Below are 115,343 nucleotides of genomic sequence, written 5' to 3' on the forward strand. Positions count from 1 at the left end.
ATGCCTTCGTAGCGTTCAGGCCACATGTAGACTCCTCCTATGGCAAATAAGATAGCTGCAAGCCAGAGTACAGAGGGTGGCACTTTATTAGCAGCAGAGAGGAAGCAAAGCAATGCAGCTATACCATAGATACCCATCCAAATAAGTGGGTCCGGATCATTATACTGTACAGCTACAAACGACAGGAAAATTAGCCCCAATAGAACAGCTATTATTCTTTTTAAAAGCATAGGAGAGGTTATCAATAAGCTATACCAACAGAAAGCAGGTGCTAAAGTTACGTTCATGGCCAGACAAGAAAAAGAAAAGGGCAGCTAAAATAGCTGCCCCATTTCTATGACTCTCAAACTAAACCATTATTCAATATTTACCATGCCCACTCAGGGCAAATTATCTTACGTGAGTTTCGTAGCTTAAACCCTAGCACTACCTCATGGCTACCGGCATGTGCCTGCCCTAGTGGTGAGGTGCCTGCATCATAGGAGTATGCCAGGTCTAGCAGGTGGTTGATATTAATGCCTGCCATAGCTGCTACTGATTCTTTGTGTCTATAAGTGATACCGGCCCATAGTCTGTCGCTGTATAGTGCCTTTACTGTGGCATCTACCGACGCAGGACTTGGCTGCGCTACCTTTACCATCACTGAAGGCACAAGAGAGAAATATGGCGCTACATCTAGCCGGTAACCGCCTGTAATGTAGTAGTGCTGCTGCAGCGAACCATCATTATCAGCGGGTGTATTGTCTGCAACGTACTGGCGCTTGCTTGGTACTAGCTGTGCACCTGCCACCCCTGCATAAAAGTTTCTGGAGTAGAGCCAAAGTCCCATGCTCAGGTCAAATTTCACTTCATTTACGCGGCCATCATAAATAGCTGGGTCATCCGGGCTATTCTTTGCAAGCTTGACTCTAGCGGGATCCAGGCTGTACTGAATAATACCTGGCTGCACTCCTGCAGAGACGCGTAACTTTTTGGTTAATGGCTGATGGTAAGCGTAGCTAGCCGAAAAGCTTCCCCGCTTCAACGGCCCTGTTTCGGTAGACATTGCTGTTAATCCGAAACCGTGGTGCGGACGTACACGGCGGTAAATGTTACTAGACTTCATGCTAGCTTCCTTTGCCATGCTGCCACTGTAAGAACTGCCCCCAGACTTATTCACAGGCATATGCAACGTTAAATAGTACGACTGCGGTGCCCCCTCCAATCCAGACCACTGATGGCGGGTTCCTAGCTTCAGGTCGGCATAATCTTCTATACCTGTAATGGCAGGGTTAGCAAGATAATTATTGAGGGTGTACTGTGTGTACTGTGGCCGCTGCTGGGCAAAAGCACTGCCTGCTGCAACCAGAAGCATCACTCCAAGGGCTAAAAGTTTGTTCATAGGATAGCTTATTTAACGATGGTTATGCTGCCAGTTAATGGTTTTTCGTTCTGATCTAATTTTATGATGTAGTAGTATGTTGCCATTGGCAGTGGGTTGCCATTCTGGCGGCCATCCCATGGTTGTTTATAGCCATCCGAGCTAAACACCATGTTACCCCACTGGTTAAATATCTGCACTTTACAGTTGGTGTACTTGTCGATGTTCTCAATTTCCCATGTATCGTTGATACCATCCTGGTTAGGTGTAAAGGTGTTCGGAATGTCTATAAAAGGAAGTACCGTTACTACCACCTCATCAGAGAAAGTACAGCCACCCTCTGTAGTTGCCGTTACTGTGTATACCGTGGTTTTCTCTGGTGTAACAGTTGGGTTCGCGATGTTCGGGTTGTCCATTCCTTCTGCCGGAGCCCAGGTATAAGTTAAGCCTCCGCTAGCCTGCAGCTGTGTACTTCGGCCTTTGATGATCGTCACATCCGGACCGGCACTTAGTGCAGGCTCTGTTACCTGTACTGTTACTGCCTGGCGCTTGCTGGCACAGCTCTGCACTTCCTGTACATAATATGTAGTGGTGTGGTAGAGTGCTGGCGTTCTGAACGTATTTCCTGTTGCCACAGGGTCTCCACCTGCCGCACTGGCATACCACTCCAGTCTGCCACCTTTACCTTTAGCTGTAAGTGTCGTGCTCAGGCCGGCGCAAATGCTGGCTCCCTGTGTCACTGGCATGTCTGGTAGAGGCGTTACCTTTACTTCTACAGCGTTACTTGTTATAGACCCGCATGAGGCAGAAGTTACCACACGTCTGAACCAGGTGTTCTCAGTTAATGGGTAAGGTGTATAATCTTTTCTGTTGTTCTGGCCCGAAGCCGGTTTATAGATGCCGTCGCGCGTGCTGCTGTACTCCCACAGGTAAGCTGGAGCTCCGCTTCCGCCAGTTGGCTCAGAACCAACAAGTGGGGCAGGGGCTTCGCCAGAGCAAACTGTCTGTGTATTAGACAGCACCACGTTATTGCTCAGAGCAGCCGTCACTGTAATCAATATTGGACTGCTAATATCTGTATAGGCACCAGATGTGGCCACACGACGGAACCAGGTATTCTGGCTTACAGGCCCTGGCTGGAAGTGCTGCTCATCATTTGGAGAGCCATTATAGCCTTGAGCTGTCACGAAACCAGTTTTGTCGCCTTTGGTGCTCATTTCCCAGCGGTAGTTGAAGTTTCCTTCTCCGCCTTTTGGTACCTCGCCCTCTAGTCTGGCTGGTACACTGCCAATACAGATTGTTTGGTCAGACTTGATCACGTTATTTGCAATCTCAGCGATAACAGATATCAGTACCTCATTAGATACAGCCTCGCAACCACCTGAAATTACTACTCGGCGGTACCAGGTGTCAGTGTACAGTCCCCTTGGGAAGGTATAGTCAGCAGTCTGGTTGTTGCCTTCGGCTGGATCAAAGTTTTTACCGTCTGTGCTAAATTCCCAGCGGTAGCTGTAGTGTCCGTTACCGCCTTTTATTGGAGCAGTATTAAGGCCAGTTAGCATAGCAGGCTTGGTGCCAGCGTAAATGCTTTGAGAAGCTTTGATATTGTAGTTTTCAATAGGAGCGTTAACTGTAACTTTTACAGGCTCAGAGTAGCTAACACAGCCGCCAGAGGTAACTTTACGGCGGAATAGTGTTGTCTTGCTCAAGCTTCCTGGCTGGTAGCTGCCATCTGCACGGGTATTGTTGCCCGATGCTGGCATAAAGTTGGCATCTCCCTCAGACTTATACTCCCAGGTATAGCTATACTTGCCCTCTTCACCACCAGTAGTAGGGGTGAGGCTGGCAAGAAGTGTTGGTGTACCACCCTGGCATATTTCCTGAGTGCCTGTAATCAGGTTCAGGAGCTTAGGGTTAACTGTAACCGTCACCGGATCGCTAGTGCTAACGGCGCAAGTGCCAGACATTACTACCCTGCGGAAAGTGGTGGTCTGCGTCATGTTATCGGCAGTCCAGTCTTTCGTGTTATTGCCTCGGCTGTTCGGAATCTCCTGGTACTCTCCGCCAGCAGTCTTTGACTCCCAGTAGTAAGTATAGCTGCCCGGTCCGTTACCGCCTTCTGGCATCTGGCCGGTTAAGCTAACTGCATCGCCCTCACACACAACTTCAGTAGCTGTAATGCTGTTCTTGCTGATGGCTGGCTTTACCGTTACTTTAACAACATTGCTGGTGCTGGCAGGGCAGGAGCCGGAGCTCACTACGCGCTTATACCAGGTGTTAACCTGCAGCGGTTCAGTTGGCCTGTAGCTGGCCGTGTTGCTGTTATCAATCTTTCTGAATGTGCTGCCGTCTGTACTGATATACCAGGTATAAGTATAAGGGGCTGTGCCACCTACAACCACACCTTGTATTTCTTCGTGAAGCTGCCCAGCGCAGATATCTGCTACTGCTCTCAATTCATTCTTGGTGAAGGCTGGAATTACATCCACTTTTATAGCTGCAGAAGTTATCTCGCATCCGTCAGAATAAACCACACGCTTGAACTGTGTTGGCATGCTAAGCCCATCCTGAGTGCTATAGTTTTTGCCTGTAGCTCCAGGTATATTAGTGAACGTGGTGCCATTATCCAGGCTACTCATCCACTGGTAAGTATAGGAGCCGGGGCCACTGCCACCAATCGGCTCAGAGCCTGAGATGGCTAAAGGTTCGTTGGCGCAAACTACTTCTGGGGCAGTAATAGTATTATTATCAAGTACAGGGTTTACAGTTACGCGTGCTTCAGTACGTGGGCCTGCGCAGTTTCCAACCACAGCCTCTACATAGAACACGGTGCTGCTCTCTACAGTAGGTTCGTAAATTTTGCCGCCAGCTACTAACATGTTGCCACTAGCATCATACCAGTTATACTTGCTGGCAGAGCCCTCTGCTACAAATGTTGCTTTGCCCGGACCGCAGATAATAACTGGTGCTACTACTGGAGCAGCAATTTCTGGCCTTACGATCACGGTTACCTTTGTGCGCGGGCTGGCACACTGGTTTGCGCCAATGTGTTCCGCAAAGAAATCGGTTGTTTGAGTAAGTTGACCTGTTTCGAAAGCCACTCCTGCAGCTGTTGTGCCTAGTAGCGAGCCTCCATTTGCCTGGTCGTACCAATTGATGCTGCCAACTTGTACCTCAGCATGCAGTGAAGTAGCTGTGTTGTAGCAGATATCTTTGATACCTGAAACAACTGGTGCCGCTGGCAGTGGTTTAACAGTTACCACCATTTCATCGGTGGTAAAGCAGGTGCCTGTGTAGTAAGTATAAGTAAGGGTGTAGGTGCCTACCTCTGTCGGGTTAAAGGTGCCGTCCTCAGTTACATAACGGGAACCGCTCCACTTGCCGCCAGCAGGGCTCGCGCCAAGTACAAACGAACCGGTATTCAGGCAAACCTCTAGCTCTTTTTGATCTACTGCTGCCTGCGCGACGTCTGTTACATTCACCGTCATCTGATCAGTGTTAGTACAGCCTTTGGCATCAGTATAGGTGTAGGTAAGCACATAGGATCCTTTGCCATTTGGCACAAAAGTGCCGTCGGTGCTCACATTCTCCCCGCTCCAGATGCCTCCTACAGGGCTTGCCTGTAGTTTGATAGGCGCTGGATCATCGCAGACAGTTAAATCTTGGCCAGCATTTACCTCTGGCAGTGGGTTTACTGTAACAGTTAACGTAGCTGTGCTGCTGCAGCCAGTAGCGCTGTTGTAGCCAGTTACTGTGTATGTAGTCGTTTCGGATGGTGTGGCTGTTACGGTAGTTCCGGTAGCAGAGCTTAAGCCTGTAGCCGGAGCCCAGGTATACGTATCGGCACCAGTAGCAGTGAGTGTAGCCACTCCCTGGCCCTGGCATATCTCAGCCGCGTCTGAACTAACCGTTACGACTGGGAGAGGGTTAACCTCAACTGTAAAGGTGGTTGTGCTGGTACAGCCGGTTTCTGAGTTAGTGCCAGTAATAGTATAGGTAGTTGTCTCTGTAGGGTTGGCTGTAACTGTATGACCAGTTGTAGCGCTCAGGCCGGTTGCTGGTGCCCAGGTATAAGTATCTGCTCCAGATGCAGTAATAGTGGTGCTCTCGCCAATACAGATAGCCTGTTTAGGAGATGTTACCAGCAGCTCTGGCAGTGGGTTAATCACGATCTGTTGCGTTGCAGCTTCTGAATTACCACACTCATTGGTAGCTACTACGCTTACCGTATAAGTACCAGCCTCGCTAAAGTTGATGCTAGGGTTAGCTGATCCAGCATCTGTGCCTTTGGCAAATGCTGTTACCCCAGGACCTGTTACAGACCAAGTATACTTGCTGATGGTGCCGTTTTGTGCATCATAAACAGGGGCATGAGTTGGGTTCTCCTGGGAGAAAGCTATAGTTTGCGGACCGCAGTATACCTGTTGTGCCGGCAGTTGAACGCGCGGCTTATCTTTTATAACAATTGTAGTTTCTTTGAGAGAAGTCTGGCAGCTGTTGCTGGCTGTAAGTGTTACTATATAAGTGCCAGACTTAGTGAACTTGAAAGCCGCGTTTGCAGTGCTTGCGTTTGTACCGTTGGCAAACTCCCAACCTTCAGCCGGTGCTACACGCCAAGTATAACTGGCATTGCCACCAGTAGACAGGTTTTCTGTTGTGAAGATGGCTGGAGAACAGGTCTCATCACCATTTAACCTAAAGTCAGCTACAGGGGCCTCATCTACTACAATTACCTTATCAATAGTACTGGAAGTACATTTGGTATTGATACCTGTTGGGGTGGCGGTAAGGCGGATAGTGTAGGTACCTGGTTGGGTAAATTTTACCCATGGATTCTTTGATTTGCTGGTACCAGAAGTATACTCCCAGCCTTGTGCAGGGAAAATTTCCCAGTCTACTACATAGCTTCCTGCGCTGCTGGCATTGCTGGCGTTGGCGTTGAAACCTTCAATAGTCTTATCAGTTAATTTAACCGGTACGTTCAAGCAAGGCTTGGCAACGGCAAAATCAGCAATAGGTCCTTTGGACACCCTGATACCACCTACAGTGGCTGGGGTAGTGCCGCAAGGGTTCGTGGCAGTGGCAGTAAGCGTAAAAGCACTGCCAGGCTTGTTCATCGAAGACTCTGTAAAAGTATGCTCAATGGTTGATGGCAGGTTGGCATGTGTGAATGTCATCGGTGCCGAGCCGTCATCAAACTGGAAAGTATAAACAGTTTGGGCAGAGTTGTTTTTGGTTGCCTCCTTATCAATATCAAAGATGAAAGTGGCAGGGGCACAGTCGTTGGTGTTACCACGGCTGGAAATACCAAGACTTGGATTACTGCCAATAAATACACGCTCCTCATGGGTGCTGCTGCAGCCATTGGCATCATAAGCAGTTACCTGTAGCTTAAAAGAACCACCGGAAGTATAGGTGTGGCTAGCGGTTTCAAACTCACGGCCATAGGTGTTTCTGGTGCCATCGCCCCAGTTTATCTCATAGCGGGTGTTTGTCTCTTTCGTGGTGGAGGCGTTCTCAATGGTCAGCTCAAATGTGGCGACGTTGCCGGCATAGCTACAACCTGTAAAGAAATTGATAGGGTCGGCCACAGTGGCGTCAGGACCATTCTTTACGACCATCTCATCCGAGGTAGCTTCGCAGCCATCTGCCTGAACAGTTGTGACACTGTAGGTGCCGCTCTGCGTAACGGTGATGCTTTTTGTAGTGGCGCCGTTAGACCAGAGATAGGTTTCGGCATCGCTGGCTGTAAGTATGGTTTGACCCGTGCTGCAAAGGCTGCCCGAGGAAGTAACAGTTGGTTTACAGTTAGATTGAGCGTAGGTGTAGTTTGATAAGGCACTCCAAAGCTGCAGCAGGAGCAGACATAAAATGCCTCTAGCGAGGGTTAGCATATACTTTGGCTGTAAATATTCTTTATAGACTTCTTTCTTTTAATACTACATGCTATGTCGGCTCATACTGCCCTGATATTGCGCTCTGTTAAAGCTGCAGATGCCAATACTTCAGTTGGTTTCATTTAGCCGGCGCTTTTTATCTGCGACAGGTTCAAGTATAAATCCAAACCGCTGCATGTGCGAACACATCACCTGTAAGTGTAGAATGAGGTGTTAAAGTTCAAAAAAGAGCGTGTTTTTTGGAAGTTTTTTCAAGAGTTTCAAAACCTATTTTTATAGGACCCGTAAAATATCGGATTTTATTCAAAATTATCTGCTATTCATTCAAATAGCCTTTTTAATTGATGCTGTGGCTGTTTGGGTTAGTTGAGTTTCCTGTCTCTTTAGCTATGCTATCCTCAACATTTCTCCACTGTTTGCACTCTTTCTTGTTGGTAATTAGTGTCTTGCAAGGTGTAGTCTCTGGGAAATATTTTATTTTTAAAACCTAAATATAAGTATTATTATATTATTAATTATTATAATAGTTATATAACAAAGGGTTAACATTACTATATATGATTTCCAAACCCAAGTTGATCAGTGCATTTTTTTTATAGTAGTGCTATATTTAATAAGTTATATATTAATAATCGAAATAGCGAAATATTTATTAGGAGAGATGATAGCTGAATAATATGTTTTTGGCGATAAATCAGCCTTTTTAAATATATGAATAGCTTAATTTACCTATATTAACAAATTCTTTTTTTTTAATAGAACTTGATAAAATCATAAACCTTCCTGTAGCAGGGTCGTATTTCTCACTAAACACTCGAGACCTATAGCTGAAGAATTTATACTACTAATTATAAGACTAAAAACCAGAGATCCTGAGCAAGGACTCTTGTTGATCCGGAAGAGCCGGATGTGCATAACAACTGGTGTAGGCTTGAAGAAAGACTGCTGCCAGCCTACATGGTAAATTTGAGATAGTGCTAGAGAGGCAGAGTAGGAAAACAGTTTACGTATGACCAAAATAAGTACTCAACCAAATGAATAAATATAGACACTATTACAGCTTTAACAGAGTCCTTCTGTTGATTCTAGATGTCACGCTTATTGCCTTCGCATTTAAGTTATCAAACCTCGTTCGGTACGGTAACCTTGAGCTAGACCATCAATACAATGTTTTCTTTGTGCTTTTCGCATTGGTTTGGTGGATCGTTTCAGGGTTCTCGAACTTTGTTCTAAGAATTGATGGTCTGTTTCCTGTTGATAAGCGTCTGGGTAACCTGCTTAACGTGTTTGTGCTGCATGCACTTATCCTTGCCAGCTGTATTGTAATGTTCAACCTGGAGCAGCTGTCTCGTCTATTGCTGTTATATACTTACTTGTCTACAGCATTGCTGATTGGTATTAGCCGTCTGCTGATGTTTCAGGTGAGCCGGTACTTCACTAACTCTGATATGGCACACACACGCTATGTTATAGTTGGTACAGGTCCAGCAGCTGTTTCACTGCAACAGACATTAAGTAACAACGATGAAATAGGCACCAAATTCATGGGTTTCTTTGATGACGAAGCCGACTTACAGGGTTTGTATGCAGACCAGGTTCGTGGTGGTATCGAAGAACTGAAGGATTACTGCCTGCAGCACAGTATTGATGAGATTTACTACACAAAGCCTCTGACAGACGAGTCCCAGATTGATGAACTGACAGAGTTTGCAAACGACAACTTTATCTACCTCCGCCTTGTGCCGGACTTTAGCGCCATAGTAAAGAAGGATGTTAGCGTATATTTCTACCACAACATTCCGATGCTGAGCGTAAGAAACGAGCCTTTGGAGCTTGCTTCTAACCGCGTAGCGAAACGCATTTTTGATGTAGTGTTCTCTCTTGCTGTTATCCTGCTGATCTTCCCGATTCTGTTCCCGATTATTGCTCTGCTAATCAGGCTGGAGTCGAAAGGACCTATATTCTTCAAGCAGTTGCGCCCAGGTAAAAAGAACAGACTATTTGTTTGCTACAAGTTCCGCACCATGCGTGTAAACCATAATACTGAGCTTCAGGCAACTAAGAACGACCCAAGAATTACCCGTATTGGCGCCTTTCTGAGAAAAACAAGTTTGGATGAACTACCGCAGTTTTTCAACGTACTGCTCGGTGACATGTCTGTGGTAGGGCCGCGTCCGAACCTGGTTTCGCAGCTGGATCAATACTCTAAAGTTATATCCAAGTATAAAATGCGCCACTTTGTAACTCCTGGTATTACAGGCTACGCACAGGTAAGTGGCTACCGCGGAGAAACAAAAGAAGTTCACCTGATGGAGAAGCGTGTAGAGTATGATGTGATGTACATGGCCAAGTGGAGCCTGATGATGGACATGAAAATAATCTTCCTTACTGTCTGGAACATGATAAAAGGCGAAAAGAATGCTTACTGATACGACGATACAAGAACAACCCTTAGCCGCCGAGCCACCAATCAAAGAGAAATGCCAAGTTCTCGGCTCCCTTATCTCGGCCGGCTCTTTTAACGATTTTGTAAACCAAGTTTTCTGGCTTACAGACCACAAAGACTCTTCTTATGTATGCTTTGCTAACGTGCATATGCTCATGGAGGCAAAGCAGGATAAGGAGTTTCAAGAACTGCTGAACAGTGCTGACATTGCCTCTCCTGATGGAGGCCCCCTTTCCAAGCTAATGAAACTCCTTTATGGCAAGCATCAGGACCGGGTACCAGGTATGGATCTGATGCCTCGCCTGCTGCAGGAAGCCGAAGTAAGAGGTAAGTCGGTCTTTTTCTATGGCTCAACAGATACGGTGCTTGAGGCTGTGGTTGCTCGTGCTAAGGTTGACCTCCCTAAGCTGCGCGTAGCTGGCTACTATTCACCGCCTTTTCGAAAACTTACCCATATCGAAGACACTGCCATCACGAACATGATCAACGATTCGGGAGCAGACTTAGTGTTTGTTGCACTTGGTTGCCCTAAGCAGGAGCGCTGGATGGCAGATCATAAGGGTAAAGTAAAAGCGTGTATGCTGGGGGTAGGTCAGGCGTATATGACTTATGCTGGTTTGGAGAAACGTTTGCCAAAGTGGGCTCGTGATCTGAGCCTGGAGTGGACGTATCGTTTATGGCAAGAGCCGAAACGTCTTTGGAAACGTTATCTGGTTACTAATACTAAGTTTCTGTTTGAGGTGGCTAAGCTGCTGCTTACCAAGCGCACCCGCAAAATGCAGCTCAGCAGGTAAGGTCAACTGTCTTTCAGGTATTGGTGCAGTTCTTTGAAGGGAGTACCAATACCTGCAAACTACACTTTTTAGAAATATCTCTTATCCCGAAGTACAATTATATAGATAGATTTAGACTCTATAGATTAGTACTGATGTTCAAACATTTTCAGCCTCTTGAGGTCCTCTCCGATAGTGGAAGGGCTAAACCAATTCAGTAAAGCAACCTTCTAATTGCCAGCGAGTCCATTCGGAAATTAGCGATATTCTAAAAAGTTGAATTTGCAACATCAAAATATAGAAATCTCCGTATCTACTACAAAACAAGGTTACAGAGCCAGTACAATATTTCTGTGGCCGGTTTCAACCCTTTGTATTACCCTTAACCCTTTACGATAAATGAAAGCAGTTATACTTGCCGGCGGCTACGGTACAAGAATAAGCGAAGAAAGTGGCGTACGCCCTAAACCTATGGTAGAAATTGGTGGTAAGCCGATCTTATGGCATATCATGAAGATCTACTCCCACTATAATATTAACGAGTTCATTATCTGCTGTGGCTACAAAGGCCATATCATCAAAGAATACTTTGCCAATTACTGCCTTTATAATTCTGATGTAACCTTCGATATGCGCAAAAACAGCATGGAGGTGCATAAAAATCATACTGAATCATGGAAAGTGACACTAGTGGATACTGGTGAGGGTACCTTAACCGGTGGCCGCTTGAAGCGTGTGAAAGATTATGTAGGCGATGAGACTTTCTGCCTGACCTATGGTGATGGTGTAAGCGACGTGAATATTGCTGAATCAATTGCATACCATAAAGCACAGGGCACTAAAGCTACACTTACAGCAGTGCAGCAACCAGGTCGCTTTGGCGCATTTACACTTTCCTCTCAGGCTACTAAAGTGCCTCAGTTTAAAGAGAAGCCAACTGGTGGTGACATGCCATGGATCAACGGCGGTTTCTTCGTGCTGGAGCCAAGTGTGTTCGATTATATAGAGGGCGATAGCACTATTTGGGAGCGGGGTCCGCTGGAGACGCTAGCCGAAGAAGGCGAGTTGTCTGCTTACCGCCACAGTGGTTTCTGGCAGCCAATGGATACGCTGCGTGACAAGCACGTGCTGGAAGAATTATGGCAAAGTGGCAAGGCTCCTTGGAACGTGTGGCATAAAATGCTTTCAGACGTGGTAAACTAAGCCACAAGTGTACCTTACAAGGTTCTGAATCCTAACCCTTTTCTTACAATATACATATCATTCCATGAAAATACTCATAACTGGTAATATGGGCTATGTAGGCCCTGGCGTGGTAGAACGCCTGCGTGCTGCATACCCAGAAGCTACACTAGTAGGCTATGACATGGCCTATTTTGCCTCTTGTCTTACAAATGCACCTATCCTTCCTGAAAGCCGCCTGGATGTACAACTTTTTGGGGATGTGCGTACCATGCCAGCAGAGGTGCTGGAAGGCGTAGATGCCGTGGTGCATCTGGCAGCTATCTCCAATGACCCTATGGGCAAAAAGTTTGAGGACGTAACGCTGGAGGTAAACTACAAGTCGAGCGTTCGTTTAGCCGAAATGGCAAAAGCAGCAGGTGTTAAAAACTACGTGTTTGCTTCTAGTTGCAGCATGTATGGCGCTGCCTCAGAACTAGCCAAAACTGAAGATTCTGAGCTTAACCCGCTTACTGCTTATGCCCGCTCTAAAGTAGCCACCGAAAAAGAACTTCTTCCGTTAGCTGGTGATGGCTTTACTGTAACCTGCCTTCGTTTTGCAACGGCCTGTGGCATGAGCGACCGCCTTCGCCTAGACCTGGTGCTGAACGACTTTGTAGCCGGAGCAGTAGCCACAGGTAAAATCAACATCCTGAGTGATGGCACGCCATGGCGCCCATTGATACACGTAAAAGATATGGCACGCGCTATTGAGTGGGCTGTAACCAGAGAACCATCTAACGGTGGCGAATACCTTGCCGTTAACACGGGCTCTAACGAGTGGAACTATCAAGTATATGAACTGGCAAACGCTGTAGCAGAGCTTATACCAGGTGTAGATGTAACAGTGAACACTGATGCAGCACCAGATAAGCGTTCTTACCGCGTAAACTTTGATCTGTTTAAGCAATTAGCACCTAACCACCAGCCACAGTATACTTTAAGACAGGCTATCGAAGAACTGCATTCAGGTCTGATGGCTATGGAGTTTAAGGATGGAGACTTCCGTAACTCTCTGCTGATGCGCCTGATGGTGCTCAACAGCCTGCAGGAAACCAACCAGATCAACGAGCAACTGCAGTGGCAGCGCAACAGATCAAAAGTAGCTGAAACTGAATTAGAAACCGCCTAATTAGTACCCATGATATTCACAGAAACGAAGCTTAAAGGAGCTTATATCATAGATGTAAAGCGTCTGGAGGATGAGCGCGGCTTTTTTGGCCGTTCCTTTTGCCAAAAGGAGTTTGAGGAGTATGGTCTCACAAATGATATCCGGCAGACTAACGTATCTTATAACAAGAAGAAAGGTACGCTTCGTGGCATGCACATGCAGCTGGCCCCTAATGAGGAGACTAAGCTTGTACGTTGTACTCGTGGCGCCATTTACGATGTGATCATCGATATGCGTCCGGACTCCGATACGTACAAGCAATGGATTGGTGTGGAGCTGACTGCAGACAATTACCGCATGCTGTTCGTGCCGGAGGGTTTCGCACACGGCTTCATCACCCTGGAAGATAACACAGACGTGACTTACCAGGTAACTGAATTCTACACTCCGGGTGCCGAACGTGGTATCCGCTGGAACGACCCTGCCTTCAACATTGAATGGCCTATTGAGCCGGTCATTATCTCAGAAAAAGACCAGGCACATCCAGACTTCGTGGATGAGCAGGAAAAGACTAAAGGAAAGCTGTTGGTGTAATGCCAGCAGCTTTTGCTTCTTCAAACCATAAAATCATACTTCAAAAATGATAATAGTAGATACAGCCCTGGCTAAACGCCATGCTGAAGGCAATCCTGTTCGTGTAGCCATGGTAGGAGCCGGCTTTATGGGTCGCGGCATTGCCCTTCAGATCTGTAAGTATACACAAGGGGTGGAACTTGTAGCCATCTCAAACCGCACCCTCGACAAAGCCAAGCAGGCTTACACACAGGCTGAAGTGCAGGATGTGCAGGAGGTAACTTCTGTAGCACAACTTGAGGAAAACATCCGCCGGGGTAAGTATAGCATTACAGAGGATGCTATGTTGCTGTGCGAAGCCGAGGGCATAGACGCTGTAATTGAGGTAACGGGTGCCGTGGAGTTTGGTACCAACGTAGCCATCAAAGCGATACAGAACGGCAAGCACATCATTATGATGAATGCGGAGGTAGACGGCACGGTAGGCCCAATCCTGAAAGTATACGCTGACAAAGCTGGTGTTGTGTTCACTAATGCCGACGGCGACCAGCCTGGGGTAACTATGAACCTGTACCGTTTTGTGAAAGGCCTAGGTGTAAAGCCAGTACTTTGCGGCAATATCAAAGGCCTGCACGATCCATACCGCAATCCAACCACGCAGGAGGGCTTTGCCAAGAAATGGGGGCAGCAGCCGTCTATGGTAACTTCATTTGCCGATGGTAGCAAGATTTCCTTTGAGCAGGCCATTATCGCTAACGGAACAGGTATGCGTGTGGCCAAGCGCGGCATGCATGGCCCAACGGTACTTGGTGGTACTTCGCTTAAGGATTGCGTACACGATCTTTATCCACTGGACGACCTGCTGGAAGGCCCGGGTATTGTAGATTATGTAGTAGGAGCTGAGCCAGGACCAGGCGTATTTGTACTTGGTACACATGATAACCCAATTCAGCAGCACTACCTGAACCTGTACAAGCTAGGAGAGGGGCCACTATACTTGTTCTATACACCTTACCACTTGTGCCATTTTGAAGTGCCAAACACAGTGGCACGTGCAGTACTGTTTAACGATGCAGCTCTTACACCAATGGGTGCACCGCAGGTGGAGGTAGTGTCTGCCGCCAAAATTGACCTGAAGGCAGGCGAGGTACTGGACGGTATTGGCCACTACATGACTTACGGTCTATGCGAGAATGCTGATACTACTGCTGCTGAAAGGCTGTTACCGATTGGTGTGGCTGAAGGCTGTGTGCTGAAGCGTGATATCCCGAAAGACCAGGTGATAACTTATGATGATGTGGTGATGCCGGAAGGCCGTTTGGTAGATAAACTGCGCCAGGAGCAGGCTTTATACTTTGCTGCCACAGATGAGGCAAACCGTAACAAAGCACTGCAGCATTTAAACAGAGCTGAGGCTTCAGTTTAAAAGATACGCTCAAACTAAACCATTTTGCCGCGCATCGCAAGCCTTAGGTAGCGGTGCGCGGCTTTTTTCTTCTCTAATGACAACAGACGTAGTAGGAATTATACCCGCTGCAGGATTAGGCTCCAGACTCTCGCCCATACCTTTTAGCAAAGAGCTGTTTCCGGTAGGCTTTGGCCCGCACCCGGAGCATAGGGAGCCACATCCGAAGCCGGTATCGCAGTACTTGCTGGAACACATGCAACGTGCTGGTGCCAAACAGGTATACATGGTGCTGCGTAAAGGCAAGTGGGATATTCCTGATTACTACGGTGACGGTGGTCAGCTAGGTGTTCAGTTGGCATACCTTGTTATGCGACGCCCTTATGGCAGCCCTTACTCTTTAGATCAAGCTTATACTTTTGTGAAGCAGCAGCGGGTAGTATTTGGCTTCCCTGACATTCTGTTTGAGCCTGAAAATGCTTTTGAGTCGCTTTTACAGCGGCAAGCAGAGACACAGGCAGATGTGGTGCTAGGGTGTTTCAAAGTGCCCTCTCCTCATAAATGGGATATGGTAGACCTGCAGCCAAATGGCGTAGTAAAGGCTGTGTTGCCCAAGCCTGTTAGTTCTGTTTTAAGCTATGGGTGGGCTATCGCCAGTTGGGGGCCACGTTTTACTGAGTTTATGCACGAGCATCTAGAGGAGGTAGAGGCGCAACTTCATGCCTCAAGTGGAGAATTAAGTGTGGGAGAAGTGGTGCAGGCAGCTATACATAATGGGCTGCTCGTGCAAAGTTTCTGCTTTAACAACGGTAGCTGCCTGGATATTGGAACTCCTGAAGACCTTCAAAAAGCTATCCGTACATTATCCTGATTATTGATTATACTACATGCGAATTCTGCAAATACACAACTTTTACAAACAAGCCGGCGGTGAAGACACTGTTTTTGAGCAGGAGGCACAACTATTACGGGAGCATGGCCACACAGTGGAGCAACTCACTTTTTCTAACAACAATGTTGTTGGTATAAAGGATAAACTGAAGGCTGCGCTAGGGGTAGTATACAACGTGCAAAGTGCTCAAACCATCGGAAAGGCGATTGAAGGCTTTAAACCAGATGTAGTACACGTGCACAATTTCTTTCCATTGGTTTCGCCTGGCGTATTTTGGGTTTGCCAAAAGTATAAAGTACCTGTTGTCATGACCCTGCACAACTACCGCCTGGTTTGCCCAAGTGCAGTTTTGTACTACGATGGCAAAGTTCAGCTAGATAATATACACCAGGTATTCCCTCTCAAATCAGTTCTAAAAGGTGTATATCGCAATTCAAAAATAGAAACAGCATCGGTGGTACTAGCGACTGGGGTACACAAGCTTCTGAATACCTGGCGTAATAAGGTAGATAAGTTTATTGTGCTTACTCCTGGGGCTGCTGATCTCTTTGAGAATTCTTCCCTTAAGCTAAGGCCAGAGCAGCTGTCAGTAAAGCCCAACTTCACGGCAGATCCTGGAGAGGGTGCTGCTGAGCGGGATAACTACTTTTTATACTTAGGCAGGCTGACGGAGGAAAAAGGAATCAGGACCTTGCTTAAAGCTCATGCCATGCGTCCTTTCCCGCTTAAGATCATAGGCACTGGCCCGTTGCAGGAGCTCGTAGAGGCATACGCTGCTCAAAACTCTTCAGTTGACTATCTGGGTTTTCGGCCTCGAGAGGAGGCTATGGGGCTGCTAAAAAAGGCACGAGCGTTAATGTTTCCGTCAGAGTGGTTGGAGACTTTTGGCATGACGGTCGTAGAGGCATTTGCTACAGGTACACCCGTTATTGCAGCCAAGATAGGCGGAGCTGCTCACCTGGTCCAGCATCAGGAGAACGGTCTACACTACACACCTGGTAATGCAAGCGAACTGATCAATCAGGTTAAATTGCTGGAGCAGCTTCCTTGTCTGGCTCATAAGTTAGGCCAAAGTGGTCGCTTAAGCTATGAGCGGCAGTATACGCCGGAGGCAAACTATGCTATGCTTGTAGCAATCTATGAGCAGGCAATGGGGCGAAAACAAAAGCCTGCCTCTGCAACATTAGCTGAGAAGGCAGGCCTTAGCTAAGGTAAAAAGTAGTTTTTAAGCCACTTCCACCTTCTTGGTCTTTTCGGCTTTCATTCTGTTCAGTATCTCCAGAATTTTGTTAGTTTCTACCACCAGGTGCTCACGCTGACCTTGGCTAGCATTGCGAACACGTTTGTTGCCCTTACAGATAATGTACTCATAGTCCAGGTCTATCTTAGTGGCAATGTCGTAGAATGGCTCTATAACAAATCCTTCGTTAAAGATTTCGACCATCTTAGTGCCTGGTTTGCAGAAGAACATACTTATTAAGCCTGCGCCAGTAGCACCCAATACAACTTTGGCTTTAGAAAACAGCTTGATCTTCTCCTTGATGCTCAGTTCACTGGATACAACGGTTTTGAACCCATAAGGCTCCAGTTCTTGCAATAGCTCCTTTTCATTCAATACGTTACGGATCTTAGAGTCAGATCGACTTATGTATAGGTATGGTGCCTCAGGGGTGATAAGATCAGACTCTTCCTCAGCATATAGCATAAAGGAGTCCTGAATGAAGTCGCATAGCCACTTAGGTACCAGCGTATGGTTACCACGGGGGGCTGTGGAAGCAACTATGCAATCAGCGGCAATATGCGGAAACTTGTCTCCCTCTATAACTTTATCTTTTGGTATACCTAACAGCTCAAGCGTCTCTGTCTGGAAGCTGTAGCGCAAACTAGGTACATAGAACCAGTCTACTTTATCATAAAGGCCGCTTTCGCGCAACAAGTGCAGGCGAGGCAGCACATCCAGAAACCAATGGCCAATATTGTTCAATCCGGCTCCGCCCGTTAAAAGGGAGAAAACGGTGCCGTTGTACTTAACAGGAGGAGTAAAATAACGCTGCTCGAAGATATTGTTAAGGTTTGGCTCAGATACTTTGCCGTTGCTCAAGCTCAGCGATACATTTTCTACCAGGCGGTTGTACTGCGACACCACGGCTACGCTGCTTTCGTTATCGGTGTAAATACGGCCGTTCGGTACCTCAACAACCATGTAGTCGGTAGTTACCTTCTTTTTCGGCTTCCAGTACTCTGAGCAAGCTTCATATAAATCATCAGATATAGTTAAATCAGTAGTAAGCGCAGGATAGATAGGGTGAACCCTGACTTCACGCGGATTGTTAGCGGCTAATTGCTCCAGGTTTATACGACAAACATCACCTGGTCTGTACTGCGTGTTGAAGGGTATAACTCTTCCCAGTATCTTCTTTAACCTTTTCGTCCCCTTGTTATAGTAAGCTTTCATTTGCATGGGTTATGTGTAGGTTTATCAATGTAAAAGTTTAATGTGGCTACTCCTTCTCAAGGTTCACCAGTAGTTTTTCGTCTTTGTTGGTAGGTGTTGCCTGCAGTTGTGCCACGGTGGCATGCCTGGTTAAAAGGTTTGCAGCTACTTTTACGGCTACTTCGTTCCAGTGGGCATCGTCCACTGGATAAAGCTGTACCTGTTTCTGCTGGTAAAGCGCATTAAAAGTAGGCTGAAGGTCCACATACTCAATGCCTCGCTCATCCAGTTGGCTAAGTAGGCGCGGCAGGAACGTGGCTTGTTTCTGCGATGGCAACAGCTTGTAATAAATATTTTCTTTGTTTGGGATTGGCAGGAATACAAAGTGTATTCCGCGCTCCTGCAATGCATCACGATATCCCTCCAGCACATCGGCTATTTGGTCTATCTCCTCTTCCGAAAAATCGCGGTTAGCGTATTCGCCTTCTATAAAGAACTCGTTGTTGTAGCTGATATACTCGCGGTTACCTAGTGCTCTGTCTATATCAGCAAGTGTGCGGTGATATAGACCCAATTTTGATATTCTGTCGGCAGTTACGGCCACAGACGTAAGAAAAGAGGAGGAGCTAATGATGTTGCCAGTAAAGTTTCTGATCTTGGAGTTGATGCCGTTTTCTCCTACAGCCGGAAGCTCAGGTATACGCCGCTCAATGCTTGACACAATAACTAATTTAGGAGGTGTCTGCTGAAAGCGGTCGGTTGCCAGGAAGCGGTTCATGGTGGCTGGTGCAAAAGAGTAAACATCCCGGCCAAGTTGTTCTTCCAGTACTTCGGCCAGTGTTTCGTCTTGCGACAGCTTAGCGCCAGTTATATTAGAGTCGCCTATCAGCAGTACATCATTTTTAGTGTCGCGGTTACGGTAGCCGTACATGTCGGTATACCACTCCACTTTGCGTTTCTGAGCGTAAGGCGTACGTGGGGCCAATTCTCCCTCTTCAACCATCTGCATGTGCACGTTCGGGTAAAATGGTCCTGGCATCAGGCGCATAGAGTTTACAGATATTGTTTCCCAGATTCTGAAGGTGAAGAAGTTCATGGGAAGTACAAACACCTCTATAAGCGGCCACACTATAAAAGGTAAAGCCAGTAAAACCAGTTTACTTAAAAGTCTTTTTACACCTTTGTCTTGTATTCCTTTTGTCATAATTTTCTAAAACTGAAAATAAATGAACTCCTGGTGTCCGAATTGGCCAAACAACAGCACCGTTATAATGGCGGCGTAGTATATACCCCAGCGTACCCAGGCCGGGCGCTGCATGATAAGCTGTGAAACGCTGCCGTTACGCTGTATAAGATGTACGGTTTCCATTAAGGCAATGGCTAAAATAGAAACGGCAAATATTTTAAAACCTTGATTCATGAATACATCGTGGCTCCAGTCTATGGCTAAGAGCTGGCCTGGGTTTGTGATAACAGAAGCACACTGGCCTACTATGTAAAAGGCATCGGTTATACTGTTGGCTCTGAAAAATATCCAAGAAAAACACACCAGGAAGAACACTGTGAGCACCTGTACCCATTTGTATAACTGCGGGTGCCGTGTAAGGCCAATTTGCTGTACCAGTGCATCGCGCTTGTCTTTCGTCATCATGCCAAATATCTGGTAAATACCGTGTAGTGCGCCCCAAATCACGAAGGTCCAGCTGGCACCATGCCACAGGCCGCTCACCATAAACACAATGAACAGGTTATAATACCAACGCCACTTCACCACGCGGTTGCCACCCAAGGGTATGTACAGGTAATCACGGAACCAGGTGGACAATGAAATGTGCCAGCGGCTCCAGAACTCCGGGATTGACTTGGCAAAGTATGGGCTACGGAAGTTCTCCATCAGCCTAAAGCCCATCACCTGCGCCGCCCCAATGGCAATATCGGAGTAACCCGAGAAGTCGCAGTAGATCTGGAAGGCAAAGAACACGGTAGCAAGTATGTGTGAAATGCCGTCATATTCTGTTGGGTTGCTATAGACGGCATTCACCATCAGCGCCAGGTTATCGGCAATAACAATCTTTTTAAAGAAGCCCCAGGCCATGCGTCGCAAACCTGCCACTACGCGGTAGTAGTCAAATTGGTGCCCCTGGTGCAGCTGCCCCAGCAGGTTTCCGGCACGCTCTATTGGGCCTGCCACCAACTGCGGGAAGAATGAAACGAAGAGTGCAAAAACACCTAAATGGCGCTCCGGCCTAATACGACCGTTGTACACATCTATACTGTAGCTCATCGTTTGGAAAGTATAGAAAGAGATACCCATTGGCAGCAATAGCTCAAAGGCAGGCATTGCATAAGGCACGTCAAGGGCAACCGCCAGGTCGCGGGCGCTTTCGTTGAAGAAGTTGTAATATTTGAATAGCAGCAAAACGCCCAGGTTTGCCCATAAACTTAGGTAGAGCCATGGGCGCCGCTTATCTTTTTCCTCGTCAGTATAGCGGCCCATCATCAGGCCACAGGTAAAATCTATAGCAGTAGAGGCCACCAGTATTAGCGTGTAAGCTGGCTTCCAGGACATGTAGAAGTAGTAGCTAGCCAGCAAAAGAATGATCCAACGGCGGTTAAAAGGCGTCAGAAAATAGAGGGTAACTACTACCGGAAAGAAAATAAAGAATTCAGTAGAGTTGAAAAGCATAATTTCTTCAGGTTATAAGGGTGTTCGAGTCAGGCAGCATCAGACATGTTATGCTTCATGTGTTGGGCGTAGGGTATAATACTTTTATCACCGAATAGGTCAGCTCATTTGTAGATATTATATAGAAGTTGTACTAAAAGGTTGTGGGTTTCAGCATATATTTTTTTTAATACTTAGATATTATCATGTAAGGAGACATTGAGCAACAGGTGCTGGTTTATGTTTACGATGTTGCGACATCGTTGTTTGAGCAGTGTCAGGTGCAAATTTGACTTTTTTGCAGGAGGTTAATGAAAGGTTAATAAAGAGGGGGCTGACAACCTAGGTATAGGAATGACGTTATATAGGGAACTGTTTCCAAAAAGTAAAAAGCCCTTTACAAATATGCCCTTACACTTCTACTTAAGGCAGTACCTGCTCGGGGTACTGCTATTGATAGTTGTAACAGGTTTTTCTACGAGTTCTCTCGCTGCTTCATTTCCAGAAAACTCTCCACCTGTTATTAATTCGATTGCCACACCGTTGAGGCTGGCAAAACCTTTTCCTCTAGTTGAGCCACATGTCTTTAAGATAATGCCCTTAGGTGACTCTAACACTGAGGGCGGTGGCAGCGCTACGCCTGTAGCAGAAAGGATAGGTTATAGGAGAAATTTGTACAAGCAATTAGTTGAGCAGGGAAAAGCTGAGGGGTACACTGTTGACTTTGTAGGAAGCGAAAAATCAGGGCAGGGTTTTCAGGGCCAGGTTGATATAGATCATGCAGGCTTTGGTGGGGCGAGAGATGAGGACATCGCACTTCTTTTAGAGAAGGGAGAGTTTCCTTTCTACGGTGACCAGAATGACTATCGCGGACCCGGCGGAGGACCATACCTGGACAAGTATAACCCTGACGTGATACTGCTACAAATTGGCACCAACCAAGTAGACGGCAGCGAGAGGGCGATGGAGGATGTGAAAAAGGTCCTCGACCAGGTGGACCAGTATGAGGCACGTGCTAAAAAAGAGGTGACAGTTATTGTGGCCAAAATCATCAAGCGCGTTTGTTATGTAGATAATAACGGCACCAGCCAGTGCCCAACTCCAACGGAGGCCGATAATACCATCAAGTATAACAACATGCTGGAGGCATATGTCAAACAGCGCATTGCTGCCGGAGACAAGCTTCGCCTTGTGGATATGCAGGATGGGGCTGGAATAAACTATAAGTATGCCTCTGATGGTGGAGATATGGCAGATCATCTTCATCCCAGCCAAAACGGCTACGATAAAATGGCCCCTGTGTGGTTTAAAGAGTTGCAGAAGCTGCTGAAAGAATTACTGCCTCCCTCTGATACAGAAGCTCCTGAAACCAATATTGCTAATAAGCCAAAGTCGCTAGCTAATAGCAGTACTGCAAACTTCAGCTTTACCAGCAACGAGAGTGGAGTAACCTACCAAGTAAGTATAGACGGTGCCCCATTTGCAAACGCGGCTAATCCTTATACTGTAAATGGGTTGGCTGATGGAGAGCATACGCTGCAGGTAAGAGCCATAGACGCTGCCGGAAACATAGATGCCACGCCTGCCACCTACACCTGGACCATAGATACCATAGCTCCGGCTGTGCCTGTTGTCTCGGCTCCTACAGAAGGCAGTATGCTTAACAATAACAAGCCAGCTATATCAGGTACAGCAGAGGCAGGTAGTACTATAAGTATACTTATCGGTAATACTAGAATAGGAGGTACTAAGGCAGGAACGGATGGTAGATGGAGCTTTACGCCTGGAACGGCACTGGCAGAGGGGCCACAGCAATTAACGGCTACTGCCACCGATGATGCAGGTAATACGAGCAGTGCTAGTAATAGCAGGAGGTTTACTGTAGATATTAAAGCTCCTGAAACAAGCTTTGCCTCATCGCCAGCTGCAGTTAGTAACAGAAAGGAGGCAGAGTTTAGCTTCAGTAGCAACGAGAGCGGGGTTACTTACGAGGTAAGTTTGGACGGTGCGCCATTCACAAAGGTTAGTGGTAGCAGTTTTACAGCTACCGGCCTTTCTGAAGGGGAGCACACGTTGACAGTACGTGCTACGGATGCTGCCGGAAACACAGACACAACACCTGCGCGACATACCTGGATCGTGGATACGCAGCCTCCTGTAGCACCTACCTTTGCAGGGGTTTCAGAAGACCACGGGCCTATCAATAATGACCGTATCACTTCTGATAACACCATAAAATTGCTCGGTAGCGCAGAGGGTGGTGTCGAAGTAACTGTGCTAATGCAAGGCAGAGTTATAGGCAAGGCCGTAACCAATTCATCAGGTAATTGGGAGTATAGCCACGAAAGAACACCGCTTGCAGCAGGAACTTATGCTTTTACGGCTACGGCTGCTGATGCAGCAGGAAACGTTAGTCCTGCCAGCCAGGATTTTACTGTTACCATAGAACTCACTGCACCCGTGGTTGAGATTACCACTGCCAGCAATACTCCAACTAATCAGCCTATTGAAATAAATATCACTTTTACTGAGGAAGTATACGGTTTAGATGTTGCAGACTTTAGCCTAACCAACGCAAGGCTGGCGGATTTTGAATCTACAGGCACGTCTGCTTCTGCCACTCTTGTACCAACTGCAGATGGTGCTGTGCGTGTAAGTTTACCAGCAGGCAAAGTAACAGATCTTGCTGGTAACCCTAATGCAGCCTCTAACCTGTTGGAGTTGATTTATGATGCCACAGCACCAACTGGTTATGCAGTTGCTTTCGGTGTTGAACTGGTGGACGTTGATAACCAATCAGAAGTGCCATTAAGTATAAGTGATGCGGAAACAGGTGTTACATACTTTTATAGTATAAGCAGCAGTAACGGCGGAGATCCTATCACTGGTACTGCAGCAGTATCCACTCAAAACTTCACCATTCCTGGTCTTAACCTTACAGCCCTGGCAGACGGAACACTAACCGTAGCTTTATACTTGGTAGATGAGGCTGGCAACAGGGGACAGGAGGTGACAGCACAGGTACAGAAGCTTACGAAAGATATTGTAGCGGTATCTAGCCTGAATAATATTACAGTGCCTTTCAAAACTGCTTTCAATGAAATTGACCTTCCTGAGGAAGTGGCGGTAAGCTATACAGATGGGGACGAAGAGTCTCTTAAAGTTGTGTGGAGTCAGGGAGACTATAACAGTGAGGTACCCGGTAGCTACCTCATAATAGGGCAACTGCAGTTGACGGAAAACACCAGCAACAGCAAAAACATGACGGCAAGAGTTATCGTCGAGGTTGAACCAAATCAGCCACCTACGGCTCTTACCATAAGCTCAGACAAATTTCAACCAGACATAGAGTCGGAGGAAATGATCGGCATATTCTCCACTGCCGACCCTGATGATGACAGATTTACTTATGAGCTTGTAAGTGGCCAGGGCGATGAGCATAATAACCTGTTTGAGCTCCGAAATATCAATCAGTTACACCTAATTTCGAACCAGGGCCTTTCTGGTAAGTCCACCTTCAACATCCGTGTCCGAAGCACAGACCCATACGAGAATATAATAGAGCAGAGCTTTACGCTTACAAAGACGCTGTACGAGCCAGATGGCGGTATCAGATTAGTGAATGCTTTCTCGCCGGACGGAGACAATATTAACGATATGTGGGTAGTGCCAGAGCTACGTTATTACAATAGTATTGAGGTTCAGGTGTTTGACCGCTCTGGCGTACGACTGTTTCAAACAACTGACCCTGAAAAAGGATGGGACGGAAGAGGCCGAGATGGCCGTGTTGTAGGTGGTTCATACTTTTATATCATCCAGATAAAAGATATCAACCTGGTTAAGAAAGGAGTAGTAACGGTACTTAAATAGCTTTAGATGAAGAAATTTATACTTTGCTTTTGCCTGCTGTGCCTTGTACTGGAGGCACAGGCGCAAAACAGAAAACAGCTTGCTAACTTTTCACAGTACAAACACTACTTCAACCCTTCTCTTACAGGATATGAGGGGTCGGTGCTGAGAAGTGTTTACCGAAACCAATGGACAGGCTTCGAGGATGCTCCTAAAACCATCATGGCCTCTGCAGAGCTAGACCTGCAAGACATAGGTCAGAACAGCAATAAGCCTTTTACCAGAAGCCAGGCAGATCGTGAGGCTACAGACATAGTTAGCGCCCGGCACGGGCTTGGTTTAACTCTGTTCCACGACCAGTTTGGCCCTGCAAAAGAAACGCAGGTAAATGTTAGCTATGGTGCAGGTGTAAGGCTGTCAGAGCGCCTCAGTCTCCGCTGGGGAACAGCCCTTTCTTACACTTTTCACCGCCTGGATGGCAACAGCCTGACAGTAGATCAGGAGGGTGATCCTCGGTTCAGCAATATGCTGGGGCAGCAGAACCGTAGTGGCAGGGCAGATATTAACCTTGGCTTATCGCTAACTGCCTCCAACTTTTATGTAGGCTATGCGATGGTGGATGTAACCGAAGGCAAGCTGGCTTCCTCAGGAAGCGACTACATGAACAACTTCAGTGCACGCAGGCACGTAGCACAGGCAGGATACCGCTTAGGGCTTACTGATGTGCTTGGGTTGACAGTAAATGGTATCTATCAGTATGACGAGAATTACAAATCTACACTAGAAGGCCAAGTGAAAGCTGTTTATGATAACCTGTTTTGGGTTGGCGGCGGCTACCGCAACGATCTAGCTTATACTTTGGCCGCAGGTGTTCGTCTGAACCAGTTAAGCATTGGTTACGCCTACGAAACACCGACTCAGGATGCCAAAGCCATAGATAAATCTACCAACGAAGTTACCTTAAGTTATCATCTTACCTCCCTCAAGTCAAACAAAAGAAATGGCAAGCGACTCTTAGTTTGGTAAGGCAGGTTTAGGGGGAATTGTACTATTATTTACAAAAAATAAAAGTATAAATATTAGAATAAGATTGTTTAGTTACAACCCATTTGTATGGTGTGTTATGAATATAGTTTGCTTGCGTTGTGCTTAAGTAGTTGAATGAAAAGCAACTGCAGTATCAAAGCATCGTTATATAGGCCTGCCTGAAAATAACCTATAAAACGAGCTTATTGTGTTCTTTTCCACTTCTTCTTTTTGGCAACTGGCGACCTGCTTTCTGCTGCTCTCTACCACGGTATGCTATGCGGCAGCCGCGCAGCCATCTTTGGAAGCTCCTCAGGGAGTAACTGCCCGCTCCTCCTTGTCAAACGCTATTGCAGTAAGCTGGCAACCTGTAGAAGGTGCCACAGGCTATACCATAGAAAAGTCCGAAACAGGACAGGACGAGAGCTTTTCCAATTTAGCTACTGTAGCTGGCGACGTGAACTACTACAGACATACAGAAATTGTCTCGGATCAAACGATGTGGTATAGAGTAAAAGCGACTGCTGACGGAGCTGTATCTGCTGTTAGCAGCAAAGTAAGCGCTACTGCTAGTTCTAGCAGAGCTGTACGAATTATGCCTTTGGGTGACTCTAACACCGACGGCGGCAGCGGCTCTGTTCCGCAAGCGGAAAGGATCGGCTATAGAAAAAAGCTACATCAATTGCTAGTCGAGAATGGGGAGCTTGAAGGTTACAAATTTATCTTTGTAGGGAGCGAAAGGTCAGGGCAGAACTTTGAGAGTGAAGTCGATATAGATCATGCAGGCTTCGGGGGAGCAAGGGATGAGGATATTGCTCTTCTTTTAGAAACGGGGGAGTTTCCGTTTTATGGGAATGAGAATGACTACCGCGGACCCGGCGAAGGGCCATACCTGGACCAGTATAATCCTGATATTATATTGCTGCATATTGGTACCAACTGGGTAGACGGCAGCGATGGGGCGATGCAGGACGTGAAAAAGATTTTGGACCAGGTGGACCAGTATGAAGCGCGCTCTAGTAAAGAGGTAATAGTTATTGTGGCCAAAATCATCAAGCGCGTTTGTTATGTAGATAATAACGGCACGAGCCAGTGCCCAACTCCAACGGAGGCCGATAATACCATCAAGTACAACAACATGCTGGAGGCTTATGTGACCCAACGTAGCGCTGAAGGTGATAGGCTTCACCTCGTGGACATGCAGGATGGGGCTGGAATCAACTATAAGTATGCTTCTGATGGAGGAGATATGGCAGATTATCTTCATCCCAGCCAAAACGGATACGACAAAATGGCTCAAGTGTGGTATGATGCCCTAACCTCACCTATGGTTCCATTGCCTATTGAGCTGATAGATTTTAAAGCAACTGTTTCAGAGAGGGAGGTAGTGTTATACTGGAGTACGGCTTCGGAAAACAACAACGAACGGTTTGAAGTCGAGCGAATGCAGGAGGGGTTTTCTTTTCAGGTTGTAGGGGCTGTCGCTGGGGCTGGAAACAGCAGCCAACTTCTAAGCTATTCTTTCCGCGACACTAGTGCTCCGGCCGGGCTACTGTACTACCGCCTGAAACAAGTTGATGGTGATGGCACCTATGCTTACTCAAATGTTGTGGCGGTTCAGCGGCATATATCGGCAGGAAACCAGCCGAGGCTTTATCCCAATTTGATTGATGGAGCAGAATCTATCCAGATCAAAGCCTCAGGCTTTAAGGATGGGGCACTAGTTAGCCTTACCTGGGTTGATGCCAAAGGAAATAAACTGCATCACCAGATTCTAAAAGCAGGCAGGCAGGGGGAGTTGCACTCACAGATTGAGAAGCCGGTCACCCTTTCAAAGGGCCTTTATTTCCTAAAGCTTACATCTCCAGGTAAGTCTCATCAGGTTAAAATAAAAGTTAAGTAGGTTCTGAAAAGTATAATTGTTTTTACCTAAACTAAGCTATATAATTGGCGTACTATACTCAGGAGATGATGTAGTTACTGACTTTCTTTTGATGCAACCTCTTAACCCTTAGAGGATTGTGAAGGTAACTACATTGTGAAACTTGCACTCGCCTGAGCCACACTGTGTCAGCAGGCGCTCAATAAGCGTTACCTACATGGCATATAATATATACAATCTTACAAGCCGCCTTCAGGGTTGGAGGCGGGTTTTATTTTGGATTATTGGAGTTGTTCTGCTGCAGGGCATTGTAGCTCAAGCAACTAAAGCAGGAGTAGCAGCAAATTGCCCAGGCGGCTTGGTACACTACTTTGGCTTTGACGAAACCTCTTCCGGAACTTACCAAGATTACGCCTCTGCAACTACAGCAACTTGTACCACCTGTCCTTCACCGGAAGCAGGGTTGTTCGATGGAGCCCAAGCCTTCAAGGGGCGCAACCAAGGCATCACAATCAACAGCATAGAGCATTTTGAGTGGGGACCCAACAGCAGCTTTACCATTGAGCTCTGGATGAAAGCCTCTGGCTCTTCCTCAGAAAACCAAGTTTTTATTGGCCGCGATGCCAAAGATAACAATATGATGTGGTGGCTGGGTATGAATACTTCTGGTCATGCGCAGTTCGATCTCTTTGATAGGTCCCGTACCGGATTCAGTACAGTGGGGGAGGGTGTCAAGATAAACGACAATAAGTGGCATCACATTGTAGTTGTGCGCGATGGCCGGCTTCGCCTGAACAAACTGTATGTAGATGGGTATGCAGTGGCTAGGTTTGAGTATAATTACCCTGATAACTTTGAGAGTGCTTCGCCTGTAAACGTGGGTTTTCTGGACCTGAACAACGGGTATGGTTATAATGGAATGATGGATGAACTGATAGTCTATAGCCGGGACCTGACAGAAGCCGAAGTACGTGAACGCTACAATAACGGAGCTGGCAACTACTGTGGCCCACAGCAGGTAAAGCCAGTAATTATGTCCGAGGCTGTGGCACATGGTGTAGCTAATCAGGAATATAGATATGATGTAAAAGCGGTAGGAAACGCTGCTCCAACCTTCGCCTTGGCTGGCGCTCCGGCAGGTATGACCATCAACGCCTCAACTGGCGAAATCCGTTGGAAGCCAACTGCAGCAGGAAGTTACCAGGTAAGTGTAACAGCCACCAATAGTGTAGGGGCAGACCGTCAGGATTTTACCATAACCGTAAAGCCGGAAACAGGCGAAAAAGTAGGCATGCTGCACCACTGGATGCTGCACGAGTTTAGAGGCCCGATATACCGCGATTATTATACTCCTTATCATGCCTCTGGAGATGGTGACAGACAGCCTAAACCCGTAACAGGTGTTGTGTCCGGTGCCCAGGAGTTTGATGGTGTAGATGACGGACTTGATGTAGCAGAGAGCTATAACTTTGATTGGGCTTCTGATGAAAGCTTCAGTATAGAGCTATGGATGCGCAGTACTGGCAGTACCGCTGGTAACCGCGTATTAATTGGTCGTGATGCGAAAGATTCTGAGGCGCACTGGTGGGTTGGCCTGGATGGGGAAGGGCGTGCTGGTTTCCAGCTGCTTGACCTGCAATGGGATGGTATATATGTAGGCGGAAGTGGAGCAAAGCTGACGGATGACCAGTGGCACCAGATTGTGGCTGTTAGAAACGGAAGCTCTGGTCTTACGGAGCTGTATGTAGATGGAGAACGAGTAGCTGGTGGGAACCATACCTACGCCAGAGGGTTCGACAGCAGGTCTCCTGTTAATATGGGCTACCTGAACGACGGTAATGGCTATCACTACGAAGGTATACTGGATGAAGTGAAATTGTTTGGTCGTGTGCTTACATCAGCCGAGATAAAGGAGCGGTACCAGGATGTATATGATGCTATAACAGAACTGGTGCGCTTTGAAGGGGAGTATTTGAACGGAGCTGTACAACTTAGCTGGGAAACAATGGCCGAAGCAGGCTTATCGCACTTTGAGGTGGAGCGGTCTGCGGATATGGAACTGTTCGAAAAGTTAGGTGATGTAGAGGCTGCAGGTAACAGTAATACCCCTATTTCTTACAAATTTTCTGATGTAGCACCACTTCCTGAGGTCGGATATTACAGGCTGAAGATCGTGAAGCAGGATGGTAAGTTTACCTACTCTAATATCATCATGGTAGAGAGCAGAGGCTTGTCTGCCGTTTCCTTCAAAGTATATCCTAATCCAGTCGACCAAGGAGAGGTAACTGCTGCACTCTTTGGCCTTCCTGCTGGTGAAGAGGTGCAATTTTCTGTAGCAGATACGCGCGGGCGTAAGTTATTACAACAAGAGTTGCTGGTAGATGATTTTGGGCAGGCAGAGGTGCAGGTGCCTATCACTACAGAATATCGGGCCGGAATCTATGTATTAACCGTAGTGTCCAGCAAGCGTATCATCAGCCGCAAATTAGTTGTAAGTCGATAGGTTCTAATAAGGTGCAGCAAACCTTTTCCCACCAACATATTTTAGTGCAAAATATAGAACTATAGCACTATAACCGCGTATCTATCTATACAAAAGCGATTGCGTCTAATTGTAGCGTAAACGCGCATTTTTCTTTCAAAAAGGCACCGCTGCTGCTTTGGCAAGCTGTTGCTACCAATCAAACTAATGTTAAATAATAGTAAATCTTTATGAAAGAACTTTACGAAGTGTGGAGAGGTATAACTCTGCTCTTAACTTACTGGCATGGGCTTACTCGTTTGTGCCGTTATACATTTGCAATCCTTCTATTTAGTATACTCCTGGTTAATCCGCAGCAGGTTTTTGCCCAGCCAGATGGATTTGTCGAAGAGCAGGTGGGTGGAGAGTGGGATGCCGCCGTTGGACTCACTTTCTCTGATAACGGCGAGCGCATGTACGTTTGGGAAAAAGCGGGCAAAGTATGGATACTGGAAAACGGAGAAAAGCTTGAAGAGCCGCTGCTTGATATCAGTGAAGAGGTAGGTAACTGGGGTGACCACGGTCTGCTCGGTTTTACACTCGATCCAAATTTTGAGAGCAACGGCTTTATATACCTACTGTATGTAGTAGATCGTCACCACCTCATGAACTATGGCAAAGGCGGTTATAATCCTACTGCCAACGAGTACAATGAGGCTACCATTGCACGTGTAACCCGCTACAAAGTTAGGAACGATGGCCGTTCTACTGATATGAACAGCAGAAAAGTGCTGCTAGGCGAAAGCGCTTCTACTGGTATTCCAATCCTTTATGTGTCGCACGGTATCGGCTCACTGGTGTTCGGCGAAGATGGTTCTTTGATGATATCTGTAGGGGATGGAGCTACTGCAAATGGTCAGGATACTGGCTGGAAACCAGGTCAGGAAACAGACAACTTTGTGGAGCAAGGCCTTCAGGATGGTATATTGGCAGAAGTGAACAACGTGGGTGCTTTCCGTGCACAGCAGGTGCATTCATTGAATGGTAAAATTCTGCGCATTAACCCTGCAACAGGCGATGGCTTACCTTCTAACCCGTTCTATAACAGTTCTAATCCTCGTGCTCCTGAGTCCAGAGTATGGGCGCTGGGCTTACGCAACCCCTTCCGTTTTACAGTGCGGCCGGGCACAGGCAGTGCAACACATCCGGGCGTTTTGTACATAGGAGATGTTGGCTGGCAGGACTGGGAAGAGATAAATGTAGCACCAGAAGGAGGCCTGAATTTCGGATGGCCACTTTATGAGGGACTGGAGAAGCAGTCGTGGTACTACGATGGTACAGATGTGCCAACGCCTGACATTAATAACCCACTTTACGGAACCGGCAACTGCGATAGAGAAACATTCTATTTTGAGGAGTTGATCGTGCAGCCAAGAGCCACTGAGGATCCATACTTTGGCAACTTCTGTAACTGGAACGTAACGATTCCTGAAGAGGTGCATACTTTCGTGCATACAAGACCAGCCATTGACTGGGCTAATGCAGCCATTACAGATGATACAGCGCCTGTCGCTGTTACCCGTACCGGAACATTCAATGGTGAAGATGCAGCTGTGGTGAACGTTGGCGCGGCGGGTTCTCCGGTAACTGGTGACCCGTTCTACGGCAGTTCTTCTACCGGTGGTATCTGGTATACAGGACACAACATGCCTGCTGAATTCCAAAACACTTATTTCTTTGGTGATTATGGTGCAGGTTGGATCAAAGCCCTTGTTTTCGACAATGAAGATAAGCCTACCGCCATCAAAAACTTTATCGATGAGGGAGCTACTGTAACGGCTTTTGCACAAAACCCGGCTACTGGTGAGCTATACTACATAAATTATGGAGCAGAAATCAAGAAAGTTACCTTCTACGACGGTAATCTACCTCCTAAGGCTGTAGCTGAAGCAGACAAGCTTTTTGGAGCAAGTCCCCTGACTGTTAGTTTCAAAGGGGATGAATCAACAGATCCGGAAGGGGAAGCACTAAGCTACTCATGGGATTTCGGAGATGGTTCTGAAAAGTCTACCGAGGCGAATCCAAGCCACACGTTTACAGCAGAAGGAGTAGAAACTTTCGAAGTAGTACTTACCGTAACCGACTCTGAAGGACTGACTTCTACAGCAAAGCTGGAGATAAACGTGAACAACACACCTCCGGTAGTTAATATCGTTAGTCCAGTTGATGGTTCTCATTACCCGATGAACCGCCAAAGCACTTATGACCTTAGAGCAGAAGTAACTGATGAGGAGGACGCAGATGAGCAGTTAAGCTACGAGTGGCTGGTTGCCCTGCACCACAACACACACTCTCATCCTGAACCTATAGATTACAACCATGAAACAACTGCAACTATAGCTGCAGTTGGGTGCGACGGCGATACGTACTTCTACAGGTTCAGTCTGAAAGTAACAGACTCGGGTGGCTTATCTACCACAGACTATGTAGACATATATCCGGACTGTAGCGGCGGTATTGTGGCCGCTGTGTCAGTGGCATCTCCTGCCAACAACGCTACATTTGATGAAGGCGAGCCAATCAAACTGACAGTTTCTTTTGCTGACGAAACACGCAATTGGGCCAAGGTTGATTACTTTAATGGCTCTACCTTTATTGCAACGGTAGATGCAAGTCCTTTTAGTTATAACTGGGAGGGGGCTGCTGCAGGTACTTATGCTATCAAGGCCAGAGCTACCGACAGTGAAGGCCATACTGCAGAATCTGAGCCTGTAAACGTCGTTGTAGGTGACGGCGGCGGTAGTGGTACTCCTGGCGAGCCTCTTGCAGACCTGTCTGATTGCTTGCCTGGCCTGGAACATTACTTCGACCTGGATGAGGCAGAGGGTAATAGCTTTACAGACATTGCTACAGCAGCTAATGCTGTATGTGAAACCTGCCCAGAACCAACGGAGCAAGGTTTGTTTGAGGGAGCGCTGATATTTAATGGTACCAATACAGGTTTGAACTTTACAGAAGCCTCAAATTTCAACTGGGCTTCAGGTGATGCATTTAGTATTGGGCTATGGGTAAAAACAGATGCAGAAATAGCAGGTAACATGGTGTTGATTGGTCGTGATGCCGCTGCTACTGATGCAGGAGTGCACTGGTGGATTGGTATAAACCCTGCAGGGCATGCAATGTTCTCTCTTAAGGATGCCACACATGCTGGTACTGAGGTAGGAGGCACAGGACCGGTGCTGAACGACGGTAACTGGCACTACATTGTAGCCGTGCGTGACGGAACCAACAACATGAACAAACTTTTTGTGGATGGCACATTGGTGCAGGAAGCACAAGTACAGTATGCTAACGACTTTGCAGATGAGGCGGCAGTCAATATCGGTTACCTTGATCGCTCTGGAGGTTTCCACTACAATGGAGCTATAGACGAGATAAAAGTATATAACAGAGCGGTAGCCCCGGATGAGGTTGCAGAGCGATTTAACGGGGGAAGTGGCGTTCTGTGTGGGCAATCTCCGCTGGGAATAACTGATAACCATACTTTTAATGGTAAATTTGAGGTTTTCCCTAACCCAACCACTGGCAAGCAGATAAATGTTGTGGTATCTAATCTGGTGCCGGGTGAGAAAGCAAAGCTAACGCTTATCGACATCACAGGTAAAAAGGTGCTGGAGCACACAGCTACTGCCGGACCTGATGGAGCTATCCGAACGTCGATCACTCCTAACCAGGAGCTATCAACTGGCTTATATAACCTGCTGCTATACTCAGCGGAAAGAAAACTGAGCCGTAAAGTGATGGTCGCTCATTAACCTGCTAACACAAACACTTACAAATAAAAAAGGGCCTGCAATGTTGCAGGCCCTTTTCTGTATAGGCTAAAAGTTGTGATGTGTTATTCTTTTACGATCTTGATGCTATCGCTCTTACCAGCTTTGTCAGTGTACTTCAGGAAGTACAGACCAGTTTTCAGATCAGCCAGGTTGAAGGTCAGTTGGTTGTTAACCAGCTCAAGCTTTGACTCTTTGTAAACTACGCGGCCAGTTTGGTCAAGCACAACTACCTCAGCCAGTTCTACTTCTTTGTCACCGAAGTTCAGTGTTACTACATCACGGAACGGGTTAGGGTAAGCTGTAGTCTGTGCAAAGAATGCATCTGAGTCCGATACTTCAGAAACCTGCAGGGCAGAGATATTCTCAAGTGACTCTCCAAGTGGAGACAGTCTGTTACCTGCAATTGGAGCTTCTTTAGCACCGCTTGGCAACTGCCACGCTACGGCTACGTTGTCACCGCCACCACCTTCAAGGTGCAGAGCTTCGATGTAGTAACGCTTGCCAGCTTCCAGTGTGATTTTAGCTGACTGCTGTCCGCTGCGCTTTGTCCACTCACGGGCACCTGTCCAGTCGCTTACGTAGGCAATACGTTGCTTTTTCGCTGGGTCTTCTGTTGTGCTCAGGTAAAGCTCAGCTTTGTCATCACCTGCAATCCAGAAGGTATACTGTCCAGACTCAGGAGCTGTAATGTATCCGCGGATACGCTGACCATAGTTATCACCTGTGTTAGATGGAGCCTCAAAAGAAGTCAGATCCTGTGTGTGGTGCGGCTTTGTGGTTACCGGAATCACGCTCACGGTGCTGCCGTGTACACTGTTCCACTTCTCAAGAGTAATCTTGCCAACTGGCGCAGTGATGGATGTTGCTACTACAGGAGCCTTGCTACCCATTTCAGACAATCTGTTACCTGCAATCGGAGCTTCTTTAGTTCCGTTTGGCAACTGCCATGCTACAGCCAGGTTGTCACCACCACCTTCTTGCTTGCTCAACGCCTCGATGTAGTAACGCTTGCCAGCTTCCAGTGTGATTTTAGCTGACTGCTGTGTGCTGTGCTTTGTCCACTCACGGGCACCTGTCCAGCTGTTAGTATAAGCTATTTTCTTCTTGCCTGCCGGGTCTTCTGTTGTGCTCAGGTATAGTTCAGCCTGGTCATCACCAGCAACCCAGAAAGTATATTGGCCAGACACTGGAGCTGTTACGTAGCCACGGATACGCTGACCGTAGTTATTGCCTTTGCCACTAGGAGCCTCGAACAGTGTAAGTTCAGAAGAGCTTGTTGGCGTCTGGTTTACGGGAACCACACTAACACCTGCGCCATGTATGTTTGCCCAGAAGTCGTGTGTGATTTTTCCTGTGCCAGCGGCTGTGTTAGAAGAAGGTGCCTGCTCAGTAGAAGCAACAGGAGCCTCCTCAACTACTTGTTTTTCAACATTTACACTTACTGCAGATGATGTTTTTGAAGCACCAGCGTTGTCGTAAGCTTTGGCTGTAAGGGAATATGTTCCTACGGCTACATTGTTCCAGGTATAGCTAAAAGGAGCGCTTGTGTCTTCGCCTAGCTTAACTGCACCCTGGTAGAACTCTACCTTTGTTACAGAACCATCTGTGTCGTTAGCGTTTGCGTTGATCACAATTGAAGTTCCGAACGCAACATTAGAATTAGCTGTAGGAGATGTGATAGCTACAGTAGGAGCCTGGTTTGCTGGAGTAGCGCTAGCTGAACCATTAGGTCCCAGAACGATGCCGTTCTTGCTTAGCTTGCTCTGCCACATGCTGAACTCGTCCTTCTCAGACTGCTTCGTGATTGGGTTTGGAAGGAACGTGTTGTTTTTGAAATCAGCGTTCTCAGCTACAGAGACATCGTTACGATTGTTGTTGTATCCCCATGCTACAATACCAACTACGTTATTATCAACTGAGTTAGCGAACGTAGTGTTTTGGTGATAATAGTCCTTGCTCCAAAGGCCTGAAGTATACATGCTATACTTAGAACCGTTGTCGAAAGTAGCAGCGTTTACAGCTCTGTTGTGGTGATAGCGGATGTTGTTACCACCGGCAATACCCATAGAGTAGTTACCTAAACCAATAAGCTGGTTTTCGTATGCTTCGATGTAAGCAGGGCAGTCATTGATGCCTGCGTCACCGTCAGTGATGATACCACCACCTGAATACTTGGTGCCATTAGCTGGCGCAGGGTAAGCTCCCTGGATGTAGTTGTTGTGGATACGGATTGGTGATCCTGCAAAGCCACGAGTGTTGTAGATGTTGATGTTATCCTCTACAAGAGACTTGTCAGCCTCGTTGATTACCTGGTTCCAGGCAACCTCAGCGTGACGGATGGCACCTTTAAAGTTGAACTGCACAAACTGAGAGTGCTCTTTGTCGCCACCGTACACACGGCCATCAATGTTTTTGGCAACGTTGTAGCGGATACGGATACCTTCAGATGAAGAGTTATCGCCTTCGTAGCGAGTACCTGCGTAGATACCTGCAGTGCTTTCCATGTAGCAGTTTTCCACCACTAGGTTCTGGAAGTTGTTAACTGTTACGAAGCGGCGAGGTTTTTTGTAATCTCTCCACGGTGTCTGCTGAATACCGTAGCCATTTGTGTGGCGAACAGTCAGGTTAACAGAGTAACCCCAGCTCTTGATCAGGTAACCAGCACCACGAATGTTCGAGTTTTCAATGATGACCGGCTCGCTGGTTCTGATCTCTACTGCGGCGACCTCAGAGTCTTTAGACTCCCAATTACCTTTGTAAGTTCCTCCTTTAGTGATCACTAGCGGACCGCTATAAGACTGTGCTAATACTGTTGAAGGAAGAAGCACGAACAAAATGTAGGCAAAAAGCTGAGCTACTACAGCTCTACCTGCCCTCTTGCTCAGGTTTGAGGTTTTTGTGTTCATTTCCTTTGGCTAAAAGTTGAAAATTAGATTTTTTAATGTTTTGTTTCCTTTAAAAATCTCACAGTATCCTTTGGCTTTAGTACTGTTAATAAGATTTTTTCTATTTAAGAGTATAAACTCTTGTTTGTTACTAAGTGGCTAAATTCTTAATATATAAACTGTTGCAAATATAAAGAGGAAATTTTTTCTAATCATAACCTTTGTTGAAAAAAACATAAAAAAAATATCTTGATGTTAGAATATTAATATAGATAAAGCATGTTTTTGGAGATAAAAATGCCGAATATGATCAGTAAAAGTATATTTTGAAAGGTTACAGTAAATAAGGTTGTATAAAAATAGTTATAGGCGTGATTTTGCCTATAAATGTGCTATATAGGAAATTTTAGCCAAGAAATTATCGATCTACTTGTTTGTTAGAGGAGAGTGCAGGAAGATGATGTAGATAGTAATATTATGAGTTATATATATTTAGATGATTGAATTCTTGTGAAGGTTTTAATTTGTACTTTTCAAGTGTGGAATATTTCCACACTTATGCTGAAGCAAGAACAAAAAGTGCTTTTATAGCTTGTAGAGGGATGTGCTAATTCCACAATGTGTGGAGTTGGGCTATGTTATAAGTGGGATAGGGGACCTATTTTGATCCTGTTAGATCGCAATTTTTCTTGCCAGAGGTCGTATTCTGTTGCCTCTAAGTCCTTGGTCACGCTGTCAGGGAGTATGTGGTTCGCATATTCTGCAGCGGCGGCGAATGTGCTGTCGTAAACTTCGTTACGCCACGTTCGGTCCTTGCCAAGCACAGCAAGAGTATTGTGGTGCATGCTGTTGTCAAAGGTGTTACTCATCTTGTAGTAGTCTTTGGCCCAAATACCACTCGTCCAGAAGTGATAGGGCTTGCCACTAGGAAACCGTGCTGCTACAACTGCCCGGTTATGATGCATTTCAATGTTGTTGCCCCCCGCTATGCCCAGGCAGTAGTTGCCTAGCCCCACCAGATGGTTCTCGTACACCTTTACATAGGCTGTTGCCCTGAGTGAGTCGGTGCCGGGGGAGTCTGCTATTATGCCTCCTCCAGAATACTCTTCAAGGTGAAGGGGGTAAGGGAAAGCTCCCTGAATGTAATTGTTGTGGATACGGATAGGGGACTGAGGCGTACCTCTGGAGTTATAAATGTTGATGTTATCCTCTACGGCAGATACACCTGGCTGATTTATCACCTCATTCCAGGCTATCTCTGCATGAGGTACCTCGCCGCGGTAGTTAAACTGTACAAACTGCACACGGTCTTTCCCGCTGTAAACCTGTCCGTTGATGTTAAGTGCCTTGTTGTAACGTATCTTTATGGTCTGCTCTGGACTTCCGTTACCAGTATACTCTACGCCAAGGTAGATGCCTGCTGTCTCTTCCATATAGCAATGCTCTACCACTACATTACTAAAAACATCTACTGCAAGAAAGCGGCGAGGCTTCATGTAGTCAGTGTATGGAGTGGGGCGGAGGCCATAACCTTCCGTATTGCGCACAGTTATATTAGCTCCATAGCCCTGGCTGCGGATTAGAAAGCCAGCCCCTCTTATTTTCGAATTTTCAATTATTACCGGCTCTTTTGTGCGAACATCCACCGCTGCTACGTCTGAGTCTTTAGACTCCCAATTGCCTGAGTAGGTGCCACCTTTGGTAATAATGAGAGGGCCTTCGTAATCAGGTGCCGCAGCCTTGGGTGAGAAGTTCAGCTCTCGCATCAGGCTTGCAATGGCCAAAAACAAAAGAATGGCAGCCGCAAAAGCAAAAAGCCACCCTCTGCCACTTAGCAGCGAATGGCTGCGATGGCGGAAGGTGGCTTCTATGCTCCTCACGTTTTGCTGCATCTATTTCAGCATATAGCCAAAAATACGACGGGCGTAACCATTGGCCAGGTAGTATGGAATATAAGGAGTTGGGCAGTTCTTTAATGTAAATCGGGTAAAATCGCGAAGATTACCACCGCCTTTGATATCAAAAAGGTGCTTGTAGAAGTTAGCCAGCGATTTGCTCTGGCGGTTTTGGCGCTCACCACTCTCTTCCGGGTAAGTATAAAGCTTAGCATCGTAATTGACGTACAGCTCAAACCCGTTGCGCAAGGCTGTGTGGGTAAAGTCGTAGTCTGCCACATAGTGCGGGAATCTATCCTGATCCAGGAGGCCGATCTTTTCAAAGACGGCGCGAGGTATAAGCAGACCGCGGCCCGGCAACTGAGATACAGCATGCAGCCCTACCTGTTTCTCTTTAGGCAGCTCATGCAGCAGGTGACGCACTTTATTTAGCTTGAAATCTACTATCTCGCCTCCAAAGGCTGGCTCACGGGTACCGGCATCCATTTCCAATGCACCAATAATGGCATTTGGCTTCTGGGCCATCCATTTATAAGTGTTCTCAATGTAGCCTTCGGCTACTTCCAGGTCGTTGTTCAGCGTCATCACATAATCAGCTCCCTGTTGTAAGGCGTGTTTGATGCCCATATTCACACTGGCTGTCCAGAATAGGTTGCCGTCTCCGAAGAGAACTTCTACTTCCGGAAACTCTTCGCGCAGCATCTCTGCGGTGCCATCGGTGGAGCCATCGTCCACTACAATTACTTTAAAGTTTTGGTTGGTGCCTCGCTTGAGTGACAGCAGGCACTCTTTGGTGAAGTTCTTTCTATTAAAAACAGGTATAACAATGTATAGCATATGTGTTAAAGGCTCTAATGTTGAACAGTTAGTTCGGCAGGCTGGACCTGGCTATACTTACTGTAAAACTCGTTTATGTGTTGTGTCTTTACTGTCCAGGTCTGAGACTTGGAGAACTTGTAGCCGGAAACGCCCATTTTGCGGCGCAGCAGCGGTTGGTCGTACAGTTTCTCTACGGCAGCAGCAATAGCGTTTGCTGTTTGATCTGGGGTAGAAACAGGTACTTTTATACCTGCTTCATCCGGCACCAGGTTCTGAGCACCGTGCAGGTCCAGGGTCACGATAGGCAGGCCATAAGCCATTGCCTCCAAAAGCTGGGCAGCACTGGAGTCGCGGAGGCTGCAGAACAGGAACAAATCACTTTGCGTGTAGGCACGCTTTACCTCGTCCCAAGGTACCTGGCCTTTCCAGCTTACCTTCCCGTGTAGTTTATACTCGTCTATCCAGCGTGGTACAAAGTCATGCATAGGGCCATCGCCTAAAATAGTCAGCTCAAACTTTACGTCCGGCCTTACTTTGCTAAGTGCCGCCAATACCAGCGGTAGTCCCTTTCTTGCAAACAAACGACCTACCCATAAGATCTTCATGGTTTCGTCTGGAATGCGCTCCGGGTATGCCTCCGGGTAAAAATCCTCCGGCAGGCTAGTGTCTAGGAACATCTTTGGGTTAAGTGCCCCGATGCGCTGTGCCATGTCGTAAGTGTCCTGGTTGGTGGTAAGCACCAGTGAGGCGTGTTGCATGGCTTTGCGGGCGTTAGGGTTGAAAACCAGTAGCGCTTCACTGATAATCTTGCGTAAAACCTCCATTTTCCACCCGCTGTAGAAATACTTCTTAAGCGCTCGTGGGGCTTCCTGGCCACCGCCTGTCGGGCCAAAGATCAGAGGCTTGTTCAAGCGCCACAACGCTGTTCCCATTTGTAAGCTGCCTATGGTAACGTGGTGCACCAGGTCAAAGTTGATCTTCTCATCCAGCTCCTTTGCCTTTTGGTAGGCTCGGTGCTGCCAGTACATATAGTGTGGGTAAAAGCCCAAGTGGTACTCAAACAGCTTGTCTATCCAAGCCGGAAGCTCAACAAAAATAATATGCAGGTTGGGCAGGGCCAGTTTCTCTACTTCCTTTTCTATACTTTCGCGGCCTTCCACGGTAGTCAGGCACCATACTTCATGACCAAGCTTGGCTGTACTCAGTGCCCAGTTCCAACCGTTGCCCAGTTCGGTGCCCCGGTAGGGCTCGCAGGCATATGCAGATAAAAGTAATTTCATAGGCTCATTAAAGACTAAAGCTGAATAAAGCTTTGAGTTTGGCGCTCGCTTTGTCGCGCATCATTTTGTTAAAGTTGCGGCGGTCCGACTCCACATCGCGGATGACGAACGTAGGGTGGCGCAGCGGGAAGTCAATTTCCTCTTCGTGTACTTTGGCCTTTTTGTCGTGCAGGTTAAAGGTATGGGTGGCGTCCTCTCCAAAGCCGATGTTTCGTACCAGGTTCACCTCAGGCACAATGCAGAGGCCGGAGTTACTGTATACTGTAAACTCCCACTGGTAGTCCCACACATCGCCTTTCTGAATGTTGGTAAACGTCTCCTCTAGCTTACTCAGCCTGTACTTCTCCTCAAACTTGTTCAGGAATATACCATTGAGGTAGCCTTTGTTCTTTAGTTCCGGATAGTTAGCCAGGTTGAAGTCGTAGAGCTGCCAGGCACGGCGCCAGGTTGCCCATCCCCAGCTGTTCACTTTGTCTGAGAAATAGTAGGAGTAGTCAGAGTCGCGACGCCAGCCATCTAAGTAGTTGTTGCCACTGATGTGCATGATACGGGTGTCCTGCTTATACTTATCCAACAGCTCCTGGCAGAACCAGAAAAAGCTCTTTGATGGGATGCAGTCGTCCTCTAGTATAATCCCTGTCTCCTCATGCTCGAAAAGCCAGGAGATGGAGCGGGAAGGAGCTACACCGCAGCCAAGGTTCTGTTCCTGAAAGAGTGTTTTTACTTCACAGTCCCAGTCTACCTGCTCTACAATGCGGCGGGTTTCGGCGCATCGCTCGGCATCAGTGCCTACGTGTGGGCGAGGGCCGTCGGCGGCAACGTAAAGCTTTTTAGGCTTTACCTGCCGAATGCGTTCAAATACTTTTTGTGTCGTATGTGCGCGGTTAAATATAATCAGCAACACCGGAGTGTGCAGTGGTTCTTGCGGTAAAGAAGTACTCATACAAGTGATAAGGGTTTTGGTATATACTTGTACTGCTATTCTGATAAGAAGTTTTGGATGATTTAAAGAGTTTGCAGCTCTTGTTTCCGATCCAGGCGCCGGGCCTTCATCCGCATACCTGATTCCCTAACAAAGGTTGAATAGGTTACTTTTTCCATCTCTATGGCAGCAATAGCCCAGCCTAGAACGCCATAGAAGAAAACAGGCAGTACATAAGAGATACCGAAGATGAAGCCACTGCTAACAAAAGCCACCAATATGATTTGGTTAATAGTAAGCACCCGCTGGCGTATTGCCTTCACGATTGGGTATAGGCCTATGAGCAGGTATAATAAAAAACCTATTAAACCGGTGTAGAAGAAGATCTCTACATAAAAGCTGTGGAAGTGATGCCCGTTGCCATCCTCGAACACCGGAGCATCAATATCATCGCGGTAAAACTGAATAGGCAGCTCAAATCCTTCAAAGCGCATGCCCAGCAGAAAGTTATCCTGGATAAAAGGCAAGTATGAGAGCCACTGCTGGTAACGCCATCCGCCAGTGCCTTGGCTCTCAAAGTTCTCAATGTCCGAGAAGCTCTCCTGTACCTTGTCTATAATCTCGGGGTGTATAGAAAGTATAAAACCACTGGCAATAATGGCCAGAACACCCACAATGGTACCTATTGGTAGCAGCTTTGTCAGGAAATTGATTGGTTTATCTGTTTTAAGCCGGATCAGTAAGTAATAAACTACCAGTACAAAGGCCGTTGATATCCAGACGGTACGGTGCTGGAAAAAGAAAATGGCAAACAGCACAAAGAAAGACCAGAACAGGCTCATGAACTTGCCATTGTAGAAATAGTTGCTCAGGAAGTACAGAAAAGGTACGACGAGCATGTATACTGAAGTGGAGTAAACCCCGCGCTCATGGTTGGTAAACGCTGATACGCTTAAAGTATGTGGGTTTACAAGCAGCACGTTTAGCCAGAAGCCTGCAAGTATAAACCACACAATGTGCTTCATGTTGAGGTGGTAGTTGCCCTTATAAAAAGTATACACAAAGAAGCTGTAGGCAAAGATGAGTACCTTCACGAACACGTGTGGGTACACCATAAAAGAGCCATAGAAGTACTTTGATTCAAATGCAAGCGCCCCTACATAAAGCATGAGAAGGAAAAATGCGAACTTCATATAGTTCGACATCCGCTTAAAGAACAGGCAGCAGTAAAGTATGGAGACCCCTGCCATGCCCTTCACGATCATGTTTAGCAGGGCACCTTGTCCCATCTCGTCATTAGGGCTTGCCAGTTCTATAAACATCTGGTCCATGATTAGGATCAGGGCCAAGGGTATAGCAAATAGAAAAGAGTAGTTCAGTTTCATGCAGTGGTTTCTGTTTAGGCTCCCACAATAGCGCTTTTATATTTCTTCGTACTGCTGCGCTTCGGTGTTAAAGGCTTTCCCAGTACTTGCGCATAATAGTCCAGGTGCTGTTGCACAATCACTTCTTCCGAGTAGTTATCACGGGCAAAGGCATAGGCCTGCTTTACAAGCTCATTGCGCAACCGCTCGTCTTCTACTAGTTTCAAAACACAATCAGCAATGGCAGCAGGTGAGTTGATGTCGCAGAGCAAGCCGGCTTTACCGCCGTTGAGTAGGGTAGGCACATAGCCGCTCTTACTGCCGCCAATAACTGGCGTGTGCGATACCATGGCCTCTAGCAGAACCATTCCAAAGGACTCTTCCCGTGCAGGGTGCAGCAGTGCTTTGGCGTGGCTAATCTCATGCAGTACCACATCAAAAGGTTGTACACCTAAGAACTTTACACCATCCTCCAGAGCATGCTCCCGTGCGTACTGCTGCGCCTCGCCGTCAGGCTCCATACCAGCACCCAACAGGTGGTACTCTAGCTTAGGGTGCTTCTGGCGTACCATTGCAAAGGCATGAAGTGCCGTGCTGATGTTTTTGCGGTGCGAAAAGCCCATGGAGACGGAGGTAATATAATTCCCCTTCTGCTCGGGCTGCTGCAGGCTTTCCTCCAGCTCTGAAGTATAGAAGTTATTAATGATCTTGGTTTTCCTTCTGGTGCCTCTGTCCAGCATGTTATAAGTATAGCTGGAGTTAGCAATAAGATGCTTGGCCTTGGAAACTACAATGTAATTGATGGCCCAGCGTACCAACCGGAACATATCTCGGTGCTGCAGCAGTATCTGAAGTGCCACATCGTGCAGGCTTACCACTGTAGGGATACCTGTTCTGAGGGCCGCCCATGAATATTCATAAGACCAAAAGGCACTCATTAAGTCTGCCGGATGGCTCTCTATAAGCTTTTGTAGCTCCTTCACTTCAAACAAAAAGAAGCGACGGCCTGGCTGAGGGCGCTGTGGCGCAATACATACCTTTAGGTGCTTGCCCTCTATCACCATGGATTCTTTTATATGAGGAGAGTTAGTATAAGCAACAACGTCATAGCCACGGTGCAGTAAGGCGTTGATAAAATGTGTAGGCAGTGGAAATGAATTCGTTTCCGGGAAATCCTGTCCTTTTAACTCCCAATCCAACAATCTCAGGTCTATTGGTCCGCAAACTCCTATGGTCATAATTGTAAATGATTTCTGTTACTTACGAAGAAGTTGCTTTGAGCTATGCTTCTTTTAGAATGTGAACTTTATACTTCTGTATAATACGGCTGATGGGACTGTCACCATTGCCGCTCATGCCCATTTTGTTAAACACCATTTGCAACTCAGCTCGCAGCAGCTTGTGCGGGAAGAGCAGGGTTAACACTAGCAACAGTACACCTCCTGTTAAAGCTTGCGCTGCAAAAGTGATTGCAACCGGAGTATCTGCACTGCGCAGAAGTGAACTTACCAGGTAAATGCCGCCGGCTACCAGCACACCATTTAATACACCCGGAAGGTATATAGACAGCTGCTGCCGGTAAGACAGCTCCAATACTCTATGCATTACCCGTTGGTACATCGCCATGCGTACCAGTTCACCGATCAAAACGGCAAAGGCAAATCCTACTAATCCAAACTCTCGGAGCAGGTAGAACAAGCCTCCTATCACAAGTATAAACACGACATTAAGTACGATCTTGATGTTTAATACGGCCTTAGCGTCGCAAACGATACCAGCAAACATGGTGATGAAGCTCAGGGCGATGCCTATGCTCAGCACTTGCAGCACGGGTACTGACTCTCCCCATTGCTCGCCCAGTACAATTCTTACCAGTTCGGGCGCAGCTACCGAAATGCCGAAGCAAGCCGGTATCACAATAGCCGCCAACAATGTTATACTTGATAAGTAGATCCTGCCCAGCTTCTGAATATCGTTTTGAATCTTACTGAAGCTAGGGAATACCACCTTAGTAAAAGTGCGCGTGAGCATATACATAGGCAGGTTTACCAGCATGTAAGCGCGGTTGTACAAACCCAGCTTATACGAACCCAGTACGCGACCAATAAGTATAGTGCCGAATTCCTGGCTCAAGAACTCCAGAAGGCTAATGAACGACATGCGGCTGCCATAACTGAACAGGGGCTTGTAAGGCGCCAGATTAAGCTGTGGCACCACGCTGTGTCGCACGGCTGCATAAGCGCCTATGGCAGATAAAGTCGCCTGCAGCAGAGTAGCATAGATCAAGCTCCAAACGCCGAAGTCGAGATAGGCGAGTACAATGCCTGCCCCAAGGTAGGAGATAACATAAGCCGCCATTTCTATAATGCTGATAAGCTTGAACCGCATGTCACGCTCCAGCAGGCTAAGCGAAGTAACAGATACGCCACTGATTAGAAACGACAGGGCCATAACCTGCACAATGGGCGTAACATCAGGATTCCCGAAAAAGTCGGCGGCGAAAGGTGCTAATAGCCAGGTAATCCCTGTAAACAGCAGGCCAAGTACGAGTGAGGCTGTAAAAGCTGCCCGTATATGCTGTGGCTCCAGCTCCTCTTTCTGCACAAGAGCCTTCGTTAGCCCCATGTTAGCAAAGTAGCTGCCAAAGCGAAGAATAACGCTTGATATTGCCACCAAACCGAAAGCCTCTGGTGCCAATAGGCGAGCCATGGCCGAAGTATAGCCAATCTGCATAACTGCGTTGGCAATGGTGGAGGCCGATCCCCACTTCAGGCCGCTTACAGCTTTGGAGGCTAAATTTTTACTCATTTGTAATACTGTGATATAGTAGCAAACAGGGTGCAGCTAAGGCAACTGCACCCTGCTGTTATGTTGGGCAAAGGCTTTATACGTAGTAATACTTAGCTTTTTTCTTATAGCCGTACTCGTAGGTCTTGTCGTAATTCAGGTCGTTGATGATCATGTAAATGTCCTTGACCTTTTTGCTGTTGTACAGCTCATTTATCTGAGCGAGCATGTCCTTGTTGGTATACTTGTGCTTCACGACGTACAGGTTCACGTCCATGTGACGCATCAGCACGAAGTATTCTGATACATAGCCAATAGGAGGGGTATCAATCACAACGTAGTCATACTGATCCTTAAGCATGGTAAGCAATTGCTGCATCTTAGGTAGCTCCAGCAGGTGCAGGGCGTTATCCGGGATAGGACCACAAGGAATGATGTCCAGGTTTTCCATCGTAGTCTTTTGCACCACCTCTTCCAGCGGCAGCCCCTGTGTCAGGAAAGAGGAAAGTCCTACAGACTCTGCTACCGGGAAATACTTGCTGAAGGTAGGCTTGCGCATATCCGATTCGATCAGAACCACACGCTTACCCGACATGGCCATCTCTGAGCTAAGGTTAACAGAGCAGAAAGTCTTACCCTCACCAGAGATGGAGGAAGTCACACCAATAACTTTAAAGTTAGAGTCGGCCATCAGGTACTGCAGGTTAATTCGTATCGACCTGAATGATTCGGCAATGGCTGAACGCTGGTTGTTCATTACAGCTAGCTTATCAGACTTAGAGCCATGCGCCACCACACCCAGGAATGGAATGTTGGTGATGTTGCCGAGGTCGTTTTTACCCTGAATGGTATTGTCTACATTAGACATTAACACGATAAAACCTGCTGGTATAGCCAAACCAATGATCAACGCGAGCAGGTAAATCATTTTTGGCTTCACGTTTACAGGGGTAGTACCGACCATTGAAGCTTGATCCACAATCTTTTTGTCTGTGGCATTAGTTGCCAGGGCAATAGCTGCCTCTGCTCGTTTTTCCAGCAAGAAGTCATACTTCTTGTCTATGAACTCAGACTGGCTCTGCAGGTCCATCAGCTTACGCTCGTTCTCAGGCAGTGAGGCCAAGGTTGACTCAATTTTGCCAATGCGCTCATTTACATTTGCAATGGAAATATCCGCAGATTCAATCAGGTTTTGCAGGTTAGCCTCTATAGAGGTGCGTGTACTGTTTATCTCGCTCTCAATTTTACGCAACATCGGGTTGTCCTCTGTCGCGTTAGTTCTGTAACCAGCTTTTTTCTGGTTTAGCTCTGCGAGCTGCAAAAACAGGTTGTTCAGAATAGGGCTCTGGATGCCAGCCACCGTTGGCGATACTGATTGTGCAATGCCATTGCCATTCTTTACCTGATCCAGAATATTAGCATAGTAGGTTCTGTCCGTATTCAGGCGAGCGCGCTCAGCCTCCAACTGCGACAGCTTCTCATAACTGATGTTAGATTGCACATTGATGTTAGCAATACGGTTATTAGAGCGGAAAGAAGACAAAGCCTGCTTGCTTTGGCGCAGTGAATCAGAAAGTGTAGCTAGCTGGCTATCAATAAACTCCAGCGTCTTCAAACCGTTCTGGTTCTTTTCTTTCAGGTCGTTTGCTACATACTCTGCCATCAATGTGTTCAGGAAAGCTACTTGCTTATCAGGTATGCTGCCTTTGGTTTTCAGCACAAGTACACGAGCCTCGCGGTCTATTGGGGCAATCTCTAAAGAAGACTGTTGCTGTTTTACCAGATTTTCGAGGCTGTTGATGACAAAGAAGTATGCTTTACCCGGCTGTGGGTCCTCCACATCGGCGCGCTGCAGCGTGAAGCTCATGTTTTCATCCTGGTAGGCCTCACCAAACCGGAGTGTCTTCTTGAAGTTTACAACAGGTATAGAACCTACAGTTGCGTTGGAGCGGAAATCATAACGAGGAACGTTCTCTGCCTCTATAGCCAGCTCATAAGTGTTTTTATCCAACAGGCGCACTTTGATAGGGATATCTACCAACTGCAGCCGGCTCGTGTCCAGCTCTACCTCGTAAGGAGCGGTTTTATACTGCTCTTCTACCACAAGGTCTGTTACTTTATTTAGCCAGTGGTCAGTTACTTTATAATAGGCCACTGTGAAGTTGAGTTTCTGCAGTGCCTGCTTTACCATTTCTGCAGAGTACAGCAAACCTATCTCATCCTCTACTTTTATGCCTCTACTCTGAACATCCAACACCTCCAGCAGCTCCTGTGCCTTTTTAGAACCGGTTTGCTGGTCGCCAAGCAGAAGCGTAGACTGGAATTGGAAAATTCGTGGAGAGCTCTTTACATACACATAACCTGCCGCAAGCGCCAAAACGGCAGATACAGCAAACAAATACCACTTAGACTTAAATTTAAATAGCCAGCTCTTTAAGTCTATTTCATGCTCCTGTTTATTTTTCTTCATCGTTATTTAAACAAATTGTACAACAATGCCCCTGTAGAAATTACCCCCAGCACAGCGTTCCAAACTATCAGGTTATCACGCTTAAGCTGTGTTCCTAGTGGCTCGACATAAACAACGTCGTTGGGCATCAGGTAATAGTATTGAGATTGTACGAGGTTCGGGTCTTTGAGGTCTAGCAAGACGATTTCAGTTTGGCCATCCTTCTTCTGACGAATGATTTTTACATTTTCTCTGTCCGCTGATTGTGTTAGGTCACCGGCCATACTTAAGCCTTCCAGCAGGTTAGCCCGTTCGTTATAAATGTAGAAATGCCCAGGGTTACGAACTTCTCCTATGACACTGATTCTGAAGCTAATAAGTTTAACAACCACGGTTGCGTCCGTAATATAACGGTCCAGGTTGCGCTGCACCAACTCCTGTGTTTGGGAGGTTGTGAGGCCCTCTACCTTTAGCTTACCAACCGTAGGTAGGTTGATAAAGCCTTCGTTATCGATAGCATAGCCGCTCAGGTACATAGTGCCTGGATCAGACATGCCAAAGGCATTGTTAGGGTTGGTGATGTTAAATAAATTGGACATATCCGGGTCTACGCTCAGTACCTTTATAGATAGCACATCGTTAGACTGGAGTTTATATGCTGTCAACCTTGTCTGGAAATCAGTAGGGACGTTTTCTTTAAGATTAGAATTCTGCAGGTATACAAGTTCTTTTTTCGACATGCAGGAGCTAACACATAGCAACAGCAAGAGAAAGTAAACTATGTTTCTCATAATAAAGGGTTAAGGGTGAACTCACAGGGCTGCAGGGAAAATGTGCAACTGTAAGTAAATAAAATAAGGGTTTAAGTTTTAAGCTTACCTTACCGGCAGTCCGGTTTTGCCATATATACTTCTACTTGCATAAAAGGATACTGAATCGGTGCAAAATTTTGGTTATTTAACAGGTAGCTTGTAATAAGTGTAGATGAAGGTTGGCAGAGTGCAAGTGCGGGAGGCGCTAAGCAACCTTCTTAGAGTAGGGAGGGGGTAAAACAAAAAACCATTTTCAAAGCTGCTTAACAGAAGCTCTGAAAATGGTTTGCTTAGGTTAAATTGTAGTATTACCTACAGGCGATTATTCAATCCATTTGGTGCGCCTTTTAGTACTAGGCTGCCTGCGTTGCTGCTGCACTCTAATCGAGTCCTTCGGATGACGTACAAGTTGTTGAGCAAAGCCATCGACATGCTCTACAATACCGCCCTTTAATCTCCAACCCTGTGGCAGGAAACCTGCCACTTCCGATGCCAGCCCTTCCAGGTCCGGCGCTATCACAATATTGTACTCCATAATTACTTTGGCTAAAAGTATAGGTACAATGTATAAAGAATATCTATAGGTTGTATCGGCGCGCTACGAAAATGGTAACAAAAAGGTTATTTTCTTTCTAGATTAATTATTTGGGTCGGAAAAGTTTAATTGATGCTGCTGTAGATGACTGTTTTGATAGCAATAATGCTATTTTGGAATTATGAATAAGAAAGGCTTCTGTTGTACATAATAACCTGACTATAGGCTAAACAAGTATGCGGAGACTAGGGGAGGTGGCTATTAATGAATACTAGTTCCAAAGCCTAAAATTTGATTGTGAAGGTGGTTTGCTCGGTGCTGCCTGAGCTGAGGGAAAAGCCGAAACCGTGGTTCACGAGAATATCCCGCACCATCGTAAGCCCAATTCCCTGGCCGTTTGCTTTAGTAGTATAAAACGGAGTAAACAGATGCGCCTGCACATGCTCCGGAATACCTCCCCCGGAGTCTGTTATGCAAAGCTGAGGGGGAGAAGAGGAGGTAGACAACTGGATTTCGCCATCTTTACCAATAGCTTCCATGGCGTTTTTAAGAATATTAAGCAGCACCTGCTCTAGCTGCTGCGCATCAAGCAGCACTACTAGGGGTTGAGGTGTTAACTGCCACTGTATGCTGATATTGCGCTTTTGCAGTTCTGGCTCCAACAGGCGGTGCAAGTTCTGGAGAAGCGCATGAACATCGATAGGTGTTTTTTTGGGTTCAGGTAAACGCACTACCTCAGCAAAATTGGCCATGAAGCGGCTTAGGTTTGTGTTACGCTGCGTAGCTACCTGTAGCACGTGCTCAAAATCCTCCCGGTCGTCTGGCTGTAGTTGATTTGCATAATAGCCTAAAGAGCCAAGTATAGAGTTGATGGCGCCTGTAGTGTTGTTCACCTCATGCGACATTACCCGAATCACTTTTTCATACGCCTGACGCTCGTTCTGAAGTATAGCTTCCGTCAGTTCCTCTATCAATATGAAGTAATGCTGAAAGCCACGGTCCAGAAAGTGAGCGCGGTGGCAGCGGTAGGTCCAGATGCCGTTAATACGAAACGTGGTAGACTGGCCGGTTGCCAGATCTTTTAGTTCCCTAGCCCATACTTCTGGCAACTGGCTTACGTGCTCACCAGTTAGTGTACCGGCCTGCTGCCCTAAAAAGCGCTCTGCTGCCGGATTTATACTTTCCACCTGGTTATCAAAGCCCAACAGAATTATACCGGCAGGAGAGGCTTGGATAAGCTTGTCGAGCAGGAAGTGTTTTTCTGCCTGTGCCACACGTTCCTGCCTCAGTTGGTCTATCATGCGGTTATAAACATTTACCAGCTCGTCCAGGTCCTGCTGCCCCACAGCCATAAATTTGGTAGAGAAGTCTTTGTCTTTGATGGATTCTATGCCGGCACGTATGAGCGTGAGCGGCTTGAAGAAAGACCGGTAGAGGTGAATGGTGGTATAGGCTGAAGCCAAAACAAGCAGTTCCATACCCAGAAACAGGTACTTGTTCTGCTGCAGTACAAACCAGGCCAGTGCCAACAGCAAGCCATGTATAAACACGGCGAAAAGTATAAACTTAGTCCGCAGTGTCATACGGGATGTTAAACTTATCTAGGCGGCGGTAGAGGGCGGCACGGCTAAGGCCCAGGGCTCTGGCTACTTTGCTGATGTTGTTGTGGTAAAAATCCATGGACTTGCGAATCATAGAGGCTTCCATTTCCTCTAAGGTCATCGTGCCCACGGCTGGTAGGGATTTGTCGCCGGGCTTAGCAGGGCTTTGCTGTGCCTGCGCCTGAAAGTCTTCGGCCTGCAGCACGTCGCGCTCTGCCACTAAAACGGTACGCTCCACCAGGTTCTTCAACTCCCGGATGTTGCCAGGCAAAGGCAGCTCTTTCAGCCACTGCAGTGCCCGCTGGCTTACCTCCAGTTCTGGATGGTTGTAGGTTTTTTTAAGGTTGTTGACGAAGTACTGCACCAGCAACGGCACATCCTCCTCCCGCTCGCGCAGGGCAGGCAGTTTTACCTTTATCAGGTTGATTCTGTAGTATAAGTCTTCCCGGAACTTGCCTTCCTCTACCAGCTTCGCCAAGTCTTTGTTAGTGGCGCATACTACCCTAATATCTAGCTTGCGGGAGCGGCTGTCGCCTAGTACCTCGTACGTGCGGTCCTGCAGCACTCGCAGTAGTTTAACTTGGCTATTAAGGTCCAGTTCGCCAATCTCATCCAGAAAAATGGTGCCTTTGTTGGCCATTTCAAACCGACCTACACGATCAGACTTGGCATCGGTAAAGGCTCCCCGCTTGTGGCCAAACATCTCACTCTCAAAAAGGGTGGAGGAGATACCGCCCAGGTTCACTTTTACAAAGGGCTGGCTCTTGCGTAGGCTGTTCCGGTGCACGGCCTCGGCGATCAGTTCTTTGCCGGTGCCGCTTTCGCCTTCAATCAGTACGGAGGCATCGGTAGGAGCAATCTGACCTATTTTTTTAAGGATCTGCAGCAGCTGTGGGTTTTGCCCGATGATGTTGCCTAAATCGTACTGCTGGTCTAGCTTTTTGCGGGTAAGGGCATCGCCGGAATCAGTAGTTTTGGAAAGGCTTAGTGCTGTTCGTACGGCTTGCAGCAGGTACTCATTGCTCCAGGGCTTGGTGATGAAGTCGGCAGCACCCAAACGCATTCCTTCTACAGCCAGGCTAATGGAGCCCCAGCCGGTAATAAGTATAACCGGCTGCTTTGGGTATAAGCTTTTGAATTTATCCAATAGGTTCAACCCATCATGACCTGTGGTGTCGATGGAGAAATTCATGTCCATGATAACCAGTTCCAAAGAAAACTGCTCCGCCACCTGCAGGGCTTGCTGCGGGTTGGCAGCTTCCTTGGTTTTAAATCCGTTTTGCTTGAGCAGCAGGCTCAAAGATGCACGTACGGCAATATCATCGTCGATTATCAGAATCATGGTTGGGGTTTAGAAGTAATAAAGATAAGGTTTTAGAGTATAAATTGATAGAGCTTATGTTTTATGGATTCTTCTATACTTTTTAGCTGCAGCTTCCTTCGTTTTGAACCAAGCTATCTTCATTAGCTGCTGTTCATCCTCGGCTCTAAGACTTGCTTGTTTCATCTCTAGCTTTAGTGCGCTCAAGGCCGCGAGGTCCAAGGACTGGGATCAAATACGATAGCCACCGCTGACAGGGCTTCAGCAGAGTTCCCCTGCCTGGAGGGGTTAGGGGTGGGTTCACCTGATTAACTAATGCTACAGCAGTTATATTCTGGGAGTGGCAGTTACGGGCTTACCTTTTTAGACAATGAAGGACCAGAGTTACAGTCTCCCCTCAGCTAAGGAGGGGAGACTGCAGACTACTCCTCATGGAGGGCCACGGCGGGATGTATGGCTGCTGCTTGACGGCTAGGGTAGAAGGCGCAGATGGTGGTAATCAGATAGATAATGGCCACTGCACTTAGCAGCGCTATGAAATATACTTCAGACTCTACCTGGAACACCTGCAGCAGCGGGAACTGCACGGCAAAGAACACACCCAACAGCAATCCAAACGTAGCCAGCACGAGCACCTCTCCAATAAACTGCCAGTATATCTGGCTGGAAGCTGCTCCCAAAGCTCTGCGGAGGCCAATTTCCCCATTGCGGCGGCTGATGTTGTGCCACAGCACCCCAAACAGGCCCAGGGCCACATTAAAGATCAGGAAGCCGCATACCAGGCCCAGTGCGATCATGGGTACTAGCGTAAGCTTGGACTTGCTCTGGCGCATTTTCTCCAACGTGGATACCTCCAGTGTCCAGTCTTTGGTAATGCCGGAAATATCACGCACCATTTTCTCTTCGAAGTCTACGCCTGTGCCAGGTTTTACCCGGATCAGAAGCTCATTCCAGAAGGAGTCCTTTTTGTCCTGTAAGTTGATGCGGCTAAAATAAGCCGGCTCTTCTGCTGCAAACTCGCTGTAGGCGCGGTAATGGTCCACTACGCCTACCACCTGATAGTTTACCGAGTCATTTCTGGGGATGAGTTTCCCTAGCGCTTCCTCTCCGCCAAACAGTTGCTCCTGCAATGCTTTGTTGATGACAATGGGCTGATGGTGGGAAGCATCATCTACCGGTCCAAACCAGCGCCCCTGGCTTAGTTGTAGTTGCAAAACGTCCTTAAAATCATCCTCGGCATCGTATGTGTCGGCCATAAGCTCTTTTACATTGCCGTACGATAGGATGTCCCTCATCTGGCTGAAGGCAAAAGGGGCATTGCTGGCGCTAAGGGAGGCGGACTGTACCTCCGGATAAGCACGCACCCGTTGTAGTACCTGCTCCAGGTTTTGGTGGTTTAGCGTAGTAGAGTCGTTGTTGGGGCGCATGGTCAGCATCCATACGTTTTCATGCTCAAAGCCTAAGGGTTTTGTGTAGTTGCGCACATTGTACACCACCAGACTCAGCACCCCGAACAGTACCAGAAAGCAAAAGAAAATTTCGGTGATCAGCAGGAAGTTGCTTTTCTTCCGGTTCCAGATTAGTTTAAAGAGATGGCATATCATTTTGTACCTCCTTTCAGCGCCTCGACGGCATGTAAACGTGACATTCTAAAAGCCGGGTATACCCCGGAAAGCAGACCAAACACAAGGCAGAGCAGCAGGCCAATGGCAAAAACACGTATGTTTAGCCCCAGATCTGCATAAACTATAATACCGCTGTCGTTTATGAGCTCCAGTACCGCTGCCGAGATTGCAAAACCCAGCAGGCCGCCGAGCAGCGTCAGGAAAATGTTCTCGATAACAAACTGACCGATGATGGCGGAAGTAGTGGCTCCGAAGGCCTTGCGTACCCCAATTTCTGAAGAGCGCTCCATAATACGGCTGATGTTGATGTTTACCAGATTGATAGTAGGGAGCAACATGAACAAGAAGGTAGCAACAGCCAGTATACCATACAGCAGGCCTACAGCTGCTTTTTTACCGTCACCTAAAAATGTTCGGGTAAAGCTCTCCAGCACGGTTTCGGGGAAGGAGTAAAGCTTCGTGCCTTTGGTTGGCTGCTGTCGCTCTACCTCCTGTAGCATGGCGGCATACTCTGTTTTTATTTTAGGAACGTCATCAGAAGCTTTTGCTTTGATAGTGGCAAAGTAGGTGCCGTGCAGCTGAGGCTTGTTGAAGTCCTGGCTTTTAAGCGTAATAGGCACCCACACATCGGCGTAAGAATGCAGTCGCAGCACCGGCACGTCTTCCACAACGCCTACTACTTTATACTTTACCTGGTCAACCTCAATGTAGTGCCCCACGGCCTCTCCTGTGCCAAAGTATTGTTTGCGGGTGTTTTCGTTGATCACAGCTACGCGGTTTGCACTCTGCACATCCTGCTGGCTATAGGCATTGCCTTCCAGAAAATTGAAGTCAAGGATGTCCCAGAACTCCTGGTCTGTATACTTGATTTCGAGCGACAGTTTGCGGTTGTTGATATAACTGTTAACCTGAGCAGGCATCGAGTTGATGGATACTTTCTCAGGAGTTTGCAGTGTACGCACGTTGCGGCTGAGGAAGTGGTAGCTGACAGGGCCGCTTCTGGTATGGCCGTCTTCCACTGATTCACGCATCATGTTCACGAACAGCAGGCGGTCTGTGTCCCGCTCTGGCATCTGCGGGCCAAATACATGGTCGTAGAGTGAGGTAGCCACCATAAGCACCATCAACGTGAAGCTGATGCCGAAGAGGCTGATGAAGGTGAAGAACTTGCGTCGCAAGAGCACCTTCCAGGCTATTTTTATATAGTTCTTCAGCACGGCTATACTTGCTGTAGGTTGGCGAACACCTTCGCATCAGATACCTGCTGTCCATCAAAGAAGCGCACCAGGCGCTCGGTTTTCTGGGCCATGTTCTCATCATGGGTCACCATTACGATGGTGGTGCCCTCAGTCTGGTTCAGGGTCAGGAGGATGTTCATGATCTCTTCACCCATTACCGAGTCGAGGTTACCGGTTGGTTCGTCGGCCAGTATGATCTGTGGAAGTCCAATCAGGGCGCGGGCAATGGCTACACGCTGGCGCTGACCCCCGGATAGCTGCGTAGGGTGGTGTTTAGTGCGGGCGCTGAGGCCTACTTTCTCTAAAGCTGACTTGGCCCGTTTGGTTCGCTCAGAGGCGGATATGCCATTACGGTAAAGGAGAGGCAGTTCCACGTTGTCCAGCACGCTCAAATCGTTTACAAGGTGGTAGCTCTGGAAAACGAAGCCTATCTTCTCGTTACGGATGTGCGCCAGTTCTTTGTCTTTGTAGCTCGTGATGAGCTGCCCATCTATCTCTACAGATCCTTTCGTAGGCACATCCAGCAGGCCCATGATGTTGAGTAGTGTAGATTTGCCGCAGCCCGATGGTCCCATAATGGAGAGGAATTCGCCTTTTGGAACCCGCAGGTTCACGTTCTGCAGGGCCACCGTCTCGATAGACTTGGTTTGGTAGACCTTTTCGATGTTTGTTAGCGTGATCATAGTTTTTGAGTCTAAGTCTTTTAGTGTTGATTATTTCTTGGTGATGTCTCTGTTTTGATTTTAGCGTATTTCGTTGCTCCTGCTGGCCAAAGTCTACAGACATGTGTCCTATAAATCTAGTCGAGTTTATTCCTCAATTAGCTCAGCATCCTTCTTGTAATTTTGTAGCTGTAGCTCTTCATAACTTGATGTAAGCTATCCTTTCTAGCTGCAGTTCATCCATAGCTTTACTTCCCATGCGCTGCATCTTTTACTTTGGAGCGCTCAAGCCCGCGAGGGCTCTTCCTCGGGTATCGCGCTGTGTTCCCTCCTGCGCCAAGGCGCTCAACCCAAGGACTGGGGTAAGGTTCGATAGCCCAGCCTTTGCTAACTCCCCCCTTCGAAGGGGCACAGGGGGTGGTATCGTTCCCGAAAATTCCCCTCCTCGGAAGGGTTAGGTTCTTCTGAACAGCTAAAATTACAGCGCTTATGATTTAGAAGCGGCAGCTACAAATTTCCCCACTAGGCCAGGAGTGGTTGTAGTTTAGTATCACACCTCCTCCTCCTGTCTCTGCCACAATTGGCTCCTGTTTTTCAAAGTCATAAAGCGTAAGTTGTCTTAAAGTATAAAAAGCTTCCCAGAACTTGCTGAGCGAGGTGATGTAGGCGCGGCGAGCCTGGTCTTTTTCGGCTAAGGCAATGTTCAAATCCGTAATGCTGATGCGACCGATCAGAAAGGTGCTTTTGGCTATCTCGTAACGCTCTGAGGCAATGGCATCGGCTTCAGCGGTAGTTCTGATGCGGCTCTTCAGGGTGTTATACTGGTTCACCTGTGTCATCACAGCCTGCTCAAAGTTGGTCTCTTCTTGGCTAATAGTATATTCTTCCAGCTGTTGGTTTAGCTGAGCTACTTTGGTTACAGAGCGCTGCCGACCCCAGTCCAGGAGCGGCATGGTAAAGCCGATGCGGGCGCGCTGTTGGTTGTCAGGGCGGTTGTAAATGTCGCTCAGGTCCAGCCCCTGTTTAGTAAGGCCGAAGGTGGCAAATATGCTGGCGTTGAAACCGTTGTCGCCGCGGGCTTTGGCTACCAGGCTCTGTGCCTCCAGTATCCTGCGCCTGAAGTTTATACTTTCTTTGCGGTTCTTTCTTGCCTCAGCAAGAGCTAAAGCTGTAGCTACGGTTGTTTTGGGTATATTTTCCGGCACGTGCAGGTTGAAGGGGTTGCTGTCCTTCAGGCCAATATAGTTGCGTAGGGCTAGTGCCGCAGTCTGCTCATCCAGGTTCGCCTGGGCCAGCGCCAGATCAGAATTCAATACTGCCAGGCGCAGCTGCAGCAGGTCGTTTTTAGACAGGCGACCGAGCTTGTATTTCTCCTGTGCCACCTGGTATAGTGTGTCGTTATTGGCCAGGTTCTTAGCTGCTATACTTTGGTTTACCTGGGCCAGCAGCAAATCAAAGTATAAATTAGTTGCTTTCACGGCAATCTCCTCGCGCTCCTCCACATACTGGCGCTGCGACTCCTCGTAGCGTAGCGGCTCTATCTTCTTGTTCCAGCTCAGAGCGTTATAAGCAAACAGCGGTTGCTCCAATCCAATGATGGCGGGATTGCCGTTGTAGCGGGTCTGGTCCCGGTCAAAGTCGTCGAAGCGCTGCATAAGCGAAGTAACGAAGAGCTTGCCCCCGGTTGGGCTGATAACCTGGCTCAGTGTAAGGCCAAGATCAGTATTGTTGATGGATACAGGCTTAAATTCGATAGTGCCATCAGGTTGTGTTACCGGGTTGATGGTGCGGCTGAAATTGGGCAGCGTACCCTCCAGGCTGAGCTGTGGTCTGTACTCTGATTTAACGCTGCGCCACTTCCAGTAGCTGTTTTCTCGGCTGGTCTCCACCTGTAGCGCCTCTGCCGACTGCGACTGCGCCAAAGCAATCACCTCCTGCAGGCTTAGTTGCCGTGGGGCAGGCTGTGCTATACTTTGGCCACAGTGCAGGGCAAACAGTACAAACAACAAACAATATGGGTAATGCTTTTTCATAGTTCTGCTTTGTGTATCAAGATGTTCGTATCAAGTAGCACGACATGTTGAGGTGTAAATCAGCGGTTCTGGACTTTTGGCTTGCAAACCCGAAAGAGCGAAATTGTGCTGTGGGAGTCATGATACCTAATTCAAGTTTTACCTCAACCGCACCTTTTTCACGTGCTCATAATCCTTCATGTCAGTGATCACGATCACCTCACCGGACTCTACACCGTTTTCCAATTCCACAAAATCTATATTGCTTAAGCCGATTTTGGTAGGCACCTGTACCAGCTCATCCTCGCGCAGCACAAACACTTTATCCGGTGAGCCGCTGTTGAAGTAGGGGCCGTTTTTCACGCGCAGGGTACTGTTCTTGCTGGCAGTCCTCACAAACAGGTCCACGCGCAGGCTGGGGCGCAGGAGTTTGTGGCTTTTCTCTTCCAGGGCGACATAGAAGGTAACAGTGCCGTTTTTTACAGAAGGCTCTATGGCCACAATGCTGCCTTTCAAGTCCGTGCCGTTAATGCGGGCGATGGCTTCGCCGCCTACGTGCAGCTGATCGGCAAAAGCATCTGAGATACTGGCCTGCACCCTGAAGCTGCTCAGGTCGGCCAGGCGGGCGATTACCTCACCGGCGTTCACGCTGCTGCCTATCTCGTTTTTGACCCAGGTTACCACACCAGGGTGAGTAGCGCGAACCTCGGCCTGCTGCATCTTGCGCTCCAGTTCTTCCATAGAGCGGCCGTTCATGGCCAAGGTATACCCCAGCTCCTGCACATCGGCTTTAAGCAGTCTGCGCTCACTTTCGATATCGCGCTCCAGTTGCGCTAGTTCCTGCTGTTCTATGCTCAGCTTAAGTTCTGCCTGTTTTACCTGCTCCTGTGTGCCTCCACCAATCTTGAGGAGGTACTGCTCGTCCTCCAGTTGTGCCTGCAGGCTTTTCACGTTCATGCGCTTAATGACTAATTGCGACTCCAGGCTGTTCAGCTTTTTCTCCAGCTGCAGGCGCATCTGCACGCTCTTGTGCTGGTTCAGCTGCTGCTCGTCTTTCAATTTATCGTAGGCAAGTTGGGTAAAAGAGCGGTCGAGGAGTAGTACCTGATCGCCGGGCTGCACCTGCTCGCCTGTGCTGCGCACCACCTGCTCAATGCGTGCCTGTATAGGGCTGGTGATAGCCTGCTCATGCTCCGGCACCACCACGCCGGAGGCACTTAGCGTTGCCACCACCGGCCCGCGCTCTACCACGGCCGTGCGTATCTCGCTGCGATTAATGCCAGGTGCCAGCAAACTCCTGAACCCAAAGATGGCCGCCAGCACCAAAGCTGCGGCTATACTTAGTTGCCAGATGCGCTTGCGGCGGCTGGCTTGTTTGGCAGATGCTGATAGTTCACGATCCATAGTTTTAATGCTTATGCTCGTGTCTATATAGCCAATTTAGGTGCCAGTTATGTAAACCCTTGATTTATAGAGTTTTGTGTTGTAAGATGATGGTTTTGAGGCTATTGGAAGTGTTCAGTATTGAACAGTTTGTTCGGTTTTGGTAGGATTTTAGAAAGATTTTTAATAACTAGATATATAGGTTGTAACTTATATATCTAGTTACAATTGACAAGGAATAAGAACTACTGAAGAAGTAGTGTAGACTTCAATCGACAATGTATCAAAATAGGATAGTTTTGCTTTTAGATATTTTAGGATTTTAAAAGATAATAGGAGATACTGTTAGCAAGGATAAAGAAGTCCCTGAAAAAGTAGAATTCCTTATAGAAGCATTAAGGGGAATGAAAGAGGTTGTTTCTCGTATGTCTAAAGAAACGACCAAAGTTGTAACGCAGTTTTCAGATGCTATTGTCGTATCTTTTATAGAGAAAGATGTTAAAGAAATTCCCCAGTTCTTGAGTGATACCCATCGCTTAGTAGCCACCCTTGCTAATAAGAATATGTTATGTCGAGGGGCGATCTCCTATGGCTTACTGTACCACGATGAAGATTTTAGGACCTGCTCTTGTGGATGCATATAAAACTGAAACAGAGGCTGCCATTTATCCAAGGGTTATTCTAGATAAAACCGTTATTGATAAAATGAAGGAGACCTACTCCTTTAACAGGCTAGATAGTTATCGAGCGGTTAGATTTGATGGCACAATAGACTCCTACTTAATTATGGATTCTGATGACAAGCTTTATATTGACTACTTTGCTAGAGCGGGATACTATTTCGAAGAAGAAAAACTGGTCAGCTACTATTCTACGCTACGGAAACAGATTATAAATGGCTTGAAGTACAAGTCACCTAGAATCAAGGCTAAGTATAGTTGGATGAAAAACAAGTTTAACAATGTTCCAAAGGCGCTTGAACAAATAGATGTTAAGGAAGAGCTATTCTACAAAAGGCCAGACATCCTAAAAATTAAAGAGCAGTTTAAAGAAATATAAGATGCAGTTTATAGTGTGGCAGCTAGAGTAAGATACAAAGTAAGCCTTAGTAAAATCAACTTCAATGAACCTAACGGAGCACTACAACACCCTCTACAAAGCCTCTAAAGAGAAAATCCTCTCCGGCAATTGCGAAACTGATCCGCTGTTGGATTCAGCTTCCGACAACCGTCTAGGTATCACCCTTCTGCTTCGCCCTGACAGCCAGGTGCAGAATAACATCCAGGCCTTTCTCAGTGACTTAAAGGCCATTGATCCTGCACAGTATTACTACCCGAACTCGGACATACATGTAACGGTGATGTCTATTATATCCTGTTACAGCGGCTTTGATTTGGCGCAAATCTCTGTGCCGGAGTATGTGGAGCTGGTCAGGAAGAGCATACCTGCACAAGTCAGCATCAGGATTAAGTTTAGGGGTATCACGGCTTCTCCATCCACCGTGATGGTGCAGGGCTTTATGGAAGATGACACCTTAAATGAGCTGCGAAACAACCTGCGGGTAAACTTCAGGAATTCTGCACTGGAACAGAGCATCGACAAACGCTACGCCATACAAACGGCTCATACTACGGTAGTTCGGTTTCGGCAGGAGATTACTCAGGTGCAGGAATACGTAAAGGTGCTGGAAAAATACCGGGAGCATGACTTTGGCACTTTCACGGCAGATGAGTTGGTGTTAGTATATAACGATTGGTACCAGAGAAGAGCGCATGTGCAGGATTTGCACAGGTTTAAGTTTGGTTGAACAAGAACCTTTAAATAAAGGTCAATCCTAAGAACAATCTAAAAGCATAGAATGCTGATCGGAGCTAAAGACTTTTCCGGTTTTTCAGGGAGGCGACTTGTGAAATCCGGTGCCCGTTAGGGCAGCGCCTTGGCGCAGGAAGGAACACAGTGCCGAGTGGGAAAACGCGTCCTCGCGGACGTGGAGCGCACAAACAGAAGCTATGGAAAAGGCCGCTAGTGAAGCCGAGGATGAACCACCACTACTCCAACTCAGGCTTAAAGTACATGCACAGCTTCCGTGTTATAGCAGAAGTTTTCTATATTCAGAAGCTAAACCTCATATTACCTGATGAAATGAAAATTTATACTCCTCTTCGCCCTTTGTTTCTGTATGGCAAGTCAGTTGGTTGCACAGGACCCGCTGCTGGTAAACGTATACAACCGCAAAACCACCTCGCTCAACGGCGCCTGGCACTACATCAACGCAGGCGGAAGTATATTACCTCTGGTATACTTTCAGAAGATCCTATAGCTACGGGAACAGTGCTGAGCACAATCAACAGTGCTGTAAATGGCTTTGTGATCGAAGCAGCCGGCGAGCTGATTCGGCAGAGTATTCGCACGTGGTTAGCCCGGGCATAGTGGAAGACTCGATGGAGGCAATTGGCAGTTACTTCCCGGGACATAATCCAGTATCGATGGAGCGGGTGGTAAACGGTTACTTGAAAAGCGTGGAAGGCATCTGCACCGGAGAGGTGATAAAGGTGTATTAAAAGGTGCTTCCCAAGCATTTCTCCCCATCTTTCCTTAATTTGCCTCAAACCGAAAATTACATTTTACATGACCTACAAAGAAAGATTAGCAGCCATCCGAAGCCAAATGAAAGGTGAGGGCGTGAGTGCCTACATCATTCCATCGGCAGATCCACATATAAGTGAGTATGTTCCAGACAGGTATAAGTGCATTGAGTTTGCCTCTGGCTTTACCGGTTCGGCAGGAACTCTCGTGATTACCGAGGACACAGCTCACCTTTGGACGGATGCACGCTACTTTGTGCAGGCTAATGAGCAATTGGAAGGTACAGGTTTTGAGTTGGCAAAGCTTCTGGTGCAGAATTCCCCGGAGTACATTGATTGGCTTGCCGAGCACTTGCCGGAAGGTGCCACAGTAGCCTTCGATGGCAAACTGATCTCAGTGGCCTTGGCGCAGTTGCTGGAGTCGCAGTTAACGCCTATTGGTTTTAAAATAAACAGCGACCGCGATTACCTGGAGCCAATTTGGCAAAACAGACCTGACCTGCCTACTGAGCCGGCCTTTCTGCTGGGTGAGGAAGTAGTGGGAGAGTCCTTGCAAAGTAAGCTGGAGCGTGTGCGCAAGGCCCTGAAAAAGCATAGAGCAGACTACCACCTGATCTCATCGCTGGACGATATGGCCTGGCTCTTTAACATGCGCGGTTCTGATGTTAAGTGCAACCCTGTAGTGCTGAGCTTCGCCCTTATCAGCCAGGACAAAGCCATGCTCTTTATTGATACAACCAAACTGACGGAAGAAGACCAGCAGAAGCTGAAAGCCGCAGGAGTAGAGCTGGAGACCTATGATATGATCGAAAGAGCTGTTTGTGCCATGCCTGGAGACAGCATTCTGATAGACCCACGCCGCAACTGCTATGCGCTGTTTAAGGAGCTGCCGAAAGAGGTGCGCGTGGTGCAGGATACTAACCCAACCACATTCTTCAAAGCTGTGAAGAACGAAGTAGAGGTGGAGCATACCCGTAAAACCATGATTAAAGACGGTGTGGCGCTGACCCGCTTCTTTAAGTGGCTGGAGGAAAACATCGGCAAGACCAGAATCACAGAGCTGACGGTGGTGGAGAAAGTGCGCGAGTTCCGTGCCCAGCAGGAGGGTTTTGTTGGCGAAAGCTTTGACACCATATCTGGTTACAAGGCACACGGGGCCCTGCCGCACTACCGCGTTACACCAGAAAGTGATATCGAGCTGCAGCCAGACGGTCTGTTCCTGTTAGATTCGGGCGGGCAGTATACTTCCGGAACCACCGATATTACCCGTGTTGTATCGCTGGGTAACCTGACAGAGGAGGAAAGTATAGACTATACTTTGGTGCTGAAAGGCATGATCGATGGGTCTACAGCCCGCTACCCGAAAGGCTCTAAGGGTTACCAAATAGATGCCATCTCGCGCAAACCCCTTTGGGACTATGCACGCAACTATGGCCATGGTACTGGTCATGGTGTTGGTTTCTTCCTGAACGTGCACGAAGGCCCGCATGTGCTCAACCCGACACCAACCGCTGTTAATTTGGAACTGGGCATGATCTCCTCAGTAGAACCTGGTTTGTACCGCACCGGCAAGCACGGCATCCGCATAGAGAACCTGGTGCTCACCGTGCAGGACGAGACAAACGAGTTTGGCGAATTCTATACTTTCGAGCACCTGACCCTGGCCCTGATCGATACCACTCAGGTTAAGAAGGAGCTGCTAGAGGCGCATCAGATCAAATGGCTGAACGAGTATCATCAGCAGGTAGTTGAGAAACTCGGCCCACACCTGAGCGAGGATGAACTGGCCTGGCTGAAGGAGAAAGCAAAGCCGATTTAGATGAAGTAACATCATAGACTGGCTTGATCAACTCAAGCCGGCTGAGTACAAGCTGCTCCCTTGTGTGGGGCAGCTTGTACTTTTTGTTTATATTGAAGTATAACTCCTTTTGAAGAAGGAGAATGATTTTAAGACACCGCAACACAGCATGCAGATAAAAGAAGTTAAAGCCAAGGACATCTGGAGCCTCAGAAGGGGTGTAATGTGGCCGGAGAAGGAGGTAAGCTATGTACAGCTGCCGGAAGATGAGTTGGGCCGCCATTACGGTTTGTATGTGGGCGAAGAGCTGGTTTCGGTTGTATCGCTGTTTGTGGAAGGGCAACGGGCACAGTTCCGTAAGTTTGCCACCTTGCCACAGCACCAGGGTAAAGGTTGTGGCACTTCTTTGCTGAAACATCTTATAAAAGAGGCAGCTACCCAAGGCGTAACGCGGCTTTGGTGCAATGCCCGCCAGGATAAGGCCTCTTTTTATGAGCGGTTTGGCTTGGTGAAAACAGACCAATCCTTTACCAAGGGAGGTATAGCATATGTGGTGATGGAAGGTGGGGTACGTACGCTTGTCGTGGAAAGAGCGGCAGGCAGTACTATGGAATAAGTTTATGCAGGAGTACATACTTTTCATCGATACAGAAACCACTGGCATTCCGCTCGACTGGAATGCACCTTACTCTGATGCGCAAAACTGGCCATATGCTGTGCAAATAGCGTGGGTATTGTATACTAAAGATGGCAAAGAGCTTAAGTCTGAGAACCACTATATTTTTGAGCCGGAACTTAAGGTTTCTGAAGCTTCAGGCCGTATACATGGTTTAACGCGGGAGTTCCTGCAGGCAAACGGCAAGCGCAGAAATCAGGTGCTTTCTATTTTGTCCAATGACCTTGAGCAGTACAAGCCTTTGGTGGTCGGCCATTTTATGCAGCTGGACTACCACATGCTGGGTGTAGGCTTCCATAGGGCTAGCATGCCAAACCCGCTTCCTGAGCTTAGCACCTTCTGCACTATGAATGCTTCTGCAAACTTTTTTCTGGGGCCGCACCAACGTTTTTTAAGGTTGGGTGAATTGTATGAGCGCCTGTTTCATAAGTCTTTGGAGCAACAGCACGATGCCGCAGTAGATGCACGGGCAACTGCTGAGTGCTTTTTTAAGTTAATGGCACAAGGAGACATTACAGAAGCGACCATTCTGCAACAGCAGAAGGAGCAGGCAAAGCACAAGGCATCTTCTAAACCAAAGCAATACCTTTTCATTGTACTAGCCATTTTTATACTTGCTGTTTTATTGATTTTCCTTCTATGAACTTTAAACTTGAGTTTCTAAAAACGGTTAAGCCCTTCAATATACTTCCGGAGGAGGTGCTGGCTGGCGTTGCCGACCTGCTGCAGGAGGTAAGATATACGAAAGACACCGCCATCTATCACCAGGAAGCAACCAAGATGAAGGGGGTGGATATAATTGTAGAGGGGGAGTATGAGGCCTTTTTCTACGACAGCGAACAGAATAAACGGGTAGTGCTGCACCACCAGAGCGGCTACTGCTACGGTGGCATATCTGTGCTGCTTAACAAGAAAAGATCTTTACGTTCGGTTATCGCCAAAAAGGGAACAGTAGTATACTTCCTGCCCCGCCGCGATTTCAAACAGATCTGCCAGGCGTATGAGGAGTTTTTCCACCACTTTACGGCTGAGTTCGGTCGCCTGATGCTGAATGATGAGTTTGCTCATTTTGTGAAACGGCCAACTGCTTTTGAGGAAAATTACATTGCATCCGATCAGCTATACTCCCGCAAGATTGAGAGCCTCGTTTACCGCGATCTGGTAGCTTGCAGCGCTCATACACCAGTGTATGAGGCAGCCAGGTTGATGGCAGAAAAGAAGGTGAGCTGCCTGTTTGTGCAGGATAATCAGGAGCAGATTATTGGTTACCTCACCGACATTACTATCCGCGATAATGTAGTGGCCAGGCAGGTAAATGTGCAGGAACCGGTGCACCTGGTTATGGACAACCCGATTATGTCCATCAACACGCAAGCTTATGTTTATGAGGCTATCCTGCTGATGTTTCGTACCAAAACCCGCTACCTGCTGATAGAGGAAAACGGGCAGTATCTAGGTTTCCTGAGCCGCAACAAACTCCTGAGCGATCAGGCACAGTCTCCGTTTGTTTTTATACAATCTGTAAAGCTAGCGCAGTCGGTAGAAGAGCTGAAGCGCAAGTGGGAGAAGGTGCCGGAGATTGTGTACCAGTTGCTCGATAGGGGTGTGAAGCCCGAAATTGTGAATCAGGTAATCACTACCGTATCCGATACAATTGCCTTAAAAGTAATTGAGGGAGTGATTGAAGAGATGGGCACACCACCTGCCAAGTTTGTATTTATGGTGCTGGGTAGCGAGGGGCGCAAAGAACAGACCCTGAATACGGACCAGGACAACGCCATTATTTACGAGGACAAGGCCAACGAGCAGCGGGAACTGGTGCGGGAGTATTTCCTAAAGTTTGCCGAGCATGTATCAGAGCGTTTGGATTTGATTGGCTTTAGCTACTGCAAAGGTGGCTTTATGGCCAAAAATTCTAAATGGACACACTCACTCTCACACTGGAAGCGTAACTACAGCAGCTGGATGAAGGAGCCGGATCCGGAGACGGTGATGAAGTTCTCCACTTTCTTCGACTGCCGCTACATCTATGGCGAAGCCTCCATTATGGATGAGCTACGGGAGTTTTTGGACCAAGAGCTGCAGGAGCCATTAGGCAGGTTTCTGTACCACATGGCTAAAAACGCGCTGCAGTATGAGCCGCCGCTTACTTTCTTCCGGAACATTAAGACCTTTACCAAAGGCAGCCAGGAGGTATTTGACATAAAGAAAACTATGACACCGATTGTTGACCTGGTACGGGTGTATGCTCTAAAGAACAGAATATTTAAAACGAATACTGGGGAGCGTTTGGAAGCCCTGAAAAGTATAGGAGAGTTCACCGAGACAGACTATCACGAACTGATGCACTCTTATTATTACCTGATGAGTATTCGTTTAAAGAAGCAGGCTATCCAGATCATCCAGGACAAAACGGAGCCAAACAACTTTGTTGACATCAGAAGCCTTACCAAAATTGAGCAGGTAACGCTAAAAGAAATATTCAAGACCATTGGCAACTTCCAGGCAAGTATAAGACTAAAGTTCACGAATACTTTGCTGAGTTGACAGAGGTATTGGAGACAGCTTCTAGGGCATAAAGCTAAGGCTGAAATCATACAAATAACCGCTCCGGATGAGCAAGTAAAGAGGAGTTTTACCTGCTGCCTTTACATCATAAACTATGTTGGGACTGGGTGAAGATGAAAGGGGTACTTACAATGAAGGGAAGATTAACCAGTATAGCTTTAAATAAGCTGTAACCTTTCTTCCAAAACTGGCTAAAAGAAGAAGGTTAAAAATCTTCTTGCTATGTTATTCGAACGTTTACTCAGAACATACTTCTTAGCAACCGTGCTGACGGTGCCTGTGGCGGCTGTCGCACAATCTGTACCCCCTGCTGCCACCGAAACTGTAAAAATTGATGTACCGGAACAGCTACGCCAGCAGCCTTTCGATGTAGATCGCTTTGCCAATGTGCCACCCAACTTTAAGCTGGAGGTGTATGCACGCGTGAGTGGCGCCCGCTTTATGGCTGTTGCACCAAACGGCGACCTCTTTGTATCCATGCCCTGGGATGGAACTGTGCGGATAGTACGGGCACGGGAGAATGATGTGCCTTTGCAGCTAAACTATGCTACCGGTTTGCAGCGACCGCACGACATTGTTTTTCATAAAATAGGGGAGCAGCAGTATGTGTATATTGCCGAAAAGAACAGGATTATCCGCTACCAGTATACCAACGGCGATGAGCAGGGCCAGAACATGGAGGTAGTGGTGGATAACCTACCTGATGAAAGCCTACCAGAACTGAAAGGCAGCTATGGCCACGTGCTCAAAAATATAGCTCTTGATAGCAACAATCAGCTCTACGTATCTATTGCCTCCACCTGCAATGCATGTGTGGAGGATACACAAAGTGATCCGAAGCGTGGCGCTATTTACGTGTATAATGCTGATGGTACAAACCGCCGGCTTTTTGCAGAAGGTCTCCGAAATGCAGAGGGTCTGGATTTTGTGCCTGGCACAAATAATCTGTGGGTAACGGTAAATAATCGCGACAATGTAGCTTATCCTTTCGAAGACGAAACAGGCAATTATGGTAAGGTGGTACAGAGTTATGTTGATAATAACCCGCCAGAGGAGTTTACCTATGTGCGGGATGGAGGTAATTATGGTTGGCCTTTCTGTAATCCTGATGCACGGGAGGGGATGGACAACATGCCGTCTATCAAAGATGTGCAGATAAACCCTGACGGAGCTGTAGATTGCAGTGGTATGGACCGCATCAGTAAAGGTATACAGGCACATTCGGCACCACTAGGGCTGCTCTTTACGCAAGACACACAGATTCCGGAGCTCTACCGTAATGGAGCACTAATTGCTTTACATGGTTCCTGGAACCGCTCAAAGGCAACTGGCTATAAAGTGATTTACTTTCCGTGGCAAGGTGATAAGCCTGGCAATCAGATTGACCTGGTTGGTGGCTTCCTCAACAGCGACTCCACTGAGTCTTATGCACGACCTGTTGACATTGCCATTGACCAGGAAGGAAATCTGTTTATTTCAGATGATGCTGCACATGCCATTTATAAACTAACCTATACCGGACCTTTATCCTCGGCTGAGAAAGAAGAGCTGGACCGGGCAGTGCAGGTGTATCCAGTACCGACGCGCGGCAACCTCAAGCTAAAAATGAACGGCTTAAAGCATCCGGAAGTACGATTTATACTTACTAATGCGCAATCGAAGAACGTGCTGGACGTAAACAAGCGGCTGCAGAGCGGCGAAAATAACCTGGAACTGGAGACAGGTAAGTTGGCAGCCGGGGTATACTTCCTTAGCATCTTGTCTGGTGACACACGAGTAGTACGGCGGGTTGTGCTGCAATAAGATAGTTACATTATAGAACATTATGGCAGAGGCGCATAGATAAGCGCCTCTGCTTTTTTATGTGCGTGCTATATTTAGACTGGCATTGCAGCTCAGTTAAACTACTTTTGTACATCGCACCTGGTTGTGCATGATGATCCTGAAAAAATAAGATGAGCAGTTTTATACTATTGTTTGGGTGCCTGGCGCTGGGACTGTTGCTGCAGCGTGTAAAAGAGTTTCCGAGAAACACACCACAGGTGCTCAACCAGTTTATTATATACATTGCGATGCCAGCCCTGGCACTCTTCTACATACCAGAAGTGAAGTTGAACAGCACGGTGCTACTGCCGGTAGGGGTGGCATGGATTTGTTTTGCTGGATCCGCTCTTTTCTTCTGGAGCCTGGGCAAAGCCTTCGGATGGTCCCATAAACTAATCGGGTGCCTCATAATCACAGGCGGGTTTAGCAATACATCTTTTGTTGGACTTCCGGTAATAGAGGCACTTTATGGAGCAGACAGTCTTGAAACAGTTATTTTGATTGATCAACCTGGCTCTTTTGTTGTGCTTTCTACTTTTGGTGTAGCCCTGGCTGCTATTTTCTCTAAGGGCGATGCCAATGCTCGTTCTATTGCTAAAAAGATATTCCTGTTTCCGCCTTTTGTTGCTTTCCTGGTAGCGCTGGGCCTGAATTTGTTCAACCTGCACCTCTCCGTAGACTTTAAGGAGGCTCTACAACGGCTGGGAAGTACCGTTTCCCCACTAGCGCTGGTGTCGGTGGGTTTGCAGCTGCGGCCGGAGTGGCGCAGCAAGCACTGGGGCTTTCTGGCACTAGGGCTATTGTTCCAGCTTATACTTGCCCCAGTACTTATACTTGCTTTATACTTTGGCTTGTTTAACCTGAAAGGAGAACTTCTGCAGATCTGCGTACTAGAGGCAGCCATGGCCCCTATGATCACGGCCAGTATTGTGGCGGCCTCTTACGGTTTAAAACCCCGCTTGGCTAACATGATGGTCGGTTTTGGCATTCCGCTGTCTATCATCACGCTTACACTCTGGTATTGGGTAGTGCAGGGGCTGTAGTACTAAGTACAAAAGATTGCTACTCCTGGTATGTGTCCAGCTTAATCTTCTCGATCAGGAGGTAGTTCTTGAACTGGTGGATAAGCTTATCCATTTCACGTTCTTTCTCTGCGAGCGCCTCTACTTCTTCATCAGAGCCTTCCAACACAGGTCGCAGGCGGTAAAGGCTGTCCTGTAGCTGCGGAATAGCTACCTCAGTTTGCTGGCGTATAGCAGGATCGAGCTCAGCTTCTAAAGAACTCTCCAGTTCTTTTATGTACAGTTCCAGAAACTCCATCATGTGCCATGGGTTATTGGGTCGGTTCCAGGTAAAGGTGGTGTTGCAGCGGCGGCAGCGGTAGGAGTTGCATTTCCAGTTATGCTCGTTGGTTACCACACCAAGTTTCTTCAGCATATCTGCTTTCTGGCACTTGGGGCATTGGGCCTTATCTTCGATCAACTTTTCTAGTCTGGCACGCTTGTCTAGTATGGCTGTCCGGTTCTCGGCGTGCTGCAGCAGTTGCTGTTCCAGGTTCTGGCATGCCTGAGCAAGCTGCATCTGTTCTTGGTTTAACTCCTCGCTTTCCGTCAGTTGCTCTGCGCGCTTGCTAAAAAAGCGAATCAGTTTAATTAGTTCTCTCTCGTTTGCCTTCAGTGCTGTATTCATATAAGCAAAGGTAGGGCTTATAGTTAGAAAGTTAAAAAGTTCGAGAATTTGGGAGTTGATGAGTTAGAAAGTTGGAGAGTTCGAGATGCGGTAAAATTTTATTCATAAATAGAGGTGCAGCAGGGTAACTTGTGCTGCTAAGGAAGGGGGCAGCGTATTGATTCTCTTCTCTTTATTGTAAGCCTACTACACACCATGCTGTATAACCTTCTAACACTTTTAACTTTCTAACTTTCTAACTTTCTAACTCATACCCTTTCTACCTCTTCTCTCTCAGCCGTTTGTAAATGCGGATAGCTAGCATTAGTATGGCAGAGAAGAGTATCAGGCCGATAATGCCCCAGAGCATACTCAGCGAGCTCTTGAGCACCACCAGAAACACAATGCTGATAAGGAAGAGTGTCGCCACCTCGTTCCAGATGCGCAACTGAGTGGAGTTATACTTGATCAGGCCGCGCTGCTGTTGCTTGAAGATGGCATGGCAGAGGAAGTGGTAAATATAAAGTCCTACCACAAAACTTAGCTTCCATACCAGCCAACCAGGTACAGAGCCATACAAGTACAGCATCGACAATCCAAAGATGAGGGTCAGGACAGCGGAGGGCCAGGTAATACCATACCACAGGCGCTTCTGCATGATTGAGAACTGCTTCTGGAGTATAGACTTTTCCGGCTCTGGCTTCTCAGCGGCTTCAGCATAATAAATAAACAGGCGCACGATGTAGAACAGCCCGGCAAACCAGGTTACCACAAAAATGATGTGCAGGGCCTTAACGTAGAAGTAGCTCATGGAAGAGGGTAATGTTTCTGCAAAGGTAAGCCGAAATGTTTAAATGCTGATGGAGACTAATCATGCATCTTGCTGTCCCTCTAGCGCTGTTTCGGGGTATCTATATCACTTGTAAAAGTTTTGGTGCAGGCACGTTATTATATGCTCCATTATCGCTGTGGAGTCTGGAAAGTATAGAAGGTGAGGTGTTTACAAGCTGTTTATCTGGCCCAAAGTTTAGGGAGGCTATGCTTCTTTGCCCAAATATGATTAATTTCACAGAATTTGCTAATTACCAGCATAGATAACTACCTATGAAGATAACGACACCTACACTACTATTAGATAAAGAAAAAGCAGTGCGTAACATCAGCCGTATGGTTGACAAGGCTAAGCGTAATAGAGTAAGGCTGCGTCCGCACTTTAAAACACATCAGTCGGCACAGGTAGGAGGGTGGTTCCGTGCGTTTGGAGTGGAGGCTATCACAGTGTCTTCAGTTCGTATGGCTCGTTACTTTGCCAACCATGGCTGGAGTGATATTATGATTGCTTTTCCGGCCAATGTGCTGGAGATAGATGGCATAAATGAGCTTGCTTCGCGCATCAAGCTTCACCTGGTGGCGGTGAATCAAGACACCGTTACGGCCCTGGCACAGCAACTACGCCACCCGGTGCAGCTTTCGCTAAAAATAGACACCGGCTACCGGCGCACAGGTATTCTAGCTACAAACTATGCTGAGCTGGATGCCATTATGCAGAAAATACGGGAGCAGGATAAGCTGCAGTTTGCAGGCTTTGTAGTACATGATGGCCATACTTATAAGCAGACCGATGCTGATGCCATTCAGACTATCTTTAACACTTCTGCCTATCAGTTGCGCCTGTTGCGCGAGCGCTATAAGTCTAAGTTCCCGAACCTGCAGTTGTCTGTGGGCGATACACCTTCCTGCAGTATTATCGAGACGCTACATGGGGTGGATGAAATTCGTCCCGGCAACTTTGTTTTCTACGACCTTACACAGCAGCGCATTGGTTCATGCTCTTTCGATAACATAGCCGTATGTATGGCCTGCCCGGTGGTAGCGAAGCACCCGGACCGGCATGAGATTATTCTTTACGGCGGCAGTGTGCACTTTTCTAAAGATGTGATCCTTCAGGAGGATGCTACTACTATTTACGGACGTGTAGTGGAACTAACAGAGAAGGGCTGGTCTGCCCCATTGAAAGGAATAGGAGTTACATCGCTGTCGCAGGAGCATGGGGTAGTAAAAGCTACGCCAGAGCAGTTTGCAAAGTACAGCATTGGTGACCTGATGGGGGTGCTACCGGTACATTCCTGCTTAACGGCAAACCTGATGCAGGGCTACCTTACAACCGAAGGAGAAGTGCTGGAGCATATGACAGGTTTACCACAGCGTGAGCTAACTTCTTAAGTATAAGTTCTGAAAATCTCAGACAGCTTTATACTTTTGCAGGGGAGGAGATATGGCAACAAGCACAAAGCCACCAATAAAGAAGATTACAGATGCCAGGGCACCTGTAAAGCGCACTGTCCGTGCTAAGGCACCACGTAAAAAGCAGTCTCAGCAGCCACCTAAGCGCTTCTGGATAGGACTAGCTATTTTGCTGGGTATCGCGGTACTGGTAGCGTATGTGGAGTATTTTGTGGTGAAGCCAAAGCCGGTGTGGCCGGAAGGGCATACCATATATGGGGTGGATGTAAGCCATTACCAGAAGGATATTACATGGGCAAAAGTACGGGAGAGTGAAATTACGTTTGCCTTTGTGAAAGCCACAGAAGGCGTATCGCTGAAGGATAAGAAATTTGAGGAAAACTGGGATGGAGCTGGGGAGGCTGGCATAATCCGTGGGGCGTACCATTTTTACCTGCCATACCTGAGTCCGGAGAAACAGGCCCAGCATTTTGCTTCTACAGTACAGCTGCAAAGCGGTGACCTGCCGCCGGTATTGGATGTGGAAGTACGAGGTCGCAAACCGGTAGCACAGCTGCGTAAGGACCTGAAAGTATGGCTGGATTATGTAGAAAACGCCTACGGCACAAAGCCCATCATCTATACCGGCTATCATTTCTACAAAGATTATCTGGCTGGCCATTTTGACAGTTATCCGCTCTGGATCGCACACTATGAGGTACCTAAACTGAGCATCGAAAAGAGTAATACGCGCAAACTTACCTTCTGGCAGCACACTGATAACGGCTCTATAAATGGCATCGAAGCTTCAGTAGATTGTAATGTGTTCTACGGCAGTATGCGGGACCTAAGGAGTGTGTGTATTCCTTAGGAGTCTTTTCTATAGCAGTGGTTTAGTGTGCTTTCATTCTTGATGGTGTAACTGCTGTACTTTTTACAGTTGGCAATGCATAAACAAAAAAGCGCAGCCACCTGGCTGCGCTTTTTCTATACTTATCATTTTGTTTAGTATTTATCGTTAAAACGGTCATGCTCACGATCCCAAGTGCGGGTGCGATTGTCGCTGCTCATGTAGTTGCGGTTTTTGCTGGGATCATAGCTACGGTTAGGGTCATAGTCGTAGTCGCTGTCGCGGTGCTGTATGCGTGTGTTGTCTCTATCACGGGCATAGGTATCGTTTGGATACTCCGGTCCGCGACCGCCTCTGAAACCTCCCATGTCATCATCCATATCATAAGGGCTGCCGTAATTCATGCTGCTGTTTCCCCGGCTGTAGTTACCCATAGAGCCGAAGTCGCCACGGTCATAGTCTCTGTCTGAACTGCGGTTATAGCCACTACCCATGTAGCTGCCTTGTGAGCCGCCATAGTTTGATGAAGAGCTGCCAGAGCTCATGCGGCCACTGTAGCCTCTGTCTCTGTCAGAAGATCCGCTGCGGAAGCTACCGCTGCCACGGTTATAATTATCCTCATCCAGGTCGTACATGCCTTGGTTAGAACCTTGGAATCTTCTGGAAGTATCCGAGCTGGAGCCCGAGTCGTTACGGAAGCTTGAACCGTGGCTGTCTTGATCACTTTCATAGCCATGGCTGCGCCCGCTGTAACCACCTGGAGAGTAGTTTATGCTTCTGCTTGGGCTGCTCTGGTTGCTCTGTCTTGCCTGGTCCGGGGAGCCCATGCCGCTGTAGAAATTATAGTCGCTTCCCTGCTGGTGCTGGCCACCTCTGGCAGATCCAAAGCCCTGTGCACCTCCGTAGCTGCCCATGTTGCCATAGTTTCGGGAGGTATCGTAAGTATCGTAAAGGCCTTGGTTCGTTGTGTTACGTGAGCCGGCCATTTCGTTACCTTGGTTACCCCAAGTGCCGGTGTGGCCTTCGTTGCCATAGCCACCTCTGGCTGAAGAACCATAGTCATCGAAGCGGTAATTAGTGTCTCTCTCAGGATGGCGATACCGTTCTGAGCGTCGTGTCTGAAAGCCGCTTCTCTCATTACGATCATTATAGTCTCTGTTCATAGCTTTTGTGTTTTTAGGTTAACAAGTAGTATTACTCTTTATCCTTAACGAATTGAGGTAACAGGGGTTGAGCTTATTTGCCTACCGGGTGCTGCAGAGAATGGGATATGAACAACGAGGAAATTCCTTAGATGTACTTTCTGAAGAGGTGCTGCCTGTGTTTTAGTCTGAGACCAGTAGTGCATCCATTCCTTTTTTCCGAATATGAAGGTAACAGATACCACGGTGGCTAAAAGTACCATGGCTACTGCTGCATACCTTATCCCGTCATAAAAACCATGTCGTGTTCGCCAGATGGCGTAGCGTAGCGGCATTAAAAGCGGCTGCAATGGTGAGGCATGCAGCAGGTTACGTCGCATCCACTCCAGGGATTGTTCCTGCCCGATCACCACAATGCCGCCAAGTATTGCCACATTGGTTAGAGCGAAAAGCGCCATCATCTGCACATAAGGGTTGTCGTACAAGTGCCCATATTCAAGCTGAGTGTACACAACAGCACCAAATCCAACCAGTATCATCATAAAGTTTGGCAGGCTAAGCAGGTAATTATTCTTTGGCTTGTCGTCTTTCGGAGTCGGAATGTAAGGGACCTTGATGCGCAGGATCGAGTAAATCAGCCCCAACAGGAATATCCACCAGGTACCGGTGCGCAATATTCCGCCAAACAGGTGAAAGCCTTTTTCATTCTTTTCCTGGTACCACCGCTGCGCAAACTGCCTTACACATATCGAGATACAGAAGAAAGGCATAAACATCACTACAAACTCCCCAAGCGAAACATACCACGGAAACTCTACCAGTACCAGCGCCAGCACCGGTATCAGGAAGTCTATCAGGTTAAATAAACCAAATAGGTAGTACAGCGGCAGTGTGAAGTAATGGATCTTCTGGCGCAGTGTAAACTGCCGGAATAGCTTAGGGTATACCATAAAGAGCAGCTCGAAGGTACCGCGGGCCCATTTTATCTGTTGTTTATAGTAGGCAGCCAGTGTGCCGGGTACCAATCCGCGGCTCAGCATCTTAGGTACATATTTGGATGTCCAGCCATTGGCGTGCAGCTGCATGGCAGTATGCATGTCTTCAGCAAGTCCAGCCGCATGTCCGCCAATACTATCCAGTGCCTTACGGCGGAACGTACAGTTTGCCCCTATAGCCTGCACTGTGCCATAGGTATTCATGCCCATCATCATAGGGCCATAAAAGCTATAAGTCTGTTCGGCTGCACCATAGGCTACCAGACTTTCTTTCTGATTGCTGTAGCCCTGTACTACCTGTACAAAGCCTACCTCAGGGTCTTCAAAGTAAGGTAATACCTCATCCAGAAATTCTGGTACCGGCACATGGTCGGGGTCGAGTATAAGGCAGATGTCACCGGTTGCCTGTTTTAAGGCATTATTGATATTGCCTGCCTTTGCATCGATTTTCTCAGTGCGGGTTACATGTACCACCCCAAGCCGCTTGCACTCAGCCTTCAGTACAGGATCATCGCCTTCATCGCATAGGTAGGTGGTATGGGGGTAGCGAATTTTCTGTATGGCCTCAAGCGTATTGATGATCATGCTGTGAGGCTCGCCAGGACAGTAAGTCGTCAGTACATCAACCTTGTAGTTGGTGCGCAGAACTCGCTTCTCAGGCACACTAATAGAGTAGTAATGGTACCATTCGTGCAAGGTTCGGAGCAATTTAAAGGCCAGTGCTGTGGTAAGCAACCAGTACAGTGGTGCGTAACCAATATGATCCTCGTCCAGGAACCAGTACAGGAAAAGTGCCATTGTAACCAGACCCATCCAGATCATGAAGCGAATTGTAAAGACATCGCGACGAAGTGTGGCTGGCTCTGAAGGGTCAGTTGAAGTATCAGGAGCTGTATTATATAGTCGCATGGAAAACTTCTGCTTAAGGGTGTAGGAGGTAAATGACAGAGCTCAACGGAACGGAGCTTCTTATATTTTAGAGGAGATGTATGCTATAGATTATATATTTTACCGTGTCCTTATACTTGAAACAAGGAGAAATGTTATGCGTAAACCCCTAGCGCTACCATTAAAATTTTACAATTCTTCTATATACCAATGCTTCACCCTTATCTACAGAAGCTCATTCTGAATCTGCTCATGAGCTTCATTGCATGCATTGCACTATTTTCCTGCAGCACCAGCCCCGATTTAGCGGATAAGTATAAACCTCGAGGCCGGAAAGTAGAAGTTGTGCAGAAAGGAGATTCGTTTAAGCTGATGCGGAATGGAAAGCCATACTTTATAAAAGGTGCAGCTGGCTATGAGTATTATGACCGCTTGAGCGCCTATGGTGGTAATTCTGTGCGGGTATGGCATACTGATAACGCTCAACAAGTACTGGATTCTGCTCAAAAGCATGGCCTAACGGTTACACTTGGGCTTTGGATGGCACGTGAGCGTGAAGGCTTTAACTACTATGACAAAGATCTGGTGGCAGCTCAGCGGGAGGAGCTTAAGAAGGTTGTGCTGAAGTATAAAGACCACCCTGCCTTGTTGATGTGGGGTATTGGCAACGAACTCTATGCCGAGGGCTCCAATGTAAAAGTATGGGATGCCGTGAATGGAATTGCAGCAATGATCCATGAGGTAGACCCTGACCATCCAACTACAACCACTGTTATGAACGTGCCGCACAAGGTGGTGAACCTGATCGTGAAGCGCGCGCCAGCCCTGGATATTCTATCCGTTAACTCTTTTGGTGCCATGCACAACCTGCCGCAGGAGCTGACTAAAACAGATTGGAAGGGACCTTACATTATCTCAGAGTTTGGAGCTCGTGGTTACTGGGAATCGTACTACACCTGGTGGATGGCGCCAATAGAGCAGACTAGTTCAGAGAAAGCAGAGTTTGCCCGCCAGCGTTATGAGCAGTCAGTGCTGGCAGATACGAACCGCTGCCTGGGCTCTTATGTATTTATGTGGGGAAACAAGCAGGAAACTACCCCCACCTGGTTTAGCCTGATAAACGAGCAGGGCGAGGAGACGGCCCTGGTGCAGGAAATGCGTCAACTTTGGGGAGATTCCACTCTGCGGAATAAAGCACCCTACATTGCCTACCTTAAGCTAAACAATAAGTTTGCCTTCGACCAAATCTACCTCAAACCTGATAAAACCTTTGAGGGTGCAGCCTTTGCTTTTGACCCTGACCAAGACTCCCTGCAAGTACAGTGGGAGGTGCTGCCAGAAGCCGAGCAGCTAGATGGAAACGCAGACAAACAGGCAAAACCTAAGCCTGTTTCTGAGGTTCTTGTAAACCAGGAAGGGGTCAAAGTATGGCTGCGAACACCAAAGCAGGAAGGAGCCTACCGTTTGTATATTTACCTGCGCGACGGGCAGAACAATCTTACCACAGCCAACATACCTTTTTATGTTACCAACCAGCCTTTAAAATAAGGGATGCTTGGTAAAGTGCAGTCCTTTATTTGTTATATCTAGAGCTGGGTTGCCATAGCCTTTCGTTAGGTGTTGTTTATAGCAAACTGGGCAACAAAGCAAGGCATAATTTAGTACAAGAATCCTACGCTGCTTTGGTTAACAACCTAAAATAGCTGCTGCCAAAGCAGCCTTACCTCAGCCAGCGACAGCCTTTAAAGCGGCTGTTTAGGTATATTATAGAAAACAAACAAATGGCTAAAGTAATAGAACTACAAGAAGGTATACACCGCCAGGCTGCCCACGATTTCTATCGTGAGGTGCTTGGTATTCTGGCGGAAAGTAACCTTGACTATATGGTGGGAGGAGGCTTTGCCCTGCGTCTCTACACCGACATTATCCGCGATACCAAAGACCTTGATATATTCTGTAAAGGAGGAGATACCCCGGCTATCCTGAAACTCTTTAAGGAGAATGGGTTTGAAACAGAATTAACCGATGCCCGCTGGCTGGCGAAGGCCATCAAAGGGGAGCAGTTCATGGATATCATCTTCAACAATCCTGGAAACCATTGCGCTGTAGACGACAGCTGGTTTGAACGCTCTACACCAAGTGAGTTATTGGGAATAAAGGTAAAGGTCATTCCGGCAGAAACGCTTATCTGGTCTAAGCTGTATGTGCAGAACAGGGAGCGCTACGATGGGGCTGATATAAACCATCTCATTTTGCGCTACGGCGACAAGCTGGATTGGAAATGGCTCTGGCAGCACATGGAAACACACTGGCAGCTCTTGCTGGCGCAGTTCCTTTCGTTTCAGTTTGTGTACCCGTCTGAGCGCGAAATCATACCCAAATGGCTGTTTGATGAGTTGTTTAGGAGGGCGCAGAATGAGCTGGAAATGCCACCACCAAAAGAAAAAATATGCCGAGGTCCACTAATCGACCAGACGCAGTATGCAATAGACATCACAGAATGGGACTTTAAAGTAGTTACCATCAGATCCGTTTAACTTATGGCTGACAAAAGGAAAAAGACCAAAATTGCGGCAGTAGGAGATATACATGTGCGGGAGACAGACCGCGGGAAATGGGAAGATTATTTTAAGAAAGTTTCGCAGGAGGCAGATGTATTGCTTTTATGCGGCGATTTAACCGATACAGGACGCACGGCTGAGGCAGAGGTGCTGGCTCAGGAGTTAAAGTCTTGTAGCATACCTGTAGTGGCAGTGCTCGGTAACCACGATTATGAGCGCGACCACCAAAAAGGCATCCGAAAAGCATTGATAAACGAGCACGTGCACGTACTGGACGGCGATAGCATTGTAATAGGAGACGTGGGCTTTGCAGGCGTAAAAGGCTTTGGCGGCGGGTTTGATAAAGGCATGCTTGGCATGTTTGGTGAACCCATGATCAAGAGCTTTGTGCAGGAGGCAGTGGATGAGGCCCTGAAGCTGGATGGTGCTCTTGCCCGTATCGACAGTGAGCATGTGGATGTAAAAAAGATAGCCGTGCTTCATTATTCGCCAATCCGGGCAACAGTAGTTGGGGAGCCAGAGCAGATTTTCCCGTTCCTGGGTTCATCCAGGTTGGCAGAGCCAATCAACAGGAGGGGAGTTATAGCAGCCTTTCATGGGCATGCCCACATCGGTACACTGGAAGGGGAGACCTCTAAGGGGGTAAAAGTCTTTAACGTATCGAAGCCAGTGCTTCAGAAGGAAGGATTTGATCCGCCTTTCTATATACTGGAAGTATAGTGCCTGTTAAAACAAAGGAGGGGCTGTCCAAAAAGGGCAGTCCCTTTTTCATTTATTCGCCTTTTGCTATTTTAGTAGGCATGAAAAGGCGCAACGTTGTTTTCAAGGAGCAGCCGGGCCACCAGGTGGTCCTGTTCCCCCAAAGCATCGGAGACCGCATCCCGGAAGGCCACCCGGTGCGGCTCGTGGACCGGGTGGTCGATGAGCTCAACATCGACCGCATCATAGCCACCTATAAAGGCGGGGGCACGAGCAGCTACCACCCACGGATGCTCTTGAAAGTGCTCTTCTACGCTTACCTGAACAACATCTATTCCTGCCGCCGCATTGCCCGGGCCCTGGAAGAGAACATCCACTTCATGTGGCTCTCGGGCGGCAGCACCCCCGACTTCCGCACCATCAATGACTTTAGAAGCCGTCGCCTCAAAAACCAGGTCCAGGAGCTCTTCGCCCAGGTGGTGCGCCTGATGCACCGGTTGGAGTATGTGAGCCTCGAGACCCAGTACGTGGACGGCACCAAGATAGAGGCAGCCGCCAATCGCTATACTTTCGTGTGGCGGGGCTCAGTGGAGAAGAACAAAGAAAAGCTGGAGCGGAAGATCCGCAGCGTGCTCTGTGACATCGGCCAGGCCATCAAAGAAGACAGGAAAGCGCCCCAGGAGCGGCTGCCCGAGAAGGTGGACGCCCACCGGCTCAAAGAGGAGATTCAAAAGCTCAACGAGCACGTGGCTGAGCTGGACAAGAAAGCCCGCAAGCAGGTGGCCAAACTGGAAAAAGAGCACCTGCCGCGACTACAAAAATACGAGGAGCAGTTAGAGAAGCTCGGTGACAGGAACAGCTATAGCAAAACAGACGAGGACGCCACCTTCATGCGGATGAAAGAAGACCACATGAAGAACGGGCAGCTGAAGCCGGCCTACAACGTGCAGATCAGCTCGGAGAACCAGCTGATCACCAACTTCTCTTTGCACCAGCGGCCGGGCGACACGGCCACCCTGATTGCCCACCTACAGCAGTTCCAGGAGCATTACCAGCAGCAGTCAAAAGAAGTGGTGGCCGACGCCGGCTACGGCTCGGAGCAGAACTACGCCTGGCTCGAGGATAAGCAGATCCAGGCCTATGTCAAGTACAACTACTTCCATCAAGAGCAGAAGCGCAAGTTCCGAAATGACATCTTCCATCCGCTTAACCTGTACTATAACCAGCAGGAGGACTTCTTCGTCTGCCCCATGGGCCAGCGGCTGGAGCAGGTGGGCCAGTACGAGCGTACATCTGACTTGGGTTATGTCTCGCAGGTGAGCCGCTACCAGGCCCGCCGGTGCGAGAGTTGCCCCTTAAGAGGGCAGTGCTTCAGGGGCAAGGGCAACAGAGTCATCGAGGTCAACCACCGGCTCCAGCGCCTGAAGGCAAAGGCCCGGGAGCTACTGTTGAGCGAGGAGGGGGTGCGCCACCGCAGGCAAAGGGCCATTGAGCCCGAGGCCGTGTTTGGGCAGGTCAAGAGCAACAACCGCTTCACCCGCTTTAGGTTGCGCACGCTGGCCAAAGCCGAGGTGGACTTTGGCCTGGCCGCTGTGGCCCATAACCTGCGCAAAGTAGCCCGAAAGGGAGTAAAAGCCTTCGAAGAGGCGCTGGAAAGGGCCGCCTCCGGCCTCTCTGGCGCGCTGAAACAGCCGACCGCGGCTCATGCTTGCTTGCTGGACCACTTTTCCGCCTTTTTCAGCCCGAGACGAGCCGTTCTCTACATGGCCGCCTGAAAAACAATAGCAACCGGATAAACGCAAAGAGGGCGCCCTTTTAGGACACCCTCTCCTTTGTTCGTTCTAACTCAGCCTAACTGGCTTGCTTTATACTTTGGGTATAAACATAGTTAACAAAATCATCCAGGGTATAAACCGGCACCTCATCAGGGATGGTAAGGTGAAAGGCCTTCTCCACTTTCAGGATTACGTCTACCACATCCACAATATCAAGACCTAGCTCAGTTAGATCTCTTACCTGGAGAAGGCGGTTTGGGTGGACTTTGGTTACCGAGCTGATGATGGTCACCACCTCGTTTTGTATGGCCTGTGTAGTTGTTTGTACAGTGTTCATATAAGAATGGATCTCTGTTTCTACAGCTATATAAATTTACGTAGGGTATGGCGGACAAAAAGATTGCGAAGACCAATAGCCTCCGCAATCTTACTACCAAAACTATTTATGATTTGAGAACATGGGATTAATAAGCATGGGCGTGGCCCATCTTTGACTCTTCCAGCTCGGCTGTCTCACGCTCCAGTTCTTCCATTGACTTGTCTTCCAACTCGATCACAGTCTTCTTATCCAAGCCAAACTTTGCCAGGATACGGTCAAAGCCGTAGTAGATAATCGGAACCACAATCAGGGTCAGGAACATAGATGAGCTCAGACCACCGATCAGCGCCCAGGCCAGACCGTTTTTAGTGGCTGCCACCGAACCACCTGCCAAGGCAATCGGTAACATACCAATCACCATCGCCAGAGTCGTCATCAGGATCGGACGGAAACGTATTCTTACCGCTTCTATCAAGGCATCTTTCACGTGTGCACCCTCAGCTTTCATGTTGTTGGTAAAGTCTACCACCATGATGGCGTTCTTCGCAACCAGACCAATCATCATGATGATACCCAGAATAGAGAAGATACTCAAAGACTGGGCAGCCAGCGCCAAGGCTAGCAAGGCACCGATGATCGCCAGAGGAATTGAGAATAGTACTACCAGCGGATACACGTACGAATCGTACAGTGCTACCATGATCAGATACACGAAGATGATAGAGGCAAGCAAGGCAATACCCAACGTACCGAAACCTTCGCTCTGGTTTTTCAGGTCACCACCAAACTCTACGCTTACACCGGCTGGCATATGCACATCAGACAACTTTTCCTGGATCTCAGCACCTACCGAACCAGACGGACGGCCAATTACCTGAGAGTTCACGTTAACAGAGGTTACACGGTTATAACGCTCCAGCTGCGAAGGACCAGTAGACTGGCGGATGTCTGCAAACTGTGCCAAACGTACCAGTTGCCCTGTGTTGTTAACAAAAGACAGGTTACCAATGTCCGTTACACTGCGGCGGTCAAACTCATCCAGGCGGATGTTGATATCATAGTCTTCAGTTCCTGAGCGGAAAGTAACGTCGGAGTTACCACTGAAGGCCAACTGCATACTTGCACCTACATTCTCCAGCGACAGGCCAACATTTGCCATCTTATCTCGGTCCACTACTACTTCAATCTCTGGGTTACCACCTTCAACAGATGTTTCCACGTCTACAGTACCGGATACACCCTCTGTAATTTGCATTACCTTCTGTGAGAAAGCCATTACGGAGTCAAGGTTTGAACCAGAGATTATGATCTGGATCGGAGCCTGTGCATTACCTACCAGACCAACAGGTACCGGAGTTACTTCTACATCAGGCAGCTTGCTTTCAATATCGGCCTTAGCCTGACGGCTGAACTGGTTGGTGCTGAAGCTACGTTGTTTCACATCTACCAGCGTAACCGACACATCTGCTTTGTAAGCGGTGTTCTGACCAGCTTGCGCAGAAGTTGTGGTACCTACTGTGGTAAACACTTTCTCCACTTCAGGAATGCCCTGCAGGTATTCTTCTACCTGTCTTGTAGCAAAGTTTGTTTGCTCTACGGTAGCGTTCTTAGGCAACTCCAACTGCAGACTCACCTCACCACGGTCACCGGCAGGTATAAACTCTGAACCGATAAAGCCAAACGGCACCAGCATGAAAGAGGCAACCAGCATCAGGACAGTTGCTGCCAGCGTGATAAACTTGTGGTTAAAGGCCCACTTCAAGGCAGCTGTAAAGCCGTCGATGATACGATCCAGGAAACGCTCGAATGACAGGATAAACCGGCCAAAGATGTTCTTATCTGAAACGTGCTCCAGACGAGAGAAGCGGCTAGCTAGCAATGGTATTAAGGTAAAGGCAACGAAGAGGGAGATCATAGTTGCTACCGCTACTACCACGGCAAACTGACGCAGGATGTCCGAAACCAGACCGCTTGAAAGGGCGATTGGAATAAATACCACCACGATTACAAGTGTGATGGAAGTTACTGTCGCCATGATCTCACGGATACCGTCATAAGCAGCCTGAGCTGGCTTTTTACCCATCTCCATGTGGCGGTGAATGTTCTCAATCACCACAATCGCGTCGTCCACCAGGATACCAACCACCAGCGAAAGTGCCAGCAAAGACATCAGGTTAAGCGAGTAACCCAGCAGGTACATGGCAATAAAAGTTGCCACCAGGGAAGCCGGAATTGAGATCATTACAATGACTGCGTTGCGCAGGGAGTGCAGGAACAGCAGCATCACCACCGCCACAAGTATAACCGCAATCACTAAGTCGTGCATTACCGAATCGGCAGCCTCCAGCGTAAAGTCGGAAGAGTCGTTGGCGATGTTGAAAGTAAGTCCTTCAGCAGCGTATGTTTGCTCCAGTCTGGCAAGCGCTTCTTTTGTAAGCCGGCTTACTTCCACGGCGTTAGCATCAGACTGCTTCTGGATAGTGATACCTACTGAAGGGTTAGCGTTAACGCGAGTTAATACTTCAACATCCTTCTGTGTGTCCTGTACTTCTGCTACGTCAGCAAGGCGCACAATGCCGTTCTGGTCTTCGCGGATAATCAAGTTACGCAACTGGTCCAGCGACTGGAACTTACCAGCCAAACGAATCTGTGTCTGGCCACTTTCCTGCTTGATTTTACCAGTAGGGAAGTCAAGGTTTGAGTTGCGGATCTTCTGCTGCACCTGCAAGATGGATAGGTTATAAGCTTCCAGCTTGTTGGCATCAATGTTCACCTTGATCTCGCGCTCCTGACCACCCAAAACTTTGATGGCAGCCATACCTGGTACTCGCGACAGCTCCGGCTTGATCTTTTTGTCGATCAGGTCATAGAACTCAGTAGCCGACATGTTGGCCGTAGCACCCATCTTAATAATCGGCAGGTCATCGAAGTCGAACTTGTTCAGCGTTGGTGACTCTGCATCTTCTGGCAGCTTAGACAGGATGGTGTTGATCTTACGCTGCGCATCCTGTAAGCTCAGGTCCACATCAGTGCCCTGGTTCAGCTGAATGGAGATGATGGAAAAGCTCTCGAGCGAGGTACTTTTCATTTCCTTCACGTTCTCCAGCGATGACAGTGCGTCTTCTATCTCTTTTGTTACAGAGTTCTCTACCTCATTAGGCGAGGCACCGGGATAGATAGTACTGATAGTAAGTACCGGTGGGCTGAACTTGGGTAACAGCTCATAGTTAAGCGATTGGTAGCTGACAACCCCGAGTAGGGTGAGGACGGTAAATACCACCACCACCAGGGTTGATCGCTGTATCGATAATTTGGTTATGTTCATTTCTTAGTTTTCTCTTTAAAAGAAGTATTTTAGGTCTTACAGTACAGACACTTTTATGCCTTCACGCAGGTTGATCTGACCGCTTTTTACTACTTTCTCGTTTGGCTGCACACCTTCCAGAATCTCAACCTTATCCTGTGTTACAGTACCCACTCTTACCTTGCGCAGCTTTGCTTTTCCATCTTTCACCACATACACACTTGGGTTCTGGATGCTACCTACAATGGCTTCGCGTGGTAACAGCTGTGCATCGCGCTGATCAGCTACTTCGAAGTAAGCAGTACCATACATACCTGCTCTCAAGTTGTTGTTGGCTGCATTCTGTACTTCCACTTCCACGTCAAACTTCAGGGTTGGATCGGCTTGCGCAGCAATGGCAGTAACAACACCTTCGTACTCCTGACCTGAGCCTGCATCTGCTTTCACCTTAACTTTATCGCCTTTGCTGATCAGCAGCACTTCGCTTTCAGAGGCTTTTACTTTCAGCTTCAGTTTGTCCACGTTCACGATATCGTACAGCTTTGTACCCATATTCAGGAAAGAACCAACCTCTACATAGATCTCGTTTATCTCGCCGCTAATAGGGGCAGTGATGCGTGTTTTGTTCAGGCGCTGACGGGCGGCTACTAGTTGTGCTTGTGTAGACTTTGCGGCTAAGCGAGCCTCTTCCAGCTGTCTTTTAGTGATGGCATCACCTTCAGCCAGGTTCTCAAAGCGCTCCAGGTCTCTTTTGGCTTTCTCAGCATTAGCTTGCGCTGTAGCCAGGTCAGCAGCCATGGTATTGCTTTCTACCTGCAACAGTAGCTCACCGGCTCTAACTTTTTCGCCTTTGCGTTTTAGCACGTTTGTGATTTGCCCCTGCGTCTCTGACAGAAGTGTCAGGCTCTGAATTGGTGCAAAATTTCCTTGTGCGGTAAAGGACTTGTCCAGCTTGGCAGTTTTGACTTCTGTTACTGCTACCGGAATGGCATCGCTCTTTATTTCAGCCACTGCTGCGTTCGCTGCCATTTGCTCTTTATTGCTCATCAGCTTGTAGCCAATAGCACCCAAAGCAACAAGCACAACCAGGATATAAATTACTTTCTTCATCTTCTGTTAAGTGTATGTCTTATTTGTTTAGTGTTTCTAGCTCACCTCTAGCTTTCAGGTAGTTCAGCTGGGCGATTTTATACTTTAGTTTCTCGTTGTTCAGGTTTGTCTTAGCCTCACGAAGACTAACTTCTGCATCCAGCAGGTCGGTCAGCGGTGAAATACCTTCTTTATAGCGATCGTTGGTGGTGTTGTACACCTCTTGCGCCAGGTCCACATTCTTCTCCTGCACTGAGATGGAAGTTTGGCTGTTCTGCAACTGGGCATAGGCATTGGTCAGTTCCACAGCTGTGTTTGTCTCCAGTTTGCTTAGGTCTTCGTCGATCTTTTTCATCTCCAGCTGACCCTGCTTTACCTGAGCATCTTTTTTGAAGCCGTCGAAGATCGGGATGTTTATTTGCAGGCCAACAACTGATGTTTTGAACCACGGAACACTAGAAGAGAAAAGCTCATCGCGCTGGGTGTTGTATCCGTACTGGCCATAAGCTGACAGCGTAGGGTAGTAGCCAGCCTGAATGTTCTTGATGCTATAGCTCTGCAGCTGCTTTTGTGTATTCAAAAGCTCGTATTGAGCTTTCTGCGCAACAGCTTGTTCTGCGGTAATAGCTTCAGTAACCGTCATGTCCAGCTCGTCGGAGGCATCACTCAAGGCAATGTCCTGGTCCAGCGGCATGTTCATGAAGAACTTCAGTACATTTTTCTGCTGCTCAAACGTTGTGGTTAAAGTCTGCAGCTGGTTTTGAAGGTTTGTAGTGTTCACCTTTACGCGGTTTAGCTCTACTTTCGGCACCAGGTCGTTTTTATACTGCAGTTGCATAATACGCTCAAGCTCAGCAAGCCTGTCAAGGTTAGCTTGCAGGTTCTCAAACTGCTGCTTTGTCTGCAACGTCTGGTAATATGCTGTTCCGATGTTGTAGATCAGGTCCTCCTGAGCCATTTCTGTTCTGATGCGGTAAAGGTCCTGCGTTGTTTTAGCAGCCTTAAGGCCAACAAAGTAAGATTGGTTAAAGAGCAGCTGCGTCAGGCGCACATTACCGCTAGCATTGTAGTCTTTACCAAACCGCACCGGAATATCTTGTCCAGGTTGGCCAGCTAAGGCACCAGGCAGGATCTGTGTTGGCAGGGCAGGGTAGTAGTCTACACCACCGGTAGCGTTTAGCTGCGGCAGTCCCTGGCTTCTGGCCTCACGGATCTGCTGCGTGCCAATTTGCTCGTCATAGGCAGCTTTTCTTACGTCCTGGTTATTGCCCAGAGCGTACTCAATACACTCCTCCAGAGTCAGCTCTTTTAAACCAGTAGCTGCTGGCTCCTGGGCAAAGGCCGGACGCATTATCAGCGCCATTGCTCCTATTAAAAAATACTTTTTAATCACGGTATTTTGGATTTATGTTGTTTTATTTGTTATGGTTAGTTCTGAATTTTGAGAACTATAAAGGGTAAAAATTTTTACTTTTTCTGTGCCTCCCAGCGCTTAAGCAGCTGTGGCAATTCGCTGTGAAGGTACTTTAGGAAATCTGCCAGCTCCAGCAGGTTGCGGTTATAGCCCGGCGTTTCCTTTGTTCGTTCATTCACCACTTCATGCAAGGTTTTAGAAAATTCCGTTATAGAATCAATCTCATGCAGAACCAGTTCTCGCCATCTGTCTAGCTTTAGGCGGAAATAGCGCTTTCGGTCACCGTTATATGTAATATACTCCAACCGGTTTAGGTGTTGCAACAAGCTTAGCGCATTGCTAGTAGCGCTTTTGCTAATGTTAAGCGTCTCCCGTATCTCGTCAAAAGTTAGTTCAGGCTTATCAGACACATAAAGCAAGCCAATGATTCGGCCAGCAACAGGCTGCATCCCGGTTTTCTCCTGGAATATGCCTATCCGCTCAATCAATGTCTGCTGTTTTTCTGTTAAGTTTATCATTTGTTCTCCTTCTTTGTATTAAGAACATCACAAAGGTATAACATAGTTCTGTTAGTTCCTAATTTTGAGAACTTAATTACTTATTTTCTTAGTGTCGCCTGCAAATGCAGCTCCGCCTTCATTCTAGGGCCATGTTACTGCTTTTTTCTATCATTTTGATAGATAGTAATCTATAAATTAAAACCTGCGTAGGAGGTTAGGGTATATCAGTATTTCCAGGCTTTAGGTTTTGCGTAAAGCTTATCCGGACTAGTACTTTTAGTATAACCATAAAAGAACAGCTAACATGGCTTCACAATATAATAGATGGTACCACCCCTACGATATCAATGAGCAGTATAAAAAACGTGTAGCATACTTCTGTATGGAGTATGGAATAGACCAGGCACTGAAAGTATACTCTGGAGGCCTGGGCTTTCTGGCAGGCTCGCATATGCGCAGTGCCTATGAATTAAGACAGAATATGATCGGTATTGGTATGCTATGGAAGTATGGTTACTACGATCAGGAGCGCAATGAGGACCAGACAATGCGGCCACACTTCCAGCAGAAGTTTTATTCTTTTCTGGAGGATTCCGGCATTACCGTTCGGGTACTGGTTAATGAGCACCCGGTGCTGGTGAAGGCTATGGTGCTGAAGCCTGAGATTTTTGGCACAGTGCCTATGTACTTCCTGACTACCGATATACCAGACAACGATCACTTGGCCCGGACCATAACGCACCGCCTTTATGACCCAGAGCCTCAGGCCCGCATAGCCCAGAGTATAGTGTTGGGTGTGGGCGGAGCTAAAGTGGTAGAAGCATTGGGAGGTGCAGAAATATACCATATGAACGAGGGGCATGCCCTTCCGCTGGCGTTTAAGCTTTTCGAAGAATACGGTAAGCTGGATGAAGTACGTAAGCGCCTTGTATTTACCACGCATACGCCTGAGAAAGCTGGTAATGAGCAGCACGATATATTTCTGCTGCACAGAATGAGTTTCTTTAATGGCATTCCGCTGGATGAGGTGCGGGAGCTGACAGGTATGCATGGACAGATGTTCGACCATACCCTGGCGGCACTAAGGCTCGCTAAAATTGCCAATGGAGTATCGCAGCTGCACGGCGAGGTGGCCCGGGATATGTGGTACGACAATGAGGGCGTCTGCGAGATCAAGGCTATCACCAATGCGCAGAACTTTAACTTCTGGGCCGATGAGGAGCTGTGGCAAGCTATGGAGCGTGATGATAATGAGACCTTAGCTAACCGGAAAGAAGAGCTGAAGCGGCAGTTGTTTAAAGAGGTGGCTAACCAGGCTGGTAAGTTGTTTAGGCCAGATGTACTTACGGTAGTATGGGCTCGCCGATTTGCTGCTTACAAACGAGCAGACCTACTGGTGCGTGATATACAGCGATTTGTCGATTTTATTAGCAACAAAGAAATGCCTGTTCAGGTAATTTGGGCAGGAAAACCATATCCGTTCGATTTTGGGGCTATTAACGTGTTTAATAGGCTTGTGAAACTGTCACAGCAATTGGATAACGTAGCTGTGCTAACAGGCTATGAGATAGAGCTTTCGCGGAAGCTGAAACAGGGTTGTGATGTGTGGCTGAATACGCCTCGGCGCCCACGAGAGGCCTCTGGTACCAGCGGCATGACAGCTGCTATGAACGGAGGTGTAAACGTATCGGTGCAGGATGGTTGGCTGCCGGAGTACGCCCGTAATGGTGAAAACAGCTTTGTGCTCCCGGTGGCAGACGTAAGCAAGCCGAACGAAGCCCAGGATGATGAGGACTACAACAACCTGATGCGCATGTTTGAGAAAGAGATCGTGCCGGTATACTATCACAATCGTGAACGCTGGTGCTACATCATGAAGCAAAGTATGCGCGATGTAGTACCTCATTTCGAGTCAAACCGCATGGCTCACCAGTATTATGAGCAGCTGTTTAATGTTTAATTATATCAAAGCACGCCGGGCAAAACATCAGGTAAAACCCTGTATGTGCAAAAGAAGAGGGCCGTTCACATTAAACGGCCCTCTTCTTATAAGTTATGTAACTGATCCAGGGAGTTGTGCTATGCAATTATGCTTTTACAGGTATGCCCTGTAAAGTATCGAGCAAGAAGTCCCAATACTTCTGTACCGAGCTGATCTGAACTTTCTCGTCAGGGGAGTGAGCGCCACGGATATTAGGTCCGAAGGAAATCATCTCCATGCCTGGGTAGTTAGAACCAAGTATACCACACTCTAGGCCGGCATGACAAGCGTTAACGTCTGGTTCGCTGTTGAATTTGTTGCGGTACAAGTCGCTCATCAGCTTGATGATTGCAGCATCAGGGTTCGGTGCCCAGCCTGGGTAAGAACCGCTTAGGCTTACCTCTGCACCCGCCAACTCCAGTGCAGACTGTATAGCGGCTGCCAAATCGTCTTTTTCTGAATCTACGGAGCTGCGTGTTAGGCACAGAATTCTGTACTCACCATCTTTCAATTCTACACGCGCTATGTTATTAGATGTTTGCACCAATCCTTCAATATCAGGACTCATACGGTAGATGCCGTTTGGCGTAGCGTAAAGTGCGCGGAGTAGCTTACCTGTAAATTCTTCTGTTGCTACCTGAGCCGGAGCTTCAACTCCAGCTACCTGTACCTGCAAATTAGGGTCAGTGGTTTTATACTCCTGTACCAGTATGGTCAGCTGCTCTTCTACGTATTTCTCAAAGGCCGCTTTATCTCCATAGGCTACGGCAACAAAGGCAGAAGACTCACGAGGTATGGCATTGCGAAGTCCGCCTCCATCTATACTTCCGATGCGAACATTAAACTGCTTGCTTGCATGGTGCAACAGGCGGTTCATCAGCTTATTGGCATTACCACGGCCGCGAATAATGTCCATGCCGGAATGTCCGCCGGTTAAGCCTTTTACAGTGAGCTTATAACCAGCCATACCTGCCGAAGTACTTTCCTGCTCGTATGTTCCAGTGGCTGTTACGTCCACGCCGCCAGCACAGCCTATGGTCAATTCACGGTCATCTTCGGTATCCAGGTTAAGGAGTATATTTGCATCCAGCAAACCACCTTTCAGGCCCAGGGCGCCTGTCATGCCTGTTTCCTCATCAATTGTAAACAATGCCTCGATGGCTGGGTGCTGGATGTCTTTAGATGCAAGTACAGCCATGATGGTAGCCACACCTATACCATTATCGGCACCCAAGGTAGTGCCGCGTGCTTTTACCCAGTCACCGTCCACATACATATCGATGCCTTGGGTATCGAAGTCGAAATTGGTATCGTTGTTTTTCTGGTGCACCATGTCCAGGTGGCTTTGCATGGCAACGGTTTGGCGGTTCTCCATGCCAGGGGTAGCAGGCTTCTTGATGATCACATTGCCTGTTTCATCCTTATGTGTTTCCAGGCCCAGGTTATGGCCAAAATCAAGTATAAACTGAATTACCCGCTCTTCTTTTTTAGAGGGACGGGGTACAGCATTCAGGTCAGCAAAGTTTTCCCATAGTGCCTTTGGTTCCAGGCTTCGTACTTCAGAGCTCATAGATTCTGTTGTTTTAGTTTCCGGTATCAGCCTTAGGGCTGAGAGAGCCTAAAGTTACGCATTTAAGCTGGAAAAGCAGGAAGGGGAGGAGCCAGTTAAGGGAGCTCAAGGCTTGCATCGCCACCAACAGGATAGCTCACGCAGGTGAGGGTGAGGCCTTTTTGCAGATCTCGCTCTGTCAGTACCCCGTTGTACGACATCCATATCTCGCCACTGGTGCAGCGGGCAGTGCAGTTGCCGCATTTCCCGGCTTCGCAGCTATAGGGCAGCGGTATACCCGCTTTCAGTGCTGCACGAAGTATGGTGGTAGGGTACTCTACCCTTAGTTTTTGTTCTTTCCCCCTATAAGTAACTATAACCTCATGGGCCTTGGTATCAGGAGGCATTTGTTTGACAGCCGCTTTAGTGGTATTAAAGTTTTCCCGGCGAATGTTCTGATCCGGCACACCTACCTGTCGAAGTACCCAAAAGCACATGCGCATATAGCTGTTGGGACCGCAGAGGTAAAACAGCACCTGGTCTAAAGGGGCAATTGCTAGTTGGCTGACAAACTGCTGCAGCAGGTCTTTGTACAATCTTGCTCGTGCCAGGTCAGGTGAGTTGCTGAATAGAAACTCGATGTGCAGGCGTTCCGGGAAAGCTGTAGCCAACTGCTCCAGTTCCTCCTTATAAATAGCTCTGGAAGGACTGCTGTTGCTGTAGATAAGCGTAACTGCTACATCCGGATGAGTATAGAGCAATGTTTTCAGCAAAGAGAGGATGGGTGTAATGCCACTGCCAGCTGCCAGCAGAAAAACCTGCCGGTAAGGCCGTAAATCATCTGGCAGAATAAAAAGCCCTGCGGCTCCGGCGGCGTATACTTTGTCGCCTATCTTTACATCGTCTACAAGCCTTCTGGAGAAGAAGCCGTTTTCAATACGCTTTATGCCTATACTTAGAGGCTCTTGTAATGCAGGGGAGGAGGTGATGGAGTAAGATCTGCGGATATCCCGTTCTTTATCGGTGTGTACCAGTGTCAGGTATTGGCCAGCTTTATATTCCAGTGGTTTATCCGGCTCAAGCTGAAAAGTTTTAAAGTCAGGTGCCTCCTGTCGGATACCTGTTATGGTGAGGGTGTAATGGTCTGTAGCGCTTATCTCTTGTGTCATGGTTATGCTACATACGCGAAGTGCGTGTTGGAGGTATTTTTATAGGGTACAGCCACAGGAAATGAAGCGCCTAAGACAAAAGAAATGCTAGTAAGGAAGTGCAAATTATTTCGTGCGCCTGCAGTTTCTCCCTGATAAAGCGGAGTGCCTTGTTCAGGTGGTTTTCTATATTGCTTGTGCTGGTGTTAAGCTCTGCTGCAATTTCACTGTTGCTGAGGCCTTGCAAGCGGCTCATTAGAAACACCTTCCGGCGTACCGGGGGCAAGGCTTCATAAATTTTGTCAAGCAGTGTTCCCAGCTCATTATAGCCTAAATTATTCTCAGTTGCGCGGCATATGTCCTGTTCAGAGTATGCCAGGTACTTCTGAAAAGCGAAGTGGTATGCACGCTGTTTGGCCTTGTTGTAAACTATGTTTTTGGCAACTGTAAACAAGAAGCCACCAAAGCTCTGCTGTGGGTTTAACGTATGGCGCTTTTCCCAAACCTTCAGAAAAACCTCCTGCACAACCTCCTCCGCGTCAATTTTATCCTGCGTTAGCTTAAAGGCAAAGGTGTAGAGCCGTGCTTCAAACTCTCGGTACAGGCATGCAAAAGCACCCTCATCTCCGGTAAGGAGTGAGTTTACCAAATGTTCGATTCTCTCTTTGTCTGCTGAATGCATGGTTAAATCTCCACTGCGTTGCTAATAGCAATGTTCTGCCTGCGAGTCATTGGCTTAAAAGTAAAAGAATTCTACTTACAAAAGAATATTCTAAATATTTTTTATTCTAATTCATTACCTTGCGAAGCATGGTAAGTGGTTACTAACTTTTATTGTTAGTGGAAGGTGGTGGGTTACTCATTTTGATTGTAGTAATAGTTGTAGCCAAAGGAATAGGTAGATGGACATTAAGCTACTAGAGAAGTTTTACAAAAACGAGTGCACTCCTGAGGAGGCAAAGAAGGTATTAAGTTGGTTTGAGCAAGAGGAACTGCAACAGGCCGAAGAAGCGGCTCTAGAGGCTGTGTGGCAGCATGCTGAGCTTGATGCAAATGAGCCTGCCTATGCCCATGATGCTGATAAACTACTGGCCAATATTCTGGCGAAGAAAGAATCAAAGAGTACGCAGGCAACCGATGAAGATACGCCAGTGTGGCCATTGCTTGCAGTAGCATTACTACTGCCTGTTTTGTTTGTATAGGTACTCATGGCGGGGTGCTTCTGGCTGATGTACTTTTCGGTGATGTGAACTGGAAGACAAATTGGTAAATGAGCCAGGTGAGTTTAAGATTCAGATTGCTGATAAGACTGCCTCTCTGAAGGATAGATAACAATTGTGAGAAGCAGGCTCTATTAATTGAGCCTGTTTCTTTTCTTAATATGTTTTACTAAGCTGCTCTACTTGTTGTACTGGTGACTAACACAGGTACAGGGGAGGAGCAAAAGATGATCAGAATGATAGCATTCACATATAAAAACAAGGTCTTAGGACTGCTCTTTATACTTGCAGCGGGCTGGCTCACGGGGTGTAGCGATTCAGACGATGCGAAGCCTGCGCCACCTCCGCCGCCATCAACTAGCAGCCAGGTAGAGTTCTGGCTTACGAATGCTGACAAATCGGTACTGTTTGCTAGGCAGACAGCCTCTCTGAACTTCAAGACCACTACCAACAGTAACCCGACTATCACAATAGATACCACCACCACTTACCAAAGCATTGACGGCTTCGGCTATACTTTAACGGGTGGCAGTGCGCTTGTTCTAAGCCAAATGGGAGCAAGCGACAGAGCCAAGCTACTGGAGGAGCTGTTTAAGCACGACGAGGCTAACATTGGCATAAGCTACCTGAGGTTAAACCTGGGGGCCTCTGACCTTAGTGCCAGCGTGTACTCTTACAACGACAGACCAGCAGGTCAACCCGACCCGGAGCTTAACTACTTCAACCTGGACCCGGATCGTCTGTACTACCTGCCTGTTCTGAAGGAAATACTGGCCGTTAATCCAAACATTACATTATTAGCTACACCGTGGTCGCCGCCAGCCTGGATGAAAACAAACAATAGCCCAAAAGGGGGTAGCCTGAAGCCGGAATACTATGAAGCATATGCACAATACCTGGTTAAGTATATCCAGGCTATGCAGCAGGAAGGAATCATTGTTGATGCGCTAACGGTCCAAAACGAGCCGCTGCATGATGGCAACAACCCTAGCATGCACATGTCGGCTGGTGAGCAGGCTAACTTCATCAAGAACAATATTGGTCCTGCTTTACGAGATGCTGGTCTGGCTACCAAACTAATTATCTACGACCATAATGCCGACCGTCCGGATTATCCTATTTCCATCCTGAATGACCTGGAGGCAAAGCAGTACATCGATGGCTCTGCCTTTCATCTGTACGGTGGCAATATTGAGTCACTCTCCCAAGTAAAAGCCGCTCATCCAGACAAGAACATATACTTTACGGAGCAGTACACCGGCGTAGGCGGCGACTTTGGCGGTGACCTGGGCTGGCATATAAGAAACCTGATAGTAGGGGCAACCCGAAACTGGAGTCGCAATGTGCTGGAGTGGAACCTGGCAGCCAACCAGAGTAACGGCCCTTATACCAACGGCGGTTGCAATACCTGCCTTCCGGCGGTAACCATTGGCAACAATGTTACCCGCAATGTCTCCTACTACATTATAGCACATGCTGCCAAGTTCGTGCGCCCGGGTTCTGTACGAGTGGGCTCTAATATTATTGGCTCTCTTCAGAATGTAGCTTTCCAAACACCGGATGGCAAAAAAGTGCTGATCGTGTTGAATGATGGCAGTGCTGCACAAACTTTTAATATTAGCCACAAAGGCAAGGTCGTGACCACTGCACTTAATGCTGGCTCCGTGGGTACCTATGTATGGTGAGTCTAGCAGTGCCTACAATCAATTGGATGTTCAACCCTTTTGCGGCTTGGCAGGAAACCTCGTGCTGCGGCTGTAATAAAAATTTAACCTAAGATGCTTAATAAAAATCTCTGTATGAGCCTGCTGCGCCGCACCCTGGCGCTGTCAATGCTGGCTTCATGCTTTACAGCCTGCCAGGAGAAAGGTACCAGCCAATCTGAAAGCGAATCCCCAGGTGTAGCCCTGTGGCTGACAACTCCTGATAAGTCTGTACTTTTTGAACGCCAGGACTCGAGTCTGGAGTTTGGTGGCAGCACGAATCAGTACCCAACAATTGAAATCAACGAGAATGAAACCTACCAAACCATGGACGGCTTCGGTTTCACGTTAACGGGTGGTAGTGCCATGCTTATTAACCAGATGGACCCGCAGAAGCGTGCTGCCATACTGGAAGAGCTGTTTGGTACTGACGGTAAAAAAATAGGTATCAGCTACCTGCGTGTAAGTATAGGTGCGTCAGATCTCGATCCGGAGGTGTTCTCCTACAATGATCTTGCTGCCGATGAGACAGATGTGAACATGGAGAAGTTTGACTTGTCTCCAGATAAGAGATACCTGATACCGGTGTTGAAGGAGATTCTTGCCATAAACCCCGACATCAAAATCATGGGTTCACCATGGTCGCCGCCAGCCTGGATGAAGACGAATAACAACTCAAAAGGTGGTAGCCTGAAGCCAGAATACTACAATGCCTATGCGAAGTATTTTATAAAATATATTCAGGGTATGGCTGAAGAGGGAATCAAAGTCGATGCCATTACGATTCAGAACGAGCCGCTGCACCCAGGTAATAACCCAAGCTTGCTGATGCTGCCGGAAGATCAGGCAATCTTTATCAAGAACCACTTAGGACCGGCTTTCGAAGCGGCCAACCTGGATACGAAGATTATCATCTACGATCACAATGCTGACCGGCCAGATTACCCTATCACTGTTTTGAACGACCCAGAGGCGAAGAAATATGTAGATGGCTCTGCTTTCCACTTGTATGGTGGAGCCATCGACTCCCTGTCTAACGTACACGAAGCTCATCCTGACAAGAATCTATACTTTACAGAGCAGTGGATTGGCGCACCAGGTGATTTTCCGGAGAACCTGCACTGGCACACAAAGAACCTGATCATAGGTGCACCACGCAACTGGAGCAAAACTGTGCTGGAGTGGAACCTGGCAGCTGACCCACAGCAGAACCCGCACACCCCAGGTGGCTGTACAGAGTGTCTTGGTGCCGTAACTATCGATGGAAACGAAGTTGCCCGCAACCCGGCATACTACATTGTAGCGCATGCCTCTAAGTTTGCGCGTCCAGGGTCTGTTCGTATTGGCAGCAATGTGCCGAATGGCCTGCCAAACGTTGCCTTTAAAACACCTGAAGGACACAATGTGCTGATCATGCTGAATGACAGCCAGTCTACCCAAAGTTTCAACATTAGCCACAAAGGCAAGCAGGTAACAACTACGCTAAGTGCAGGAGCCGTTGGCACCTACGTTTGGTAGGCTTACCTTCTATATAAAACAAAAGGCCTGCAGATAACCTGCAGGCCTTTTGTTTTACAACCTTAGAGGAATCGGGATTAATTACCGCCTGTACGGTTCAGCTCGTCCAGGTTTACGTTACGCTTCTTAGATTCAAATTCTGAGCCTTTATTGAAGCGGTAGCGCAGGTTTACTCTGAAGGAGCGGTTGCCCCAGTACTGCTCAATGGCGTTCACGTTGCCGTTCAACTCTGTATCTACTTTCATGATGCGGCTTTTAAAGATGTCGGTAACGTTCATGCTCAGGGTAAGTCTGTCGTTCAGAAAGCTGCGCTTTAGTCCAGCATCCACCCACCACTGTGGCTCCACCCTGTAGAGGCCATACACCGCTGCCCCCTGGTAATTTCCACCCAACTCCAGTCGGATGTCCTGCGGCAGCTGAATGTTATGAGTAGACTGTGCGATGGCAGTTACCTGATCATTTACGACCATCTTGCCGTTTACCGGGTTCGTAAACTCCTGGTACATCACGATCACGTTGTTGCTGATATCCCAGTTGTTGGAAATTTTAACAGGAGCGACAAGTGTGGCTCTGGCGCTCTTCATGTCCTGCACGTTTTGCTGCTGGAACACTGTGGTGTTATCCTCCGGATTCTGGTTTGGCACCTCGGCCATAAAATCCTTTGTAACAGCGTAGCCCAGTATCAGGTTATAAGTCTGCTTCAAGGTGTGTGTCATCTCAAATGAGTTGGTGTATTGTGGTCTCAGCTGTGGGTTCCCCTGCGCCCAGGTATAAGGATCCAGATAGAAGATAAATGGGTTCAGCGATTGGTAATTAGGTCTGTTAATGCGGCGGCTATACTTATATCCAATTTGGTAATTATCGCTAACCTTCTGCTGCAGGAATACGCTCGGGAAAAGGTCGAGGTAGCTGCGGTCTGTCTTCTCATTCTTCGTTAAGGAGTTGCCCCTGGATTCAGTCTGCTCAGCGCGCAGGCCTGCCTGCAGCGTCCATCGCTCGCCTAAGCTAGTGTTCAGGTTGGCATAAGTCGCGTAGATATTCTCTTTGTAGATAAAGTGATTGCTGCGTTTTGGGTCCAGCGTCTTTCTGTTGTCTGGCGTTTCATAAAAGCGCAGCTCATTATCAGATACTACATAACTTGCCTTTGCACCCAGCTCCATTTTAGTCTTCTTACTCAATGATTTCGTGAAGTCAATCTTGGCAGAGTAGATGTCGTAGCCGGTAGGGTTCTCGCTCAGCAGCAACTCCTGTACTGCAGGCTCATCGCTGCCTAAAGTCACATAGCGGTTCTCAAACTCAAGGTTATCGCGGCTATTAATGTGGACGTAGTCCAGATCAGCGGAGAGGGTGGTGCCTGTAGTGTCCAGCTTGCCCAGGTAGTGCAGGTTAAACGTGCTGTTGCTATACTTGCCATCAGCAGAGTTCAGTGCATCAATGTAAAGGTTATCGCCTGTTGTCACGTCGCGCAGGTAAGAATCCGTCTGGAAAAAGTTCTCACTGTTGCTGGTGATGATGTTTCCCATTAGGCCAATGCTGTGCTTGTCATTGATGTCGTAGTCAGTGCCGAAACGCAGCGATGGCTCAAACCGCTCGCTTTCCTCTCGTCCTATCTGGTTGAAATTACTTGTGCTGCCGTCCTGGCTCAGAAAGATGCGGCGCATTTCCATGTTGCGGTAGCGCTGGCGGCTGGCTAGGTCCAGGCTGCCGAAGGAATTCCACTTGCCACGTTTGTGGCTTACTTCAGCCCCTGAAGTATAAGTACTCAGGTTATTATACTGGTAGCCGGCGTATACACTGCCGTTCATACCTGTATCCACATTCTTTTTCAGGTTGATGTTGATCACGCCTGAGGCACCTTCTGCATCATATTTTGCTGAAGGGTTGGAGATGATTTCCAGGTCTTTCACGTTTTCGGCTGTCATACTTTGTAGCAAGGTCTGGAGCTCTTTGCCGGAAAGATAGCTGCGCTTACCATTGATCATGACCTGTACGCCTGCCTTACCGTTCAGCTGTATGTTGCCGTCTTGGTCTATCCAAACCCCTGGCGATTTGGCAAGCACCTCATAAGCCGTACTGCCACTAGCCAAAGCAGTGCCCTCTACGCTTACCACCATCTTATCCGGCTCAGTGGTAACGGTGGGCCGCATGGCCTGCACCTGTACTTCGTTCAGTGTTTTTACATCAGGCTTCATCCGCACCTTTCCAAAATCCTTGGAAAAGTTACTGCCTGTAACCTCAAAAGCAGGAGTCTGCAACTCTACATAGCCCAAGCCGCTCAGCTTAAGTATATACTTTCCTTTAGCCGGTGTCATGATCTGGAAATTGCCATCCATGTCGGCAATGGCACCAGTAATTACCTTGGCTGTAATTGCCTCTAGCACAGCTACATTCACGAAGCCGACAGGTTGCTCTTTATCGTCCAGCACAGTGCCCGTAAGCATACCTGCCGACTGCGCAAAAGTATAACCGCTACAGAGGAATAATAAAAGTGGTAGAAGAAGGTAAAATCTTTTCATGGTTTTATTTTGTGTAGTGTTGTTTGTGAATGGATCAGTGGTGTAAAGTTACTTTATAGTACTTGGTATCACAAGGTACTGTTTGTTGTTTTCGCATACTTTTAGACGAATCGGGATATTTTATCGGCCAACACCAGGCAGGTATGGCCAGGTAGGCATATGAAAGGAAAGCTGCTAGCGGGCTTTGTTTAGTAGATGATGTAAAGCCTTGAATGGTTGCTTACTACAGTAAAATATTTCTGAGCAGGCTGGTCTGAAACTTGTAAATTGGAGGGGCACAAAAAAAGGCAGAGAGCTTTTAAGCTTTCTGCCTTTACATGTATGGTGGGTATTGACCTAGTTTAATACCTCTTGTGTGCTGCCGCACTTCAGCATGCTGTCGCCAAAGTATGGGTTGCGTATTTCCTCATTAGAGCTCAGCCAATAAGCACCTTTATCGTTCAGGGCCATCGGGCAGTGCTGGTAGTACAGCTTTTGATCGCTAGCGCCAAAAGCTTTGGCCATAGCATATACAGCCTCTGAAAGTTGCTCCAGGTTCTCGCGCTGTGCTTCAACAGCAGTAGCTCCTGCTATGCTGGTAGCGCTGTTTACTACCTGCTCTCTTTTTTCTTCAGCGTAGGTTTTTGAATCTGGTTCTGAGATAGCAGCAACAGGCATAGCTTTGGCTACAGTCAGCACCTCGTTAGCAGCAGCCTGAGCAGCTTTAGCGTCAGAGGCTACGAGTGCATCCTTCAGTTTCAGGTACTCATCTACCAGTTGTGAAATCTGTGTCTTAACAGGCTCTGCCACCGTAGTGTAGTCTGGCGTTTCAACCACTACCTGCTCTGTGGCTTGTCCGTGTTCCGCATCGCCATGCGCCATTCCTTCCTGATGCTCTTGGGTTGCCTCCGTGTTTTCAGTGTTGCTCTCTGAGCATGAAGAGAAGGTAAAAGCGGCTAGTATAGCTGCGGCAAATAATGTCTTTTTCATGTTGATGAAATAGGTTTTTATAAATGTGAAATTAATGATTTACTTGTTGTAGCGCCACAAACACCACTGCAAGCAGGAGAGCGGCATATAATATCCACTTTTGCCAGTTTTGCTTTGGCTGGCGTGGTTCCTCATCTCCGGTTCTGCAACATTCTTTCATGGTCGTTCTTATTTAGTGTACGTGGCTTTGTACTGGCGCAGGCTGTTCCTTTGCGGCAGATGACTGCCCTTGTCTGTAAGTTTGCGCTGTCTCCCCGCAGGTCAGCATAGCCTCTCCAAAGTACGGGTTTCGGATTTCCTTTTGTTCGCTCAGCCAGAAAGCGCCCTTGTCTTCCATGGCCATAGGGCATTTCTGCTTATAAACTACCTCCTTGTTTGTGCCAAACGTTTCCACGGCCTCAATCAGGTGGTTGGATAGAGGAGAGAAGGCTGTGCGCTGCTTCTCCAGTGCAGTACTTTTCTGTATAGCCTCTGCGTTCGATTTCAGGGCGGGTAGGAGTTGCATCCACTTGGCATGGGTGCTGCCATCCAGTAAGCTCATATCTACCTGGTTGAGGGACTGGTTAAACTTGCCTGCAGCCTGTCGACTGGCATCCAAATCAGAAGCTACCAACGCATTCTTAAGCGTATAATAGCTGTCTACTAAAGCTGTCAGTTGTTTCTGGAACGCTTCCGGTACCTCCATCATCTTGTTAGCTGGTGCGGTCATCATGCTATAGTTACCGCTCAGTTGGGCAGCTCCGTCTACAGCGAAAACGCCGTTTGTTACTACCTGCTCCCCCTTGCTTAAGCCAGTCTGTACCAGGTACATATCTCCCAAACGTGGCCCTAAAGTGATCTCCCTCATCTCAAATGCCGGCACCTCACGGTCATCAACCTTAACGTACACAACAGAGCGCTTACCAGTCCATAAAACGGCAGTCTTTTGCACGGCAAGGGCATCTTCAGTGCCTGCAGCTTTGGTGGAGGTTTTGATACGTGCATTGGCAAACATACCTGGCTTTAGCTGATTACCAGGGTTGGCTACCTCAGCACGTACCTGCACAGCACGGGTACTGGCATCTAGTACAGGGGTTATAAACTGTACCTTGGCTTTAAACTCTTCGCCTGGTATACCCGGTACGGTAAAGTTTACGGTAGCACCTTCTTTGATCCAGGAAAGGTCACTTTCATAAGCATCCAGCACTACCCACACAGAAGAAAGGTTGGCTACCTCAAATAACACTGAACCTGTGCTCACATAATCGCCTACGGCCACCATGCGTTTAGTGACCACTCCAGAGGCATCAGCATAAATATCGAAGTTGGTGAGCAGTTCGTTGGCACTCTCAATACGCTGAATCTGGCTGTTAGACAGGTTCCACAGCCTGAGTTTTGTTTTGGCCGCTTCGTAAAGCTCTGGCATCAGGTCTTTTGACTTAGCAGCTTCTTGTAACTCGCGCTGGGCAGTAATCAGTTCCGGGGAGTATATGGAAGCCAAACGCTCGCCTTTTTTTACCTCCTGGCCAGTAAAGTTCACATAGAGCCGCTCAATACGACCAGGGAATTTGGCTGTTATAGAAGATACCTTTTGCTCGTTGAGTTGCACTGTTCCTGACAGCATCAGCTCGTTCTGAGGGTTAACCAGCTGTACCGGGGACGTCTGTATATTGGAGAGAGCGATGGCTTCCGGCGTCATCTCAAGTACATATGGGCTTGCCTCTCCACCGTTGCCACCTGTTGCCGACACCGGGATAAGATCCATGCCGCAGATAGGGCATTTACCCGGCTCGTTCTGGCGGATGTTGGGGTGCATAGAGCAGGTATATTCTGTTGCTCCAGCTGTTTTAGCTGCATGGTTATGGCTTTCCTCTGCAGCCCTGCCACCGAAGAGAAGCCAGCCCAGTAACAGGCCACCCAGCGCTACCAGCAGGTATGTTGCAAATCGTTTATTTCGTGATTTCATCTGATCGAAGATATCTTTTGATTAATTATCGCTGTTCATCATTCTGTTAATGGCCGACACGGCAACGTGCTGGTTTGTAATTGCCTGCAGTTGCTGCTGTCTGTAACCTAGTATAGCCTGGCGCTGCCGCAGAATCTCCTCTATACCTGCGCCTGCCACCGAGTAATTGGTGGTAAGCAAGCGGATAGCCTGTTCGTTAAGGATAATCTGCTCTTCCAGTAGCTGCAAAGTAGAACTGGCACGTTGGTAGTCGTACAGCAGGTTCTCCAGCTCAGAGAAAAGCTGTTTCTCGGCGGCCTCCTTGTTATAAGTTGCCGCTTCCTGCGCGTACTGCGCCTCCTTTTTAGCCGCATTATACTTCTTGCGGTAGATTGGCAGGCTTACTGTTACCATAGGCATGACCATATTGTCACCACCCATTGGCATCTGCGTCATTTCATCAGTGCGGGGCTTTAGTACCATATAGTTTAGGCCAAAGCCAATCATGGGTCTGCCCATCAGCTGTGCCATGCGGTACTGAGCCTCTCGTGCTTTCTCATCCCACTCATACATCTTCAGCATCGGGTGATTCATGCGAACAGAGTCCTGGATGAGTGCCAGAGTGGCTGGAAGAGCGACAGGAGTTAGCGTGTCTGTAACCTGCACCTCCATATCAGGCTGCCTGTTGAGGAGGTTGTTAAAGGCCACTACCTGTGGTCGTCTGGAATCACGGAGTAGCTGCAGCCTGTTTTCCAGCTCCTTTACCTGCACCCGTATCAGGATCACATCCACCATGCTGCTACCTGAGCTTGCCATAGAGGCCATACTTCCGCCACTCATATTCCCACCTGATCTTGCTGAAGAGGTGTTGCCTCCTGTTGCTGATCCACCTCCCATACCAGTCATACCTGAGGAGGTACTGCCAGCGGAGTTGCCGCCCATACTTCCTGCTGGTGATCCGGCTGTACTTGAACGAGGTGTAGCTGGGGCACTAGCTGCCGGGGCGGATTTATACTTAGCTAGTGCCACCCGCTCTAGCGCCTTCATAATCTCCAGTTCCCGCTCCAGTAGCTGCACCTCTTCATCTATTTGATACAGGCTAAGCCAGGTGGTGCGCACGTCGTGATAGAGGTTGATCTTGGCTTCCATAAATGAAGCAAACTTCATCTGGGCCATGTACTGTGCCTCGTTTTTAGCTGCACCAAGAGAGCCAAACCACGGAAACATCTGCATAATGGAGGCTTCGCCTACTTGTTTACCCATATACCTTTCCATCGGCTCCAGAAAGAAACCGAACGATGCCTCCGGGTCGGGAAGAGAGCCAGCTTGTGGCACTTTCTGCAGTGCAGCCTGGTATTCAGCGAAGCGGGCTTTCAGCAGCGGGTTGTTTTCTCCGGCTGTTACCTGGTACTCCTGCAGCGTTTGCGCCTGTAGCGCAGGAGCAGCTATCAGTAGGAGTATTATATATAAGATGATCTTTTTCATGCTACTTGCTTGATTTGTTTGCGAACCTTCACTTCTTCGCGCCAGCTATACAGCACTGGCACAATGAACAGGGTGATCAATGCTACCACCATGCCTCCGAAAGTCGGAATGGCCATCGGAACCATGATATCAGAACCACGGCCGGTAGAGGTAAGTACAGGCAGCAGGGCCAGCAGGGTAGTGGCCGTTGTCATCAAACATGGCCTTACGCGGCGCATACCTGCCTCCAGCACGGTTTCCCGCACTTGTTTCTCCGACTCCAACTGTAGCCCCTCAAAGCTTTGTTTCAGGTAAGTGCCCATTACCACACCGTCGTCTGTAGCTATACCGAAGAGGGCGATAAAGCCCACCCATACAGCCACACTCAGGTTAAAGGTACGCATCTGGAACAGCTCCCGGATGTTGGTGTCTCCAAAGGAGAAGTTCAGGAACCAGTCTTGGCTGTAGAGCCACAGCATCATAAATCCACCCGAAAAAGCCATGGCAATAGAGGTGAAAATAAATAGCGTGGTAGATACAGAACGGAACTGGAAGTACAGGATCAGGAAGATGATGAGCAAGCTAAGCGGGATCACAATAGAAAGTCTCTTCTCTGCCCGTACCTGATTTTCGTAGGTGCCTGAGAACTTGTAGCTCACACCAGATGGCACCACCAGTTCTCCAGACTCAATCTTCTGGTTCAGGTAGCGCTGCGCATCCTCCACCACTGAAACCTCAGCAAAGCCGTCGCGCTTATCGAGCAGCACATAGCCCGTCAGGAAGGAATTTTCACCACGGATCATCATAGGCCCAGGGCGGTATATTACCTCGGCAATCTCGCCCAACGGTACCTGCGCTCCACTAGCCGTTGTAATCATGATGCGATCAACTGACTCAGGATCGTTACGGTATTCTCGGGCGTAGCGGGCACGGATAGAGTAGCGCTCCCGGCCTTCTACAGTAGTTGTTAGCGCCATACCGCCCATCGCCACTTCTAAATATTCCTGCACATCCGCCACATTAAGGCCATAGCGGGCCATTGCTCGACGATTCAGTTCTATCTCCATGTAAGGCTTGCCAAGGGAACGGTCGGCAAACACAGCCTCCGGCTTTACTGATGGCACCTCTTTCAGGTAGCGCTCCAGCTGAAGGCTGAAGTCTTCTATGGTTTTCAGGTCAGGGCCGTATACTTTGATACCCATTGGGGCGCGCATGCCGGTCTGCAGCATCACGAGGCGTGTTTCTATTGGCTGTAGCTTTGGTGCCGAAGTAACGCCAGGTACATTAGCCACTTTTACGATTTCATTCCAGATATCATCCGGGCTTTTAATGTGGTCGCGCCACTGGCGGTAATATTCACCGTTTTTATCCTCCACCAGCTCACCAGCCTCATCGCGCACAAACTCACCTGCATCGTCTACTTTGTAGCGAATTCGCTGGCCGTTGGCATCTGTCTTATACTCGGACTTGTACTGAATCACGTTCTCGTACATCGACATTGGCGCCGGATCAAGCGCAGTTTCAGCCCTACCTGCCTTGCCCACTACCATTTCCACTTCCGGGATGGCTGTGATGAGCATATCCAGTTGCTGCACGATGCGCTTATTGGCCTCCACGCCTGAGTGCGGCATTGAGGTAGGCATCAACAGGAAGGCTCCTTCATCCAAAGAAGGCATGAATTCTTCGCCCAAGCCAGGGAAAGTATGTGCTAAGCCGCTCCAAACAGAAGTGGTGCGAATATTATAGCCTGTTTTGTCGATGCCGCTTGCCAGCCATCCAAACACGCCGTTGAAACCTAGCCATACGTTTAAGCCAATCAGCATAATAAGCGCTGGAATAGCCAGAAACTTAGCTTTATTGGCCAGGCACCACATCAGGATGCGCGGGTACGCTTTTATAAATAAGGCAAAAGTCCCCAGCACTAAACCAATGACGAGCAGGATGAAGAGGAAGTTTAAGACCAAGCTAGCAGAAGCACCCAACGGCATCCAGTAAGAAGCCAACAACCACGATACTGCCAGCACGGCAATAGCTACCATAACAGGCATGTTGTATCGGCCATAACGCTCTGGTTTATAATAGGTTATCAGGTTGTTGGCAGCAATCAGAAGGAGCGTGATACCTGCCAGCGGAAGTATAAAAATAGCCACCACACCCATACCAAGCAGCACCCAGTTAAAGATCTTTGACCAAGTCACGTTCTTCGACCTCAGCCCAAGTATAGAATGGGCAAAAGCCGGCATGATCAGGATCGCAAAAATTAGTGAGGCTACCAGTGCGAAAGTCTTAGTGAAGGCTAGTGGACCAAACAACTTACCCTCAGCTGCCTCTAAAGTAAACACCGGCAAGAAGCTAACGATGGTAGTGGATACGGCCGTAAGTATGGCAGTGGCTACCTCGGTAGTGGCATTGTACACCGTCTTTAACAGCGACTGCCCGGGAGGTGCCTCATCCAGATGGCGCAGGATATTTTCGTTCAGGATGATGCCCAAATCCACCATAGTACCAATGGCAATGGCTATACCTGACAAGGCCACGATATTGGCATCCACGTTGAAGTACTTCATCATGATGAAGGTCATCAGTACAGCCAGTGGGAGCAGGGCAGAAATAAGCAACGAAGCGCGCAGGTTGTACACCATCACGATGATTACGATGATGGTGATAAGAATTTGAAGCAGGATAGCCTCGTTAAGTGTTCCCAGTGTCTCATTGATCAGCTGCGTACGGTCGTAGAAGGGCACAACCGTTACTTTGGAAGTACGCCCGTCAGCCAGCTTTTTTGTTGGCAGGCCAGCAGAGATCTCGTCCAGCTTCTCCTTTACATTATTGATAACGGCCAGCGGGTTGTCGCCGTAGCGGGCTATTACCACACCGCCCACAGCCTCGGCACCGCTTTTATCCAGCACACCGAGCATAGAGCGGTCGGCAGGACCTATGTTTACACGGGCAATATCGCGGATGCGGATAGGTACGTTGGCATTTACCTTTACCACAGCCTCCTCAATATCCTCCAGGTCCTGTACATAGCCCAGGCCACGCACCAGGTACTCTACTTGGTTTATCTCTACGGTATTAGCCCCTACATCCTGGTTGCTGTTCTTCAAGGTGTTCATCACCTCCATCATGGAGACATTGTTTGCCTTCATGGCGATGGGGTCCAGATCCACCTGGTACTCTTTGATATAGCCACCTACGGAGGCTACCTCGGCTACACCTTCTGCCCCGGCCAGGGCATAGCGTACATAAAAGTCTTGGATGGTACGCAGTTCGTGTAGATCCCAGCCACCGGCAGGTTTCCCGTTCTCATCACGGCCTTCCAGCGTGTACCAGTATACCTGTCCCAAAGCTGTAGCATCCGGGCCTAGTTTTGGAGTTACCTCCTCAGGCAGCAGGTCGGCTGGCAAAGAGTTGAGTTTCTCCAGTATTCGGGAGCGGCTCCAGTAATACTCCGTATCCTCGTCGAAGATAACGTAGATGCTGGAGAAGCCGAACATAGAGGTTGAACGGATGGTTTTAACCCCTGGCATGCCCAAAAGAGAGGTGGTAAGCGGATAGGTGATCTGGTCCTCCACATCCTGCGGAGAGCGGCCCATCCACTCTGTAAAAATAATTTGCTGGTTCTCACCGATGTCCGGAATAGCGTCAACCGGGACCGGGTCTCGTGGAAGAAAATTGACATTCCAGTTGAATGGAGCTACTACAATGCCCCACCCAACGATGAGGAGTAGGAGCAAAACCGTTACAAGTTTCTGCTCCAGAAAGAATTTTATAATGCTGTTTAACATGCTTGATTCGATTAGATACAAAGGAGTTAGGCTACCGAAAAGGCAGCAACAAACTGAACCAGCCTACACAGGCAGGTTTAATCGAAAAAAGCAGAGTTTATATCAGGAAAGACTGCACCAGCACCGGTATGTCGCGGGCTAGTGGGGGGGACTCGTATAAGGCGTAAGCTGGCTTTAGCTCAACTTCAGGAGCAAACCACTGAAGCACCAGTACCTTAACAGCGGCAATAAACTTGATATCCTGCAGCTTGTTCAGTGAAACAGGTTTGTCTTTTGCAGCCACATCCAGCCGCTCCACTTTTACCTGGTGGTCTTGGCAGCAGTTCTCATCAGCTTCTTGGTCTGGAGCATGGCAAGGAGGAATCTCTTCCTTGGGCTTCTCCATCGGGCATTCTGCCTCGGCTCCGAAGAAGGTTACATCTCGTAACTCTCCGCCACAAATATGCATACCCACAGCCATACCCGTCGAGGAGACGAGCACCAGCAGTGTAAGGGTTAGCAATAAGATCTGGCGGTATAGGTTCATGAGTTACTTTATACTTGCTACAAAGGTATAAGCCCAAGCGCAAGGATGCTTATAAAATTAACAAAAACTTTTACATAATTTCTCCCTTAAGGTTGTAAAAGCTTTGAAATTAAATTTATTTATACTTCTCTAAACCAGTGAGTTTATGCTTTCTTCCATATGCTTCAGGAAGAGGTGAATGTGGTAGCCATCGGCCAAAGCATGGTGTACCCGCACACTCAGTGGCAGCACCACTTTCTCTGCTTGTACCTCTAATTTTCCAAAAGCTAACTTAGGAATAGCGTCGTTAGCGTCGCCCATATGGGCATGCTCCATTCCATTAAACTTAAACCAAGGAAGGGTGGTGGCATGTATCAGATCAGGGCCGTTGTAGCCGTAGAATAGCTTGCTGCCTTGCTTCGCCTCAGCCACAATTTCAGAAGCCTCTTTAGAGAAAGCCTGAAGGTCCGGGTGGTGCGGCAGGTGTACGAAAGACACTGTTTTACGGTCCGTCAGCACTGTAGTTGAAATATCTGCGGCCTCATACTTTACTACTTCATTGCCTTCCAGGCGCAACAGGAAGTTATCTGTCTTTAAAACGCCTTGTGTAGCGGCATGCATATAAGCCAGAAAAACCGAAAGCTTGTGCTTTTTGCAATAGTGGAATAAGTTGGTAATTTCTACTTCGGTGTGGACATTGAAGAAAGGCTGCTCAAAGCCTTTGAAGAAATGAAAATGCTCTTCACGCTCCCAACCTTTCGTTTCGAAGCGTGTTTTTTTGTATTGAGATCTTGTAAGCATGTAAGCAGTTGATGATGGCGCAAAGGTACAGCTTTGGGCAAAGGCTGAAAAGGAGATTTTCTTTTAGTTCTAAACAAGTGGGGGAAGCTATACTTTCTTGCTGCTGTTCATCCCTAGCCTTACAACCGCTGCTGTTTCATCTTTGGCTTTGTTGCCCTCTAGGCCGGGAGGCCTCGTCCTTGGGTTGAGCGCTGTGTTCCCTCCTGCGCCAGGGCGCTGCCGCTCGCGCGGCACCGGATCTCACAAGGCGCTCAACCCAAGGACTGGGATCATTTTAAATAGCTCCTGCTTTCTGCAACTGTCCCCTTAAGGACAAGTGAGACGAGAGTCGAAACTTGCGACCGTAGGTCAGAGGGGTGGGTTCGCTTAGGTAGCTAGTGCTACAGCACTTAGACTTTGAGAAATGGCAGCCTCGGTAAAACTAAAGCAGGGAGTTGGAAAAAACCAATTTCTTCACCTGATCTTAAATCCCAGACCTAGCAGCCCGTGCAGGGCAACATTGGGGACTTGTGCTTCTCCATTTGCTACAGGTACCTCTACATAAGAGGCCGTAACCCTGCCTTCTCCAAGAATAAACCACTTTTTGGTGAAGTAGTAGCGTTTAGTTACAGCAGCCTCCACCACAGAGCCGGAAATGTAGTAGCCTTCGTCAAAAATGCCCCTGTCTTCTGGATAGGGAACATTGTGTATGGTTGATTCGGGATGTGTGATAACTAGTCCGGCACCGGCGGAGAGGGTAAGGCCGTAGACCAGCCAGAGGCGGTTTAGGGTAAGCAGATTATAGCCATCGGTTATAGAAAAGCGCTGCACCTCAGGCGGTGGGTTGTCAAGTATGAGCTTGTGGTGCGTAAACTTCAGTTCCCAGCCTTTTTCGCTTTGCCAGGTGCTCACGCGGATGTCGTAGTATACTGGTGGGTTGAAAGGTTCTGTGCAGTATTTGGCCCTTAATTCAATATCCGCCGCATCGCTCTGCGAAATGTGTAGGGGCGTAAGGAAGTTATGCGCACCTCCGCCTGCCACTGCTACTTCCCAGGCTCGGTTCTGGCTATTTCCTGTATGTGCCCAAAGTAGCAGGGCTGTGATAAGCAGCGCCAACTGTTTCAGCTTCATCCCCTCATCCTCCTAAGTATAACCAATAAGTTTAACGGGGGATGATGTGCTCGTGTTTACCGTGCTACCATGGCCGGGGCGGAGGAAAAGATGTTCTGTATGATATCAACTAGGGCAGTAGGGTAAACACCTACTATAACGAGCAGCAGTGCCAGCACTGCCAAGGTGCCAACACTGGCAAGGTAAATGGAAGGGCGCAATCGTTTTCTTGGCTCGACTTCCGTAACGTCTGGTTGCTGAAACATCACGGCAATCACTTTGATGTAATAATATAAGCCGATGACACTGTTTAGCACCAGCATCGCCACAAGCAGCCAAAGCTGTGTGTTTACACCTGCAGCTAAAAGGTAGAACTTGCCTACAAAGCCAGCGGTAAGCGGAATACCAGCTAGTGAAAGCAGCATCGCAGTGAAGACGGTGGCAGTCCAGGGGCGCCGCCATAGCAGGCCTTGGTAATCTTCCAGTAGTTCGGCGTCCCGTTCCTTATCCGACAGCATGGCTACCACACCAAAAGCACCCACGGTGGTAATGAAGTAGGCGACCAGGTAAAAGGATACCGCTTCCACGCCCATCTGATTACCAGCCAGAAAAGCCACAAGTAAATAACCCAAGTGCGAGATAGAGGAGTAAGCCAGAATACGCTTCACATTTGTCTGCAGCAGTGCCAGCAGGTTACCGGCAATCATGGAGGCAACCGCCACAATGGTGAAAATTGTAATGAGCGTAGGATAACGGAAGCCATCCACTTCCATAAAAAAGCGAAGCAAGAGGCCGATAACCCCACCTTTAGATACTGTGGCAATAAAAGCCGTAACCGGGGCAGGAGCACCCTCATACACGTCGGGCGTCCACATATGGAAAGGTACTACGCTCAGCTTAAAGCCAATGCCGATAATCATCATGCCGAAGCCGGTTAGCAGCAAGAGTGGAAGCTCCTGTAGCCCAGCCATGGCTGTGGCTATGCCGGCAAAGGTCATGGTGCCAGTGCTAAAGTATACCAGCGCCATCCCGAAGAGCAGGAAGGCAGAAGAAAAGGCGGCAAGTATAAGGTATTTGATGCCAGCTTCATCGGAGCGTTCACGGGCACGCAGATAAGAAATAAGTGCATACAAGGAGACACTCAGTGCCTCCAGCCCCAGAAAAAGCGAGGCAAAGTGCGTGCTGATTACCATAGTGCAGGCACCTAAGGTAGAGAGCAGCAGTAGAATATAATATTCCTCTTTCTGTTCTTCCCGCTGCTCAAAGTAGGCGTAGGAGAGCATACTTATTAGCAGTGCCGTTGCCAGAATCAAACCAATATAGAATATCCCAAATCCGTCTATCACGAATAAAGGAGCAATAGGATACGATGTGACACCTCGTAGTTCAAAAAGGGACAGGAAAGCAGCCGCAAAAGACACAGCCGTAATAACATAAATAATCTTATGGTTCCGCCATGCCGCCACCACCAGCATGTTGATGAGTGCAGCTACCGTAAGTATAATCAGCGGCATCAGGTGCAGGAAGTCTGTTTGGCTCATGGTGTTTATGATTTGGGGATTTGAGTATCTGGTAATTTGTAAATGCTAATCATTATTGCTGGCGCGAGCTTATAGCTCGTGTCAATTTTCAGCGTTTGCGGTACGAGCTGCAAACTCGCACCAGCGCACGTTACCTTTTCTTCATTTTCTCAATCCTCAGCTCCGGTTTTGAGACTGCCTCCACCACCGCCACTTTCTTCTTCACCTCAGGCTCCTGGTATGCCTGCAGTTGCTGATTTATACTTGGCTGTGCGGTGTCCAGCACTGGTTGTGGGTAAAGGCCTAACCAAAGTATAAGCACGACCATCGGCACTGCAATCAGCATTTCACGGGCAGTAAGGTCGGGGAGCGGGTGATCGGTGGGGGCAGGCTCGTAGAATACTTTCTGCATGATGCGCAGCGAGTAGGCCGTGGCCAGTACGAGACCGATAGTTGCGATAACTGTGAGCCAGTTGTTCGCCTGCCAAGAGCCTACCAGGGTCAGGAATTCAGCGATGAAGTTGCCCAGCCCGGGCAAGCCCAGCGAAGCCATGACAAAGATGAGCGCGATCACTCCCATCTTTGGTGCTTTGGCCCAGAAGCCACCCATTTGCCCAATGTCGCGGGTGTGCAGGCGCTCGTACAGGAAGCCCGCAATGATGAACAAGGCACCGGTGCTGAGGCCATGGGCGATCATCTGCATCACTACGCCCTGCAGCGCCCACTCGTTAAAGGCAAACACACCCAGTATCACAAAGCCCATGTGGCTCACCGAAGTATAGGCCACCAGCCGTTTCAGGTCGGTTTGGGAGTAGGCGAGTATGGCTCCGTAAATGATGCCGATCACACCCAGCAGCATGGCCCAGGGTGCAAACTCTACTGTTGCCGTCGGAAATAAGGGCAGCACGAAACGAAGCAAGCCGTAGGCTCCGGTTTTCAGTAGCAGACCAGCTAGTATAACACTGCCTGCAGTGGGTGCCTCAGAGTGCGCATCGGGTAGCCAGGAGTGGAAAGGCACCACCGGCAGCTTCACAAGGAAGGCAGCCAGAAAGCCGAACATCAGCAATCGTGCTGCGCCCGGAGCCAATGTTGTGTCCAGCAGCTCGAAGTAATTAAAAGTATAAGTGCCAGTCTGGGAGCCATGTATGAAGTATAAACCAAGTATGGAAAGCAGCATCAGCAGCCCACTGGCCTGCGTGAAAATAAAGAACTTGTAGGCGGCATAGTTGCGGTTTGTATGTCCCCAGACCCCTATCAGGAAGTACATCGGGATGAGCATCACCTCCCAGAAAAAGTAGAACAGGAACAAATCCATGGTGAGGAAGACACCTGTGATACCCGCCAGCACCCACAGCAGGTTAAAATGGAAGAAGCCGGATTTAGTTTGAATCTCCCGCCAGGAAATAAGTACGGCCAGTATGCCAATAAAGAAGGTAAGCAGCAGCATGAGCAGGCTCAGTCCGTCGAGGGCAAGTATAAAATTCACGCCCCACTGCGGAATCCAAGGAATCTCCAGCTGCATGAGCCATGGCGAAGCTCCTAAAGTGGCAGTAGGTGTATCAAGCCATAAGTAGATGGCAAGTATAAAATCGGTCAGTACAGCAAAGAGGGCGATCCAGCGGGGCAGCACGGGGTGCCACTTTTTGGAAAGCCACGCCAGCAGTCCGCCAGCCATCAGTATCACGATCATCCAGACGAGTATCATAGCAGTAGACTTATGGTGAGAATCATGATAGCACCGACCACAATACCAGCCACGTAGTTGCGCAGCACGCCGCTCTGGGTTTGCGAGAACATCACATGGAAGCCCTCGGCCACGCGGGTTAGGCCGGTGTAAAAGCTGTCGATGATGTCGCGCTTGTTGAGGTTGGCCAGAAACACGTAGGGCCGCACGAACAGCTTGTCGTAGAGGGCATCAAAACCCCAGCCCGAGAACCAGAAACGATGCAGTTTCATAGCAAAGCTGGAGCTGTTCAGGTTTTGTAGCAGCGCCGGACTCTTCTGGTAAAACAGGTAGGCTACAAAGACACCACCCAACGACACCGCCGCTGCCAATACCTGGAACAGCCACTCGTTTGCCGCCATCAGCTCATTTGCCATAATTTCGGGTAACACTGGAGCCATAAGGCCTGAGAACAAGGCTATATGAGCGAAATTGTGCGGCAGCTCTATAAATCCGCCTACCAAAGAAAGTATGGCCAGTATGACTAAAGGTATGGTGATGACCTTCCCTGGTGGGTGCGCTAGGTGTGTTTTAGCTTCGCCGTAAAAGATCATGAACACCATCCGGAAAGTGTAAATCGAGGTAATAAAAGCGCCTATTAGCCCAGCTAAATACAACCAGATGCTGCCTTGCGGACCAGCCAGGGTATACCATAGAATTTGGTCTTTACTGTAGAAACCAGAAGTGATAACCGGCAGCGCCGCCAACGAAGCCGCTCCGATCAGGAAGGTCCAGAATACGACCGGCATATTTTTGCGAAGACCGCCCATCCGGCGCATGTCCTGCTCGTGGTGCAGGGCCAGTATGATAGCCCCGGCACAAAGGAATAGCAGCGCTTTAAAGAAGGCGTGGATCATAAAGTGGAAAATACCCGCTGACCAGGCACCCACACCCAATGCCAAAAACATATAGCCGATCTGGCTGATAGTAGAGTAGGCCAATACGCGCTTGAGGTCGTATTGTGTGAGGGCGGAGAAGCCAGCCAGCAATAAGGTTACTGCACCTACCACCGCCACTGCCATCTGAGCCACCGGTGCCAGGTCAAAGATCACGTACATACGGGCAATAAGGTAAACACCAGCGGTTACCATGGTAGCAGCATGTATAAGTGCCGAAACTGGTGTCGGGCCCGCCATCGCATCGGGTAACCAGGTCTGCAGCGGCAGCTGGCCCGATTTACCTACCGCACCGCCCAAGAGCAGCAGCCCCACCAGTACCGCCGTCTGAGCCCCGACGCTCCATACTTCAGGAGCCTCGGTCAGTATAGCCTGTATGTTTAGCGTGCCAAATGTCTGGAAAAGTATGAAAAGCCCAATAGCCATAGCTGTATCACCCACACGGGTAATGAGGAAAGCTTTGCGGGCTGCGTAACCGTTAGCGGGCTCTTTGTACCAGAAGCCAATAAGCAGGTAAGAGCACAGGCCTACACCTTCCCAACCCAGGTACAGTAGCAGCAGGTTATCAGCCATCACCAGCATCAGCATAGAGCCCACAAACAGGTTCATGCAGGCAAAGAAGCGGGGGAAATCCGCATCCTCGGCCATATAGGCGGTGGCGTAGAGGTGAATCAGAAATCCCACAAACGTGATGACGAAAATAAATACAATCGAGAGCGCATCCAGATGA

General features: G+C 48.1%; 80 protein-coding genes and 1 pseudogene (2 of these 81 only partly in view). 34 read left to right on the plus strand and 47 right to left on the minus strand.

The annotated features are described in order from the left end of the window. The 3 genes from PKOR_RS13320 to PKOR_RS23525 all read right to left on the minus strand — a co-directional run. A protein-coding gene (locus PKOR_RS13320) for a transmembrane 220 family protein (protein WP_046314473.1) crosses the window boundary here: on the minus strand, positions 1-230 show its 5' portion. It extends 130 nt beyond the left edge of the window; the window shows 230 of its 360 coding nt (coding positions 1-230); its start codon is at positions 228-230; the stop codon falls past the left edge of the window. A gap of 137 nt (positions 231-367) precedes the next feature. After that, positions 368-1,381, minus strand: a complete 1,014-nt coding sequence (locus PKOR_RS13325) for a PorP/SprF family type IX secretion system membrane protein (protein ID WP_046311374.1) — start codon at positions 1,379-1,381, stop codon at positions 368-370. An 8-nt stretch (positions 1,382-1,389) separates the two neighbouring features. Further along, the gene (locus PKOR_RS23525) at positions 1,390-7,254 is read right to left on the minus strand and encodes an Ig-like domain-containing protein (RefSeq protein WP_052738852.1); all 5,865 of its coding nucleotides are present in this window, start codon (positions 7,252-7,254) and stop codon (positions 1,390-1,392) included. 1,037 nt (positions 7,255-8,291) lie between these two features. On the opposite strand from PKOR_RS23525, the gene PKOR_RS13335 reads away from it, so the two are divergent. The 8 genes from PKOR_RS13335 (at position 8,292) to PKOR_RS13370 (ending at position 16,888) form a co-directional block, all read left to right on the plus strand. Beyond that, complete coding sequence (locus PKOR_RS13335; RefSeq protein WP_046311376.1) at positions 8,292-9,686, plus strand: undecaprenyl-phosphate glucose phosphotransferase; 1,395 nt, start codon at positions 8,292-8,294, stop codon at positions 9,684-9,686. Further along, the gene (locus PKOR_RS13340) at positions 9,676-10,497 is read left to right on the plus strand and encodes a WecB/TagA/CpsF family glycosyltransferase (protein ID WP_046311378.1); all 822 of its coding nucleotides are present in this window, start codon (positions 9,676-9,678) and stop codon (positions 10,495-10,497) included. Before PKOR_RS13335 ends, PKOR_RS13340 begins: the two co-directional genes overlap by 11 nt. Positions 10,498-10,875: 378 nt before the next feature. Then, entirely contained in the window at positions 10,876-11,679 is an 804-nt protein-coding gene (gene rfbF, locus PKOR_RS13345; RefSeq protein WP_046311379.1) for a glucose-1-phosphate cytidylyltransferase, read from the plus strand. Positions 11,680-11,743: 64 nt separating this feature from the next. Then, a complete protein-coding gene (locus PKOR_RS13350; RefSeq protein ID WP_046311381.1) occupies positions 11,744-12,829 on the plus strand; it encodes an NAD-dependent epimerase/dehydratase family protein in 1,086 nt (361 codons plus the stop codon). 9 nt (positions 12,830-12,838) lie between these two features. Beyond that, positions 12,839-13,402, plus strand: a complete 564-nt coding sequence (gene rfbC / locus PKOR_RS13355) for a dTDP-4-dehydrorhamnose 3,5-epimerase (protein ID WP_046311383.1) — start codon at positions 12,839-12,841, stop codon at positions 13,400-13,402. Positions 13,403-13,448: 46 nt separating this feature from the next. Continuing rightward, entirely contained in the window at positions 13,449-14,807 is a 1,359-nt protein-coding gene (locus PKOR_RS13360) for an NAD(P)H-dependent oxidoreductase (protein ID WP_046311385.1), read from the plus strand. A gap of 76 nt (positions 14,808-14,883) precedes the next feature. Next, positions 14,884-15,657: a sugar phosphate nucleotidyltransferase gene (locus tag PKOR_RS13365; RefSeq protein WP_046311387.1), complete on the plus strand. Its 774-nt coding sequence runs from the start codon at positions 14,884-14,886 to the stop codon at positions 15,655-15,657. Between the two features lie 16 nt (positions 15,658-15,673). Beyond that, positions 15,674-16,888 (plus strand): glycosyltransferase family 4 protein, encoded by a 1,215-nt coding sequence (locus PKOR_RS13370; protein ID WP_046311388.1) that lies wholly within the window; start codon positions 15,674-15,676, stop codon positions 16,886-16,888. A gap of 15 nt (positions 16,889-16,903) precedes the next feature. Here PKOR_RS13370 and PKOR_RS13375 read toward each other — a convergent pair whose 3' ends face one another. From PKOR_RS13375 to PKOR_RS13385, 3 genes are read right to left on the minus strand one after another with little or no spacing between them, the layout of a single operon-like run. Next, a complete protein-coding gene (locus PKOR_RS13375) occupies positions 16,904-18,139 on the minus strand; it encodes a glycosyltransferase family 61 protein (protein WP_084694794.1) in 1,236 nt (411 codons plus the stop codon). A gap of 40 nt (positions 18,140-18,179) precedes the next feature. Beyond that, positions 18,180-19,316 (minus strand): alginate O-acetyltransferase AlgX-related protein, encoded by a 1,137-nt coding sequence (locus PKOR_RS13380; RefSeq protein ID WP_046311390.1) that lies wholly within the window; start codon positions 19,314-19,316, stop codon positions 18,180-18,182. A 6-nt stretch (positions 19,317-19,322) separates the two neighbouring features. After that, complete coding sequence (locus PKOR_RS13385; protein WP_046311392.1) at positions 19,323-20,798, minus strand: MBOAT family O-acyltransferase; 1,476 nt, start codon at positions 20,796-20,798, stop codon at positions 19,323-19,325. Between the two features lie 573 nt (positions 20,799-21,371). Between PKOR_RS13385 and PKOR_RS13390 the strand changes: the two genes are divergently transcribed. From PKOR_RS13390 to PKOR_RS23535, 5 genes are all read left to right on the plus strand, one after another. Next, positions 21,372-24,647, plus strand: a complete 3,276-nt coding sequence (locus PKOR_RS13390) for an Ig-like domain-containing protein (RefSeq protein ID WP_158453775.1) — start codon at positions 21,372-21,374, stop codon at positions 24,645-24,647. 6 nt (positions 24,648-24,653) lie between these two features. Then, positions 24,654-25,652 (plus strand): PorP/SprF family type IX secretion system membrane protein, encoded by a 999-nt coding sequence (locus PKOR_RS13395; protein ID WP_046311394.1) that lies wholly within the window; start codon positions 24,654-24,656, stop codon positions 25,650-25,652. A gap of 208 nt (positions 25,653-25,860) precedes the next feature. After that, positions 25,861-27,555: an SGNH/GDSL hydrolase family protein gene (locus PKOR_RS23530; protein ID WP_052738855.1), complete on the plus strand. Its 1,695-nt coding sequence runs from the start codon at positions 25,861-25,863 to the stop codon at positions 27,553-27,555. 196 nt (positions 27,556-27,751) lie between these two features. Next, on the plus strand, positions 27,752-30,037 hold the full coding sequence (locus tag PKOR_RS13405; protein ID WP_084694796.1) for a LamG-like jellyroll fold domain-containing protein: 2,286 nt from the start codon (positions 27,752-27,754) through the stop codon (positions 30,035-30,037). Positions 30,038-30,246: 209 nt separating this feature from the next. Continuing rightward, positions 30,247-33,810 (plus strand): PQQ-dependent sugar dehydrogenase, encoded by a 3,564-nt coding sequence (locus PKOR_RS23535; protein WP_052738856.1) that lies wholly within the window; start codon positions 30,247-30,249, stop codon positions 33,808-33,810. Between the two features lie 83 nt (positions 33,811-33,893). Here the strand turns inward: PKOR_RS23535 and PKOR_RS24095 are convergent, their stop codons facing one another. The 18 genes from PKOR_RS24095 to PKOR_RS13500 all read right to left on the minus strand — a co-directional run bounded on the left by PKOR_RS24095 (position 33,894) and on the right by PKOR_RS13500 (position 59,442). Continuing rightward, positions 33,894-36,737, minus strand: a complete 2,844-nt coding sequence (locus PKOR_RS24095; RefSeq protein ID WP_071843151.1) for a PA14 domain-containing protein — start codon at positions 36,735-36,737, stop codon at positions 33,894-33,896. Positions 36,738-37,354: 617 nt separating this feature from the next. Continuing rightward, positions 37,355-38,596, minus strand: a complete 1,242-nt coding sequence (locus tag PKOR_RS13420; protein ID WP_235336350.1) for a glycosyl hydrolase — start codon at positions 38,594-38,596, stop codon at positions 37,355-37,357. A gap of 12 nt (positions 38,597-38,608) precedes the next feature. Beyond that, positions 38,609-39,448, minus strand: a complete 840-nt coding sequence (locus PKOR_RS13425; protein WP_046311395.1) for a glycosyltransferase family 2 protein — start codon at positions 39,446-39,448, stop codon at positions 38,609-38,611. A gap of 14 nt (positions 39,449-39,462) precedes the next feature. Continuing rightward, positions 39,463-40,710, minus strand: coding sequence for a glycosyltransferase family 4 protein (locus PKOR_RS13430; RefSeq protein WP_046311396.1), 1,248 nt, complete (start codon positions 40,708-40,710; stop codon positions 39,463-39,465). A gap of 7 nt (positions 40,711-40,717) precedes the next feature. Then, a complete protein-coding gene (locus tag PKOR_RS13435; protein WP_046311397.1) occupies positions 40,718-41,653 on the minus strand; it encodes a hypothetical protein in 936 nt (311 codons plus the stop codon). Between the two features lie 62 nt (positions 41,654-41,715). Then, a complete protein-coding gene (locus PKOR_RS13440) occupies positions 41,716-43,017 on the minus strand; it encodes an O-antigen ligase family protein (protein ID WP_046311399.1) in 1,302 nt (433 codons plus the stop codon). Positions 43,018-43,031: 14 nt separating this feature from the next. Further along, a complete protein-coding gene (locus PKOR_RS13445; RefSeq protein WP_046311401.1) occupies positions 43,032-44,234 on the minus strand; it encodes a glycosyltransferase family 4 protein in 1,203 nt (400 codons plus the stop codon). A 43-nt stretch (positions 44,235-44,277) separates the two neighbouring features. Next, entirely contained in the window at positions 44,278-45,804 is a 1,527-nt protein-coding gene (locus PKOR_RS13450) for a lipopolysaccharide biosynthesis protein (protein WP_046311403.1), read from the minus strand. A 76-nt stretch (positions 45,805-45,880) separates the two neighbouring features. Continuing rightward, on the minus strand, positions 45,881-48,253 hold the full coding sequence (locus PKOR_RS13455) for a GumC family protein (RefSeq protein WP_046311405.1): 2,373 nt from the start codon (positions 48,251-48,253) through the stop codon (positions 45,881-45,883). 2 nt (positions 48,254-48,255) lie between these two features. Beyond that, positions 48,256-49,023: a polysaccharide biosynthesis/export family protein gene (locus tag PKOR_RS13460; RefSeq protein WP_046311407.1), complete on the minus strand. Its 768-nt coding sequence runs from the start codon at positions 49,021-49,023 to the stop codon at positions 48,256-48,258. 343 nt (positions 49,024-49,366) lie between these two features. Continuing rightward, complete coding sequence (locus PKOR_RS13465; RefSeq protein WP_046311409.1) at positions 49,367-49,579, minus strand: hypothetical protein; 213 nt, start codon at positions 49,577-49,579, stop codon at positions 49,367-49,369. 284 nt (positions 49,580-49,863) lie between these two features. Continuing rightward, on the minus strand, positions 49,864-51,162 hold the full coding sequence (locus PKOR_RS13470; RefSeq protein ID WP_046311411.1) for a sensor histidine kinase: 1,299 nt from the start codon (positions 51,160-51,162) through the stop codon (positions 49,864-49,866). After that, positions 51,146-52,522 (minus strand): sigma-54-dependent transcriptional regulator, encoded by a 1,377-nt coding sequence (locus tag PKOR_RS13475; RefSeq protein WP_046311413.1) that lies wholly within the window; start codon positions 52,520-52,522, stop codon positions 51,146-51,148. The genes PKOR_RS13470 and PKOR_RS13475 overlap by 17 nt, the downstream gene beginning before the upstream one ends. 401 nt (positions 52,523-52,923) lie before the next feature. Beyond that, entirely contained in the window at positions 52,924-54,105 is a 1,182-nt protein-coding gene (locus PKOR_RS13480) for an ABC transporter permease (RefSeq protein WP_046311415.1), read from the minus strand. After that, positions 54,102-55,343 carry an ABC transporter permease gene (locus PKOR_RS13485; protein ID WP_046311417.1) on the minus strand — a complete coding sequence of 414 codons (1,242 nt, stop codon included), beginning with the start codon at positions 55,341-55,343 and terminating at the stop codon, positions 54,102-54,104. The genes PKOR_RS13480 and PKOR_RS13485 overlap by 4 nt, the downstream gene beginning before the upstream one ends. Positions 55,344-55,345: 2 nt before the next feature. Further along, complete coding sequence (locus PKOR_RS13490) at positions 55,346-56,047, minus strand: ABC transporter ATP-binding protein (RefSeq protein ID WP_046311419.1); 702 nt, start codon at positions 56,045-56,047, stop codon at positions 55,346-55,348. A gap of 473 nt (positions 56,048-56,520) precedes the next feature. Next, positions 56,521-58,059 carry a TolC family protein gene (locus tag PKOR_RS13495; protein WP_084694797.1) on the minus strand — a complete coding sequence of 513 codons (1,539 nt, stop codon included), beginning with the start codon at positions 58,057-58,059 and terminating at the stop codon, positions 56,521-56,523. A gap of 138 nt (positions 58,060-58,197) precedes the next feature. Beyond that, positions 58,198-59,442: an efflux RND transporter periplasmic adaptor subunit gene (locus tag PKOR_RS13500; RefSeq protein ID WP_046311421.1), complete on the minus strand. Its 1,245-nt coding sequence runs from the start codon at positions 59,440-59,442 to the stop codon at positions 58,198-58,200. 383 nt (positions 59,443-59,825) lie between these two features. Between PKOR_RS13500 and PKOR_RS24760 the strand changes: the two genes are divergently transcribed. From PKOR_RS24760 to PKOR_RS13545, 11 genes are all read left to right on the plus strand, one after another. Continuing rightward, positions 59,826-60,065, plus strand: a complete 240-nt coding sequence (locus PKOR_RS24760; protein WP_148561690.1) for a hypothetical protein — start codon at positions 59,826-59,828, stop codon at positions 60,063-60,065. Next, positions 60,028-60,480 (plus strand): hypothetical protein, encoded by a 453-nt coding sequence (locus PKOR_RS13505; RefSeq protein WP_046311423.1) that lies wholly within the window; start codon positions 60,028-60,030, stop codon positions 60,478-60,480. Before PKOR_RS24760 ends, PKOR_RS13505 begins: the two co-directional genes overlap by 38 nt. A gap of 64 nt (positions 60,481-60,544) precedes the next feature. Next, a complete protein-coding gene (locus PKOR_RS13510) occupies positions 60,545-61,228 on the plus strand; it encodes a 2'-5' RNA ligase family protein (protein WP_046311425.1) in 684 nt (227 codons plus the stop codon). Between the two features lie 372 nt (positions 61,229-61,600). Further along, complete coding sequence (locus PKOR_RS25070; RefSeq protein WP_158453776.1) at positions 61,601-61,741, plus strand: hypothetical protein; 141 nt, start codon at positions 61,601-61,603, stop codon at positions 61,739-61,741. A 109-nt stretch (positions 61,742-61,850) separates the two neighbouring features. Further along, positions 61,851-61,982 carry a Rossmann-fold NAD(P)-binding domain-containing protein gene (locus tag PKOR_RS25845; protein WP_262501766.1) on the plus strand — a complete coding sequence of 44 codons (132 nt, stop codon included), beginning with the start codon at positions 61,851-61,853 and terminating at the stop codon, positions 61,980-61,982. Positions 61,983-62,049: 67 nt separating this feature from the next. Then, positions 62,050-63,825 (plus strand): aminopeptidase P family protein, encoded by a 1,776-nt coding sequence (locus PKOR_RS13520; RefSeq protein ID WP_046311426.1) that lies wholly within the window; start codon positions 62,050-62,052, stop codon positions 63,823-63,825. Between the two features lie 109 nt (positions 63,826-63,934). Continuing rightward, positions 63,935-64,420, plus strand: coding sequence for a GNAT family N-acetyltransferase (locus PKOR_RS13525; protein ID WP_235336356.1), 486 nt, complete (start codon positions 63,935-63,937; stop codon positions 64,418-64,420). 4 nt (positions 64,421-64,424) lie between these two features. Beyond that, positions 64,425-65,123, plus strand: coding sequence for a 3'-5' exonuclease (locus PKOR_RS13530; RefSeq protein WP_046311427.1), 699 nt, complete (start codon positions 64,425-64,427; stop codon positions 65,121-65,123). Further along, positions 65,120-67,027 (plus strand): DUF294 nucleotidyltransferase-like domain-containing protein, encoded by a 1,908-nt coding sequence (locus PKOR_RS13535; RefSeq protein ID WP_046311428.1) that lies wholly within the window; start codon positions 65,120-65,122, stop codon positions 67,025-67,027. The genes PKOR_RS13530 and PKOR_RS13535 overlap by 4 nt, the downstream gene beginning before the upstream one ends. Before the next feature lie 243 nt (positions 67,028-67,270). Beyond that, on the plus strand, positions 67,271-68,851 hold the full coding sequence (locus tag PKOR_RS13540; protein ID WP_052738858.1) for a PQQ-dependent sugar dehydrogenase: 1,581 nt from the start codon (positions 67,271-67,273) through the stop codon (positions 68,849-68,851). A 152-nt stretch (positions 68,852-69,003) separates the two neighbouring features. Then, on the plus strand, positions 69,004-69,915 hold the full coding sequence (locus PKOR_RS13545) for an AEC family transporter (RefSeq protein ID WP_046311429.1): 912 nt from the start codon (positions 69,004-69,006) through the stop codon (positions 69,913-69,915). A gap of 19 nt (positions 69,916-69,934) precedes the next feature. On the opposite strand, the gene PKOR_RS13550 is transcribed toward PKOR_RS13545, so the two are convergent. Both PKOR_RS13550 and PKOR_RS13555 read right to left on the minus strand, forming a co-directional pair. After that, positions 69,935-70,561 (minus strand): hypothetical protein, encoded by a 627-nt coding sequence (locus PKOR_RS13550; RefSeq protein ID WP_046311430.1) that lies wholly within the window; start codon positions 70,559-70,561, stop codon positions 69,935-69,937. Positions 70,562-70,820: 259 nt separating this feature from the next. Next, positions 70,821-71,351 carry a CopD family protein gene (locus PKOR_RS13555; protein ID WP_046311431.1) on the minus strand — a complete coding sequence of 177 codons (531 nt, stop codon included), beginning with the start codon at positions 71,349-71,351 and terminating at the stop codon, positions 70,821-70,823. Positions 71,352-71,644: 293 nt separating this feature from the next. Between PKOR_RS13555 and PKOR_RS13560 the strand changes: the two genes are divergently transcribed. After that, positions 71,645-72,763 carry an alanine racemase gene (locus PKOR_RS13560; protein WP_046311432.1) on the plus strand — a complete coding sequence of 373 codons (1,119 nt, stop codon included), beginning with the start codon at positions 71,645-71,647 and terminating at the stop codon, positions 72,761-72,763. 52 nt (positions 72,764-72,815) lie between these two features. After that, entirely contained in the window at positions 72,816-73,634 is an 819-nt protein-coding gene (locus PKOR_RS13565; RefSeq protein WP_046311433.1) for a glycoside hydrolase family 25 protein, read from the plus strand. Positions 73,635-73,768: 134 nt separating this feature from the next. Here PKOR_RS13565 and PKOR_RS13570 read toward each other — a convergent pair whose 3' ends face one another. Together PKOR_RS13570 and PKOR_RS13575 are read right to left on the minus strand one after the other, a co-directional pair. After that, positions 73,769-74,776, minus strand: coding sequence for a hypothetical protein (locus PKOR_RS13570; protein WP_052738859.1), 1,008 nt, complete (start codon positions 74,774-74,776; stop codon positions 73,769-73,771). 44 nt (positions 74,777-74,820) lie between these two features. Then, positions 74,821-76,659 carry a glycosyltransferase gene (locus PKOR_RS13575; protein ID WP_084694798.1) on the minus strand — a complete coding sequence of 613 codons (1,839 nt, stop codon included), beginning with the start codon at positions 76,657-76,659 and terminating at the stop codon, positions 74,821-74,823. 324 nt (positions 76,660-76,983) lie between these two features. Here PKOR_RS13575 and PKOR_RS13580 point away from each other — a divergent pair, with 324 nt between their 5' ends. From PKOR_RS13580 to PKOR_RS13595, 4 genes and pseudogenes are all read left to right on the plus strand, one after another. Further along, positions 76,984-78,186: a glycoside hydrolase family 2 TIM barrel-domain containing protein gene (locus PKOR_RS13580; protein ID WP_052739136.1), complete on the plus strand. Its 1,203-nt coding sequence runs from the start codon at positions 76,984-76,986 to the stop codon at positions 78,184-78,186. Between the two features lie 233 nt (positions 78,187-78,419). Further along, positions 78,420-79,175: a nucleotidyltransferase gene (locus PKOR_RS13585; protein ID WP_046311434.1), complete on the plus strand. Its 756-nt coding sequence runs from the start codon at positions 78,420-78,422 to the stop codon at positions 79,173-79,175. A gap of 3 nt (positions 79,176-79,178) precedes the next feature. Further along, the gene (locus PKOR_RS13590; protein WP_046311435.1) at positions 79,179-79,919 is read left to right on the plus strand and encodes a metallophosphoesterase family protein; all 741 of its coding nucleotides are present in this window, start codon (positions 79,179-79,181) and stop codon (positions 79,917-79,919) included. An 80-nt stretch (positions 79,920-79,999) separates the two neighbouring features. After that, a pseudogene (locus PKOR_RS13595) lies at positions 80,000-81,523 on the plus strand (IS1182 family transposase); the annotation flags it as partial. Positions 81,524-81,749: 226 nt separating this feature from the next. On the opposite strand, the gene PKOR_RS13600 reads toward PKOR_RS13595, so the two are convergent. The 5 genes from PKOR_RS13600 to PKOR_RS13620 form a co-directional block, all read right to left on the minus strand. Then, the gene (locus tag PKOR_RS13600; RefSeq protein WP_046311436.1) at positions 81,750-82,010 is read right to left on the minus strand and encodes an acyl carrier protein; all 261 of its coding nucleotides are present in this window, start codon (positions 82,008-82,010) and stop codon (positions 81,750-81,752) included. A gap of 127 nt (positions 82,011-82,137) precedes the next feature. Continuing rightward, positions 82,138-85,317, minus strand: a complete 3,180-nt coding sequence (locus tag PKOR_RS13605) for an efflux RND transporter permease subunit (protein ID WP_046311437.1) — start codon at positions 85,315-85,317, stop codon at positions 82,138-82,140. Between the two features lie 36 nt (positions 85,318-85,353). Continuing rightward, complete coding sequence (locus PKOR_RS13610; RefSeq protein ID WP_046311438.1) at positions 85,354-86,406, minus strand: efflux RND transporter periplasmic adaptor subunit; 1,053 nt, start codon at positions 86,404-86,406, stop codon at positions 85,354-85,356. Between the two features lie 19 nt (positions 86,407-86,425). Beyond that, positions 86,426-87,748, minus strand: a complete 1,323-nt coding sequence (locus PKOR_RS13615) for a TolC family protein (protein ID WP_235336369.1) — start codon at positions 87,746-87,748, stop codon at positions 86,426-86,428. Positions 87,749-87,852: 104 nt separating this feature from the next. Beyond that, entirely contained in the window at positions 87,853-88,317 is a 465-nt protein-coding gene (locus tag PKOR_RS13620) for a GbsR/MarR family transcriptional regulator (protein WP_046311440.1), read from the minus strand. 286 nt (positions 88,318-88,603) lie between these two features. Here PKOR_RS13620 and glgP point away from each other — a divergent pair, with 286 nt between their 5' ends. Next, positions 88,604-90,259 carry an alpha-glucan family phosphorylase gene (gene glgP / locus PKOR_RS13625; RefSeq protein WP_046311441.1) on the plus strand — a complete coding sequence of 552 codons (1,656 nt, stop codon included), beginning with the start codon at positions 88,604-88,606 and terminating at the stop codon, positions 90,257-90,259. Between the two features lie 127 nt (positions 90,260-90,386). Here the strand turns inward: glgP and PKOR_RS13630 are convergent, their stop codons facing one another. The 3 genes from PKOR_RS13630 to PKOR_RS13640 form a co-directional block, all read right to left on the minus strand. Next, positions 90,387-91,850 (minus strand): aminoacyl-histidine dipeptidase, encoded by a 1,464-nt coding sequence (locus PKOR_RS13630; RefSeq protein WP_046311443.1) that lies wholly within the window; start codon positions 91,848-91,850, stop codon positions 90,387-90,389. 95 nt (positions 91,851-91,945) lie between these two features. After that, entirely contained in the window at positions 91,946-92,998 is a 1,053-nt protein-coding gene (locus PKOR_RS13635; RefSeq protein ID WP_046311444.1) for a ferredoxin--NADP reductase, read from the minus strand. Positions 92,999-93,068: 70 nt separating this feature from the next. Then, positions 93,069-93,659 carry an RNA polymerase sigma factor gene (locus PKOR_RS13640; protein WP_052738860.1) on the minus strand — a complete coding sequence of 197 codons (591 nt, stop codon included), beginning with the start codon at positions 93,657-93,659 and terminating at the stop codon, positions 93,069-93,071. A gap of 220 nt (positions 93,660-93,879) precedes the next feature. On the opposite strand from PKOR_RS13640, the gene PKOR_RS13645 reads away from it, so the two are divergent. The 3 genes from PKOR_RS13645 to PKOR_RS13655 all read left to right on the plus strand — a co-directional run bounded on the left by PKOR_RS13645 (position 93,880) and on the right by PKOR_RS13655 (position 97,418). Beyond that, positions 93,880-94,179 carry a hypothetical protein gene (locus tag PKOR_RS13645; protein ID WP_046311445.1) on the plus strand — a complete coding sequence of 100 codons (300 nt, stop codon included), beginning with the start codon at positions 93,880-93,882 and terminating at the stop codon, positions 94,177-94,179. Positions 94,180-94,433: 254 nt separating this feature from the next. Then, the gene (locus PKOR_RS13650) at positions 94,434-95,882 is read left to right on the plus strand and encodes a glycoside hydrolase family 30 protein (RefSeq protein ID WP_046314495.1); all 1,449 of its coding nucleotides are present in this window, start codon (positions 94,434-94,436) and stop codon (positions 95,880-95,882) included. 93 nt (positions 95,883-95,975) lie between these two features. Then, positions 95,976-97,418 carry a glycoside hydrolase family 30 protein gene (locus PKOR_RS13655; protein WP_046311446.1) on the plus strand — a complete coding sequence of 481 codons (1,443 nt, stop codon included), beginning with the start codon at positions 95,976-95,978 and terminating at the stop codon, positions 97,416-97,418. Positions 97,419-97,495: 77 nt separating this feature from the next. Here the strand turns inward: PKOR_RS13655 and PKOR_RS13660 are convergent, their stop codons facing one another. From PKOR_RS13660 to nuoL, 11 genes are all read right to left on the minus strand, one after another. Continuing rightward, positions 97,496-99,934: a TonB-dependent receptor gene (locus tag PKOR_RS13660; protein WP_046311447.1), complete on the minus strand. Its 2,439-nt coding sequence runs from the start codon at positions 99,932-99,934 to the stop codon at positions 97,496-97,498. Between the two features lie 336 nt (positions 99,935-100,270). Beyond that, positions 100,271-100,903 carry a DUF3347 domain-containing protein gene (locus PKOR_RS13665; RefSeq protein ID WP_046311449.1) on the minus strand — a complete coding sequence of 211 codons (633 nt, stop codon included), beginning with the start codon at positions 100,901-100,903 and terminating at the stop codon, positions 100,271-100,273. A 172-nt stretch (positions 100,904-101,075) separates the two neighbouring features. Beyond that, complete coding sequence (locus tag PKOR_RS13670; RefSeq protein ID WP_046311451.1) at positions 101,076-102,848, minus strand: efflux RND transporter periplasmic adaptor subunit; 1,773 nt, start codon at positions 102,846-102,848, stop codon at positions 101,076-101,078. A 21-nt stretch (positions 102,849-102,869) separates the two neighbouring features. Beyond that, positions 102,870-104,312 carry a TolC family protein gene (locus PKOR_RS13675; RefSeq protein ID WP_046311453.1) on the minus strand — a complete coding sequence of 481 codons (1,443 nt, stop codon included), beginning with the start codon at positions 104,310-104,312 and terminating at the stop codon, positions 102,870-102,872. Next, positions 104,309-108,079 carry an efflux RND transporter permease subunit gene (locus tag PKOR_RS13680; protein WP_046311454.1) on the minus strand — a complete coding sequence of 1,257 codons (3,771 nt, stop codon included), beginning with the start codon at positions 108,077-108,079 and terminating at the stop codon, positions 104,309-104,311. Before PKOR_RS13680 ends, PKOR_RS13675 begins: the two co-directional genes overlap by 4 nt. A 97-nt stretch (positions 108,080-108,176) precedes the next feature. Beyond that, positions 108,177-108,605: an HYC_CC_PP family protein gene (locus PKOR_RS13685; protein WP_046311456.1), complete on the minus strand. Its 429-nt coding sequence runs from the start codon at positions 108,603-108,605 to the stop codon at positions 108,177-108,179. 129 nt (positions 108,606-108,734) lie between these two features. Then, the gene (locus tag PKOR_RS13690) at positions 108,735-109,385 is read right to left on the minus strand and encodes a CatA-like O-acetyltransferase (RefSeq protein ID WP_046311458.1); all 651 of its coding nucleotides are present in this window, start codon (positions 109,383-109,385) and stop codon (positions 108,735-108,737) included. Between the two features lie 453 nt (positions 109,386-109,838). After that, positions 109,839-110,495 carry a hypothetical protein gene (locus PKOR_RS13695; protein ID WP_046311460.1) on the minus strand — a complete coding sequence of 219 codons (657 nt, stop codon included), beginning with the start codon at positions 110,493-110,495 and terminating at the stop codon, positions 109,839-109,841. A 56-nt stretch (positions 110,496-110,551) separates the two neighbouring features. Then, the gene (locus PKOR_RS13700) at positions 110,552-112,015 is read right to left on the minus strand and encodes an NADH-quinone oxidoreductase subunit N (RefSeq protein WP_046311461.1); all 1,464 of its coding nucleotides are present in this window, start codon (positions 112,013-112,015) and stop codon (positions 110,552-110,554) included. A 130-nt stretch (positions 112,016-112,145) separates the two neighbouring features. Beyond that, positions 112,146-113,699 (minus strand): NADH-quinone oxidoreductase subunit M, encoded by a 1,554-nt coding sequence (gene nuoM / locus PKOR_RS13705; protein ID WP_046311462.1) that lies wholly within the window; start codon positions 113,697-113,699, stop codon positions 112,146-112,148. Further along, on the minus strand, positions 113,696-115,343 hold the 3' portion of the coding sequence (gene nuoL / locus PKOR_RS13710) for an NADH-quinone oxidoreductase subunit L (RefSeq protein ID WP_046311464.1). Its footprint extends 239 nt past the window's final position; the window shows 1,648 of its 1,887 coding nt (coding positions 240-1,887); the start codon falls outside the window, past its right edge; the stop codon is at positions 113,696-113,698. Before nuoL ends, nuoM begins: the two co-directional genes overlap by 4 nt.

This window comes from Pontibacter korlensis (assembly GCF_000973725.1).
GTDB lineage: Bacteria > Bacteroidota > Bacteroidia > Cytophagales > Hymenobacteraceae > Pontibacter > Pontibacter korlensis.

What these genes read in the sequence shown, in the direction of transcription:
- PKOR_RS13325 (WP_046311374.1), bottom strand. Translation starts at nt 1,381, where the DNA reads ATGAACAAACTTTTAGCCCTTGGAGTGATGCTTCTGGTTGCAGCAGGC.
- PKOR_RS23525 (WP_052738852.1), bottom strand. Translation starts at nt 7,254, where the DNA reads ATGCTAACCCTCGCTAGAGGCATTTTATGTCTGCTCCTGCTGCAGCTT.
- PKOR_RS13335 (WP_046311376.1), top strand. Translation starts at nt 8,292, where the DNA reads ATGAATAAATATAGACACTATTACAGCTTTAACAGAGTCCTTCTGTTG.
- PKOR_RS13340 (WP_046311378.1), top strand. Translation starts at nt 9,676, where the DNA reads ATGCTTACTGATACGACGATACAAGAACAACCCTTAGCCGCCGAGCCA.
- rfbF (WP_046311379.1), top strand. Translation starts at nt 10,876, where the DNA reads ATGAAAGCAGTTATACTTGCCGGCGGCTACGGTACAAGAATAAGCGAA.
- PKOR_RS13350 (WP_046311381.1), top strand. Translation starts at nt 11,744, where the DNA reads ATGAAAATACTCATAACTGGTAATATGGGCTATGTAGGCCCTGGCGTG.
- rfbC (WP_046311383.1), top strand. Translation starts at nt 12,839, where the DNA reads ATGATATTCACAGAAACGAAGCTTAAAGGAGCTTATATCATAGATGTA.
- PKOR_RS13360 (WP_046311385.1), top strand. Translation starts at nt 13,449, where the DNA reads ATGATAATAGTAGATACAGCCCTGGCTAAACGCCATGCTGAAGGCAAT.
- PKOR_RS13365 (WP_046311387.1), top strand. Translation starts at nt 14,884, where the DNA reads ATGACAACAGACGTAGTAGGAATTATACCCGCTGCAGGATTAGGCTCC.
- PKOR_RS13370 (WP_046311388.1), top strand. Translation starts at nt 15,674, where the DNA reads ATGCGAATTCTGCAAATACACAACTTTTACAAACAAGCCGGCGGTGAA.
- PKOR_RS13375 (WP_084694794.1), bottom strand. Translation starts at nt 18,139, where the DNA reads ATGCAAATGAAAGCTTACTATAACAAGGGGACGAAAAGGTTAAAGAAG.
- PKOR_RS13380 (WP_046311390.1), bottom strand. Translation starts at nt 19,316, where the DNA reads ATGACAAAAGGAATACAAGACAAAGGTGTAAAAAGACTTTTAAGTAAA.
- PKOR_RS13385 (WP_046311392.1), bottom strand. Translation starts at nt 20,798, where the DNA reads ATGCTTTTCAACTCTACTGAATTCTTTATTTTCTTTCCGGTAGTAGTT.
- PKOR_RS13390 (WP_158453775.1), top strand. Translation starts at nt 21,372, where the DNA reads ATGCCCTTAGGTGACTCTAACACTGAGGGCGGTGGCAGCGCTACGCCT.
- PKOR_RS13395 (WP_046311394.1), top strand. Translation starts at nt 24,654, where the DNA reads ATGAAGAAATTTATACTTTGCTTTTGCCTGCTGTGCCTTGTACTGGAG.
- PKOR_RS13405 (WP_084694796.1), top strand. Translation starts at nt 27,752, where the DNA reads ATGGCATATAATATATACAATCTTACAAGCCGCCTTCAGGGTTGGAGG.
- PKOR_RS23535 (WP_052738856.1), top strand. Translation starts at nt 30,247, where the DNA reads ATGAAAGAACTTTACGAAGTGTGGAGAGGTATAACTCTGCTCTTAACT.
- PKOR_RS24095 (WP_071843151.1), bottom strand. Translation starts at nt 36,737, where the DNA reads ATGAACACAAAAACCTCAAACCTGAGCAAGAGGGCAGGTAGAGCTGTA.
- PKOR_RS13425 (WP_046311395.1), bottom strand. Translation starts at nt 39,448, where the DNA reads ATGCTATACATTGTTATACCTGTTTTTAATAGAAAGAACTTCACCAAA.
- PKOR_RS13430 (WP_046311396.1), bottom strand. Translation starts at nt 40,710, where the DNA reads ATGAAATTACTTTTATCTGCATATGCCTGCGAGCCCTACCGGGGCACC.
- PKOR_RS13435 (WP_046311397.1), bottom strand. Translation starts at nt 41,653, where the DNA reads ATGAGTACTTCTTTACCGCAAGAACCACTGCACACTCCGGTGTTGCTG.
- PKOR_RS13440 (WP_046311399.1), bottom strand. Translation starts at nt 43,017, where the DNA reads ATGAAACTGAACTACTCTTTTCTATTTGCTATACCCTTGGCCCTGATC.
- PKOR_RS13445 (WP_046311401.1), bottom strand. Translation starts at nt 44,234, where the DNA reads ATGACCATAGGAGTTTGCGGACCAATAGACCTGAGATTGTTGGATTGG.
- PKOR_RS13450 (WP_046311403.1), bottom strand. Translation starts at nt 45,804, where the DNA reads ATGAGTAAAAATTTAGCCTCCAAAGCTGTAAGCGGCCTGAAGTGGGGA.
- PKOR_RS13455 (WP_046311405.1), bottom strand. Translation starts at nt 48,253, where the DNA reads ATGAAGAAAAATAAACAGGAGCATGAAATAGACTTAAAGAGCTGGCTA.
- PKOR_RS13460 (WP_046311407.1), bottom strand. Translation starts at nt 49,023, where the DNA reads ATGAGAAACATAGTTTACTTTCTCTTGCTGTTGCTATGTGTTAGCTCC.
- PKOR_RS13465 (WP_046311409.1), bottom strand. Translation starts at nt 49,579, where the DNA reads ATGGAGTACAATATTGTGATAGCGCCGGACCTGGAAGGGCTGGCATCG.
- PKOR_RS13470 (WP_046311411.1), bottom strand. Translation starts at nt 51,162, where the DNA reads ATGACACTGCGGACTAAGTTTATACTTTTCGCCGTGTTTATACATGGC.
- PKOR_RS13475 (WP_046311413.1), bottom strand. Translation starts at nt 52,522, where the DNA reads ATGATTCTGATAATCGACGATGATATTGCCGTACGTGCATCTTTGAGC.
- PKOR_RS13480 (WP_046311415.1), bottom strand. Translation starts at nt 54,105, where the DNA reads ATGATATGCCATCTCTTTAAACTAATCTGGAACCGGAAGAAAAGCAAC.
- PKOR_RS13490 (WP_046311419.1), bottom strand. Translation starts at nt 56,047, where the DNA reads ATGATCACGCTAACAAACATCGAAAAGGTCTACCAAACCAAGTCTATC.
- PKOR_RS13495 (WP_084694797.1), bottom strand. Translation starts at nt 58,059, where the DNA reads ATGAAAAAGCATTACCCATATTGTTTGTTGTTTGTACTGTTTGCCCTG.
- PKOR_RS13500 (WP_046311421.1), bottom strand. Translation starts at nt 59,442, where the DNA reads ATGGATCGTGAACTATCAGCATCTGCCAAACAAGCCAGCCGCCGCAAG.
- PKOR_RS24760 (WP_148561690.1), top strand. Translation starts at nt 59,826, where the DNA reads ATGAAAGAGGTTGTTTCTCGTATGTCTAAAGAAACGACCAAAGTTGTA.
- PKOR_RS13505 (WP_046311423.1), top strand. Translation starts at nt 60,028, where the DNA reads ATGAAGATTTTAGGACCTGCTCTTGTGGATGCATATAAAACTGAAACA.
- PKOR_RS13510 (WP_046311425.1), top strand. Translation starts at nt 60,545, where the DNA reads ATGAACCTAACGGAGCACTACAACACCCTCTACAAAGCCTCTAAAGAG.
- PKOR_RS25070 (WP_158453776.1), top strand. Translation starts at nt 61,601, where the DNA reads ATGGCAAGTCAGTTGGTTGCACAGGACCCGCTGCTGGTAAACGTATAC.
- PKOR_RS13520 (WP_046311426.1), top strand. Translation starts at nt 62,050, where the DNA reads ATGACCTACAAAGAAAGATTAGCAGCCATCCGAAGCCAAATGAAAGGT.
- PKOR_RS13530 (WP_046311427.1), top strand. Translation starts at nt 64,425, where the DNA reads ATGCAGGAGTACATACTTTTCATCGATACAGAAACCACTGGCATTCCG.
- PKOR_RS13535 (WP_046311428.1), top strand. Translation starts at nt 65,120, where the DNA reads ATGAACTTTAAACTTGAGTTTCTAAAAACGGTTAAGCCCTTCAATATA.
- PKOR_RS13540 (WP_052738858.1), top strand. Translation starts at nt 67,271, where the DNA reads ATGTTATTCGAACGTTTACTCAGAACATACTTCTTAGCAACCGTGCTG.
- PKOR_RS13545 (WP_046311429.1), top strand. Translation starts at nt 69,004, where the DNA reads ATGAGCAGTTTTATACTATTGTTTGGGTGCCTGGCGCTGGGACTGTTG.
- PKOR_RS13550 (WP_046311430.1), bottom strand. Translation starts at nt 70,561, where the DNA reads ATGAATACAGCACTGAAGGCAAACGAGAGAGAACTAATTAAACTGATT.
- PKOR_RS13555 (WP_046311431.1), bottom strand. Translation starts at nt 71,351, where the DNA reads ATGAGCTACTTCTACGTTAAGGCCCTGCACATCATTTTTGTGGTAACC.
- PKOR_RS13560 (WP_046311432.1), top strand. Translation starts at nt 71,645, where the DNA reads ATGAAGATAACGACACCTACACTACTATTAGATAAAGAAAAAGCAGTG.
- PKOR_RS13565 (WP_046311433.1), top strand. Translation starts at nt 72,816, where the DNA reads ATGGCAACAAGCACAAAGCCACCAATAAAGAAGATTACAGATGCCAGG.
- PKOR_RS13570 (WP_052738859.1), bottom strand. Translation starts at nt 74,776, where the DNA reads ATGAACAGAGACTATAATGATCGTAATGAGAGAAGCGGCTTTCAGACA.
- PKOR_RS13575 (WP_084694798.1), bottom strand. Translation starts at nt 76,659, where the DNA reads ATGCGACTATATAATACAGCTCCTGATACTTCAACTGACCCTTCAGAG.
- PKOR_RS13585 (WP_046311434.1), top strand. Translation starts at nt 78,420, where the DNA reads ATGGCTAAAGTAATAGAACTACAAGAAGGTATACACCGCCAGGCTGCC.
- PKOR_RS13590 (WP_046311435.1), top strand. Translation starts at nt 79,179, where the DNA reads ATGGCTGACAAAAGGAAAAAGACCAAAATTGCGGCAGTAGGAGATATA.
- PKOR_RS13600 (WP_046311436.1), bottom strand. Translation starts at nt 82,010, where the DNA reads ATGAACACTGTACAAACAACTACACAGGCCATACAAAACGAGGTGGTG.
- PKOR_RS13605 (WP_046311437.1), bottom strand. Translation starts at nt 85,317, where the DNA reads ATGAACATAACCAAATTATCGATACAGCGATCAACCCTGGTGGTGGTG.
- PKOR_RS13610 (WP_046311438.1), bottom strand. Translation starts at nt 86,406, where the DNA reads ATGAAGAAAGTAATTTATATCCTGGTTGTGCTTGTTGCTTTGGGTGCT.
- PKOR_RS13615 (WP_235336369.1), bottom strand. Translation starts at nt 87,748, where the DNA reads ATGGCGCTGATAATGCGTCCGGCCTTTGCCCAGGAGCCAGCAGCTACT.
- PKOR_RS13620 (WP_046311440.1), bottom strand. Translation starts at nt 88,317, where the DNA reads ATGATAAACTTAACAGAAAAACAGCAGACATTGATTGAGCGGATAGGC.
- glgP (WP_046311441.1), top strand. Translation starts at nt 88,604, where the DNA reads ATGGCTTCACAATATAATAGATGGTACCACCCCTACGATATCAATGAG.
- PKOR_RS13630 (WP_046311443.1), bottom strand. Translation starts at nt 91,850, where the DNA reads ATGAGCTCTGAAGTACGAAGCCTGGAACCAAAGGCACTATGGGAAAAC.
- PKOR_RS13635 (WP_046311444.1), bottom strand. Translation starts at nt 92,998, where the DNA reads ATGACACAAGAGATAAGCGCTACAGACCATTACACCCTCACCATAACA.
- PKOR_RS13640 (WP_052738860.1), bottom strand. Translation starts at nt 93,659, where the DNA reads ATGCATTCAGCAGACAAAGAGAGAATCGAACATTTGGTAAACTCACTC.
- PKOR_RS13645 (WP_046311445.1), top strand. Translation starts at nt 93,880, where the DNA reads ATGGACATTAAGCTACTAGAGAAGTTTTACAAAAACGAGTGCACTCCT.
- PKOR_RS13650 (WP_046314495.1), top strand. Translation starts at nt 94,434, where the DNA reads ATGATAGCATTCACATATAAAAACAAGGTCTTAGGACTGCTCTTTATA.
- PKOR_RS13655 (WP_046311446.1), top strand. Translation starts at nt 95,976, where the DNA reads ATGCTTAATAAAAATCTCTGTATGAGCCTGCTGCGCCGCACCCTGGCG.
- PKOR_RS13660 (WP_046311447.1), bottom strand. Translation starts at nt 99,934, where the DNA reads ATGAAAAGATTTTACCTTCTTCTACCACTTTTATTATTCCTCTGTAGC.
- PKOR_RS13665 (WP_046311449.1), bottom strand. Translation starts at nt 100,903, where the DNA reads ATGAAAAAGACATTATTTGCCGCAGCTATACTAGCCGCTTTTACCTTC.
- PKOR_RS13670 (WP_046311451.1), bottom strand. Translation starts at nt 102,848, where the DNA reads ATGAAATCACGAAATAAACGATTTGCAACATACCTGCTGGTAGCGCTG.
- PKOR_RS13675 (WP_046311453.1), bottom strand. Translation starts at nt 104,312, where the DNA reads ATGAAAAAGATCATCTTATATATAATACTCCTACTGATAGCTGCTCCT.
- PKOR_RS13680 (WP_046311454.1), bottom strand. Translation starts at nt 108,079, where the DNA reads ATGTTAAACAGCATTATAAAATTCTTTCTGGAGCAGAAACTTGTAACG.
- PKOR_RS13685 (WP_046311456.1), bottom strand. Translation starts at nt 108,605, where the DNA reads ATGAACCTATACCGCCAGATCTTATTGCTAACCCTTACACTGCTGGTG.
- PKOR_RS13690 (WP_046311458.1), bottom strand. Translation starts at nt 109,385, where the DNA reads ATGCTTACAAGATCTCAATACAAAAAAACACGCTTCGAAACGAAAGGT.
- PKOR_RS13695 (WP_046311460.1), bottom strand. Translation starts at nt 110,495, where the DNA reads ATGAAGCTGAAACAGTTGGCGCTGCTTATCACAGCCCTGCTACTTTGG.
- PKOR_RS13700 (WP_046311461.1), bottom strand. Translation starts at nt 112,015, where the DNA reads ATGAGCCAAACAGACTTCCTGCACCTGATGCCGCTGATTATACTTACG.
- nuoM (WP_046311462.1), bottom strand. Translation starts at nt 113,699, where the DNA reads ATGATACTCGTCTGGATGATCGTGATACTGATGGCTGGCGGACTGCTG.